96 protein-coding genes, 1 pseudogene and 1 riboswitch are annotated in these 111,946 nt (G+C 72.2%); of the genes and pseudogenes, 70 read left to right on the plus strand and 27 right to left on the minus strand.

What is annotated here, in order from left to right; translation table 11 throughout:
* Window positions 1–113: 113 nt before the first annotated feature.
* On the minus strand, window positions 114–617 hold the full coding sequence (gene bldD / locus ACZ7HQ_RS33100) for a transcriptional regulator BldD (RefSeq protein ID WP_014671524.1): 504 nt from the start codon (window positions 615–617) through the stop codon (window positions 114–116).
* A gap of 253 nt (window positions 618–870) precedes the next feature.
* Here bldD and pyrR point away from each other — a divergent pair, with 253 nt between their 5' ends.
* The 14 genes from pyrR to ACZ7HQ_RS33170 all read left to right on the plus strand — a co-directional run bounded on the left by pyrR (window position 871) and on the right by ACZ7HQ_RS33170 (window position 17,454).
* Window positions 871–1,449, plus strand: coding sequence for a bifunctional pyr operon transcriptional regulator/uracil phosphoribosyltransferase PyrR (gene pyrR / locus ACZ7HQ_RS33105; RefSeq protein ID WP_470998052.1), 579 nt, complete (start codon window positions 871–873; stop codon window positions 1,447–1,449).
* A 90-nt stretch (window positions 1,450–1,539) separates the two neighbouring features.
* Entirely contained in the window at window positions 1,540–2,517 is a 978-nt protein-coding gene (locus ACZ7HQ_RS33110; protein ID WP_470998055.1) for an aspartate carbamoyltransferase catalytic subunit, read from the plus strand.
* Window positions 2,518–2,522: 5 nt separating this feature from the next.
* Window positions 2,523–3,809 (plus strand): dihydroorotase, encoded by a 1,287-nt coding sequence (locus ACZ7HQ_RS33115; protein WP_470998057.1) that lies wholly within the window; start codon window positions 2,523–2,525, stop codon window positions 3,807–3,809.
* The gene (locus ACZ7HQ_RS33120; RefSeq protein WP_470998059.1) at window positions 3,806–4,366 is read left to right on the plus strand and encodes a PH-like domain-containing protein; all 561 of its coding nucleotides are present in this window, start codon (window positions 3,806–3,808) and stop codon (window positions 4,364–4,366) included. The genes ACZ7HQ_RS33115 and ACZ7HQ_RS33120 overlap by 4 nt, the downstream gene beginning before the upstream one ends.
* Window positions 4,363–5,505 carry a glutamine-hydrolyzing carbamoyl-phosphate synthase small subunit gene (carA, locus tag ACZ7HQ_RS33125; RefSeq protein WP_470998061.1) on the plus strand — a complete coding sequence of 381 codons (1,143 nt, stop codon included), beginning with the start codon at window positions 4,363–4,365 and terminating at the stop codon, window positions 5,503–5,505. Before ACZ7HQ_RS33120 ends, carA begins: the two co-directional genes overlap by 4 nt.
* Window positions 5,498–8,806: a carbamoyl-phosphate synthase large subunit gene (carB, locus tag ACZ7HQ_RS33130; protein WP_470998064.1), complete on the plus strand. Its 3,309-nt coding sequence runs from the start codon at window positions 5,498–5,500 to the stop codon at window positions 8,804–8,806. The genes carA and carB overlap by 8 nt, the downstream gene beginning before the upstream one ends.
* Window positions 8,807–8,858: 52 nt before the next feature.
* A complete protein-coding gene (locus ACZ7HQ_RS33135; protein WP_470998066.1) occupies window positions 8,859–9,965 on the plus strand; it encodes a quinone-dependent dihydroorotate dehydrogenase in 1,107 nt (368 codons plus the stop codon).
* On the plus strand, window positions 9,962–10,807 hold the full coding sequence (gene pyrF / locus ACZ7HQ_RS33140) for an orotidine-5'-phosphate decarboxylase (protein WP_470998069.1): 846 nt from the start codon (window positions 9,962–9,964) through the stop codon (window positions 10,805–10,807). Before ACZ7HQ_RS33135 ends, pyrF begins: the two co-directional genes overlap by 4 nt.
* 300 nt (window positions 10,808–11,107) lie before the next feature.
* Window positions 11,108–11,431, plus strand: a complete 324-nt coding sequence (locus ACZ7HQ_RS33145) for an integration host factor (RefSeq protein WP_003977346.1) — start codon at window positions 11,108–11,110, stop codon at window positions 11,429–11,431.
* A 60-nt stretch (window positions 11,432–11,491) separates the two neighbouring features.
* Complete coding sequence (gene gmk / locus ACZ7HQ_RS33150; RefSeq protein WP_470998071.1) at window positions 11,492–12,085, plus strand: guanylate kinase; 594 nt, start codon at window positions 11,492–11,494, stop codon at window positions 12,083–12,085.
* Between the two features lie 52 nt (window positions 12,086–12,137).
* Window positions 12,138–12,410 carry a DNA-directed RNA polymerase subunit omega gene (gene rpoZ / locus ACZ7HQ_RS33155; protein ID WP_005319902.1) on the plus strand — a complete coding sequence of 91 codons (273 nt, stop codon included), beginning with the start codon at window positions 12,138–12,140 and terminating at the stop codon, window positions 12,408–12,410.
* 117 nt (window positions 12,411–12,527) lie between these two features.
* Window positions 12,528–13,733 carry a bifunctional phosphopantothenoylcysteine decarboxylase/phosphopantothenate--cysteine ligase CoaBC gene (gene coaBC / locus ACZ7HQ_RS33160; RefSeq protein WP_470998074.1) on the plus strand — a complete coding sequence of 402 codons (1,206 nt, stop codon included), beginning with the start codon at window positions 12,528–12,530 and terminating at the stop codon, window positions 13,731–13,733.
* Between the two features lie 250 nt (window positions 13,734–13,983).
* Window positions 13,984–15,192, plus strand: a complete 1,209-nt coding sequence (gene metK / locus ACZ7HQ_RS33165; RefSeq protein ID WP_470998077.1) for a methionine adenosyltransferase — start codon at window positions 13,984–13,986, stop codon at window positions 15,190–15,192.
* Between the two features lie 102 nt (window positions 15,193–15,294).
* Window positions 15,295–17,454: a primosomal protein N' gene (locus ACZ7HQ_RS33170; RefSeq protein ID WP_470998080.1), complete on the plus strand. Its 2,160-nt coding sequence runs from the start codon at window positions 15,295–15,297 to the stop codon at window positions 17,452–17,454.
* Between the two features lie 123 nt (window positions 17,455–17,577).
* Here ACZ7HQ_RS33170 and ACZ7HQ_RS33175 read toward each other — a convergent pair whose 3' ends face one another.
* Window positions 17,578–18,111 (minus strand): hypothetical protein, encoded by a 534-nt coding sequence (locus tag ACZ7HQ_RS33175; RefSeq protein WP_470998083.1) that lies wholly within the window; start codon window positions 18,109–18,111, stop codon window positions 17,578–17,580.
* Between the two features lie 296 nt (window positions 18,112–18,407).
* Between ACZ7HQ_RS33175 and fmt the strand changes: the two genes are divergently transcribed.
* From fmt to ACZ7HQ_RS33220, 9 genes are all read left to right on the plus strand, one after another.
* Complete coding sequence (gene fmt, locus ACZ7HQ_RS33180; protein ID WP_470998086.1) at window positions 18,408–19,340, plus strand: methionyl-tRNA formyltransferase; 933 nt, start codon at window positions 18,408–18,410, stop codon at window positions 19,338–19,340.
* Window positions 19,341–19,420: 80 nt separating this feature from the next.
* Complete coding sequence (locus ACZ7HQ_RS33185) at window positions 19,421–20,839, plus strand: RsmB/NOP family class I SAM-dependent RNA methyltransferase (protein ID WP_470998089.1); 1,419 nt, start codon at window positions 19,421–19,423, stop codon at window positions 20,837–20,839.
* A gap of 132 nt (window positions 20,840–20,971) precedes the next feature.
* Entirely contained in the window at window positions 20,972–21,658 is a 687-nt protein-coding gene (gene rpe, locus ACZ7HQ_RS33190; protein ID WP_470998092.1) for a ribulose-phosphate 3-epimerase, read from the plus strand.
* 90 nt (window positions 21,659–21,748) lie between these two features.
* On the plus strand, window positions 21,749–22,792 hold the full coding sequence (locus ACZ7HQ_RS33195; RefSeq protein WP_470998094.1) for a sugar-binding transcriptional regulator: 1,044 nt from the start codon (window positions 21,749–21,751) through the stop codon (window positions 22,790–22,792).
* A gap of 318 nt (window positions 22,793–23,110) precedes the next feature.
* Window positions 23,111–23,503 (plus strand): guanyl-specific ribonuclease, encoded by a 393-nt coding sequence (locus tag ACZ7HQ_RS33200; protein ID WP_470998298.1) that lies wholly within the window; start codon window positions 23,111–23,113, stop codon window positions 23,501–23,503.
* Window positions 23,500–23,814 (plus strand): barstar family protein, encoded by a 315-nt coding sequence (locus tag ACZ7HQ_RS33205; RefSeq protein WP_470998096.1) that lies wholly within the window; start codon window positions 23,500–23,502, stop codon window positions 23,812–23,814. The genes ACZ7HQ_RS33200 and ACZ7HQ_RS33205 overlap by 4 nt, the downstream gene beginning before the upstream one ends.
* A gap of 132 nt (window positions 23,815–23,946) precedes the next feature.
* Window positions 23,947–25,389, plus strand: coding sequence for a GuaB1 family IMP dehydrogenase-related protein (locus tag ACZ7HQ_RS33210; RefSeq protein WP_470998098.1), 1,443 nt, complete (start codon window positions 23,947–23,949; stop codon window positions 25,387–25,389).
* A gap of 360 nt (window positions 25,390–25,749) precedes the next feature.
* Window positions 25,750–27,237, plus strand: a complete 1,488-nt coding sequence (locus tag ACZ7HQ_RS33215) for an amino acid permease (RefSeq protein WP_470998100.1) — start codon at window positions 25,750–25,752, stop codon at window positions 27,235–27,237.
* 27 nt (window positions 27,238–27,264) lie between these two features.
* Window positions 27,265–27,717 carry an Lrp/AsnC family transcriptional regulator gene (locus tag ACZ7HQ_RS33220; protein ID WP_030343799.1) on the plus strand — a complete coding sequence of 151 codons (453 nt, stop codon included), beginning with the start codon at window positions 27,265–27,267 and terminating at the stop codon, window positions 27,715–27,717.
* Window positions 27,718–27,772: 55 nt separating this feature from the next.
* Here ACZ7HQ_RS33220 and ACZ7HQ_RS33225 read toward each other — a convergent pair whose 3' ends face one another.
* Window positions 27,773–28,513 (minus strand): GntR family transcriptional regulator, encoded by a 741-nt coding sequence (locus ACZ7HQ_RS33225; protein ID WP_470998103.1) that lies wholly within the window; start codon window positions 28,511–28,513, stop codon window positions 27,773–27,775.
* Between the two features lie 213 nt (window positions 28,514–28,726).
* Between ACZ7HQ_RS33225 and ACZ7HQ_RS33230 the strand changes: the two genes are divergently transcribed.
* The 8 genes from ACZ7HQ_RS33230 to ACZ7HQ_RS33265 all read left to right on the plus strand — a co-directional run bounded on the left by ACZ7HQ_RS33230 (window position 28,727) and on the right by ACZ7HQ_RS33265 (window position 37,702).
* The gene (locus ACZ7HQ_RS33230) at window positions 28,727–29,887 is read left to right on the plus strand and encodes an ABC transporter substrate-binding protein (RefSeq protein WP_470998105.1); all 1,161 of its coding nucleotides are present in this window, start codon (window positions 28,727–28,729) and stop codon (window positions 29,885–29,887) included.
* Window positions 29,884–30,783 carry an ABC transporter permease gene (locus ACZ7HQ_RS33235; RefSeq protein ID WP_470998108.1) on the plus strand — a complete coding sequence of 300 codons (900 nt, stop codon included), beginning with the start codon at window positions 29,884–29,886 and terminating at the stop codon, window positions 30,781–30,783. The genes ACZ7HQ_RS33230 and ACZ7HQ_RS33235 overlap by 4 nt, the downstream gene beginning before the upstream one ends.
* Window positions 30,768–31,589 carry an ABC transporter permease gene (locus tag ACZ7HQ_RS33240; RefSeq protein WP_470998111.1) on the plus strand — a complete coding sequence of 274 codons (822 nt, stop codon included), beginning with the start codon at window positions 30,768–30,770 and terminating at the stop codon, window positions 31,587–31,589. Before ACZ7HQ_RS33235 ends, ACZ7HQ_RS33240 begins: the two co-directional genes overlap by 16 nt.
* 8 nt (window positions 31,590–31,597) lie before the next feature.
* On the plus strand, window positions 31,598–32,674 hold the full coding sequence (locus ACZ7HQ_RS33245) for an ABC transporter ATP-binding protein (RefSeq protein ID WP_470998114.1): 1,077 nt from the start codon (window positions 31,598–31,600) through the stop codon (window positions 32,672–32,674).
* A gap of 14 nt (window positions 32,675–32,688) precedes the next feature.
* A complete protein-coding gene (locus ACZ7HQ_RS33250) occupies window positions 32,689–34,155 on the plus strand; it encodes an HAD-IA family hydrolase (protein ID WP_470998117.1) in 1,467 nt (488 codons plus the stop codon).
* Between the two features lie 95 nt (window positions 34,156–34,250).
* A complete protein-coding gene (locus ACZ7HQ_RS33255) occupies window positions 34,251–36,893 on the plus strand; it encodes a sensor histidine kinase (protein ID WP_470998119.1) in 2,643 nt (880 codons plus the stop codon).
* The gene (locus ACZ7HQ_RS33260; protein ID WP_470998122.1) at window positions 36,883–37,311 is read left to right on the plus strand and encodes a roadblock/LC7 domain-containing protein; all 429 of its coding nucleotides are present in this window, start codon (window positions 36,883–36,885) and stop codon (window positions 37,309–37,311) included. The genes ACZ7HQ_RS33255 and ACZ7HQ_RS33260 overlap by 11 nt, the downstream gene beginning before the upstream one ends.
* A 7-nt stretch (window positions 37,312–37,318) precedes the next feature.
* A complete protein-coding gene (locus ACZ7HQ_RS33265; RefSeq protein WP_470998125.1) occupies window positions 37,319–37,702 on the plus strand; it encodes a DUF742 domain-containing protein in 384 nt (127 codons plus the stop codon).
* A 77-nt stretch (window positions 37,703–37,779) separates the two neighbouring features.
* Here the strand turns inward: ACZ7HQ_RS33265 and ACZ7HQ_RS33270 are convergent, their stop codons facing one another.
* The gene (locus tag ACZ7HQ_RS33270) at window positions 37,780–38,331 is read right to left on the minus strand and encodes a Repetin (protein ID WP_470998126.1); all 552 of its coding nucleotides are present in this window, start codon (window positions 38,329–38,331) and stop codon (window positions 37,780–37,782) included.
* Between the two features lie 336 nt (window positions 38,332–38,667).
* On the opposite strand from ACZ7HQ_RS33270, the gene ACZ7HQ_RS33275 reads away from it, so the two are divergent.
* Both ACZ7HQ_RS33275 and ACZ7HQ_RS33280 read left to right on the plus strand, forming a co-directional pair.
* A complete protein-coding gene (locus tag ACZ7HQ_RS33275) occupies window positions 38,668–39,456 on the plus strand; it encodes a carbon-nitrogen hydrolase family protein (protein ID WP_470998300.1) in 789 nt (262 codons plus the stop codon).
* 49 nt (window positions 39,457–39,505) lie between these two features.
* A complete protein-coding gene (locus tag ACZ7HQ_RS33280) occupies window positions 39,506–41,203 on the plus strand; it encodes a flavin monoamine oxidase family protein (protein ID WP_470998129.1) in 1,698 nt (565 codons plus the stop codon).
* 40 nt (window positions 41,204–41,243) lie between these two features.
* Here ACZ7HQ_RS33280 and ACZ7HQ_RS33285 read toward each other — a convergent pair whose 3' ends face one another.
* Window positions 41,244–42,173, minus strand: coding sequence for an LLM class F420-dependent oxidoreductase (locus ACZ7HQ_RS33285; protein WP_470998132.1), 930 nt, complete (start codon window positions 42,171–42,173; stop codon window positions 41,244–41,246).
* A gap of 94 nt (window positions 42,174–42,267) precedes the next feature.
* Window positions 42,268–42,954 (minus strand): DUF5995 family protein, encoded by a 687-nt coding sequence (locus ACZ7HQ_RS33290; protein WP_470998135.1) that lies wholly within the window; start codon window positions 42,952–42,954, stop codon window positions 42,268–42,270.
* Window positions 42,955–43,137: 183 nt separating this feature from the next.
* On the opposite strand from ACZ7HQ_RS33290, the gene ACZ7HQ_RS33295 reads away from it, so the two are divergent.
* Window positions 43,138–44,229, plus strand: a complete 1,092-nt coding sequence (locus ACZ7HQ_RS33295; RefSeq protein ID WP_470998303.1) for a glycoside hydrolase family 6 protein — start codon at window positions 43,138–43,140, stop codon at window positions 44,227–44,229.
* Here ACZ7HQ_RS33295 and ACZ7HQ_RS33300 read toward each other — a convergent pair.
* On the minus strand, window positions 44,202–45,596 hold the full coding sequence (locus tag ACZ7HQ_RS33300) for a uracil-xanthine permease family protein (RefSeq protein ID WP_470998138.1): 1,395 nt from the start codon (window positions 45,594–45,596) through the stop codon (window positions 44,202–44,204). The genes ACZ7HQ_RS33295 and ACZ7HQ_RS33300 overlap by 28 nt on opposite strands.
* A 135-nt stretch (window positions 45,597–45,731) precedes the next feature.
* Between ACZ7HQ_RS33300 and ACZ7HQ_RS33305 the strand changes: the two genes are divergently transcribed.
* Window positions 45,732–46,988: an alginate lyase family protein gene (locus tag ACZ7HQ_RS33305; protein ID WP_470998140.1), complete on the plus strand. Its 1,257-nt coding sequence runs from the start codon at window positions 45,732–45,734 to the stop codon at window positions 46,986–46,988.
* A 75-nt stretch (window positions 46,989–47,063) separates the two neighbouring features.
* The gene (locus ACZ7HQ_RS33310) at window positions 47,064–47,522 is read left to right on the plus strand and encodes an acyl-CoA thioesterase (protein ID WP_470998142.1); all 459 of its coding nucleotides are present in this window, start codon (window positions 47,064–47,066) and stop codon (window positions 47,520–47,522) included.
* On the opposite strand, the gene ACZ7HQ_RS33315 is transcribed toward ACZ7HQ_RS33310, so the two are convergent.
* Window positions 47,482–48,696, minus strand: a complete 1,215-nt coding sequence (locus ACZ7HQ_RS33315) for an MFS transporter (protein WP_470998145.1) — start codon at window positions 48,694–48,696, stop codon at window positions 47,482–47,484. The two genes, ACZ7HQ_RS33310 and ACZ7HQ_RS33315, sit on opposite strands and share 41 nt — an antisense overlap.
* 134 nt (window positions 48,697–48,830) lie before the next feature.
* On the opposite strand from ACZ7HQ_RS33315, the gene ACZ7HQ_RS33320 reads away from it, so the two are divergent.
* The 3 genes from ACZ7HQ_RS33320 to ACZ7HQ_RS33330 are packed head-to-tail and all read left to right on the plus strand — an operon-like array spanning window position 48,831 to window position 51,590.
* Window positions 48,831–50,078: an ROK family transcriptional regulator gene (locus ACZ7HQ_RS33320; protein ID WP_470998147.1), complete on the plus strand. Its 1,248-nt coding sequence runs from the start codon at window positions 48,831–48,833 to the stop codon at window positions 50,076–50,078.
* A gap of 56 nt (window positions 50,079–50,134) precedes the next feature.
* On the plus strand, window positions 50,135–50,875 hold the full coding sequence (locus ACZ7HQ_RS33325; RefSeq protein WP_470998150.1) for an HAD family hydrolase: 741 nt from the start codon (window positions 50,135–50,137) through the stop codon (window positions 50,873–50,875).
* 28 nt (window positions 50,876–50,903) lie between these two features.
* Window positions 50,904–51,590, plus strand: a complete 687-nt coding sequence (locus ACZ7HQ_RS33330) for a methyltransferase domain-containing protein (RefSeq protein ID WP_470998153.1) — start codon at window positions 50,904–50,906, stop codon at window positions 51,588–51,590.
* Window positions 51,591–51,634: 44 nt separating this feature from the next.
* Here ACZ7HQ_RS33330 and ACZ7HQ_RS33335 read toward each other — a convergent pair whose 3' ends face one another.
* Window positions 51,635–52,387, minus strand: a complete 753-nt coding sequence (locus tag ACZ7HQ_RS33335; protein ID WP_470998156.1) for an SDR family oxidoreductase — start codon at window positions 52,385–52,387, stop codon at window positions 51,635–51,637.
* Between the two features lie 358 nt (window positions 52,388–52,745).
* Window positions 52,746–52,876: riboswitch (FMN riboswitch) on the plus strand.
* 160 nt (window positions 52,877–53,036) lie between these two features.
* On the opposite strand from ACZ7HQ_RS33335, the gene ACZ7HQ_RS33340 reads away from it, so the two are divergent.
* From ACZ7HQ_RS33340 to ACZ7HQ_RS33380, 9 genes are all read left to right on the plus strand, one after another.
* A complete protein-coding gene (locus ACZ7HQ_RS33340; RefSeq protein WP_470998158.1) occupies window positions 53,037–53,645 on the plus strand; it encodes a riboflavin synthase in 609 nt (202 codons plus the stop codon).
* A complete protein-coding gene (locus tag ACZ7HQ_RS33345) occupies window positions 53,642–54,283 on the plus strand; it encodes a nicotinamide mononucleotide transporter family protein (protein WP_470998161.1) in 642 nt (213 codons plus the stop codon). Before ACZ7HQ_RS33340 ends, ACZ7HQ_RS33345 begins: the two co-directional genes overlap by 4 nt.
* Complete coding sequence (locus ACZ7HQ_RS33350) at window positions 54,280–55,572, plus strand: bifunctional 3,4-dihydroxy-2-butanone-4-phosphate synthase/GTP cyclohydrolase II (RefSeq protein WP_470998164.1); 1,293 nt, start codon at window positions 54,280–54,282, stop codon at window positions 55,570–55,572. Before ACZ7HQ_RS33345 ends, ACZ7HQ_RS33350 begins: the two co-directional genes overlap by 4 nt.
* Before the next feature lie 23 nt (window positions 55,573–55,595).
* The gene (gene ribH / locus ACZ7HQ_RS33355) at window positions 55,596–56,081 is read left to right on the plus strand and encodes a 6,7-dimethyl-8-ribityllumazine synthase (protein ID WP_470998167.1); all 486 of its coding nucleotides are present in this window, start codon (window positions 55,596–55,598) and stop codon (window positions 56,079–56,081) included.
* Window positions 56,082–56,115: 34 nt separating this feature from the next.
* A complete protein-coding gene (locus ACZ7HQ_RS33360) occupies window positions 56,116–56,388 on the plus strand; it encodes a phosphoribosyl-ATP diphosphatase (RefSeq protein ID WP_007491392.1) in 273 nt (90 codons plus the stop codon).
* Between the two features lie 50 nt (window positions 56,389–56,438).
* On the plus strand, window positions 56,439–57,287 hold the full coding sequence (gene hisG, locus ACZ7HQ_RS33365; RefSeq protein WP_470998169.1) for an ATP phosphoribosyltransferase: 849 nt from the start codon (window positions 56,439–56,441) through the stop codon (window positions 57,285–57,287).
* Between the two features lie 15 nt (window positions 57,288–57,302).
* A complete protein-coding gene (locus ACZ7HQ_RS33370; RefSeq protein WP_470998171.1) occupies window positions 57,303–57,758 on the plus strand; it encodes a PH domain-containing protein in 456 nt (151 codons plus the stop codon).
* 203 nt (window positions 57,759–57,961) lie between these two features.
* Entirely contained in the window at window positions 57,962–59,296 is a 1,335-nt protein-coding gene (locus ACZ7HQ_RS33375) for a hemolysin family protein (protein WP_470998173.1), read from the plus strand.
* On the plus strand, window positions 59,293–60,378 hold the full coding sequence (locus tag ACZ7HQ_RS33380) for a hemolysin family protein (RefSeq protein WP_470998176.1): 1,086 nt from the start codon (window positions 59,293–59,295) through the stop codon (window positions 60,376–60,378). Before ACZ7HQ_RS33375 ends, ACZ7HQ_RS33380 begins: the two co-directional genes overlap by 4 nt.
* A gap of 102 nt (window positions 60,379–60,480) precedes the next feature.
* Here ACZ7HQ_RS33380 and ACZ7HQ_RS33385 read toward each other — a convergent pair whose 3' ends face one another.
* Together ACZ7HQ_RS33385 and ACZ7HQ_RS33390 are read right to left on the minus strand one after the other, a co-directional pair.
* On the minus strand, window positions 60,481–62,340 hold the full coding sequence (locus ACZ7HQ_RS33385; protein WP_470998179.1) for an AAA family ATPase: 1,860 nt from the start codon (window positions 62,338–62,340) through the stop codon (window positions 60,481–60,483).
* Window positions 62,341–62,768: 428 nt separating this feature from the next.
* The gene (locus tag ACZ7HQ_RS33390) at window positions 62,769–63,389 is read right to left on the minus strand and encodes a uridine kinase family protein (protein WP_470998304.1); all 621 of its coding nucleotides are present in this window, start codon (window positions 63,387–63,389) and stop codon (window positions 62,769–62,771) included.
* Window positions 63,390–63,650: 261 nt separating this feature from the next.
* On the opposite strand from ACZ7HQ_RS33390, the gene ACZ7HQ_RS33395 reads away from it, so the two are divergent.
* The 5 genes from ACZ7HQ_RS33395 to ACZ7HQ_RS33415 all read left to right on the plus strand — a co-directional run bounded on the left by ACZ7HQ_RS33395 (window position 63,651) and on the right by ACZ7HQ_RS33415 (window position 68,796).
* Window positions 63,651–64,607 carry a hypothetical protein gene (locus ACZ7HQ_RS33395; RefSeq protein WP_470998182.1) on the plus strand — a complete coding sequence of 319 codons (957 nt, stop codon included), beginning with the start codon at window positions 63,651–63,653 and terminating at the stop codon, window positions 64,605–64,607.
* Window positions 64,608–64,682: 75 nt separating this feature from the next.
* Window positions 64,683–66,224 (plus strand): amino acid permease, encoded by a 1,542-nt coding sequence (locus tag ACZ7HQ_RS33400; protein ID WP_470998185.1) that lies wholly within the window; start codon window positions 64,683–64,685, stop codon window positions 66,222–66,224.
* Window positions 66,225–66,458: 234 nt separating this feature from the next.
* Window positions 66,459–67,835 (plus strand): peptidase C39 family protein, encoded by a 1,377-nt coding sequence (locus ACZ7HQ_RS33405; RefSeq protein ID WP_470998188.1) that lies wholly within the window; start codon window positions 66,459–66,461, stop codon window positions 67,833–67,835.
* An 85-nt stretch (window positions 67,836–67,920) separates the two neighbouring features.
* The gene (locus ACZ7HQ_RS33410) at window positions 67,921–68,061 is read left to right on the plus strand and encodes an SCO1431 family membrane protein (RefSeq protein ID WP_470998190.1); all 141 of its coding nucleotides are present in this window, start codon (window positions 67,921–67,923) and stop codon (window positions 68,059–68,061) included.
* Between the two features lie 81 nt (window positions 68,062–68,142).
* On the plus strand, window positions 68,143–68,796 hold the full coding sequence (locus tag ACZ7HQ_RS33415; RefSeq protein ID WP_470998192.1) for a TetR/AcrR family transcriptional regulator: 654 nt from the start codon (window positions 68,143–68,145) through the stop codon (window positions 68,794–68,796).
* Window positions 68,797–68,852: 56 nt separating this feature from the next.
* Here ACZ7HQ_RS33415 and ACZ7HQ_RS33420 read toward each other — a convergent pair whose 3' ends face one another.
* Window positions 68,853–70,085: a glycoside hydrolase family 18 protein gene (locus ACZ7HQ_RS33420; RefSeq protein ID WP_470998195.1), complete on the minus strand. Its 1,233-nt coding sequence runs from the start codon at window positions 70,083–70,085 to the stop codon at window positions 68,853–68,855.
* A gap of 345 nt (window positions 70,086–70,430) precedes the next feature.
* On the opposite strand from ACZ7HQ_RS33420, the gene ACZ7HQ_RS33425 reads away from it, so the two are divergent.
* The 3 genes from ACZ7HQ_RS33425 to ACZ7HQ_RS33435 all read left to right on the plus strand — a co-directional run bounded on the left by ACZ7HQ_RS33425 (window position 70,431) and on the right by ACZ7HQ_RS33435 (window position 74,183).
* Complete coding sequence (locus tag ACZ7HQ_RS33425) at window positions 70,431–71,603, plus strand: acyl-CoA dehydrogenase family protein (protein ID WP_470998197.1); 1,173 nt, start codon at window positions 70,431–70,433, stop codon at window positions 71,601–71,603.
* 342 nt (window positions 71,604–71,945) lie between these two features.
* Window positions 71,946–73,046, plus strand: a complete 1,101-nt coding sequence (locus ACZ7HQ_RS33430; protein ID WP_470998200.1) for an Rv3169 family protein — start codon at window positions 71,946–71,948, stop codon at window positions 73,044–73,046.
* A gap of 39 nt (window positions 73,047–73,085) precedes the next feature.
* Entirely contained in the window at window positions 73,086–74,183 is a 1,098-nt protein-coding gene (locus tag ACZ7HQ_RS33435; RefSeq protein ID WP_470998203.1) for a phosphotransferase family protein, read from the plus strand.
* A gap of 6 nt (window positions 74,184–74,189) precedes the next feature.
* Here the strand turns inward: ACZ7HQ_RS33435 and ACZ7HQ_RS33440 are convergent, their stop codons facing one another.
* Window positions 74,190–74,624: a hypothetical protein gene (locus ACZ7HQ_RS33440; RefSeq protein WP_470998205.1), complete on the minus strand. Its 435-nt coding sequence runs from the start codon at window positions 74,622–74,624 to the stop codon at window positions 74,190–74,192.
* 244 nt (window positions 74,625–74,868) lie between these two features.
* Between ACZ7HQ_RS33440 and ACZ7HQ_RS33445 the strand changes: the two genes are divergently transcribed.
* The 4 genes from ACZ7HQ_RS33445 (at window position 74,869) to fxsA (ending at window position 79,020) form a co-directional block, all read left to right on the plus strand.
* Window positions 74,869–75,309 (plus strand): Lrp/AsnC family transcriptional regulator, encoded by a 441-nt coding sequence (locus ACZ7HQ_RS33445; RefSeq protein ID WP_470998208.1) that lies wholly within the window; start codon window positions 74,869–74,871, stop codon window positions 75,307–75,309.
* Window positions 75,310–75,368: 59 nt separating this feature from the next.
* A complete protein-coding gene (locus ACZ7HQ_RS33450; RefSeq protein ID WP_470998211.1) occupies window positions 75,369–76,976 on the plus strand; it encodes an amidohydrolase in 1,608 nt (535 codons plus the stop codon).
* Window positions 76,977–77,529: 553 nt separating this feature from the next.
* Entirely contained in the window at window positions 77,530–78,327 is a 798-nt protein-coding gene (locus tag ACZ7HQ_RS33455; protein WP_470998214.1) for a polyprenol monophosphomannose synthase, read from the plus strand.
* A gap of 129 nt (window positions 78,328–78,456) precedes the next feature.
* Complete coding sequence (gene fxsA, locus ACZ7HQ_RS33460) at window positions 78,457–79,020, plus strand: FxsA family membrane protein (RefSeq protein WP_470998217.1); 564 nt, start codon at window positions 78,457–78,459, stop codon at window positions 79,018–79,020.
* Between the two features lie 105 nt (window positions 79,021–79,125).
* On the opposite strand, the gene ACZ7HQ_RS33465 is transcribed toward fxsA, so the two are convergent.
* The 4 genes from ACZ7HQ_RS33465 to yczE form a co-directional block, all read right to left on the minus strand.
* Window positions 79,126–79,500 (minus strand): RNA polymerase-binding protein RbpA, encoded by a 375-nt coding sequence (locus ACZ7HQ_RS33465; RefSeq protein WP_003977404.1) that lies wholly within the window; start codon window positions 79,498–79,500, stop codon window positions 79,126–79,128.
* Between the two features lie 278 nt (window positions 79,501–79,778).
* Window positions 79,779–81,125 (minus strand): MFS transporter, encoded by a 1,347-nt coding sequence (locus ACZ7HQ_RS33470; RefSeq protein ID WP_470998220.1) that lies wholly within the window; start codon window positions 81,123–81,125, stop codon window positions 79,779–79,781.
* Window positions 81,126–81,181: 56 nt separating this feature from the next.
* A complete protein-coding gene (locus ACZ7HQ_RS33475) occupies window positions 81,182–81,958 on the minus strand; it encodes a glycerophosphodiester phosphodiesterase (RefSeq protein ID WP_470998223.1) in 777 nt (258 codons plus the stop codon).
* Window positions 81,955–82,608 carry a membrane protein YczE gene (yczE, locus tag ACZ7HQ_RS33480; RefSeq protein ID WP_470998225.1) on the minus strand — a complete coding sequence of 218 codons (654 nt, stop codon included), beginning with the start codon at window positions 82,606–82,608 and terminating at the stop codon, window positions 81,955–81,957. The genes ACZ7HQ_RS33475 and yczE overlap by 4 nt, the downstream gene beginning before the upstream one ends.
* A gap of 102 nt (window positions 82,609–82,710) precedes the next feature.
* Between yczE and ACZ7HQ_RS33485 the strand changes: the two genes are divergently transcribed.
* Entirely contained in the window at window positions 82,711–84,219 is a 1,509-nt protein-coding gene (locus ACZ7HQ_RS33485; protein WP_470998228.1) for an SCO1417 family PLP biosynthesis transcription factor, read from the plus strand.
* Window positions 84,220–84,612: 393 nt separating this feature from the next.
* Here the strand turns inward: ACZ7HQ_RS33485 and ACZ7HQ_RS33490 are convergent, their stop codons facing one another.
* Window positions 84,613–86,217, minus strand: coding sequence for a hypothetical protein (locus tag ACZ7HQ_RS33490; protein WP_470998230.1), 1,605 nt, complete (start codon window positions 86,215–86,217; stop codon window positions 84,613–84,615).
* A gap of 40 nt (window positions 86,218–86,257) precedes the next feature.
* A complete protein-coding gene (locus tag ACZ7HQ_RS33495) occupies window positions 86,258–86,452 on the minus strand; it encodes a hypothetical protein (protein ID WP_031174416.1) in 195 nt (64 codons plus the stop codon).
* A gap of 313 nt (window positions 86,453–86,765) precedes the next feature.
* On the opposite strand from ACZ7HQ_RS33495, the gene ACZ7HQ_RS33500 reads away from it, so the two are divergent.
* The 9 genes and pseudogenes from ACZ7HQ_RS33500 (at window position 86,766) to ACZ7HQ_RS33540 (ending at window position 100,567) form a co-directional block, all read left to right on the plus strand.
* On the plus strand, window positions 86,766–87,158 hold the full coding sequence (locus ACZ7HQ_RS33500) for an ankyrin repeat domain-containing protein (protein WP_470998232.1): 393 nt from the start codon (window positions 86,766–86,768) through the stop codon (window positions 87,156–87,158).
* Window positions 87,159–87,459: 301 nt separating this feature from the next.
* Window positions 87,460–88,878, plus strand: a complete 1,419-nt coding sequence (locus ACZ7HQ_RS33505; RefSeq protein WP_470998235.1) for a HEAT repeat domain-containing protein — start codon at window positions 87,460–87,462, stop codon at window positions 88,876–88,878.
* A 185-nt stretch (window positions 88,879–89,063) separates the two neighbouring features.
* Complete coding sequence (locus ACZ7HQ_RS33510) at window positions 89,064–90,191, plus strand: glycosyltransferase family 4 protein (RefSeq protein WP_470998238.1); 1,128 nt, start codon at window positions 89,064–89,066, stop codon at window positions 90,189–90,191.
* A complete protein-coding gene (locus tag ACZ7HQ_RS33515) occupies window positions 90,188–91,375 on the plus strand; it encodes a glycosyltransferase (protein WP_470998241.1) in 1,188 nt (395 codons plus the stop codon). The genes ACZ7HQ_RS33510 and ACZ7HQ_RS33515 overlap by 4 nt, the downstream gene beginning before the upstream one ends.
* Window positions 91,372–92,200, plus strand: a pseudogene (locus ACZ7HQ_RS33520) (SGNH/GDSL hydrolase family protein); the annotation flags it as partial. The gene ACZ7HQ_RS33515 and the pseudogene ACZ7HQ_RS33520, both read left to right, overlap by 4 nt.
* Before the next feature lie 291 nt (window positions 92,201–92,491).
* Window positions 92,492–93,193: a GntR family transcriptional regulator gene (locus ACZ7HQ_RS33525; protein ID WP_470998243.1), complete on the plus strand. Its 702-nt coding sequence runs from the start codon at window positions 92,492–92,494 to the stop codon at window positions 93,191–93,193.
* A gap of 151 nt (window positions 93,194–93,344) precedes the next feature.
* Window positions 93,345–94,874, plus strand: coding sequence for a hypothetical protein (locus ACZ7HQ_RS33530; RefSeq protein ID WP_470998246.1), 1,530 nt, complete (start codon window positions 93,345–93,347; stop codon window positions 94,872–94,874).
* A 31-nt stretch (window positions 94,875–94,905) separates the two neighbouring features.
* On the plus strand, window positions 94,906–95,784 hold the full coding sequence (locus tag ACZ7HQ_RS33535) for a hypothetical protein (RefSeq protein WP_470998249.1): 879 nt from the start codon (window positions 94,906–94,908) through the stop codon (window positions 95,782–95,784).
* 49 nt (window positions 95,785–95,833) lie between these two features.
* Window positions 95,834–100,567 carry a hypothetical protein gene (locus ACZ7HQ_RS33540; RefSeq protein WP_470998251.1) on the plus strand — a complete coding sequence of 1,578 codons (4,734 nt, stop codon included), beginning with the start codon at window positions 95,834–95,836 and terminating at the stop codon, window positions 100,565–100,567.
* A 3-nt stretch (window positions 100,568–100,570) separates the two neighbouring features.
* Here the strand turns inward: ACZ7HQ_RS33540 and ACZ7HQ_RS33545 are convergent, their stop codons facing one another.
* The 8 genes from ACZ7HQ_RS33545 to ACZ7HQ_RS33580 are packed head-to-tail and all read right to left on the minus strand — an operon-like array spanning window position 100,571 to window position 111,703.
* Window positions 100,571–102,121, minus strand: coding sequence for a GMC family oxidoreductase (locus ACZ7HQ_RS33545; RefSeq protein ID WP_470998252.1), 1,551 nt, complete (start codon window positions 102,119–102,121; stop codon window positions 100,571–100,573).
* Window positions 102,122–102,138: 17 nt separating this feature from the next.
* On the minus strand, window positions 102,139–103,710 hold the full coding sequence (locus ACZ7HQ_RS33550) for an APC family permease (protein WP_470998254.1): 1,572 nt from the start codon (window positions 103,708–103,710) through the stop codon (window positions 102,139–102,141).
* 19 nt (window positions 103,711–103,729) lie between these two features.
* On the minus strand, window positions 103,730–105,196 hold the full coding sequence (locus tag ACZ7HQ_RS33555; protein ID WP_470998255.1) for an aldehyde dehydrogenase family protein: 1,467 nt from the start codon (window positions 105,194–105,196) through the stop codon (window positions 103,730–103,732).
* A complete protein-coding gene (locus tag ACZ7HQ_RS33560; protein WP_470998258.1) occupies window positions 105,189–106,319 on the minus strand; it encodes an aromatic ring-hydroxylating oxygenase subunit alpha in 1,131 nt (376 codons plus the stop codon). Before ACZ7HQ_RS33560 ends, ACZ7HQ_RS33555 begins: the two co-directional genes overlap by 8 nt.
* A gap of 10 nt (window positions 106,320–106,329) precedes the next feature.
* On the minus strand, window positions 106,330–107,484 hold the full coding sequence (gene solA / locus ACZ7HQ_RS33565; protein WP_470998260.1) for an N-methyl-L-tryptophan oxidase: 1,155 nt from the start codon (window positions 107,482–107,484) through the stop codon (window positions 106,330–106,332).
* Between the two features lie 9 nt (window positions 107,485–107,493).
* Window positions 107,494–109,956 (minus strand): GcvT family protein, encoded by a 2,463-nt coding sequence (locus ACZ7HQ_RS33570; RefSeq protein ID WP_470998262.1) that lies wholly within the window; start codon window positions 109,954–109,956, stop codon window positions 107,494–107,496.
* 44 nt (window positions 109,957–110,000) lie between these two features.
* Window positions 110,001–110,621 (minus strand): MBL fold metallo-hydrolase, encoded by a 621-nt coding sequence (locus ACZ7HQ_RS33575; protein ID WP_470998264.1) that lies wholly within the window; start codon window positions 110,619–110,621, stop codon window positions 110,001–110,003.
* Window positions 110,618–111,703 (minus strand): S-(hydroxymethyl)mycothiol dehydrogenase, encoded by a 1,086-nt coding sequence (locus ACZ7HQ_RS33580; RefSeq protein WP_470998266.1) that lies wholly within the window; start codon window positions 111,701–111,703, stop codon window positions 110,618–110,620. The genes ACZ7HQ_RS33575 and ACZ7HQ_RS33580 overlap by 4 nt, the downstream gene beginning before the upstream one ends.
* Window positions 111,704–111,946: the final 243 nt, after the last annotated feature.

Below are 111,946 nucleotides of genomic sequence, written 5' to 3' on the forward strand. Positions count from 1 at the left end.
CGCCTGCGGTCGCTGCTCCGCCCACCCCCCCCCCCCCCCCCCCCCCCCCCCCCCCTCCCCCCCCCCCCCCCCCCCCCCTCCCCCGCCACGTTTCTGCGCTGGTACTGAGCGGCTCAGGCCTCTTCGTGGGTGGCCACGGCGCGGCGCGCGTCGGCGTCCAGGACGCCCCAGCTGATCAGCTGCTCGGTCAGGACCGAGGGGGACTGGTCGTAAATGACGGCGAGTGTGCGCAGGTCGTCCTGGCGGATGGAGAGCACCTTGCCGTTGTAGTCACCGCGCTGGGACTGGATCGTCGCCGCGTAGCGCTGCAGAGGGCCCGCCTTCTCGGCCGGCACGGTGGCCAGCCGCTCCAGGTCGAGGACGAGCTTCGGCGGGGGCTCGGCCGCGCCGCCCGGCGTGGTGCCCGGCAGGAGCTCCTGCACGGGAACGCCATAGAAATCGGCCAGCTCGGCGAGCCGCTGGACGGTCACCGCACGGTCGCCGCGCTCGTAGGACCCGACCACCACGGCCTTCCAGCGACCCTGGGACTTCTCCTCGACACCGTGGAGGGAAAGGCCCTGCTGGGTGCGGATGGCCCGGAGCTTGGCCCCGAGCTGTTTGGCGTATTCGCTGGACATATAGCTCCCCGGACACTGTGTCGACGCGGCCGGAGGGTGTTCCCGCCGCGCGGCTGGTAACTCACTGTGAGGTTACGCAGCGTGACTCTCGCGCGTCAAGCCGAATGGTCCACACCGACTCTTCCGTGGTAGTGACGGCCGATTGGGCCGAGGGGGTGATCGAGGTCCTCGCCGGGACCTGCTACGGTGGATGGCGCAAATCCGACGTCCTTTAAGGTCCGTCCCGTGAGGCGGAGAAGGAGGTCCGTTTCGTATGGACAAGCACGACTCGTCTGCTCACCCGCAGGCATCCGATGCGCGGCCCGTTCTCGAGGGCCCCGACATCGCGCGGGTGCTGACCCGTATCGCCCACGAGATCGTCGAGCGCGCCAAGGGCGCCGACGACGTGGTGCTCCTCGGCATTCCCACCCGGGGTGTCTTCCTCGCCCAGCGGCTCGCCGTGAAGCTGGAGCAGATCACCGACCGGAAGGTCCCGGTCGGCTCGCTCGACATCACCATGTACCGCGACGACCTGCGCATGCACCCGCCGCGTGCGCTGGCCCGCACCGAGATCCCCGGTGACGGCATCGACGGCAAGCTGGTCGTCCTCGTCGACGACGTGCTCTTCTCCGGCCGCACCATCCGCGCCGCCCTCGACGCCCTGAACGACATCGGGCGCCCGCGTGCCGTGCAGCTCGCCGTGCTGGTCGACCGCGGCCACCGGGAACTGCCGATCCGCGCCGACTACGTCGGCAAGAACCTCCCCACGTCGTTGCGGGAGACGGTCAAGGTCCAGCTCGCCGAGGAGGACGGTCGCGACACCGTGCTGCTCGGTGTGAAGACCGGCCAGTAGCAACTCGGGCGCCGGGCTGCTTCAGCATGCCCTCACACGCGCCGTTTTGCCCCGAATCTCCTGAATGAACTGCCTTACGGAGCCTGACAGATGCAGCGTCATCTCATCTCGGCCGCCGACCTCACCCGCGACGACGCCGTCCTGATCCTCGACACCGCCGAGGAGATGTCCCGGGTCGCGGACCGGCCGATCAAGAAGCTGCCGACCCTGCGCGGCCGCACGATCGTCAACCTCTTCTTCGAGGACTCCACCCGCACGCGGATCTCCTTCGAGGCCGCCGAGAAACGCCTGTCCGCCGACGTCATCAACTTCTCCGCCAAGGGCTCCAGCGTCTCCAAGGGCGAGTCCCTGAAGGACACCGCCCAGACCCTGGAGGCCATGGGAGTCGACGCCGTCGTCATCCGGCACGGCGCCTCCGGAGCCCCCTACCGCCTCGCCAACTCCGGCTGGATCGACGCGGCCGTCATCAACGCCGGCGACGGCACCCACCAGCACCCCACCCAGGCCCTGCTGGACGCGTTCACCATGCGCCGCCGGCTGATCGGCCGGGACGCCGGCCTCGGCCAGGACCTGTCCGGCAAGCGGATCACCATCGTCGGCGACGTCCTGCACAGCCGGGTCGCCCGCTCCAACGTGGACCTGCTGCACACCCTGGGCGCCGAGGTCACCCTCGTCGCCCCGCCCACCCTGGTGCCGGTCGGCGTCGGGACATGGCCGTGCGAGGTGTCCTACGACCTCGACAGCACGCTGCCCAAGAGCGACGCGGTGATGATGCTCCGCGTCCAGCGCGAGCGGATGAACGCCGCCTTCTTCCCGACCGAGCGCGAGTACTCCCGCCGCTACGGCCTCGACGGCGACCGCATGGCCCGGCTGCCCGAGCACGCCATCGTGATGCACCCCGGCCCGATGGTCCGCGGCATGGAGATCACCGCCGAGGTCGCCGACTCCGGCCGCTGCACCGTCGTCGAGCAGGTCGCCAACGGCGTCTCCATCCGGATGGCCGTCCTGTACCTGCTGCTCGGTGGCAACGAGCCCGCCGTCACCCACTCTCGTACCGAGGAGAAGTAAGACCCATGAGCAAGATCCTGATCCGTGGTGCGAAGGTGCTCGGCGGCGAGCCGCAGGACGTGCTGATCGACGGCGAGGTGATCGAGGCGGTCGGCACGGGTCTGTCCGCCGAGGGCGCCGAGGTCGTCGAGGCCGCCGGCAAGGTGCTGCTGCCGGGCCTGGTCGACCTGCACACCCATCTGCGCGAGCCGGGCCGCGAGGACTCCGAGACCGTGCTCACCGGCACCCGGGCGGCCGCGTCCGGCGGCTACACGGCCGTCTTCGCCATGGCCAACACCTTCCCGGTCGCCGACACCGCCGGCGTCGTCGAGCAGGTCTACCGGCTCGGCCAGGAGCACGGCTACTGCGACGTGCAGCCCATCGGTGCCGTCACCGTCGGGCTGGAGGGCAAGAAGCTCGCCGAGCTGGGCGCCATGCACGAGTCGGCCGCCGGGGTCACCGTCTTCTCCGACGACGGCAAGTGCGTGGACGACGCGGTGATCATGCGCCGCGCGCTGGAGTACGTGAAGGCCTTCGGCGGCGTCGTCGCCCAGCACGCGCAGGAGCCGCGGCTGACCGAGGGCGCCCAGATGAACGAGGGCGTCGTCTCCGCGGAGCTGGGCCTCGGCGGCTGGCCGGCCGTCGCCGAGGAGTCGATCATCGCCCGGGACGTGCTGCTCGCCGAGCACGTCGGCTCCCGCGTCCACATCTGCCACCTGTCGACCGCCGGATCCGTGGAGATCGTCCGCTGGGCCAAGTCGCGCGGCATCGACGTCACCGCCGAGGTCACCCCGCACCACCTGCTCCTCACCGACGAGCTGGTGCGCACGTACAACCCGGTCTACAAGGTCAACCCGCCGCTGCGCACCGAGCGGGACGTGCACGCCCTGCGCGAGGCCCTGGCCGACGGCACGATCGACATCGTCGCCACCGACCACGCCCCGCACCCGCACGAGGACAAGGACTGCGAGTGGGCCGCGGCCGCGATGGGGATGGTGGGCCTGGAGACCGCGTTGTCAGTGGTCCAGGAGACCATGGTCGACACGGGCCTGCTGGACTGGGCCGGCGTCGCCGACCGGATGTCCGTCAAGCCCGCGCAGATCGGACAGGCCACCGGGCACGGCCGTCCCGTCTCGGCTGGTGAGCCCGCCAACCTCACCCTCGTCGACACGGAATACCGTGGCCAGGTGGACCCCGCGGGCTTCGCCTCGCGCAGCCGCAACACCCCTTACCAGGGGCGGGAGCTGCCCGGCCGTGTGACGCACACGTGGCTGCGGGGCAAGGCCACGCTCGTCGACGGGAAGCTCACGTGACACCTGTAATCCTGCTGGCCGAGGCGAAGAAGTCGGCCGAGGTCACCGACTGGCCGGCGCGCATCGGCTGGCTCGTCGGACTCGCCCTCTTCATCGCGCTCGTCTACTGGCTGATGCGCGAGGGCTGGAAGTGGCGCGGCACCCTCCAGGGCGACCTGCCCGCGCCGCCCAGCGCGCCGGAGGAGACCGGCCCGGCGAAACTGAGCATGAGCGGCCGCTACCACGGCTCCACCACCGCCGGCCAGTGGCTGGACCGCATCGTGGCCCACGGCCTGGGCACCCGCAGCCGGGCCGAGCTGACCCTGACGGAGCAAGGGCTGGAGGTCGAGCGTCCCGGAGCGAGCGACTTCTTCGTCCCCACCGCCGCACTGCGCGGTGCCCGGCTGGACAAGGGCATCGCCGGCAAGGTCCTCACCGAGGGCGGGCTGCTGGTGGTGACCTGGGCGCTCGGCGACAAGCTGATCGACTCCGGCTTCCGCTCCGACCACGCGGCCGAGCACACCGAATGGGTCGACACCCTGAACCAGATGACCAACGACACGGAAGGCGCACGATGACGACCTCCACCAGGGGAGCCGCCAGGGTTCCCGCCGTACTCGTCCTGGAGGACGGCCGCACCTTCCGCGGCCGCGCCTACGGGGCCGTGGGGGAGACCTTCGGCGAGGCCGTGTTCTCCACCGGCATGACCGGCTACCAGGAGACCCTGACCGACCCGTCATACGACCGCCAGATCGTGGTCGCGACCGCGCCCCAGATCGGCAACACGGGCTGGAACGACGAGGACGACGAGTCGAGCCGCATCTGGGTCTCCGGCTACGTCGTGCGCGACCCCGCGCGCGTGCCGTCCAACTGGCGCGCCAAGCGCTCCCTGGACGACGAGCTGGAGCGCCAGGGCGTGGTCGGCATCTCCGGCATCGACACCCGGGCGCTCACCCGCCACCTGCGCGAGAGCGGCTCGATGCGCGCCGGCATCTTCTCCGGCGAGGCGATCGCCGCCGAGTCCGAGCTCCTCACGCGCGTGCAGGCCCAGCCGCACATGAAGGGCGCGAGCCTCTACGAGGAGGTCGCGACCAAGGAGGCGTACGTCGTCCCCGCGGTCGGCGAGAAGAAGTTCACCGTCGCCGCGATCGACCTCGGCATCAAGGGCATGACCCCGCACCGCATGGCCGAGCGCGGCATCGAGGTCCACGTCCTGCCCGCCACCGCCACCGCCGACGAGGTCTACGCCGTGGCCCCGGACGGTGTGTTCTTCTCCAACGGCCCCGGCGACCCGGCGACCGCCGACGGCCCGGTGGCCCTCATGACCGCCGTCCTGGAGCGCAGGACCCCGCTGTTCGGCATCTGCTTCGGCAACCAGATCCTCGGCCGCGCCCTCGGCTTCGGCACCTACAAGCTGAAGTACGGCCACCGGGGCATCAACCAGCCGGTCCAGGACCGTACGACCGGCAAGGTCGAGGTCACCGCGCACAACCACGGGTTCGCCGTCGACGCGCCGCTCGACAAGGTCAGCGACACGAAGTTCGGCCGCGCCGAGGTCTCGCACGTCTGCCTGAACGACGACGTCGTGGAGGGGCTGCAGCTGCTCGACCAGCCGGCCTTCTCCGTCCAGTACCACCCCGAAGCGGCAGCGGGCCCGCACGACGCCGCCTACCTGTTCGACCGCTTCGTTTCCCTGATGGAGGGCCAGCGTGCCTAAGCGCACCGATATCCAGTCCGTCCTGGTCATCGGCTCCGGCCCGATCGTCATCGGCCAGGCCGCCGAGTTCGACTACTCCGGCACCCAGGCGTGCCGCATCCTGCGCGCCGAGGGCCTGCGCGTGATCCTCGTCAACTCCAACCCGGCGACGATCATGACCGACCCGGAGATCGCCGACGCCACCTACGTCGAGCCGATCACCCCGGAGTTCGTCGAGAAGATCATCGCCAAGGAGCGCCCCGACGCCCTGCTGCCCACCCTGGGCGGCCAGACGGCCCTGAACACCGCCATCTCGCTGCACGAGAACGGTGTCCTGGAGAAGTACGGCGTCGAGCTGATCGGCGCCAAGCCCGAGGCGATCCACAAGGGCGAGGACCGCGACCTGTTCAAGGACGTCGTGGAGGAGGTCCGGCGCAAGACCGGGCACGGCGAGTCCGCGCGTTCGGTCATCTGCCACTCCATGGACGACGTCCTCAAGGGCGTCGAGACCCTGGGCGGCTACCCGGTCGTCGTCCGCCCGTCCTTCACCATGGGCGGCGCCGGCTCCGGCTTCGCCCACGACGAGGAGGAGCTGCGCCGCATCGCCGGCCAGGGCCTCACCCTCTCGCCGACCACCGAGGTGCTCCTGGAGGAGTCCATCCTCGGCTGGAAGGAGTACGAGCTGGAGCTGATGCGCGACAAGCACGACAACGTCGTGGTCGTCTGCTCCATCGAGAACTTCGACCCGATGGGCGTGCACACCGGTGACTCCATCACCGTCGCCCCGGCGATGACCCTCACCGACCGCGAGTACCAGATCCTGCGCGACATCGGCATCGCCGTCATCCGTGAGGTCGGGGTCGACACCGGCGGCTGCAACATCCAGTTCGCGGTGAACCCCGAGGACGGTCGTGTGATCGTCATCGAGATGAACCCGCGCGTGTCCCGCTCCTCGGCGCTCGCCTCCAAGGCCACCGGCTTCCCGATCGCCAAGATCGCCGCCAAGCTGGCCGTCGGCTACACCCTGGACGAGATCCCGAACGACATCACGCAGGAGACCCCGGCCTCCTTCGAGCCCACGCTCGACTACGTGGTCGTCAAGGCCCCGCGGTTCGCCTTCGAGAAGTTCCCGCAGGCCGACTCCACGCTGACCACCACCATGAAGTCGGTCGGCGAGGCCATGGCCATCGGCCGCAACTTCCCCGAGGCTTTCCAGAAGGCGCTGCGCTCGCTGGAGAAGAAGGGCAGCCAGTTCACCTTCACCGGCGTCCCCGGTGACAAGTCGCTGCTCCTGGAGGAGTCCCGCCGGCCCACCGACGGCCGGATCAACACCGTTATGCAGGCGATCCGTGCGGGCGCCACCCCGGACGAGATCTTCCAGTACACGAAGATCGACCCGTGGTTCGTGGACCAGCTGTTCCTGATCAAGGAGATCGCGGACGAGCTGGCCGAGGCGCCCGAGCTGACCCGTGAGCTGCTCGCCGAGGCCAAGCGGCACGGCTTCTCCGACCAGCAGATCGCCGAGATCCGCGGCCTGCGCGAGGACGTCGTCCGCGAGGTCCGGCACGCGCTCGGCATCCGCCCGGTCTACAAGACGGTCGACACCTGCGCCGCCGAATTCGCCGCGAAGACGCCGTACTTCTACTCGGCCTACGACGAGGAGTCCGAGGTCGCGACCCGCGAGAAGCCGGCCGTCATCATCCTCGGCTCCGGCCCGAACCGCATCGGCCAGGGCATCGAGTTCGACTACTCCTGCGTCCACGCCTCCTTCGCGCTGTCCGACGCCGGGTACGAGACCGTGATGGTCAACTGCAACCCGGAGACCGTCTCCACGGACTACGACACCTCCGACCGGCTGTACTTCGAGCCGCTGACGCTGGAGGACGTGCTGGAGATCGTCCACGCCGAGCAGCAGGCCGGCCCGGTCGCGGGCGTCATCGTGCAGCTGGGCGGCCAGACCCCGCTCGGTCTGTCGCAGGCCCTGAAGGACAACGGCGTGCCGATCGTGGGCACCTCGCCGGAGGCCATCCACGCCGCCGAGGACCGCGGCGCCTTCGGCCGCGTGCTGGCGGAGGCGGGCCTGCCGGCGCCGAAGCACGGCACCGCCACCACGTTCGCCGAGGCCAAGGCCATCGCCGACGAGATCGGCTACCCGGTCCTGGTACGCCCGTCGTACGTGCTGGGCGGGCGCGGCATGGAGATCGTCTACGACGAGACCCGCCTCGCCGCCTACATCGCCGAGTCCACCGAGATCAGCCCCTCCCGCCCGGTCCTCGTGGACCGGTTCCTGGACGACGCCATCGAGATCGACGTCGACGCCCTCTACGACGGCACCGAGCTGTACCTCGGCGGCGTGATGGAGCACATCGAGGAGGCCGGTATCCACTCCGGCGACTCGGCGTGCGCCCTGCCCCCGATCACCCTCGGCGGCTTCGACATCAAGCGCCTGCGCGCCTCCACCGAGGCCATCGCCCGCGGGGTCGGCGTGCGCGGCCTGATCAACATCCAGTTCGCGATGGCCGGCGACATCCTCTACGTCCTGGAGGCCAACCCGCGCGCCTCCCGTACGGTCCCCTTCACCTCGAAGGCGACCGCGGTGCCGCTCGCCAAGGCCGCCGCCCGTATCTCGCTGGGCGCGACCATCGCCGAACTGCGCGCCGAGGGCCTGCTCCCGAAGCAGGGCGACGGCGGCGAGCTGCCGCTGGACGCGCCGATCTCCGTCAAGGAGGCCGTCATGCCGTGGTCGCGCTTCCGCGACATCCAGGGCCGCGGCGTCGACACGGTCCTCGGCCCGGAGATGCGCTCCACCGGCGAGGTCATGGGCATCGACTCCGTCTTCGGCACGGCGTACGCCAAGTCGCAGGCGGGCGCCTACGGCCCGCTGCCCACCAAGGGCCGCGCGTTCATCTCGGTCGCCAACCGCGACAAGCGCTCGATGATCTTCCCGGCGCGGGAGCTGGTCGCCCACGGCTTCGAGCTGCTGGCCACCTCCGGCACCGCCGAGGTCCTCAAGCGCAACGGCATCCACGCCACCGTGGTGCGCAAGCAGTCCGAGGGCACCGGCCCGAACGGCGAGAAGACCATCGTGCAGCTCATCCACGACGGCGAGGTCGACCTCATCGTCAACACCCCGTACGGCACCGGCGGCCGCCTCGACGGCTACGACATCCGTACGGCCGCCGTGGCGCGCTCGGTGCCGTGCCTGACCACCGTCCAGGCACTCGCGGCGGCGGTCCAGGGCATCGACGCCCTCAACCACGGCGACGTGGGCGTCCGATCGCTCCAGGAACACGCGGAACACCTGACCGCGGCACGCGACTAGCAGCCCTGCAGGGGGACACCGGAAACGGTGTCCCCCTCTTCATGAGGACACCATGTACAAGATCTTTTTCAACCTGGTCTTCCGGCGCATGGACCCCGAGCAGGCCCACCACCTGGCCTTCCGCTGGATCCGCCGCGCCGTTCGCATCCCCGTGCTGCGCACCTTCGTCGCGGCCGCCCTCGCGCCCCGCTACAAGGAGCTGCGCACGGAGGCCCTCGGCCTGCGCATGCACGGCCCCTTCGGGCTCGCCGCCGGCTTCGACAAGAACGCCGTCGCGATCGACGGCATGACGATGCTGGGCTTCGACCACGTCGAGATCGGCACGGTCACCGGCGAGCCGCAGCCCGGCAACCCGAAGAAGCGGCTGTTCCGGCTCGTCGCCGACCGCGCGCTGATCAACCGCATGGGCTTCAACAACGACGGCTCGCTGACCGTCGCCGCCCGCCTCGCCTCGCGCCGGCCGGTCTTCAGGACCACCGTCGGCGTCAACATCGGCAAGACCAAGGCCGTCCCGGAGGCGGAGGCCGTCGGCGACTACGTGAAGTCGGCCGAGCGCCTGGCGCCGTACGCGGACTACCTGGTCGTCAACGTCTCCTCGCCGAACACCCCCGGCCTGCGCGATCTGCAGGCGGTGGACCACCTGCGTCCGCTCCTGTCGGCCGTCCGTGAGGCCGCCGACCGCACCGTGGCCAACCGGCGCGTCCCCCTCCTGGTGAAGATCGCCCCCGACCTCGCCGACGAGGACGTCGACGCCGTCGCCGACCTGGCCGTCGAGCTGGGCCTGGACGGCATCATCGCGACCAACACGACCATCGCGCGCGAGGGCCTCGGTCTGACGTCCTCGCCCTCGCTGGTGAAGGAGACCGGCGGCCTGTCCGGCGCCCCGCTCAAGGCCCGCTCCCTTGAGGTGCTGCGCCGCCTCTACGCGCGCGTGGGCGACCGCATCACGCTCGTGGGCGTCGGCGGCATCGAGACCGCCGAGGACGCCTGGCAGCGCATCCTCGCCGGTGCCACGCTGGTCCAGGGGTACAGCGCCTTCATCTACGAGGGCCCCTTCTGGTGCCGCGCGATCCACAAGGGCCTCGCCGCGCGCCTGCGCACCAGCCCGTACGCCACCCTCGCCGACGCGGTCGGCGCCGACGTGAGGAAGTCCGCATGACCTCGTACGAGCCCTTCGGTGCCCGACTGCGCCGCGCCATGGACGAGCGCGGCCCGCTGTGCGTCGGCATCGACCCGCACGCCTCCCTGCTCGCCGAGTGGGGGCTGAACGACGACGTGGCCGGTCTGGAGCGGTTCAGCCGCACGGTCGTCGAGGCGGTCGCCGACCGGGTCGCCGTGATGAAGCCGCAGAGCGCCTTCTTCGAGCGGTTCGGTTCCCGTGGCGTCGCCGTCCTGGAGAAGGTCGTCCAGGAGGCGCGCGCGGCCGGCACCCTCGTCGTGATGGACGCCAAGCGCGGCGACATCGGCTCGACCATGGCCGGATACGCGGAGGCCTACCTGCACAAGGACGCCCCGTTGTTCTCCGACGCCCTGACCGTCTCGCCGTACCTCGGCTACGGCTCGCTCAGCCCGGCCGTCGCGCTGGCCCGGGAGAGCGGCGCCGGCCTGTTCGTGCTGGCGCTGACCTCGAACCCGGAGGGCCCGGAGGTCCAGCACGCCGTCCGCACCGACGGCCGTACCGTGGGCGCGACCATGCTGGCCCACCTGGCCGCCGAGAACGCGGGCGAGGAGCCGCTGGGCTCCTTCGGTGCCGTCGTCGGCGCCACGGTCGGGGACCTGTCGTCGTACGACCTCGCCATCAACGGCCCGCTCCTCGCGCCCGGCGTCGGTGCCCAGGGCGCGACGCCGGCCGACCTTCCGAAGGTGTTCGGGTCGGCGCTGCGCAACGTCGTGCCGAACGTCAGCCGGGGTGTGCTGCGGCACGGTCCCGACGCCGGGGTGCTGCGCGCGGCCGCCGAGCGGTTCGCGGAGGAGATCCAGGCCGCCGTGGCGGGCGCCTGAGACCTCCGATGTGCGCCCCGGCGAGCGGCGGCCCGGCGACTTGAGTGTGAATACATCCTCAAATCGCGGGCATTATGTCTGAAATGTCCGGCCTGGCGGAGGCTGACCAGGACTTTTCCGCTGTTCTCGCTGACTCTGGCGGACTTGACCGCTAGTCTCCGAGCTGTGGGGACACCCCCACACCCCTTAGGTAGTGGGGGAGAACGGGCGACGCGTGTTGCTCGTGGCTCCCCAGGTGTGGGGCGACTAGGTTCCTCACCGGTCCGTATCCGACAGTTCGACATCCGAGGTGACGTAGGCGTGGCTCTTCCGCCCCTTACCCCCGAACAGCGCGCAGCCGCGCTCGAAAAGGCCGCCGCGGCTCGCCGGGAGCGGGCCGAGGTCAAGAATCGACTCAAGCACTCCGGCGCCTCCCTGCACGAGGTCATCAAGCAGGGCCAGGAGAACGACGTCATCGGCAAGATGAAGGTCTCCGCACTGCTCGAGTCCCTGCCGGGCGTGGGCAAGGTCCGCGCCAAGCAGATCATGGAGCGTCTGGGCATCTCCGAGAGCCGCCGCGTGCGCGGTCTCGGTTCCAACCAGATCGCTTCCCTGGAGCGTGAGTTCGGCAGCACCGGCTCCTGAGTCCGGGCCTTTCCGGACCGGGAGTCCCGGGCACTCCGGGATTGCTGGAATAATCGCTGCATGGCTGCAACATTCCGGGGGACGACCCCCGAGCCCCCGGACGTACGTCCGCGGCTGACCGTGCTCTCCGGCCCCTCGGGGGTCGGCAAGAGCACGGTCGTCGCCCATATGCGCAAGGAACACCCCGAGGTCTGGCTCTCGGTGTCGGCGACGACCCGCAAGCCCCGCCCCGGCGAGCGGCACGGAGTCCACTACTTCTTCGTCACCGACGAGGAGATGGACAAGCTGATCGCCAACGGCGAGCTGCTGGAGTGGGCCGAGTTCGCCGGCAACCGCTACGGCACGCCCCGCGCGGCCGTGCTGGAGCGGCTGGAGAACGGCGAGCCGGTCCTGCTGGAGATCGACCTGCAGGGCGCCCGGCAGGTGCGGGAGTCCCTCTCCGACGCCCAGCTGGTGTTCCTGGCTCCGCCCTCCTGGGAGGAGCTGGTGCGCAGGCTGACCGGCCGGGGCACCGAACAGCCCGAGGTCATCGAGCGCCGCCTGGAGGCGGCCAGGACCGAGCTGGCGGCCGAACCGGAGTTCGACACGACCTTGGTCAACACCTCCGTCGAGGACGTGGCGCGCGAGCTGCTAGCCTTGATGGATGTTGTGTGATCACGAGTGTGTGATCACGAATGATCTTTTCCCACCCATCGGAAGGTAGAGCGTGTCCTCTTCCATCACCGCGCCCGAGGGCATCATCAACCCGCCGATCGACGAGCTTCTCGAGGCCACCGACTCGAAGTACAGCCTCGTGATCTACGCGGCCAAGCGTGCCCGCCAGATCAACGCGTACTACTCGCAGCTCGGCGAGGGTCTCCTCGAGTACGTCGGTCCGCTCGTCGACACCCACGTCCACGAGAAGCCGCTCTCGATCGCCCTGCGTGAGATCAACGCGGGTCTGCTGACGTCCGAGGCCATTGAGGGCCCGGCGCAGTAGTACTTTCAGACTGCGATTGACTTGTCCACAGGCCCGGCAGCACATTGCCGGGCCTGTGGTGTGTGATGGACTCGTACGTTGCCTCGTACGTTGGCGAGCCGGGAGAGATGGCGAGAGATGGCGGACAAGCCGAGGGTGGTCCTGGGGGTCAGCGGTGGCATCGCCGCCTACAAGGCCTGCGAGCTGCTGAGAAGGTTCACGGAGTCGGGCCACGACGTCCGCGTGGTACCCACCGCCTCCGCGCTGCACTTCGTCGGCGCCCCCACCTGGTCCGCGCTGTCCGGCAACCCGGTCTCCACCGAGGTCTGGGACGACGTCCACGAGGTCCCGCACGTCCGCATCGGCCAGCACGCCGACCTGGTGGTCGTCGCGCCCGCCACGGCCGACATGCTCGCCAAGGCCGCCCACGGCCTCGCCGACGACCTGCTCACCAACACGCTCCTGACCGCCCGCTGCCCGGTCGTCTTCGCCCCCGCCATGCACACCGAGATGTGGGAGCACGCGGCCACCCAGGAGAACGTGGCCACGCTCCGCCGCCGCGGCGCCGTCGTCGTCGAGCCCGCCGTCGGCCGGCTCACCGGCGTCGACACCGGCAAGGGCCGGCTGCCCGACCCGGGGGAGATCTTCGAGGTGTGCCGCCGGGTGCTGGCCCGGGGCGTCACCGGGCCCGACCTCGAGGGGCGGCACGTCGTCGTCTCCGCCGGCGGCACCCGCGAGCCCCTCGACCCGGTCCGCTTCCTCGGCAACCGCTCCTCCGGCAAGCAGGGCTACGCCCTCGCCCGCACCGCCGCCGCCCGCGGCGCCCGGGTCACCCTGATCGCGGCCAACACGGGTCTGCCCGACCCGGCGGGCGTGGACGTCGTGCCGGTCGGCACGGCGGTCCAGTTGCGTGAGGCCGTCCTGAAGGCGGCGGCGGACGCCGACGCGGTCGTCATGGCCGCCGCGGTGGCCGACTTCCGCCCGGCGGCCTACGCCACCGGCAAGATCAAGAAGAGGGACGGCCAGGAACCCGACCCGATCGTCCTGGTACGGAATCCGGACATTCTCGCGGAGGTTTCGGCCGACCGGGCGCGGCCCGGACAGGTGATCGTGGGCTTCGCCGCCGAGACCGACGACGTCCTCGCCAACGGCCGGGCGAAGCTCGCCCGCAAGGGCTGTGACCTGCTCGTGGTCAACGAGGTGGGGGAGCGCAAGACCTTCGGTTCCGAGGAGAACGAGGCCGTGGTACTGGGTGCCGACGGCGGCGAGACACCGGTGCCGCACGGCCCCAAGGAAGCCCTGGCCGAGATCGTCTGGGATCTTGTCGTGCGGCGGCTGGGCTGACGCACACGGGCCCCGGGCGCCCGGTTGACGGCGCGCCCGGAGAACGATCAAATCGGGGGCGGCGGCACCTGGCCACGCCGCCCGGCATTGTGCAGAATGCCCGTGCCGCAGGTCACAGCGCTCCCGAGAGGCGAGACGGTGGCCCATTGGCCGAGTGCGACCGATAAACTGTTCACGGTCGACGCCGGGCGCAGCCCTGCGCGTCGCCGCAAATGATCAGCCAGCAGCCGCTGCAACCACAGGGAGCGTTGTGTCCCGTCGCCTGTTCACCTCGGAGTCCGTGACCGAGGGTCACCCCGACAAGATCGCTGACCAGATCAGCGACACCGTTCTCGATGCGCTTCTGCGCGAGGACCCGTCCTCCCGTGTCGCCGTCGAGACGCTGATCACCACCGGCCTGGTGCACGTGGCCGGCGAGGTGACGACCAAGGCCTACGCGGACATCGCGACCCTGGTCCGCAACAAGATCCTCGAGATCGGCTACGACTCCTCCAAGAAGGGCTTCGACGGCGCCTCCTGCGGTGTCTCGGTGTCGATCGGCGCGCAGTCCCCGGACATCGCGCAGGGTGTCGACACGGCCTACGAGTCCCGGGTCGAGGGCGACGACGACGAGCTGGACAAGCAGGGCGCCGGCGACCAGGGCCTGATGTTCGGCTACGCCTCCGACGAGACGCCGACCCTGATGCCGCTGCCGATCTTCCTGGCTCACCGCCTGTCCAAGCGGCTGTCCGAGGTCCGCAAGAACGGCACCATCCCCTACCTGCGCCCGGACGGCAAGACGCAGGTCACCATCGAGTACGACGGCGACAAGGCCGTCCGCCTCGACACGGTCGTCGTCTCCTCGCAGCACGCGAGCGACATCGACCTGGAGTCGCTGCTCGCCCCCGACATCCGCGAGTTCGTCGTGGAGCCGGAGCTGAAGGCGCTCCTGGACGACGGCATCAAGCTGGACACCGAGGGCTACCGCCTGCTGGTCAACCCGACCGGCCGCTTCGAGATCGGCGGCCCGATGGGTGACGCCGGCCTGACCGGCCGCAAGATCATCATCGACACCTACGGCGGCATGGCCCGGCACGGCGGCGGCGCCTTCTCCGGCAAGGACCCGTCCAAGGTGGACCGCTCGGCCGCCTACGCGATGCGCTGGGTCGCCAAGAACGTGGTGGCGGCGGGCCTGGCCTCCCGCTGCGAGGTGCAGGTGGCGTACGCGATCGGCAAGGCCGAGCCCGTCGGCCTCTTCGTCGAGACCTTCGGCACCCACAAGGTCGACACGGAAAAGATCGAGAAGGCGATCGACGAGGTCTTCGACCTGCGTCCGGCCGCGATCATCCGCGACCTCGACCTGCTCCGCCCGATCTACGCCCAGACCGCCGCGTACGGCCACTTCGGCCGTGAGCTGCCCGACTTCACCTGGGAGCGCACCGACCGCGTGGACGCCCTGCGCAAGGCCGTGGGCCTGTAGAACCGCCCGCTCCTGCCGCGGAGGCCCGGCTCCCCAGGGGAGCCGGGCCTCTGTTTTCGCAAGCAGGCGGCGTTGTCGGTGGGGTTTGGTAAGAATGCAGGCGTGAGCAGCGAGAACGGGGCACCCCGAGCAGAAGGGGACGGCGGGGCCGCAGGGGCGCCGCCGGAGCAGCTCGCGCTCATCCGGGAGAGCGTGCGCAAGGCGAAGACGCCCCGCGCCAGGCCGCGGACCTGGCGGGGTGCCGCGCTCGCCGGGGAACTGCCCGTGGCGCGGGTCCTGGTCGACAAGGGCGTCCTCCATCTCGACCGGTACTTCGACTACGCGGTGCCCGAGGAACTGGACGAACAGGCACAGCCCGGCGTGCGGGTACGGGTGCGGTTCGGGGCCGGGCGCGGCCGGGTGCGCGAGGGACGCCGCGAGGGCGGCGGGCTCATCGACGGCTTCCTCGTCGAGCGACGGGCCGAGTCCGACTACGCGGGACCGCTGGCCGCCCTGGCCCAGGTCGTCTCCCCGGAGCCGGTGCTGAGCGAGGAACTGCTCGGGCTCGCGCGGGCCGTCGCCGACCGGTACGCCGGGAGCCTCGCCGATGTGCTCCAGCTGGCCGTGCCGCCGCGCAGCGCGCGAGCCGAACAGCGGCCGTCCCCCGCGCCGCTGCCCCCGCCGAAGCCGCCCGAGGCGGCCTCCTGGGGGCGGTACGAGCGCGGGGGAGCGTTCATCGAGGCACTGGCCTCGGGCGGGTCGCCCAGGGCTGTCTGGAACGCGCTGCCGGGTCCGCTGTGGAGCGAGGAAGTGGCCCGTGCCGTCGCCGCCACGCTCGCCTCCGGACGCGGCGCGCTCGTCGTCGTTCCGGACGGGCGGGCCGCCGCACGGGTCGACGCCGCGCTCACCGCGCTGCTCGGCACGGGCCGGCACGCGCTGCTCACCGCCGACGCCGGGCCCGAGAAGCGGTACGCGCAGTGGCTCGCGGTGCGACGGGGGGCCGTACGGGCCGTGGTCGGGACCCGGGCCGCCATGTTCGCGCCGGTGCGGGACCTGGGGCTCGTGGCGATCTGGGACGACGGCGACGACAGCCACAGCGAGCAGCACGCCCCGCAGCCGCACGCCCGCGACGTGCTGCTGCTGCGCGCGGCGCTGGACAGGTGCGCCTTCCTGCTGGGCGGGTTCGGCTGCACCGTGGAGGCCGCGCAGCTCGTCGAGAGCGGCTGGGCCCGGCCACTGGTCGCCGGGCGGGAGCAGGTGCGCCGGGCCGCGCCCCTGGTCCGCACGGTCGGGGACACCGACCTCGCGCGTGACGAGGCCGCCCGGGCCGCCCGGTTGCCCACCCTCGCCTGGCAGACGGCCCGCGAAGGGCTGCGGCACGGACCGGTGCTGGTGCAGGTGCCCCGGCGCGGTTACGCACCCCGCATGGCCTGCGACCGGTGCCGGGCGCCCGCCCGGTGCAGGCACTGCGCGGGACCGCTCCAGGGGCAGGACGCGGGGATTCTGCGGTGCGGCTGGTGCGGACGCGAGGAGAGCGCGTGGCACTGCCCGGAGTGCGGCGGATTCCGGCTGCGGGCGCAGGTCGTGGGGGCGCGGCGGACGGCCGAGGAGCTGGGGCGCGCCTTCCCCGCCGTCCCGGTGCGCACCTCGGGACGGGAGCACGTGCTGGACACGGTGCCGGACACGCCCGCGCTGGTCGTCAGCACACCGGGCGCCGAACCGGTCGCCGAGGGCGGCTACGCGGCGGCCCTCCTGCTCGACGGCTGGGCCATGCTCGTGCGGCCCGATCTGCGGGCCGGTGAGGACGCGCTGCGCCGGTGGATCGCGGCGGGAGCGCTGGTGCGGCCGCAGAGCGAGGGGGGCACGGTCGTCGTGGTCGCCGAGCCGACCCTGCGGCCGGTGCAGGCCCTGGTGCGCTGGGACCCCGTCGGACACGCGGTGCGGGAGCTGGCCGAGCGGGCCGAGCTGGGCTTCCCGCCGGTGTCGCGGATGGCGGCGGTGTCCGGATCACCCGCGGCCGTCGCCGAGTTCCTGGCCTCGGTCGAACTGCCGTCGGACGCCGAGGTGTTGGGGCCGGTGCCGATGCCGTCGACACCGCCCGGCCGGCCCCGCAGACCCGGAGCACCGCCCCCGGGTGAGCAATGGGACCGGGCACTGGTCCGTGTGCCGCCGGGCAGCGGGGCGGCGCTGGCGTCCGCGCTGAAGACCGCCCAGGCCGCTCGTATGGCACGGGGGAGCGGGGAGGCGGTGCGGGTGCGTATCGACCCGGCGGACATCGGGTGAGGCCGTCGTCCCGCCGGGCCCTCGGCCGGGCTTCCCGTGCGGCTCCGCGTCGGCACTCCCGCTGGATCGGACCGCCCTCCCGGAGGGCTCGCCGAGTCTCCCGGCAGGGCGGGGGCGGGGTCGTCAGCCGTTGCGCGGGCCGGGGAAGGCCGTCGGGCGGGCGTCGTCACGCAGGCCCGGGCTGCCCGCGGTCGGCTGGGTGGGCATCGAGCGGGCGGCGGGGACCGTGGGCAGGCCGGTGTTCACGTTGAGCGTGCGGGTGCCGGACGGCTCCGAGGTCCGCTCGGCCTCGGCGGCCGCCTGGGCCGCGGCGCGGCGGGCGCCGTAGCGGCGGTGGACCGCCTGCTTGGTGACGCCGAGCGCGGAGCCCACCGCGTCCCACGAGAAGCCGAGTGAGCGGTCGAAGTCCACGGCGGCCGTTACCAGGGTTTCGACACTGTCCCGGAGTTCCTGGGCGAGGCGCACCGTCGGGGCGGGAGCGCGTCCGTAGACGACGAAGCCCGTGGACGGGCCGGAACGGCGCGGACGGTAGACGTTGCCCAGCTGGGCGGTCAGCGTGCGCAGCGCGTCCACCTGGCGGCGGACCCGCTCGATGTCCCGCACCAGCAAGTGCAGGCTGGCCCGGGCCTGGGCGTCGTGGGTGGCGTGGTCGGCCATGAACAAGCCTCTCGAACCGGCGTTGAAAGGAATCGGGCCGTGAAAAGGCCCTGTGTGGTCAACTCTCTCTTGACCAACGCGTGTGCGCTCCGCTGGTCACGGGGTGGGGGCGTGCGGGCATATGCGTACGCCGGGCCGTCGGGCGCGCGCCCGTCTGTGCTGCGGGTCTGGCACCCGATGGGGGTCGCTCGCCGCCGGCTGGTCGTGCGTCCGTGGTCACGACCCGTCCTTCCGTCCGTGGTCATAGACTGGTGCGCTGCCCGTCCAACACCCGCCCGAGAGGCCCGATCCCGCCCATGAAGCTTGTCTTCGCCGGTACCCCCGAGGTCGCCGTTCCCGCTCTGGACGCCCTGATCGCCTCCGGGCGGCACGAGGTGGCCGCCGTCGTCACGCGGCCCGACGCGCCGGCCGGACGCGGGCGCAGGCTGGTCGCGTCGCCCGTGGCCGAGCGCGCGGAGGAGGCGGGGATCGAGGTGCTCAAGCCGCTCAAGCCCCGGGACCCGGAGTTCCTGGAGCGGCTGAAGGAGATCGCCCCTGACTGCTGCCCGGTCGTCGCCTACGGCGCGCTGCTGCCCAGGCCCGCCCTCGACATCCCGGTCCACGGCTGGGTCAACCTGCACTTCTCGCTGCTGCCCGCCTGGCGCGGGGCGGCACCGGTGCAGCACGCCATCATGGCGGGCGACGAGATCACCGGCGCCTCCACCTTCCTGATCGAGGAGGGGCTCGACTCGGGGCCCGTCTACGGCACCGTCACCGAGGAGGTCCGGCCCACCGACACCAGCGGCGACCTGCTGACCCGGCTTGCCTTCGCCGGTGCCGGGCTGCTCGCCGCGACCATGGACGGCATCGCGGACGGCACCCTGAAGGCCGTACCGCAGCCGGCCGAGGGCATCACCCTCGCGCCGAAGATCACCGTCGAGGACGCCCAGGTCGACTGGACCGCCCCCGCGCTGCGCGTCGACCGGGTCGTGCGCGGCTGCACCCCGGCGCCCGGCGCCTGGACCACCTTCCGCGCCGAGCGGCTCAAGCTCATCCAGGTCACGCCGGTGCCCGAGCGCACGGACCTCGCCCCGGGGCGGCTGGCGGTCGGCAAGAACAGCGTGCACGTGGGCACCGGTTCGTACGCCGTCGAACTGCTCTGGGTGCAGGCCCAGGGCAAGAAGCCGATGCGTGCCGCCGACTGGGCCCGCGGTGTGCGCATCGCCGAGAGCGAGACGCTCGGCGGCTGAGCCCCGGGCGGCGGGGGCGGCGGTGTGCCGACGTACGCTGGACACCGCACCCTCTTCTTCACATCCGGAGCACCTTTTTCGTGAGCGAGCAGTCCCGGCGGCCGCGCAAGCCCGCCAAGCCCTACCGCCGTCCCCAGAAGGACCCCGTCCGCATCCTGGCCTTCGAGGCGCTGCGCGCGGTCGACGAGCGGGACGCGTACGCCAACCTCGTGCTGCCCCCGCTGCTGCGCAAGGCGCGCGAAGGGGGCGACTTCGACGCACGGGACGCCGCCCTCGCCACCGAGCTGGTCTACGGCACGCTGCGCCGGCAGGGGGCGTACGACGCCGTGATCGCCGCCTGTGTCGACCGGCCCCTGCGCGAGGTGGACCCGCCGGTGCTCGACGTGCTCAGCCTGGGTGTGCACCAGCTGCTCGGGACGCGGATTCCCACGCACGCCGCCGTGTCCGCCTCCGTCGAACTGGCGCGGGTCGTGCTCGGCGACGGGCGGGCCAAGTTCGTCAACGCGGTGCTGAGGAAGGTGGCCCAGGACGACCTCGACGGGTGGCTGGAGAAGGTCGCGCCGCCCTACGACGAGGACCCCGAGGATCACCTCGCCGTCGTCCACTCGCATCCCCGCTGGGTCGTCTCCGCGCTCTGGGACTCGCTCGGCGGTGGCCGCGCCGGTATCGAGGACCTGCTGGAGGCCGACAACGAGCGGCCCGAGGTGACTCTCGTCGCCAGGCCGGGGCGGGCCACCACCGAGGAACTGCTGCGCGAGGAGGCGGCCGTACCGGGACGCTGGTCGCCGTACGCCGTGCGGCTCGCCGAGGGCGGGGAGCCGGGCGCGGTGGAGGCCGTGCGCGAGGGACGGGCCGGGGTGCAGGACGAGGGCAGCCAGCTGGTCGCCCTCGCGCTCGCCAACGCGCCGCTCGAGGGCTCCGACAGCAGGTGGCTGGACGGGTGCGCCGGGCCCGGCGGCAAGGCCGCGCTGCTGGCCGCCCTCGCCGCCGAGCGGGGCGCCACGCTGCTCGCCTCCGAGAAGCAGCCGCACCGGGCGGGCCTGGTCGCCAAGGCGCTGGCCGGCAACCCGGGGCCGTACCAGGTCATCGCCGCCGACGGCACCCGGCCGCCGTGGCGGGCCGGCACCTTCGACCGGGTGCTGATGGACGTGCCGTGCACCGGTCTCGGCGCCCTCCGCCGGCGCCCCGAGGCCCGCTGGCGCCGCCGCCCCGAGGACCTGGACAACTTCGCCCCCCTCCAGCGCGCCCTGCTGCGCACCGCCCTCGACTCGGTGCGCGTCGGCGGGATCGTCGGCTACGCCACCTGCTCGCCGCACCTCGCCGAGACCCGCGCGGTCGTCGCCGACGTCCTCAAGCAGCGCCCGGAGGCGGAACTGCTCGACGCCCGTCCCCTGCTGCCGGGCGTGCCCGCGCTGGGCGACGGCCCGGACGTACAGCTCTGGCCCCACCTCCACGGCACGGACGCGATGTACCTGGCCCTGATCCGCAGAACAAGCTGAACGCCGCGGGGGCCGGCGCCCCTGAAAGGGGTGCGGGGAACTGCGCGAGCAACCCCCACCGGCCCGCAGACAGACCACAACCGCGACGGACCGCCGTTACAGCCCAGCGCAGCGGCATGGCAGGCTTGGGGCATGGCCGCACAGATCAACCCCAGCATCCTGTCCGCCGACTTCGCACGCCTCGCGGAGGAGGCCAAGGCGGTCCAGGGCGCCGACTGGCTCCATGTCGACGTCATGGACAACCACTTCGTCCCGAACCTCACGCTCGGCGTGCCGGTCGTGGAGTCCCTGGCGCGTGCGACGGACACCCCGCTGGACTGCCACCTCATGATCGAGGACCCCGACCGCTGGGCGCCCCAGTACGTCGAGGCGGGTGCCTCCTCCGTCACGTTCCACGTGGAGGCGGCCGCCGCGCCCGTGCGGCTCGCCCGGGAGATCCGCGCCAAGGGCGCCCGCGCCTCCATGGCGCTCAAGCCCGCGACGCCGATCGAGCCGTTCGAGGACCTGCTCCCTGAACTCGACATGCTGCTGATCATGACGGTCGAGCCCGGCTTCGGCGGTCAGGCGTTCCTCGACATCATGCTGCCGAAGATCCGCCGCTCGCGTGAGCTGATCAGCAAGCACGGTCTGCAGCTGTGGCTGCAGGTGGACGGCGGTGTCTCGGCCTCGACGATCGAGCAGTGCGCGGACGCGGGAGCGGACGTGTTCGTGGCAGGCTCGGCCGTGTACGGGGCGAAGGACCCCGCGGAAGCGGTCCGTGCACTGCGCACGCAGGCGGAGGCGGCCACCGCCAAGGCGTCCTGGGCATGCGACCACTGAGCCACAGGTACGTGAACGGTTAAGTGAACGCCGCCCTTCAGGGCGGATCAGCCGCGCCGAATCTGCAAGGATGAACGGCGAATCCAGAGTGTGAACAGCAGTGAGGAGATCGCCGTGTCGGGTATGTCGGCGGGCCGGTCAGCCATGCGGATGGGACCCGCTGAGCTGGTGCAGGCGGCGGCCATGGCCCGCCGCTTCTACCTCGAGGGCAAGTCCAAGATCCAGATCGCGGAGGAGTTCGGCGTCAGCCGCTTCAAGGTGGCCCGGGTCCTGGAGACGGCCCTCGAACGGGATCTCGTGCGCATCGAGATCCGTGTCCCGGCCGAGCTGGACGCCGAGCGCTCCGACGCGCTGCGCGCCCGCTACGGCCTGAGGCACGCCGTCGTGGTCGAGTCCCCGGCCGAGGCCGAGGAGACCCCCGACCCCGAGAACCTCGGTGAGGTCGCCGCCGACCTGCTCGGCGAGCTCGTCAACGAGGGGGACGTGCTCGGGCTGGCCTGGGGCCGGTCCACCATCCACATGGCGGCGGCGCTCGACCGGCTGCCGCCGTGCACGGTCGTGCAGCTGACGGGTGTGTACGACGCCGGGACCTCGGAGCGTGGCTCGGTCGAGGCCGTGCGCCGCGCCGCCCAGGTGTCGGGCGGCGACGCCCACCCCATCTACGCGCCGATGCTGCTGCCGGACGCGGCCACCGCGGCCGCGCTGCGCAACCAGACCGGGATCGCCCGGGCCTACGAGTACTTCGACAAGGTCACGGTCGCCTGTGTCTCCATCGGTTCGTGGGAGCCGGGCATCTCGACGGTGCACGACATGCTCAGCGACCAGGAGCGGGCGCACTACGCCTCGCTCGGTGTCGCCGCCGAGATGGCGGCGCACCTCTTCGACGCCGAGGGGCGCCGGATCGGGCGGGACCTGGGGGAGCGGTGCATCACCGTCAAGGCCGACCAGCTGCGCCGTATCCCGGAGGTCGTGGCGATCGCCGGCGGACAGCGCAAGGCGTCCGCGATCGACGCGGTGCTGCGGTCCGGGCTGGTCACCAGCCTGGTCACGGACACCTCCGCCGCGGACTACCTGATGACGGCCGGGCCGGCCCCGAAGCCCGCGCTCAGCCGGGCGGACCCCGACGGACACTGACGGGCGCCACGGGGTGGCACGCGGCGGCTCTCACGGCGGGGGTGGTGGCCGCCGCGCGTCCCGACGGCCGTAGCGGGGGCGTGGCGGCCCGTGGCCGCCGTCCCGGGGCCGACGGTCCGCGAGGGCGGGCTGCGGCGGTGGGGCGGCGATGTCGTGGCGGTGGCGCCGGACCCGGACGGCCGTGGCAGCATCGTCGGCATGCTGCCACGGTTCGTCCTCCACAGGCCCGGACGCTCCCCGACGCCGCCGCCCGCGTCCCCGTGGCTCCTGTCGCCGCCCCGTGCGCTCGTGGGTCTGCTGGCGGTCGTGCTCGCCGTCCTGCTCGCCGGATGTTCGTCCGGCGGCCACCAGGGGCCGGGCGCCGGCGACGGCTCGGGTACGGGGCCGCGTTCCTCCGGCGCCGGCGTGTCCGCGCCGGCCTGGGTGCCGCACGGCATGGGCACGGTCAGGGAGTCCCAGCTGCCGACCGAGGCCCGCGGGACGCTTGCCCTCATCGACAAGGGCGGTCCTTTCCCGTACGCCAAGGACGGCGTGGTCTTCGGGAACTTCGAGGGGCGGCTGCCCGGGCACCAGCGGGGCTACTACCACGAGTACACCGTCAGGACGCCCGGCTCGCGCGACCGCGGGGCCCGGCGCATCGTGACCGGGCAGAGCGGGGAGACCTACTACACCGATGATCACTACAACTCGTTCCGGGCGGTGCTGAGATGACGGAAGTCGTGGTCACGCTGGACCTCGATCGTGTCGCGGACAAGGCCGGCCTGATGGACCGCGCCGCACGGGCCCTCGCGCTGCCCGACTGGTTCGGCCGCAACTGGGACGCGCTGGCCGACTCCCTCACCGACCACACCGTGTGGCCCGAGGACGCGGTCGAGCGGGGTCTGCTGATCGTCGTACGGAACTGGCGGCCGTACGCCGAGGCCCGGCCGGACGAGTGGCGGATCGCGCAGGAGGTTTTCGCCGAGGCCGCGGACCACACGCCCGCCCTGTCCGTCGCCCTCGCCCTTGGAGGATCCTCCTAGGTGATCGGCGCTCACCCTGGATGTTCCGTGGGGGCGTCACAGCGGCCCCGACATGGGAGAATGAAGTACGTGCTCTTTCCCCCTGGCGCACCCGTCCGGGGGTCACCTCTGATCGACTGGGATGTGCAGCACGTGCGTTTCCTCAATGACATCCAGCCCGCGTACGACCTGACGTACGACGACGTGTTCATGGTGCCGAGCCGCTCCGCGGTGGGCTCGCGTCAGGGCGTGGACCTCAGCTCGCCGGACGGCACGGGCACCACCATCCCGCTCGTCGTCGCCAACATGACCGCCATCGCCGGCCGCCGCATGGCCGAGACGATGGCCCGCCGCGGCGGCCTGGTGGTCATCCCGCAGGACATCCCGATCGACGTCGTCACCGACGTCGTCTCCTGGGTGAAGAGCCGCCACCTGGTGCTCGACACGCCGATCGTGCTGGCCCCGCACCAGACCGTCGCCGACGCCCTCGCGCTGCTGCCCAAGCGGGCCCACAACGCGGGCGTGGTCGTGGACGAGAACCAGCGGCCGGTCGGTGTCGTCACCGACCAGGACCTGACCGGCGTCGACCGCTTCACCCAGCTCGAAGTGGTCATGTCCAAGGACCTGCTGCTGCTCGACGCGGACATCGACCCGCGCGAGGCCTTCAACACCCTCGACCACCACAACCGCCGCTACGCCCCGGCCGTCGACAAGGACGGCAAGCTGGCCGGCATCCTCACCCGCAAGGGCGCCCTGCGCGCCACGCTGTACACCCCGGCCGTCGACAGGAACGGCAAGCTGCGCATCGCCGCCGCCGTCGGCATCAACGGCGATGTGGCGGGCAAGGCCAAGCAGCTGCTCGACGCGGGCGTGGACACGCTCGTCATCGACACCGCGCACGGCCACCAGGAGTCGATGATCAGCGCCATCAAGGTGGTGCGCGCCCTCGACCCGCAGGTCCCGATCGTCGCGGGCAACATCGTCTCCGCCGAGGGCGTGAAGGACCTGATCGACGCCGGCGCGGACATCATCAAGGTCGGTGTGGGCCCCGGCGCCATGTGCACCACCCGCATGATGACCGGCGTGGGCCGGCCGCAGTTCTCCGCGGTGCTGGAGTGCGCCGCCGAGGCGAAGAAGTACGGCAAGCACGTGTGGGCCGACGGCGGTGTCCGCCACCCCCGCGACGTGGCCATGGCGCTCGCGGCCGGCGCGTCCAACGTGATGGTCGGTTCGTGGTTCGCGGGCACCTACGAGTCCCCGGGCGACCTCCAGCACGACGCCAACGGCCGCGCGTACAAGGAGTCGTTCGGCATGGCCTCCGCGCGCGCCGTGGCCAACCGCACGTCCGAGGAGTCCGGCTACGACCGCGCCCGCAAGGCGCTGTTCGAGGAGGGCATCTCCACCTCCCGCATGTTCCTCGACCCGGCCCGGCCGGGCGTCGAGGACCTGATCGACTCGATCATCGCGGGCGTCCGCTCCTCCTGCACCTACGCCGGGGCGGGCTCCCTGGAGGAGTTCGCGGAGAAGGCCATCGTCGGCATCCAGAGCGCGGCCGGCTACGCCGAGGGCAAGCCGCTGCACGCCAGCTGGAGCTGACCGGCGAGCCTCGCCCCTGCACGGCCCCTGTTCTTCCCACCGGGAAGGGCGGGGGCCGTCCGCGTTTCCGGGCCGCCCGCGCTTCCGGAGGGCTCCTCATCACTTATGTGGGCAAAGGTGACTGTGAGGTTGCTGTGCAACGGTCGACAGCCCGCACGCAACGATTTGGCGTTCCGGGCACAGGAACGCAATGATCATCCGGGGACGCGCAAGGTTGCTGCATTACGCCCGTGAAGGCCCGCCTCATAGGGTGCTCGTCTGTACGTGGCGTGGCGGGGATCCCGCTCGGTGGGTTCCTGCCCTCGCAGGTCCGCCATCGGTCCCCGTCCGCAATGACCGGCAGGATGAAGGAGCCAGCGCGTGCTCGACCAAGGCGCACCCCCGCACGACCGCACAGCGACCGCCGCCGCCCCCTGGGGCGTCGCCGCGCGCCTCATGCGGCGCAAGCCCGTGGAACGCCTGGTCGCGGAGGGCGGCCACGGTGAGGGAGGATCGCTGCGGCGCTCCCTCGGCCTGTGGCAGCTGACCATGATCAGCATCGGTGCCACGCTCGGCACCGGCATCTTCGTCGTCCTTGGCAACGCCGTGCCCAAGGCGGGCCCGGCCGTCACCCTCTCCTTCGTGATCGCCGGTCTCACCGCGCTGTTCTCGGCCCTGTCCTACGCCGAGCTGGCCGGCACCATCCCGGTCTCGGGCTCCTCGTACTCGTACGCATACGCAACCCTGGGCGAACTGATCGCCTGGGTCTGCGGCTGGTGCCTGCTGCTGGAGTACGGCGTCTCGGTCGCCGCGGTGGCCGTCGGCTGGGGCGAGTACCTCAACGAGCTGCTCGACGGCACCATAGGCGTGACCATCCCGACGGCCCTGTCGGCGCCGCCCGGCGACGGCGGCATCTTCAACCTGCCGGCCCTGATCGTCGTGCTCCTCGCGATGGTTTTCCTGCTCGGCGGTGCCAAGGAGTCCGCGCGGGCCAACACGATCATGGTGTGCGTGAAGATCGCCGCGCTGGTCCTGTTCTGCGCGATCGGCTTCATGGGCTTCAAGTCCGGCAACTACTCCCACTTCATGCCGCTCGGCATGGCGGGCGTCAGCGGCGCCGCCGGCACGCTGTTCTTCTCGTACATCGGCTTCGACGCCGCTTCCACCGCCGGTGAGGAGGCGAAGGACGCCCAGCGCGACCTGCCCCGCGCGATCATGCTCTCGCTGGTCATCGTGACCGCCCTGTACGTGCTGGTCGCGGCCGTCGCCGTCGGCGCCAAGCCGTGGCGGCAGTTCAACGACTCCGAGGCCGCGCTCGCCCAGATCATGAAGGACGTCACCGGCCAGAGCTTCTGGGCCACCCTGCTGGCCTTCTGCGCCGTCATCGCCATCGCGAGCGTCGTCCTGACCGTGCTCTACGGCCAGACCCGCATCCTGTTCGCCATGTCCCGCGACGGCCTGGTGCCCAAGATCTTCGCCAGGGTGCACCCGAAGACCGGTGCCCCGCGCGCCAACACCGTCATCGTGTCGGTGTTCTGCGGTGTCCTCGCCGCCGCGATCCCGCTGGGCCAGCTGGCGGACGCCACCAGCATCGGCACGCTGTTCGCCTTCGGCCTCGTCAACGTGGCCGTCGTCGTGCTGCGCCGGACCCGGCCGGCCATGCACCGCACCTTCCGGGTGCCGCTGTCGCCGCTGCTGCCCGCGCTGGGCTTCGCCTTCTGCGTCTGGATGATGGGCAGCCTGTCGGCCGTCACGTGGATCGTGTTCGGTGTCTGGATGGCTGTCGGGCTCGTGTTCTACTTCGTGTACGGCTACCGCCGTTCCCGTCTCGCGACCGGTGAGGACCTCGCGGTGACGGCAGAGAAGTGACCGAACCGGAGAAGTGAACCACCCCCTGTGCTGAACGATCTCGACGAACGCATCGTGCACGCCCTCGCCGAGGACGCCCGCCGCTCCTACGCGGACATCGGGCAGATGGTCGGCCTGTCCGCGCCCGCCGTGAAGCGGCGCGTGGACCGGCTGCGTGCCACCGGAGCGATCACCGGGTTCACCGTCCGGGTGGATCCGGCGGCGCTCGGCTGGGAGACCGAGGGGTACATCGAGATCTACTGCCGGCGCAACACCTCGCCGGAGACCATCCAGCGGGGTCTGGAGCGCTATCAGGAGGTCGTGGCCGCGTCGACCGTCACCGGTGACGCGGACGCGATCGCCCAGGTCTTCGCGTCCGACATGCGTCACTTCGAGCGGGTGCTGGAGCGGATCGCCGGGGAGCCGTTCGTGGAGCGGACCAAATCGGTGCTCGTGCTGTCACCGTTGCTGCGGCGCTTTTCCTCCGGGGCGCCGGGGTAGGGGGCGGAATCCGGCTCGGGGCGCGCCGTCGGCACTCGACGACGCGCCCCGAGTCCTATTCCGTGGCCTTGCGCGCCAGCGCGTTGCTGTCGATCGAGTTGTGCACGCTGAAGCTCACCGCGTCCGGGCGGTACCGGTCGTCCGACCACTCCACCGGGCGCCCTTCGCGTGTCGTCGTCACCCGCCTCACCCGCAGCAGCGGACTCGTACGGCGAACGCCCAGCAACTCGGCGTCCTGCGCACCGGCGGCGACCGCGTCGATCACATGCTCCCCGTAGGCGAAGACCAGCCCCGTGTCGTCGTACAGCCGCTGTGTGACCGAGGCGCAGTCCGGCTCGATGGACTCGACCGCCGGGGAGATCCAGTCGGCGTACACGGTCCGCTCGAGCAGCACCGGCTCGCCGTCCAGACCGCGCACCCGCAGGACGTGCAACACCTGGGTGGCGACGGGGAGTTGGAGGCGTACGGCGTCCTCGTGGGTGGCCGGGCGGTACTCCTGCGTCACCACGTGGCCCGTGGCCTCGCGGCCCATCGCGCGGGCCCACTGGGCGAAGCTGCGCAGTTCCTCGAAGGTCTGGCTGCGGCGGCTGGCGAGCACGACGCGCCTGGCGCCCTGACGGGAGCCGATCAGGCCCTCGGCGGTCAGGGTGGCGACGGCCTGGCGGACCGTGCCGCGGGAGACGCCGTAGTGCGCGGCCAGCTCCGACTCCGAGGGCAGGCGGCTGCCGACCGTGTACTCCTCGCGGTCGATCGCCCGCCGCAGCTCATCGGCGATCTCCTCGTGTCGCGCCGTCATGCTTCCCCTCTGCTCAGGTCGCTGTGCACAGCGTGACCAGCCTAATCGAGACCTGAGTGTGATCCGCAACGGTCTGGATTGTGCAGCCAACAAGGGCCCAGAGTTTCGCTCACGTTTACAGACAGGACACCGTGAGCGGGCGTACTGTGACGCAACTTGTTCAGACAAGTTCTCCGCACTGCCTCAACCCTCGTGTGCACCCCTGGAGAGACCGTGACCGTGTCCCTGCCGAGAAACGCCGTCCTCGGCGGCTCCCTCGCCGTCGTCGCCGCGCTCGCACTCAGCGCCTGCGGCGCCGCCCCCGACAAGGCGTCGACCACCACCAAGGACGGCAAGAACGCCGCCACCGCCACCGCCGCGGCCGACTTCGGCGGCATGGACGCCCTGGTCAAGGCGGCCAGGCAGGAGGGCACGCTGCACATCATCGCGGTGCCCCGCGACTGGGCCAACTACGGCGCCGTCATCGACGGATTCCAGAAGAAGTACGGCATCAAGATCCAGGACGAGAGCCCCGACGGCACCAGCGAGGAGGAGATCAGCGCCGTCACCACCCGCAAGGGCCAGGACCGCGCCCCCGACGTCCTCGACCTCGGCTCCTCGTTCGCGCTGAGCGCCGCCCAGCAGGGCCTGCTCGCGCCCTACAAGGTGGCCTCCTACGGTGACATCCCCGAGGCTCAGAAGGACCCGCAGGCCCGCTGGTACAACGACTACGGCGGCTACATCTCCATCGGCTGCGACGCCAAGCGCGTCAAGCAGTGCCCGACCACCTTCAAGGACCTGCTCAAGCCCCGGTACAAGGGCCAGGTCGCGCTCAACGGCAACCCCACCAAGTCCGGCTCGGCCTTCGGCGGCGTCTACGCGGCGGCCCTCGCGAACGGCGGCTCCTTCGACGACATCCAGCCCGGCCTGGACTTCTTCGCCAAGCTGAAGAAGAGCGGCAACTACACGCCCGTCGAGTCCACCCCGGCCACCGTCGAGAAGGGCGAGACGCCCATCTCCATCGACTGGGACTACCTGAACGCCGGCTACGCCAAGGAGTTCAGGTCCAAGGGTCTCGACTGGAAGGTCGCCGTCCCGAGCGACGGCCAGTACGCCCAGTACTACTGCCAGGGCATCAACAAGGACGCCCCGCACCCGGCGGCCGCCCGCCTGTGGCAGGAGTACCTGTACAGCGCCGAGGGCCAGAACCTGTGGCTCAAGGGCTACGCCCGTCCGGCCCTGATGGCCGCCATGGAGAAGGCCGGCACCCTCGACAAGACGGCCGCCGCCCAGCTGCCGAAGGTCACCGGCACGCCGTCCTTCCCGACCGAGACCCAGCAGAGCAAGGCCAAGACGGTCATCGCCCAGGGCTGGGGTAAGGCCGTCTCCGGATGACCGCCGCTCTCCCGCGCGCGGACGTGGCGCCCGTCGCTTCGGCGAAGCGGCGGCGCCGCGCCCCCGGCTGGCTGGCGGTCGTACCGCTGCTGGTCTTCGTCGCCATCGCCTTCGGCCTGCCCGCCGTCGCCATCGTGAACGGCGCCTTCTCGGCCGACGACGCCACCACGGGCGCCACCACCTACACCGGCGCCAACATGACGGCCTCGCTGCAGGGCCCGTACCTCACCGCCCTGCTCGGCAGTGTCAAGCTGTCCGCGATCTCCGCCGCGCTCGGCGCCCTGTTCGGGCTGCCGCTCGCCCAGGCCGTGGTCTCCTCCCGCTCCCGCTGGCTGCGCGAGGCCGTGCTGACCGCCTCCGGTGTGCTCGCCAACTTCGGCGGCGTCCCGCTGGCCTTCGCCTTCGTCGCCACCCTCGGCAACGCGGGCGTGCTGACCGTGCACCTGGGCCTGAAGGACGGCGGCTGGGACCTGTACAGCTTCTGGGGCCTGGTCCTCGTCTACCTGTACTTCCTCATCCCGCTCATGGTCCTCACCATCACCCCCGCGCTGGACGGCCTGCGCGCGCAGTGGCGGGAGGCCGCGCTGAACAACGGCGCCAGCGGTGTGCAGTACTGGCGGCACGTGGCCCTGCCCGTGCTCGCGCCCTCGCTGCTCGGTGGCCTGGTCCTGCTGTTCGGCAGCGCCTTCGCCGCCTACGCCACCGCCGCCGCCATGGTCGGCAGCGCGGTCCCGCTGGTCACCCTGCAGATCGCCGACGCCCTGTCCGGCAACGTCCTGGTCGGCCAGGAGAACGTCGCCCTCGCCCTCAGCCTCGACATGGTCCTGGTGGCGGGCCTGGTGATGGCCGTGTACCTGCCCCTTCAGCGACGGAGTGCCCGATGGCTCGACGCCTGACCCTGTGGCGGTGGGTCGTCCTCGGCCTCGCCGCCCTGTACTTCCTGGTGCCGCTCGCCGCCTCCGCGGTCTTCACGGTGGACGTGCCCGGACAGGGCGTCACCCTCGACGCCTACACCAAGATCCTCTCCGCCGACGGCTTCCTGCCCAGCCTGCTGCTCTCGCTGGAACTGGCCCTCGCCACCATCGCGGTCGTGCTGCTGCTGATGGTGCCCGCCGTGGTCGCGCTCCGGCTCGGCTCGCCCCGGCTGCGGCCGGTGGTGGAGGTGGTGTGCTCACTGCCGCTGGTGGTGCCGCCCATCGCGTTCGTCGCCGGCATCGCCACCGTCCTCAAGTGGGGCCCGGAGCGGTTGTCCCGCACCCCGCTGTTCGAGACGTTCGTGGTGATCCAGAACGACCGGTTCCCCGTCGTGCTGGTCCTCGCCTACGTCGTGATGGCCCTGCCGTTCGTCTACCGGGCCCTGGACGCCGGCCTGCGCGCCATGGACGTACGGACCCTCGTCGAGGCGGCCCGCAGCTGCGGCGCCTCCTGGCCCAAGGCCCTGGTCCGGGCCGTCCTGCCCAACCTGCGCGGGGCCCTGCTGAACGCCTCCTTCCTCACCCTGGCCCTGGTCCTCGGCGAGTTCACGGTCTCCCATCTGCTCGGCTACACCCCCTTCGCCGTGTGGATCTACAACGTCGGCGGCGAGCAGGCCCAGATGTCCGTCGCCGTGTCCGTGCTCAGCCTGCTCGTCACCTGGGCCCTGCTCCTCGCGCTCGCCGGTGCCGGCGGCGGACGCAACCGAACCGCCAACTCCCGGGGATGACACACACCATGACCGCCACCACGCTCGAGAAGGCCGTCGCAGAAAAGGCCGCCACCGTCGAGTTCCGTTCGCTGCGACGGGAGTTCGGGGCCACCGTCGCCCTCGACGGGCTCGACCTGACCGTCCGCCCGGGGGAGTTCCTGGCCCTGCTCGGCCCCTCCGGCTGCGGCAAGACCACCGCGCTGCGCATGCTCGCCGGCTTCGAACACCCCGACTCCGGCGCCGTACTGGTGGACGGCGAGGACGTCACGCACGTCCCGGCCCACCGCCGCGACGCCGGCATGGTCTTCCAGTCGTACAGCCTCTTCCCGCACCTGAACGCCGTCGACAACGTCGCCTTCGGGCTGCGCATGCGCGGCATCCGTACGGCCGAACGGCGCGCCCGGGCCGCCGAGTTGCTCGAACTGGTCGGCCTCGCGGACAAGGGCGAACGCTATCCGCACCAGCTCTCCGGCGGCCAGCAGCAGCGCATCGCGCTGGCCCGCGCCCTGGCCCTGCGCCCGCGCGTGCTGCTGCTCGACGAGCCGCTGTCCGCGCTGGACGCCAAGGTGCGGCTCACCCTGCGCGAGGAGATCCGCCGGCTCCAGCAGGAGCTGGGCATCACGACGCTGTTCGTCACCCACGACCAGGAGGAGGCCCTCTCGGTCGCCGACCGGGTCGCCGTCATGCGCGCCGGCCGCCTCGAACAGTGCGCCGGGCCCGCCGAGTTGTACGGCCGCCCCGCCACCGCCTTCGTCGCCGAGTTCGTCGGCACCATGAGCCGGATCCCGGGCGGGCTGAAGGACGGCACGGCCGAGGTGCTCGGGCAGCGGCTGCCCGCCGACGGCGAGGTGCCCGACGGCGAGGTGGACGTGCTGGTGCGGCCCGAGGCCGTACAGGTGCGCCCGGACGAGCAGGGCACCGCCCGGATCGTCACCACCGCGTTCCTCGGTGCGGTCGTCCGGGTCACCGTACGGCTCGCCGACGGCACCGAGGTCAAGGCCGACCTGCCCGCCCACGAGGCCACCGGGCTCGGTGCGGGAGCCGCCGTCGGCGTGTCGCTGCCCGAGCGGCCGGTGCTCGTGGCCGAACGTATCCAGAAGTGAGGAATTTCCCGAACGTGACCCCCCACACCCATCAAGCCCCCCTGCAGGCAGTCCTGTTCGACATGGACGGCACGCTCGTCGACACCGAGCGGCTGTGGTGGGAGGCGGTCGAGCAGGTCGCCGGGCGCCCGCTGACCGAGGCCGACCAGCCCGACGTGCTCGGCCGCCCGGTCGAGTACACCGCCGCCTGGCTCGGTACGGCGACGGGCCGGCCGGAGGCGGACCTCGCGGCGGAGCTGCACCGCGAGTTCGCCGACCGCGTCCGCACCGGGATCGTGCCCCGGCCCGGCGCGCTGGACCTGCTGGACGCGCTGGCCGCCGCCGGCGTCCCCGCCGCTCTGGTCACCGCGTCCCCGCGGGCGGTCGCCGACGTCGTCCTCGACGCCCTCGGCACCGACCGGTTCGCGGCCTCCGTCACCGCCGACGACACCGCCCGCACCAAGCCCGCTCCCGACCCCTACCGGGCCGCCTGCCGGGCCCTCGGCGTCGACCCGGCCGCCTGCGTGGCCGTCGAGGACACCGAGACCGGTGTGGCGTCGGCGGAGGCCGCCGGGTGCGCCGTGCTCGCCGTGCCGTCCCTCGCGCCGATCGCCGCCGCTCCCGGCCGGACCGTGCGGGAGAGCCTCGCCGGGGTCACGCTGGAGGAGCTGCGCGGGATGGTCGCGACCGACCTGCGGGTCATGAGCTGGAACCTGTGGCTGGGCGGCAGTCCGGTCGACGACCACCGCGCCAAGCAGCTCAAGGCCATCCTGGAGAGCGGTGCCGACGTCGTCGGACTCCAGGAGACGGGCGGCACCGCCGCCCAGGAGCTGGCCGAGGCGCTCGGCTGGCACCACCACCGGGCCGGCGAGAACCTCGGCGTCGTCAGCCGCCATCCGATCACCGCCCGCTTCGGCGACCCGGACGTCGGCTTCTACGGCGCCGCGGGCGTCCGGATCGCCGTCGCCCCCGGCCACGAGGTCGACGTGTGGACCGCGCACCTGCACTACACGCCGTACGGCCCCTACGAGTCCGCCTTCGACGGGTTGCCGGCCGAGGAGCTGATCGCCCACGAGGAACTGAGGCTGGGTCAGATGCGGGACGCCCTGGAGCACATCGCGGAGTCGTCCGATGACGGCGTCCCGGTCGTCCTCGTCGGCGACTTCAACTGCCCCTCCCACCTGGACTGGCCGGACGTGGCCTGGCCGGTGACGAAGGCCGCCGAGGACGCGGGCTTCGCCGACTCCTACCGCGAGGCCCACCCCGACCCCGTCGCCGAGCCCGGCCACACCTGGTCGCCGGTCCACCCGGTGCACGAGGACGGCAGCGGACGGCCCGAGCCGCAGGACCGGATCGACTACGTGCTGCACCGGGGCCTGACCGTGCGGGACGCGCGGACCCTGGTCACCGGCAGCCCGCGGCCCTGGCCCGACGTCGCGGACAACGACTGGCCCTCCGACCACGCGGCGGTCGTCACCAGCTTTGCCTTGACCAGGACGTGACCCCGGGTTACCGCAGGTCACCATTGCGGTACGGGTGGCCATCCCGTAGGTTGTGCCGCGCTCTCTACTGACTGGTAACACCGGCAGGTACTCCCATGCGCTGGCCCCTCGGCCGTCCCACCACCGTCCGCACGCGGATCGTGGCGCTCGCGCTCGCCCCGGTCGTCGCGCTGATGACGCTGTGGAGCTTCGCGATGGTGTCCGTCACCGCCGAACTGCGCGCGCTCATCCGGCTCCAGGGGGTGTACGAGGACTTCGGCACCCCCGTGGACACGGCGATCGGGCAGATCCAGATCGAGCGCCGGCTGTCCGCCGCCTACCTGGGCACCCGCCTCGACACGGCCACGGCCGGCCGGCTGCTCGAACAGCAACGCCGCACCGACCGGGCCGTGGACACCATGCGGCAGGCGATCCGGGGCGGCGACCGAGGCCGGCTCACGGCCCGGCAACGGCAGGCGCTGGACGCCATGGTCACGGCGACCGGGAAGCTGGACGACCTGCGCTCGCAGGTGTTGTCCCGGCACATCACCTGGGACCGGGCGGTGGACGCGTACAGCGCGCTCGTGGAGCCCGGTTTCGACGTCGAGTCCACGCTGACCGCCCTGCAGGCCGGACAGCTCGCCCGGGAGGCACAGGTCGTCGTCGAGCTGGTGCGGGTGCGGGAGTTCGTCTCGCGGGAGGACGCGCTGGTCGCCGGGGCACGGGCGGCCGGCACCCTGACCGACCGGCAGTACGACGGCCTGACCGCGACCATCGAGGACCGGCGCGTCTTCCAGCGGACGTACGTGCCGGACCTGCCCCCCGACTCGCGTGCGCTGTTCGAGGACTTCCAGAGCGGACGGCTGTACGGCTCGCTGGTGAGCGGCGAGGACGCGCTGCTGCGGGCCGGGGCCGCCGGCGCCGGCAAGGCCGTCGCGGCGGACACCTGGCGGTCCACCACCGACCGGGCCGTGCGGCGGTACATGCAGCTGTGCACGCACTCCGCCGAGAACTCCGCCGCGCGCGGCCGGGCCTTCGCCTACCGGGAGCTGGCCAAGGCGGCCGTCGTCGGCGTGGTCGGGCTCGTCGCCGTCGGGCTGTCGCTGTGGTTCGCGGTGCGCGGGGCGCGGCGCATCTCCCGGCGTCTGGAGACCCTGCGGGACGCTGCCGACGTGCTGACGAGGGAACAGCTGCCCGACGTCATGCGCAGGCTGAGTGCCGGCGACGAGGTGGACGCGCTCGCCGAGGCGCCGCCGCTGGCCGCCGACGAGGTGCGCGACGACGAGATCGGGCAGGTCGGCCGGTCCTTCAACACCGCGCGGCTCGCCGCCGTCGAGGCCGCTGTCAGGCAGGCGACCCTGCGCCGGGGCCTGTTCGCGGTGCTGCTCAACATCGCGCGCCGCAACCAGGCCCTCGTGCACCGGCAGTTGAAGCTCGTCGACACCCTGGAACGGCGCACGGACGACCCCGACGTGCTGCGCGAACTGTTCCGCATCGACCACCTGACCACGCGCATGCGCCGGCATGCGGAGAGCCTGATCATCCTCTCCGGCTCCGCGCCCGGCCGGCGCTGGCGCCGACCGGTGCCGGTCGCGGACGTCGTCGCCTCGGCCGTCGGCGAGATCGAGGACTACGCGCGCGTGGTGGTTCCGCCGATGGCGGAGGTCGGCGTGGCGGCGGACGCGGTCGCCGACGTGGTGCATCTGATCGCCGAACTGCTGGAGAACGCCACCGTGTTCTCGCCGCCGCACACCCAGGTCACCCTCCGCACGGGCCGGGTCGGCAGCGGGTTCGTGCTGGAGATCGACGACCGGGGGCTCGGCCTCGACGCGGACGCCGCCGCCCAGGCCCACGCCACCCTCACCGACCCCGATGCCTTCGATCCCACCCGCCATGACCGCCTCGGCCTCTACGTCGTCGGCCGCCTCGCCGCGCGGCACGGCATCGAGGTCGCCCTCCGAGATTCGCCGTACGGCGGGGCGACGGCGGTGGTCCTGCTGCCGGAGGGGGTGCTGGCCCCGGTGGACTCCGGGGCCGATGGGGCCGGAGCGGGCGTACGGGCGGCGCGGGGCGCTGTACGGCAGACCGCAGGGGACACGCGCCGGGCCGACGCCGAGGAGTCCGAGGGGAGCGTCCTCCCCGAGCACCGGGCGCTGCCCGAACACGCGCACGCCGACGCGCTCGCCCCTGTACGGACGCTGCCGACGAGGGGGCGGTCCGGTGTGTCCGCGGACGGGGCCGAGCCACCGACCGGGGGACGGTCCGGTGTGTCCGCCGATGTGCCCGGGTTGTCCCCGACGGGACGGTCCGGGGCCGGCGCCGACGTGGCCGGGGTGCCCGTGAAGCCGGCCCGAGACCCCCAGGATGCGGGTCCCTTGCCCACGCGGCGGCGGCCTGTGGGCCGGCCTGCCGACGAGTCGGGGGCCGCCCGCGGACCGGAGCTGCCCGCAGGGCGGGAAACGGCCCCCGCCTCGGCGCCCGGCCCGGAAGCCGCCCCCTCCCTGCCCACCCGGGTTCGGCAGGCCTCCCTCGCTCCGGAGCTGCGCGACGACCCCGTCCAGCGGGACACCGCCCCCGAGCGCGAGATCGACGCGGACGAGATGCGGGCGATCTTCGGCGCCTTCCAGCGCGGCCTCGACCGTGGCCGCAAGGGCCTGCCGCCCGCCCCCGGCCACCCGCACGGCGCGATCCCCGAAGCCGATGCCGAAACCGTGACCAACTACGCCGACGAAGGGAGCGACACCGATCATGAACGGTGACGATCAGAACCCCGCACAGCCCGCGGGAGCGCCCGGCACGGATCTCGGCTGGCTGCTCGACGACCTCGTGGCCCGTACCGACCACGTCCGCCAGGCCGTGCTGCTCACTGCCGACGGCCTCCCGCTGAGCTGTTCGGAGGGCATGCGCCGGCGCGACATCGAACACCTGGCCGCCGTCTGCTCCGGCTTCCACGGCCTGGCCCGCTCGGCGGGGGAGCGGTTCGCGGCGGGCGGGGTGCGGCAGACCATGGTCATGCTGGAGGACGCCTACCTCTTCATCACCCCGGCCGGGCACGGCAGCCGGCTCGCCGTGCTCAGCGAGGCCCGCACCGACGTCGGCCAGCTCGCCCACGAGATGGCCCTGCTCGTCCGCCGCCTCGGCCGCCACCTGGACGCGGCCGCCCGCACCTCCAGCTGATCCCGCGGTGAGCGACGAGCACTGGTACGAGGACGAGACCGGGTCGATGGTGCGCCCCTACACCGTCACCCGGGGCCGCACCCGGCCCTCGGACCGGCACGACCTCGATCTGATGTCCCGGGTGACCGCGCTGGAGCCGGACGGCGGGGCTCAGCCGGAGCTCGACCATGCCCGGGCGTCCCTGCTGGATCTGATCCGCCGGGGCCCGCGGCCCGTCGCCGAGCTGGCCGCGGACGCCGACCTGCCCCTGACCGTCGTCCGGGTGCTGCTCGGCGACCTGGCCGAGGCCGGCCTGGTCCGCGTCGACCGGCCCCGCCGCCTCTCTCTCGCCGGTCCGGCCGCCGACCCGGAGCTGCTGCGGGAGATCATGCAGCGGTTGAAGGAGCTGTAGGCGAGGGCGTGCCGCTGTCAGATGGGAGCCCGGAGCCGAGCCGGTCCGGAAAGGCGGTCATCAGGGTCGGGTGACCCTCACAGCGCCGGCTTCCACGGCACGACCGTGAAGTCACCCGTACCCTGCTTCACCTTCTCGAAGGGGGCCGACGACACGCACGGCGGCAGGTCCCTGGTGTCCGTGGGGCTGCCGACCCCCGCCCAGCTGTAGCCCAGCCGGTCGTGCCGGCCGAGGTCGTGGACCGAGACGCCGACCCGCCTGCCCTTCGCCCCGGGCAGGTCCGACGCCGTGATCACCCCGGAGACGACGGCGACCTCCCCGCCGGTGACCAGGCAGTCCACCTTCGCCCTGGCCCACGCCCCCTCGCCGTGCAGGTAGTGGCTCCACTCGAACGTGCCGGTGGCCCTGCGGGGGTTCCTGGTGTCCTTCGCCGCCAGGTGCGCGTCGAAGGAGAACGTGATGTCGTCGCCGGCCGACCGGTACAGCTTGGCCGTGCCGGTCAGGGCGGCGGCCTCGCGTTGCGGGTGGTGCACCCCGCCGCCCGCTGCCAGCGCCGCCCCGGCCGTTCCGGCGGTGATCAGGAGGGCGGCGGTGAGGGAGACGGCGACGATCTTCGTACGACGCTGCATGACGGTCCTTTCCGCAGGTCAAACGGGTGAACTGAACGATCACCACTCTCCCGGCAACGGATCGCCCGCACATCGCTCCACGGACGGGACCCGAGCTCCCCCGTCCGGCGGGGAAGCCGCCTGTGACCTGCGCCTCAGGGAGGACGAGGGCCGGTCCCGGGGCTGCGCAACGAATCGCCGCCCGCCCCGCTCTCCACGCAACGAACCGCGCACAGGCGCGCAACGGCTCCTTCTTGTCCGGCCGAGCGCGCCGACCGTACCTTCTTCATGGCCCGGAAAAACCTTCCCGGCCCGGCCGTCCCGGCCCCCAGAACCCTCTTCCCGGTGAGGATCCGCATGCGCACCGCCCTGCTTCAGAGCTCCGGCCGCCCCGGCTCGACCGCCGAGAACCTCAAGGTCCTCGACGCCGCCGCGGGCCGTGCCGCCGCCGGGGGCGCCGCGCTGCTCACCGCACCGGAGATGTTCCTGACCGGGTACGCCATCGGTGACGACATCGCCCGCCTCGCCGAGCCCGCCGACGGCGACTCCGCCGACGCGATCGCCGAGATCGCCGCCCGGCACGGCCTGGCGATCGTCTACGGCTACCCGGAGCGCGACGGCGAGACCGTCTACAACTCCGCCCAGCTGATCTCCGCCGACGGCAGCCGCCTCGCGAACTACCGCAAGACCCACCTCTTCGGCTGCGCCGAGCGCGACCACTTCACGCCGGGCGAGCAGTCGCTCGTCCAGGCCCGGCTGGGCGGTCTGACCGTCGGCATCATGATCTGCTACGACGTCGAGTTCCCGGAGAACGCCCGCGCCCACGCCCTGGCCGGCACCGACCTGCTCGTCGTGCCGACGGCGAACATGCACCCGTTCCAGTTCGTCGCCGAGGCCATGGTGCCGGTGCGTGCCTGGGAGAACCAGATGTACGTCGCGTACGTCAACCGGGTCGGCCCCGAGGGCGAGTTCGAGTTCTTCGGACTCTCCGCCCTCGCCGGGCCCGACGGCATCGCCCGTACCCGCGCCGGCCGGGGCGAGGAACTGGTCCTCGCCGATGTCGACCCCGCCTTCCTGGCCGCCTCCCGAGAGGCGAACCCGTACCTGAAGGACCGCCGCCCCGGTCTGTACGGGTCCCTCGTCTGAACCCCCCGAGCCTCCCCCGAGTCACCCCCGCGCAAGGAGTCCGTACCCCATGACGTCCACGGTGCCCAACGCCGTCGAGCACACCGACGAGCAGCAGCCGCCGATCACCATGTTCGGCCCGGACTTCCCCTACGCCTACGACGACTTCCTCGCCCACCCGGCGGGCCTCGGCCAGATACCCGCGACCGAGCACGGCACCGAGATCGCGGTCATCGGCGGCGGCCTGTCCGGCATCGTGGCCGCGTACGAGCTGATGAAGATGGGCCTCAAGCCCGTCGTCTACGAGGCCGACCAGCTCGGCGGCCGGCTGCGCACCGTCGGCTTCGAGGGCTGCGACGACGAGCTCAACTGCGAGCTGGGCGCGATGCGCTTCCCGCCGTCCTCCACCGCCCTGCAGCACTACATCGACATGGTGGGCCTGGAGACCAGGCCCTTCCCGAACCCGCTGGCCGAGGCCACGCCCTCGACCGTCGTCGACCTCAAGGGCGAGTCGCACTACGCCGAGACCGTCGACGACCTGCCCCAGGTCTACCGGGACGTCGCCGAGGCCTGGAACAAGTGCCTCGAAGACGGCGCCGACTTCTCCGACATGAACCGCGCCATGCGCGAGCGGGACGTCCCGCGCATCCGCGAGATCTGGGCGCAGCTGGTCGAGAAGCTCGACAACCAGACCTTCTACGGCTTCCTCTGCGACTCCGAGGCCTTCAAGTCCTTCCGGCACCGCGAGATCTTCGGCCAGGTCGGCTTCGGCACCGGCGGCTGGGACACCGACTTCCCGAACTCCATCCTGGAGATCCTGCGGGTCGTCTACACCGAGGCCGACGACCACCACCGCGGCATCGTCGGCGGCTCCCAGCAGCTGCCGCTGCGCCTGTGGGAGCGCGAGCCGGAGAAGATCGTCCACTGGCCCTACGGCACCTCGCTGAAGTCCCTGCACGTGGACGGCGAGCCGCGCCCGGCCGTGACCCGGCTGCACCGCACCGCGGGCAACCAGATCACCGTGACGGACGCGAACGGCGACATCCGCACCTACAAGGCGGCGATCTTCACCGCCCAGTCCTGGATGCTGCTGTCCAAGATCGCCTGCGACGACTCGCTGTTCCCGATCGACCACTGGACGGCGATCGAGCGCACCCACTACATGGAGTCCAGCAAGCTGTTCGTGCCCGTGGACAGGCCGTTCTGGCTGGACAAGGACGAGGAGACCGGCCGGGACGTCATGTCGATGACGCTCACCGACCGCATGACCCGCGGCACCTACCTGCTGGACGACGGCCCGGACAAGCCGGCCGTGATCTGCCTCTCCTACACCTGGTGCGACGACAGCCTGAAGTGGCTGCCGCTGTCCGCGAACGAGCGGATGGAGGTCATGCTGAAGTCGCTCGGCGAGATCTACCCGAAGGTCGACATCCGGAAGCACATCATCGGCAACCCGGTGACCGTCTCCTGGGAGAACGAGCCCTACTTCATGGGCGCGTTCAAGGCCAACCTGCCCGGCCACTACCGCTACCAGCGCCGCCTGTTCACGCACTTCATGCAGGACCGGCTGCCCGAGGACAAGCGGGGCATCTTCCTCGCCGGCGACGACATCTCCTGGACGGCCGGCTGGGCCGAGGGCGCGATCCAGACCGCGCTGAACGCGGTCTGGGGTGTCATGCACCACTTCGGCGGCGAGACCGACCCGGCCAACCCCGGCCCGGGTGACGTGTACGACGAGATCGCACCGGTGGAGCTGCCCGAGGACTGACCAGAAGAGCGAGCAAGGACCAAGGCGTGGGCGGCCGGCCTCAGACTCCGGCCGCCCGCGCCTTTTCAAACACCTCCGCGGCGACGTCCTTGAGCTCCTGCGCGTCCCGTGCGCTGCCCTGGAGGTCGATGAGGATCTCGTCCAGGCCGATGGCGGCGTACTCCACGAGGTCCGCCACGATCTGGTCGACATCCCCCTGGAAGGGCCGGCGGTCCGCCCCGTCGTACGGCTTCGCCTGGCGGCTGGTGTTCACCCGCAGCACGGTCCGGATCGGCCTCGTCCGGCCCCGCTCCTCGGCCAGCTCCCGCAACCGCCGCCACTGTGCGCTGACTCCCTCGGCGCTGAAACCCGCGGGCAGCCAGCCGTCGGCACGGTCGACGAGTCTGCGGAAGGCCCGCTCGTTGCTCGCCGCCAGCATCACCGGGATCGGCCGGGCGGGCTTGGGCCCGACCACCGCCGAGGCGATCTGGGTCACCGCGCCCTCGTAGACGACCGGATCCGGACCCCACACCGCCCGGCACACCTCGATGATCTCGTCCAGCATCGCGCCCCGCTCCTTGTACGGCCGGACGCCCGAGGCCGCGTACTCGTCCAGGGACCAGCCGGTGCCGAAGCCCGCGATCACCCGGCCCCCGCTCGCCGCGTCGAGCGAGGCCAGGGCCTTGGCGAGCTGGAACGGCACGTGCAGCGGGGCCACCAGGACGCTGGAGCCCAGCTCCGCCCGCTCCGTGGCCGCCGCGGCCAGGGTGAGGGTGACCAGCGGGTCCGCCACGTTCCGGTACTGGTCGGGCCAGGGCATGCCCTCGATGCCGTACAGGCCCTGCGTGGCCGGTTCGGGGAACAGGGCGCGCTCGAAGACCCACAGGCTGTCGTAGCCGAGTGCCTCGGCGGCGCGCGCCACGTCGGGCACGTCCCTTCCGATGGTGTACTGGCGCATCTGGGGGAGACTGAGGCCGAGCCTGGCCGCCATACCGCTGCTCCTCTGCGATCGGGTACGCACCGGTCAACGTACGGTCACGACGAGGGAGTTCCCCGGGCGGCACGCGGCGCCGGTTTCAGGCCACTCAGTCGGCGAGGGGAGTGAGCAGCATCCGCCCCGCGAACCCCACCGCCGCGTCCAGCCGTCCGGTGAACTCCTCGGCCACGTCCCCGCAGTGGCGCAGCGCCCACAGGGCCCGTGCCGCCACCCAGGTCGCCTCGCGGGCCCGCTCCAGGCTCCAGGAGCCCAGCAGATGGGTGAGCGGGTCGGCGATCTGGAGCAGATCGGGACCCGGCATCAGATCCTCGCGGACGCGCTCCTCCAGCGAGACGAGGAGTTCGCCCACGCGGTCGAACTCGTCCTCCAGGTCGGGCGGTTCGCAGTCGAGCGTACGACAGGCGTCCACCACGGCGAGCGCCAGGTCGTGTCCGATGTGCGCGTTGATGCCCGCCAACGCGAACTGCAGCGGGCGTACCCCGGGATGGCGGCGGAGCTGGAACAGCGGGCGCCAGCAGGCGGGTGGCCGGCCGTCCCCGGCCGACGCGTCGACGGCCGCCAGATACCGCTCGGCGAACCGCACGTCCAGCGCGATCGCCGCCCGTGGATCAGGGAACTCCCCGGCGCCCAGGCGCCGGTCGATCTCCTCGGTGACGGTGAGGTAGACGCGGTTGAACACGGCGACACCGTCCCGCTCGGGCAGGGCCGCGCCGAGGGCGCGCATCCGGGAGACGACCGCGTCGACAGGGGTGGTGAAGTGTTCCAACTGCGTCATGGGGGAAGGGTCCCAGCCCTGGGCCGACGGGCGTGCCGACCGGCCCGGTGCTTCGCCGGAACGGGGGAACGGACCGCCGGCGGCGCGGAACACGAGGGGGGGACCGGCACCGTGTCAGGCTTACGCGTCCGGCGCCTTGCCGAGCGCCGGGCCGCGCGCAGGCGCGCCGTGCGGCGCGGCCTGATGGTCACGGCGGCCTCGGTGGTGGTCCTGGCCGGCTCTGTCACCGGGACCCTCGCCGCGCTCGGCTCCGGCCGGGCCCGTGCGCCGGCTCTGACGTCCGCGCCGTCGACGTCGTCCGCGCCTTCCCCGAGCAGGCGCCCCCGCAGGAAGCCGGCACCGCCCCCGCTGAGCCCGACCCCCGCCCCCGACCCCGGGCCGCCCAGGCGAGAGCGGCGGACCGCCCCCGCGCCACCGCTCCTGTACCGCCACCCCGGTTCCCAGGTGCTCGACTGGGTCCGCGCCCACCCCGGCGATCCCCGCACCGCCGTCATCGCCTCCCGGATCGCCGACCGGCCGGCCGCGGTGTGGTTCACCGACCCGGACCCGGCCGGCATCGCCGGCCGGGTGCGCGCCGTCACCGCGGACGCGGCGGCGCGTGGCCGGGTCCCGGTGCTCGTGCCGTATGCGATCCCGGACCGGGACTGCGGCGGCGCCTCCCGGGGCGGCGCGCCGGATCTCGCCGCCTACGACGACTGGATCGACGCCTTCGCCGAGGGGCTGGGCCCGGGCGAGGTGATCGTCGTCCTGGAGCCGGACTCGATCGCCCAGTCCGACTGCCTGACGGAGGCAGGCCGTGCGGCCCGGTTCGCCTCGCTGGCCCGTGCGGGCCGGGTACTGAAGGCGGCCGATCCGAGGGCCCGCGTCTACTACGACGCCGGCCACTCCGGCTGGAGGCCGCCGGACCGGCAGGCCGACCTGCTGCGACAGGTGGGAGCGGCCGACGCGGACGGCGTCTTCAGCAACGTCTCCAACTTCCGCACCACGGCCGACGAGATCGCCTACGACCGCCGGGTGCTCGACGCGCTCGGCGGCCCGGCGAGCCTCGGTGCCGTGATCGACACCAGCCGCAACGGCAACGGCGCGCCGCCCGGCGGCCAGTGGTGCGACCCGGCCGGCCGCAAGCTCGGCCGGGCCCCGACCCTGGACACCGGCGAGGCACGGATCGACGCCTACCTGTGGGTCAAGCTGCCGGGGGAGTCCGACGGCTGCCGGGGCGCGGCCGGCGCGTTCACGCCGTCGTACGCCTACGAATTGGCGCGCGGCGCCTCCTGAGCGTCGTAGCTGGACGTGCCCTCGTCCAGCAGCGGTTCCTGCCGCTTCAGATGGGCCGGCGCGAAGGCGCGCAGGGCGTGGTAGCCGGTGATGACGACCAGGGTGCCGAGTGCGATGCCGCTGAGCGAGAAGGTGCTGGTGAACTTCATGCTGACGTTGCCGACGCCGATGATGATGCCCGCGGCGGCCGGCACCAGGTTCAGCGGGTTGCGCAGGTCCACCCTGCCGTGCAGCCAGATCTGGGCGCCGAGCCGGCCGATCATGCCGTAGAGGATCACGGTGATGCCGCCGAGGACACCGCCCGGGATCGCGGCCACGACCGCGCCGAACTTCGGGCAGACGCCGAAGAGCAGCGCGAATCCGGCGGCGGCCCAGTAGGCGGCGGTGGAGTAGACACGGGTGGCGGCCATGACGCCGATGTTCTCGGAGTAGGTGGTGTTCGGCGGGCCGCCCACCGCGGTGGACAGTACGGAGGCGACGCCGTCCGCCGAGATCGCCGTACCGAGCTTGTCGTCCAGCGGGTCGCCGGTCATCTCGCCGACCGCCTTGACGTGGCCCGCGTTCTCCGCGACCAGGGCGATGACGACCGGCAGTGCGACCAGGACCGCCGACCACTGGAAGGACGGTCCGTGGAAGTGCGGCAGGCCGATCCAGTCGGCCTTGGAGACGCCGGAGAGGTCGAGCCGCCAGTGGTCGGTGACCTTGCCGCTCGGGCCCATGGAGTGGATCTTGCCGAAGATCCGGTCGAAGGCCCAGGAGATGCCGTACCCGAAGACCAGACCGAGGAAGATCGCGATACGGGACCAGAACCCGCGCAGGCAGACCAGGGCCAGCCCCGTGAACAGCATGACCAGCAGGGCCGTCCACTGGTCCTGCGGCCAGTAGGTGGAGGCGGTCACCGGGGCGAGGTTGAAGCCGATGAGCATGACGACCGCGCCGGTGACGATCGGCGGCATGGCCGCGTGGATGATCCGCGCCCCGAAGCGCTGCACCGCGAGCCCCACCAGGAACAGCGCCACACCGACGACGAACACCGCGCCGGTCACCGTGGCGCTCGTCCCGCCCTGGGCGCGGATGACGGCGGCCACACCCACGAACGACAGGGAGCAGCCCAGGTAGCTCGGCACCCGGCCGCGGGTGGCGAGCAGGAAGATCACGGTCGCCACGCCCGACATCATGATGGCCAGATTCGGGTCCAGGCCCATCAGGACGGGCGCCACGAACGACGCGCCGAACATCGCGACCACGTGCTGGGCGCCCAGACCCACCGTGCGGGGCCACGAGAGCCGTTCATCGGGGCGTACCACCGCTCCGGGTGCGGGCGTGCGCCCGTCACCGTGCAGTTTCCAGCGCACGCCGAGGTCCATGGTGGGGTTTCGCTTTCTTACGTACGTGAAGACGGTCCGAACCATTGTCACGGGTAACGAGCGGTTCTACGCTCACACGGTCCTACTCATGAACTGCGTTCACATATCTGATCAATGACGAGATCGGAGTGCTGGATGAGGGGAAGATCCCGTGCGGCCGTGCTGCTCGCCGCGGTGGCCACGTTCGGGGCCACGCTCGTCCCGTCCGCGCACGCCGCACCCAAGGTGCCGAGGACCGTCGTCCTGGACGGCACCCGCCTCCAGCAGACCCGCGCCCGTCTGGGCCACGACCCGCGGCTGCGGCGTGCGCTCCAGGAGCTGACCGCCCGCGCCGGCACCTGGCTGGACCAGGGCCCCTGGACGGTCGTCGACAAGCCGAGGCCCGCCCCCGGCGGCGACGTCCACGAGTACCTGAGCCAGGCCCCCTACTGGTGGCCCACGACCACCCCGACCGCCGACAACCTCTGGGGCTGCCCGTACGTCCAGCGGGACGGGCAGCGCAACCCCGAGGTCGACAGCGGAACGGACCGGCAGGACGTCGAGAAGGTCTTCGACTCGACGTACGACCTCTCGCTCGCCTGGTACTACACCGGCAACCGTGCCTACGCCGTCAAGGCCGGGCAGATCCTGCGCACCTGGTTCCTCGACCCCGCCACCCGGATGAACCCGGACCTGGACCACGCCCAGTTCATCCCGTGCAAGTTCGACGGCCGGGCCATCGGCATCATCGACTTCTCGCAGTCGTACACCAGCGTCCTCGACGCCCTGGCGCTCCTGGCCACCGGGGCGCCCGGCTGGAGTGCCGAGGACCGCACCGCGATGGGCAGGTGGAACACGGACTTCCTGAACTGGCTGAGGAACAGCGCCTTCGGCAAGGAGGAGGGCGCGGCCGCCAACAACCACGGCACCTTCTACGACATGCAGCTCGCCGCCCTCGCCTACGCCACCGGCGACACCGCCCTGGCCCGGCGGACCGTGCTGGACGCGCGCGGCAAGCGGATCGACCCGCAGATCGCGGGCGACGGCAGCCAGCCGCAGGAACTCGCCCGGACCAGGAGCTGGCACTACTCCACCTTCGACCTGGTCGCCTACACCCGGCTCGCGGCCATCGGCCGGCACATGGGCGTGAACCTGTGGTCCTACCGGGGGCCGGGCGGGCAGAGCCTGTTCAAGGCGGTCGACTATCTGCTGCCGGCCGCGACCGGGGCCGCCACGTGGTCGCATCCGGAGCTGGAGTTCCACCGGTACGCCGCCGGCGACGTCGTGCACGCGGCGGCCGACGCCGGTGACGCGGCTGCCGCGGCGGCCGTGCCGAAGCTCCAGGAGCCGCCCGGGGGAGACCTGTGGGCGCTGCGGCCCGCGGCCGAGCAGCTGGACTCCATCGCCGGCTGACGGGCCCCCGCAGGGGATTCTGAGCGGTCGCTTAGTATGGATCGTCGACCACAGCGATGTACAGGAGCCCCACCCGTGACCGCCGAAGCCCCGATCGCGCCCGCCGTCTCCCACGGCCGGCTGATCCCCGTCACCGTGCACTTCGACGACCTCGACGCACTGGGCCTCCTGCACAACGCGCGCTACCCGCTGATGGTCGAGCGTGCCTGGACCGAGCTGTGGAACGAGCACGGCGTCCGCTTCGACGGCGACTGGCTGGCGGCCGGCGACGCCTGCAACGCGGTCCGCGAGCTGCGCATCAGCTACGAGGCGCCGGTGACCCGCCCCGGCACCTACGCCGTGCACCTCTGGCTGGAACGGCTCGGCACCACCGGCCTGACCTACGGCTTCCGGTTCTGCTCGGCGGACGGCGCCGAGACGTACGCCCAGGGCACCCGGGTGCTGGTCCGGCTGGACGCCACGACCCTGCGGCCCACGCCGTGGACCGACGCGTTCAGGGCCGTGGGCCGGGAACTGCTGCGCTCCGCGGACTGATCTCCTCCCGGCCGCCGCGCTCGGCCGTGCGCAGCACGCCCGCGAACACCGCGAGCCCGCACGCCAGCGCCGTCACCACGCAGAACGACACCGCCAGGCTGGTCGCCTGCGCCACCCCGCCGATCAGGCTGGGGGCGATCAGCCCCGAGGTGTAGGTGATCGTCGCCACGCCCGCTATGGCCTGGCTCGGGTGGGGCCCGGCGTGCCCGGCCGCCGCGAAGCACAGCGGGACGACCACCGCGATACCGAGCCCCATCAGCCCGAACCCGCCCATCGCCACCGCCGGGTGCCCGGCAACGACGATCAGCAGACCGCCCAGCACGGCCAGGACGCCGCCGGCGCGAACGGTGCGGACCGCGCCGAACCGGTTCACCACCGCGTCCCCGGCGATCCGGGCCACCGCCATGGTCAGCATGAATCCGGTGGTGCAGGCCGCCGCCACACCGGCCGAGCCGTCCAGCCGGTCCCGCAGGAACACCGCCGACCAGTCCAGGCTCGCGCCCTCCGCGAACACCGCGCAGAAGCCGACCGTGCCGATCAGCAGCGCGGAGCGCGGCGGCAGCGCGAACCGCGGCGGCGGCTCCTCGTCCTCGGCGGGCTTCAGATCGAGCACCCAGGCGCAGGCCACCAGTCCGAGCACGGTCAGCACGGCAGCGGCGAGCGAGAAGTGCAGCCGCGCGTCCGAGCCGAGGTGCGCGGCGAGGGTGCCGGCCGCCGAGCCGGTCAGGGCACCCGCGCTCCACATGCCGTGCAGCCCCGACATGATCGACCTGCCGAGCAGCCGCTCGATCTCGACGCCGAGCGCGTTCATCGCCACGTCGGCCATGCCCGCGCTGGCGCCGTAGGTGAACATCGCCAGGCACAGGGTGTACAGGTTCGGCGCGAGCGACGGCAGGACCAGCGAGAGCGTCCACAGCGCGAGCAGCCCGCGCAGGGCCGTACGACTGCCGAAGCGATGGCTGATCCGGCCCGCCAGCGGCATCGAGCAGGAGGCACCGAACGCCGTGAAGGCCAGCGCGAACCCCAACTGGCCCGCGCTCAGCGAGGCGTGGTCCTGAATCCACGGCACCCGGGTGGCGAAGGTACCGGTCACGGCGCCGTGCACGGCGAACACGGCCGCCACGGCGTACCGGGCGCGCCTCACCTCGCCACGTGCGCGGACCACGTCACTCATGTTCCAGCCCCTCCCCGAGAGTTCCCCTGCACGCCCCGACGGCACGCGCCCGTAAACTATCAGGGACCCTGCCTGATAGATAGGCGGTTTTACGGCCGCCGTCCCGAGCGCGTCGATCTGGGAGGATTCCCGCCATGCCCGCATCACCCAGCACCGCCCGGGCCATCAACGACCGCCTGGCCCTGCACCTGCTGCAGCAGGAAGGCCCGCTCACGGCAGGGCAGTTGAAGCAGCTGACCGGACTGTCCCGGCCGACGGTCGCCGACCTCGTGGAACGGCTCACCGCCGCAGGCCTGATCACGGTCGTCGGTGAGTCCGGCGAACAGCGCCGCGGCCCCAACGCCCGGCTGTACGGCATCGTCGCCGACCAGGCGCACCTGGCCGCGCTCGACGTCCGCACCGCAGGTGTCTTCGTCCTGGTCTCCGACCTGGTCGGGCGGGTGCTCGCCGAGGCGGCCGTGCCGATCGGCGGGGACACCGGCACCGGTCCGGCCGTGGAACGGGCGGTGGCCGCGGTGGAGCGGACCGCGAAGGAGGCCGGGGCGGACCGGCTGCACACGGTCGGCATCGGCGCGCCCGGCCTCATCGACCCTGCGACCGGCGATCTCCGCGACTCCGGCGGCCTGCCCGCCTGGCACCGCAGCCTGGCCGCCGCCCTGCAGGAACGGCTGCCCGGGGCCCGCGTCACCGTGGAGAACGAGACCAACCTCGCCGCCCTGGCCGAACAGCGCGAGGGCGCCGCACGGGACCGGGACACCTTCGTCCTGCTGTGGCTGGGCCACGGCGTCGGCGCCGCGGTCGTCCTCGACGGCACACTCCGCCGCGGCGCCTCGGGCGGCACGGGCGAGATCGGGTTCCTGCCGGTCCCGGGTACCGGCTCACTGCCCTCGGCGAGCGACTGCGACGGGGGCTTCCACTCGCTGGCGGGCGCGGCGGCGCTCGGCGCCCTGGCGGCGCAGTGCGGCCTGACGGTACCGGCCACGGCGGACGGACCGGGGATCGCGGAGCTGGTGCGGGACGCGGCGGGGGAGATGACGGCCGGCCCGCGGACCGGCGCGGCGCCCGACGCCCCCACCCGGTTCCTGCACGCCCTCGCCGACCGGGTCGCCATCGGGGCCGCGTCCGTCTCCGCCATCCTCGACCCGGGGTGCGTGGTCCTCGGCGGGGAGGTCGGGCAGGCCGGGGGAGTGGCGCTCGCCGGTCTGGTGGCGGAGCGGCTGCGGCGGATCTCACCGCTGGCCACCGAGGTACGGCCGAGCAGCCTCGGCGGGTCCGCCGTGCTGCGCGGGGCGCTGCTGACCGCACGGGAGCGGGCCCAGGAGGAACTCTTCGCCCCGCCGGAGCGCCGAGAGCGCCGCGGCATGAGTGCACCCAGCCGGTGAACCCGCTTCCAGAACCGTCCCGTAACCGGTTGCCCGGCGCCTGGCATGATCAACATGTGACCACGGAATCCGCGCGGCCCGGCCGCACCAGGTACGTCCTGTTCGATGTCGACGGCACGTTGATCGACGCGCTGGAAAACCAGCGCCGGGTGTGGCGGGCGTGGGCGGAGCGCTACGGACTGGACCCGGACGAGGTCTACGGGGTGGCCCTGCGGACCAGACCCACCGAAACCTTCGCGCAGGTCGCCCCGCGCCACGATCCGCACGAGTGCCTGGCCGCGCTGCACGACCTGGAGGACGACGACGTCCGGTCCGGCCTCTACACGGCCTTCGACGGTGCCGCAGAGGTACTGCACGGCCTGCCGCCCGGCTCCTGGGCGCTGGTCACCTCGAACTACGAGCACCGGGTGCGCGGCCGTTTCCGGCGGACGGGTCTGCCGGCGCCGGGCCTGATCGTGGACGCGGCCGCGGTCGAGGAGGGCAAGCCCTCCCCCGTCCCGTATCTGCGGGCAGCCGCGCGACTGGGTGCCGAGCCCGGAGACTGCCTGGTCGTCGAGGACGCCCCGTCCGGAGTGCAGTCCGGGCTGCGCGCCGGTATGACGGTGTGGGGCGTGAACGGCGCTGGGGCGGTGGAGGGCGTGCACCGCCACTTCGCGAGCCTGCGTGACGCGGTGCCGCACATCCTGGCCTTCGCGGCAGGCGATCAGCCCGCGCCGGCAGGTCATGCCCGAGCCGAAGCCCGGTCCCCGAGCTCTTCCGGCACGATCCACGGCGACGCGGCGCGTTGTTCTCCGTAGGCCCGGGCTCCCTTGTTATGGTCCGCCGGTGCGCGAAATTTCATACGAAGAGCAGACAGTCAAATCTGGTAATCCGCTGGCACGTTTCGCCCACCGCACTCGCATGAAGATGGGAATCGATCTCGTCGCCGGGCTGTGTGCGAAGCACGGAACCGTGGTCGATTTCGGCGCGGGGCCGGGCCTTTTTCTGCACATGCTGGGCGAGGTGCGCCCCGACGTCACGCTCGTCGGACACGACCCGTACATGGCGCCCACCTTTCCCGAGCTGCAGTACGCGGAGTCGCTGGACAGCGTCGCGTCGCACAGTGTGAACGTCCTGACGGCGTTCGAGGTCTGCGAGCACCTTTACGCCGACGAAGTCGAGACGCTGCTGAAAGACACGGCGCGCATTCTCGACCGGAATGGCGCACTCGTGATTTCCGTACCGATCATGTACGGCCTGGCGATCGTACCGAAGGTGTCGAACTGGATGATTCGCAGCCGCTCGCTCAGATCGGAATACACGCCGGCGGAAGTAGTGAAAGCCATGGTCGGAATGCGGGTGAGCCGGCCGCGCAATCCGCGTACGACGCACAAGGGATTCGACTTTCGCGAACTGCGAGAAGTGGTGAGCGAGCGGTTCTGCATCGAGGCCGTGCAGCTGAGTCCGGTGCGGCAGGCCCCCTGGTGGCTGAGCTCGCAGTGCTTCATGGTCTGCCGGCCGAAGGCAGGGTGAGGCGGCCGGAGCCGTAGCGCGACCGAGGGGGCCGCCGGGGCGGCTCAGCCCCGCACGTCCCCGAACCGCCGGGCCAGGTACTCCTCGAAGCTGCCCTTGCCCACTGCCTGTTCCGGTGCCAGATGGCCGCCCGCGCGGAGGGCGCGGTAGGTCCTGCCGAGGAGGGGTGTGTTCAGCACGGCGCGGCGCCGTCCGGTCGCCCGGAGATAGGCGCGGGCCAGCGAGTCGAACGACCGCACCTGAGGGCCGCCCATGTCCGCCACCCGCCCGGCCGGAGCGGCGAGCGCCAACCGGGCCAGACGGTCCGCGACTTCACCGACCTCCACCGGCTGGTCGGGCACCCCGGCCGGCACCAGCAGGACGGGCGCCTTGGCCAGTCGGCCCAGGACCGAGACCACCAGGTCGTGGAACTGGGTCGTGCGCAGGACGGTCCAGCCGAGACCGGACGCCTCCACCTGCCGCTCCACGGCCAGCTTGGTCCGGTAGTAGCCGAGCGGCACGCGGTCGACACCCACGATGGAGATGTAGACCAGGTGGCCCACCCCGGCCCGCCGTGCCGCCGCGATCAGATGGCCGGCCGCCTCCTCGTCCCCGCCCCGTGGGCTGCTCGCGCAGTGCACCACGGTCTCCACCCCGGCGAGCGCCTCGTCGAGGCCGCTGCCGCCCACGCGCAGATCGACGGCGTACGGCCGCGTGTGCCGGCTGAGCACCCGCACCTCGTGCCCCTCCGCCCGCAGCCGCTCCGTCACGCACCGGCCGAGCGTGCCGGTCCCGCCGGTCACCAGGATCTTGGTCATGCCGCTCCGTCCCTCCGGACTCCGGGCGCCCCCGGCCGGGGCGCCCTTTCCCGGATGAGACCGTGCGGACCCCGGAAAACGTGACATGGCCCGGCCGCCCCCGCCCGGCTGACGGCAGTGGGAGGCGGTCCGGCGGCGGGCAAGGGCCGTCGTCACCGCCGCCGGACCCGTCCGCACCCTAAAAGGACTAGACCAGTACGGTCAATGGGTCCGGACCAGGTCAATCCGCCTGGCCGGCCCGGCAGTTGTCGACCGTGACCGCGCCGCGAAAGGCTGGTGACACGCACTGTGAGGGAGCCCACACCCCACCCCTGTCTGGACGGCCACCCGGCGTGGCACACTGGCCGTGTACCAGAAGCAGCGCACTCCGGGGTCGGTGAAAGTCCGAACCGGCGGTTACAGTCCGCGACCCGGTCGCTTCCAGCGGCCGGTTGACCAGGTGAAATTCCTGGACCGACGGTTAAAGTCCGGATGGGAGGCAGTGCGCGGCGGGCGGGCATGCGTTTTGTGTGCGCGCCGCCGTATCGGGACTCGTCCGTCTGCGGACGCGTCCTCGTCGGCGACGCCCCCGGTGTGTGCTCATCCGTAGATTCTGTCGTCATCGACAGGCCCCGGAGTCCGTGCCCCAAGAGGCAGGAGGACCCGGGAAGTGTTCACCGGAATCGTCGAAGAGCTGGGTGAGGTCACCGCCGTCGAGAACCTCGGCGACGCCTCCCGATTCCGGCTCCGCGGCCCCGTCGTGACCGAGGGCGCGCAGCACGGCGACTCCATCGCCGTGAACGGCGTCTGTCTCACCGTCGTGGAGCACGAGGGTGACGAGTTCACCGCCGACGTCATGGCGGAGACCCTGAAGCGTTCCAGCCTGGGCGCCCTCACCGTCGGCTCCCGCGTCAACCTCGAGCGCCCCACCGCCGTGGGCGCGCGCCTCGGCGGGCACATCGTGCAGGGCCATGTCGACGGCACCGGCGAGGTGCTGGAGCGCAGGCCCTCCGAGAACTGGGAGATCGTCAAGATCTCGCTCCCCGCGGACCTCTCCCGCTACGTCGTCGAGAAGGGCTCCGTCACCGTCGACGGCATCAGCCTCACTGTCGTCGAGGCCGGCCCCGACCACTTCACCGTCAGCCTCATCCCGACCACCCTCGACCTGACCACGCTCGGCCACAAGCAGCCCGGCGACCCGGTCAACCTCGAGGTCGACGTCATCGCGAAGTACGTCGAGCGGCTCCTCGGCGACCGTGCCCAGGGAGCCACCAGGTGAGCGGGATGAACTCCGAGGCCTTCACCCTCTTCGGCCAGCACATCATCTGGTCGGACATGGTCGGCAACATCCTCGGCCTGATCACCCTCGCCCTCGGCTGGCGCCGCTCCCTGTGGACCTGGCCCGTGCAGTTCCTCTCCGGCCTCGTCCTCTTCGCCGCCTTCTACGGCCATCTGACCGGCAGCGCCGGCAAGCAGGCCGTCGTCATGGCCGTCGCGCTGTACGGCTGGTGGCAGTGGCAGCGGAACAAGGACCAGTCCGAGGACGGTCACATCGCCCCCCGGTTCGCCACCTGGCGCGAGCGCGCGGCGATGCTCGGCGCGGCCGCCGCCGGGACGGTCGCCGTCGCCCTGCTGTTCACGGCCTACCCGTCGCTGTCCTGGGACCCCTGGCCCGACGCCTACATATTCGTCGGCACCATCGTCGCCATGTACGCCCAGGCCAAGGGCATGGTCGAGTTCTGGATCGCCTGGCTGCTCGTCGACCTCGTCGGCGTGCCCCTCAACTTCGCCAACGGCTACGCCTTCTCCGGCTTCGTCTACGTCATCTACGGCGCACTCGTCCTGTGGGGCATGCGCGACTGGTGGCTGCGCTCCCGCAGGAGCCCGCAGCCCGTCCTGGAAGGAGCGCCGGCATGACCTCGGCACCGCTGCTGTACGACACCGCCGACCTCGAGGAGTTCACCCTCGACCCGGTCGAGCGGGCCATCGCCGACATCGCGGCCGGCCGCCCGGTGGTCGTCGTCGACGACGAGGACCGGGAGAACGAGGGCGACCTCGTCATCGCGGCCGAACACGCGACCCCCGAGATCGTCGCGTTCATGATGAGCGAGTGCCGTGGTCTGATCTGCGCCCCCATGGAGCCCGAGGAGCTGGACCGGCTCCAGCTCCCGCAGATGGTCCAGGACAACACCGAGTCGATGAAAACCGCGTTCACCATCTCCGTGGACGCCTCCGCCGCCCACGGCGTGAGCACCGGCATCTCGGCCGCCGACCGCGCGACCACGCTCCAGCTGCTCGCGAGCGGCACGGCCGAGCCGGCGGACTTCGTTCGCCCCGGCCACATCTTCCCGCTGCGCGCCAGGTCCGGCGGTGTCCTCGTCCGCAACGGCCACACCGAGGCCGCCGTCGACCTCGCCCGGCTCGCGGGCCTGCGCCCGGCCGGCGCCATCGTGGAGATCGCCGGCGAGGACGGCCGTATGCTCCGGCTGCCCGAACTGATCCCGTTCGCCCGCAAGCACGGGCTGACGATCATCTCCATCGAGGACCTGATCGCCTACCGCCGCGGCAGCGAGCCCACCGTCCGCCGCGAGGCCGAGACCCGCCTGCCCACCAGGCACGGCACCTTCCGGGCGTACGGCTACCGCTCCACCGTCGACGGTGTCGAGCACGTCGCCCTCGTCCACGGCGAGATCGGCGCCGGCGAGGACGTCCTGGTCCGCGTCCACTCCGAATGCCTCACCGGCGACGTCTTCGCCTCCCTGCGCTGCGACTGCGGCCCCCAGCTGGACACCGCCCTCGAGCGCATCCAGGAGGAGGGCCGGGGCGTGGTGGTCTACCTGCGCGGCCACGAGGGACGTGGCATCGGCCTGCTGTCCAAGCTCCGGGCGTACGAACTCCAGGAGCAGGGCCACGACACCCTCGACGCCAACCTGGAACTCGGCCTGCCCGCCGACGCCCGCGACTACGGCGCCGGCGCGCAGATCCTCGCCGACCTCGGCGTGCACAGCGTCCGGCTGATGACCAACAACCCCGACAAGACCGACGCGCTGCTGCGCCACGGCCTGAAGGTCACCGGCCGTGAGCCGATGCCCGTCCAGGCGGGCGAGCACAACCTGCGCTACCTGCGCACCAAGCGGGACCGGATGGGACACGACCTGCCCTGGCTGGACACGCCTGCCGTGCCGGCCACCTGCGGCAACCAGTAAGCAAGAAAGCACTGAGGAGACACGTGAGCGGCAAGGGTGCACCGGAACTGTCCGTACGCAACGTGAGCGACCTGCGGGTCGCCGTCGTCGCGGCGCAGTGGCACGAGAAGGTGATGGACGGTCTGGTGAACGGCGCCCTGCGCGCCCTGCACGAACTGGGGATCGACGAGCCGACCCTGATCCGGGTCCCCGGCAGCTTCGAACTGCCGGTCGCGGCCAAGGTCCTCGCCGGCCGCGGCTACGACGCGGTGGTCGCCCTGGGTGTCGTCATCCGCGGCGGCACCCCCCACTTCGACTACGTGTGCCAGGGCGTCACCCAGGGCCTCACCCAGGTCAGCATCGAGACCGGCGTACCCGTCGGCTTCGGCGTGCTCACCTGCGACACCGAGGAGCAGGCCCTGGACCGGGCCGGTATCGAGGGCTCGAACGAGGACAAGGGCCACGAGGCGGTGACCGCCGCGGTCGCGACCGCGGCCACCCTCCGCTCAGTATCTGAACCCTGGCACTGAGGTACGGCCCGAACCGCGTAGGGTGGGGCGCACCATGTCCAAGAAGACGTTCGAGGAGCTCTTCACCGAGCTCCAGCACAAGGCCGCCCACGGCGATCCCGCCACCTCCCGCACCGCAGAGCTGGTCGGCAAGGGCGTCCATGCCATCGGCAAGAAGGTCGTCGAAGAGGCCGCCGAGGTCTGGATGGCCGCCGAGTACGAGGGCAAGGAGGCGGCCGCGGAGGAGATCTCCCAGCTGCTGTACCACGTCCAGGTGATGATGGTCGCCCGCGGGATCTCCCTGGACGACGTCTACGCCCACCTCTGAGCCGTACCCGCACACAGTCCCGTAGACAACGAGCAAAGGAAGCCGACCTCATGCTGCGCATCGCCGTCCCCAACAAGGGTTCACTGTCCGGCCCTGCGGCGGAGATGCTGCATGAGGCCGGCTACCAGCAGCGACGCGAGTCCAAGGAGCTGCGGATCGTCGACCCGGAGAACGAGGTCGAGTTCTTCTACCTCCGCCCCCGCGACATCGCGATCTACGTCGCCTCCGGCCGCCTCGACGTGGGCATCACCGGCCGCGACCTCCTCATCGACTCCGGTGCCGACGCCGAGGAGATCCTGCCGCTGGGCTTCGCCCGCTCGACCTTCCGGTTCGCCGCCAAGCCGGGCACCGCGAACGGCATCGAGGACCTCAAGGGCAGGACCGTCGCCACCTCCTACGAGGGCATCGTCGCGGGGCACCTCGCGGACAGCGGTGTCGACGCCTCCGTCGTCCACCTGGACGGCGCCGTGGAGACCGCCATCGAACTGGGCGTCGCCGAGGTCATCGCCGACGTCGTGGAGACGGGCACCAGCCTGCGCAACGCGGGTCTGGAGGTCTTCGGCGAGCCGATCATGAAGTCCGAGGCGATCGTCATCCGCCGCACCGGCGCCAACGGCGAGGAACCGAAGGTCCAGCAGTTCCTGCGCCGCCTCCAGGGCGTCCTGGTCGCCCGGACGTACGTGATGATGGACTACGACTGCCGCGTCGAGCAGCTGGAGAAGGCCGTCGCGCTCACTCCCGGGCTGGAGTCCCCGACCGTCTCCCCGCTGCACAACGAGGGCTGGGTCGCGGTCCGCGCCATGGTTCCCGCCAAGGAGGCGCAGCGGATCATGGACGACCTCTACGCCATCGGCGCCCGCGCCATCCTCACCACGGCCATCCACGCCTGCCGCCTGTAAGGGGTGCGCGCCGCGATGTCCGATCTTCCCTCCCTTCCCGTCACCTTCCGGCCGGGGCACACCCGGGCCATCCTGCTCACCGCCGGTGCCGCGATCTTCCTGACCATCTCCGGGGTCGCCCTGCTGCTGGAGCAGCTGGGCCCGGGGGAGCAGGCGAGCTTCGTCATCACCGGGGCGCTGATCTTCTGGGTGCTGGCCCAGCTCGCCCGGGTGAAGGTCGTCGCCGACGAGTCCGGCGTCACCGTGGTGAACATCGCCAGCAAGCGGCGCCTGGACTGGGCTGAGATCCTTCAGGTGAACCTCCGTCCGGGCGATCCCTGGGTGTTCCTCAACCTCAGCGACGGCACCAGCCTGCCCGCGCTCGGCATCCAGCCGGGCCTCGCCAAGCAGCGCGCCATCGCCGACGCACAGGCCCTGCGGGCCCTCGCCGAAGCCCGTTCCCCCGCCCACCCGGTGGAAGATCAGGGCTGACTCGGGGGCGCCCACCCTGCCCGAGCGGCCCCTGTCTTGATTAATCTGGTGACGGAGGCCCTTTCGCTGCGCCTCCACCCCTGCGCGCCACCCGGGGCACAGGGGTTCCTGCTACCCGAGGAGTGACTCCCTCCAGCGATGGACGGATCGTCCTGTAGTACCTGCGCCGCCCCGACCCGACATACCGGGAAGGCGGTGGCAGCGTGACCACCCCCCTGCTGCTCCTCGGAGCGGCTTTCCTGCTGATCCTCGCCAACGGCTTCTTCGTGGCCGCCGAGTTCGGTCTGGTGACCGTCGAGTCGACGGACGCCGAGAAGGCCGCCGCCGACGGCGACAAACGTGCCCGCAGGGTCGCCGAGTCGCTCAAGGAGCTGTCCTTCCAGCTCTCCGGCACCCAGCTCGGCATCACCATCACCTCCCTCGTCGTCGGCATGCTCGCCGAACCGGCCCTGGCCCGGCTGCTGCACGGCCCGTTCGCCGCGCTCGGCATCCCGGGCGGCGCCGTCTCCGGTGTCGCCGTGGTCGTCGGCATGCTGCTGGCCTCCGCGCTCCAGATGGTGATCGGCGAACTCGTGCCGAAGAACTGGGCGGTGTCCAAGCCGCTGCAGGTCGCGCGGTTCGTGGCCGGCCCGCAGCACCACTTCGCCCGGCTGTTCCGCCCGGTGATCGCCGCGCTCAACACGGTCGCCAACCGACTGGTGCGCGCGCTCGGTGTCGAGCCCGCCGACGAACTGGCCTCCGCCCGCACCCCGGGCGAACTGGTCTCCCTGGCCCGGCACTCCGCCCAGGCCGGCGCCCTGGAACAGGACACGGCGGACCTGTTCGTGCGCACCCTGTCCCTGGGCGAGCTGACCGCGCAGCACGTCATGACCCCCCGCGTGAAGGTCAGTGCCCTGCAGGACACGGCCACCGCCGAGGACGTCGTCAACCTCACCCGGGCCACCGGCCTGTCCCGCTTCCCCGTCTACCGGGAGAAGATCGACGAGATCGTCGGCATGGCCCATCTGAAGGACGCCCTCGCGGTCCCCGTCCACGACCGCCTGCGCACCCCGGTGAGCCGTATCGCCCGCAAGGCACTGCTGGTCCCGGAGACCCTGCCGGTCCAGCCGCTGCTCGCAAGGCTCCGCTCCGAGCAGCCCATCGCGGTCGTCGTCGACGAGTACGGCGGCACGGCGGGAGTCGTCACCCTGGAGGACATCGTCGAGGAGCTCGTCGGCGAGGTCCGCGACGAGCACGACGCCAAGGACGTGCCCGAGCTGGCGCCCGCCCCGCCCGAGGACGGCCGGCCCGCCTGGGACGCCGACGGCAGCTGCCGCGTCGACATCCTCCAGCGCATAGGCCTCGATGTGCCCGAGGGGCCCTACGAGACCGTCGCCGGGCTGGTCGCCGACCTGCTCGGCCGGATCCCGGCCCCCGGCGACCGGGCCGAACTGCCCGGCTGGCGGCTCTCCGTCCGCCAGGTCGGCCACTACCGTGCCGAACGGGTCCGCCTGGTCAGGACGGTCCCCGCGGTCAACGTCATGGAGGCCGCCCGATGAGCGCCCTCCAACTGCTCTTCGCCGCGCTGCTCGTGCTCGCCAACGGCTTCTTCGTCGGCGCCGAGTTCGCGCTGGTCTCCGTCCGCCGCAGCCAGATCGAACCGCTCGGCACCGCCCGGGCCCGCCAGGTGCTCCACGGCCTGGAGCGCCTGCCGCAGATGATGGCCGCGGCCCAGTTCGGCATCACCGTCTGCTCGCTGACGCTGGGTGCGGTGGCCGAGCCGACGGTGGCACACCTGCTGGAACCGCTGTTCGAGGCGGTGCACCTGCCCGACGGTGTGATCCATCCCCTGGGCTATGTCATCGCCCTCGCCGCGGTGGTCTTCTTCCACCTGGTCATCGGTGAGATGGTGCCGAAGAACCTGGCGATGGCGGCCCCCGAGAAGGCGGCGCTCTGGCTGAGCCCGGGCCTCGTCTACTTCGCCCGCCTGTGCAGGCCGATCACGGTGTCCCTCGGCGCCTGCGCCCAGGCCGTCCTGCGGCTCTTCCGGGTCGAGCCGAAGGACGAGGTGGAGGCGGTGGTCACCAGCGAGCAGCTCAACCGCCTGCTGGAGGACTCCGGCCAGGCCGGCCTGCTCGACCCCGAGGAGCGGGAACGCCTGGAGGACGCCCTGGAACTGGGCTCCCGCCCGGTGACGGACGTCCTGCTGCGCCGCGAGTCACTGGTCACGGTGGCCCCGTCGGTCACCCCGGGAGAGATCGTCGAGCTGACGGCCCGCACGGGATACTCCCGCTTCCCGGTCGCCGCCTCCGACAAGGGCCCCTTCATGGGGTACGTCCACGTCAAGGACGTCCTGGACCTGGAGGACTCCGACCGTGCGGTGCCGCAACACGTGTGGCGGCCGATGACGACCCTGCGGGCCGAGCTGCCGCTCGACGACGCGCTGACCGTCATGCGCCGGGCCGCAACCCATCTGGCCCAGGTGGCGGATGCGTCCGGCAAGGTGCTGGGCCTGGTGGCCCTGGAGGACGTCCTGGAGCTGCTGGTCGGTGAGGTCCGCGATCCGGCCCACCGGCACCTGCCGGAGGTGAGACTGACGGAGCCGAGGGTGAGCGGGGAACCGGAGGGAGCGCTCGCCTGAGAGCCCGGGTGGGGGCGGGGCCGTGGGGCCGGCCGGTGGTGACGGTTCGCGCCCGCGCGGCGGAGCCGCAGGTCACACAGCCCCGCCCCCACCCGGCGTGCTCTACACACCCGGCGGATCCTGGGGCCCCCGTCCCGACAGCACCTCCCCGTAGGCCTGCATGAGGTCCGGCAACCGCAGCGTGGCCAGGTCCTCCCTGGACAGCGACCCCGCATACGTCGACAGCCGGAGGTCCCGGTACGCGCAGCTCTTCTCGTACAGCGTCCGCAGGAACCGCCCGTTGCCCAACTCGTCGATCCACCCCTGCTCGACCACGTGCCCGGCGATGGACCGCAGCTCCTCCAGGGCCTCCGCGTCCCACACGTCCCCGTTCTCCGCGGCGAGCACCTTGCCGATCTCGGTGAGTTCCGTGGGCCGGTAGGAGGGAAAGTCGACACGGCTGGTGAAGCGGGACGACAGGCCCGGGTTCGCCGCCAGCAGCCGGTCCATGCCCTCCGGGTAGCCGGCGAGGATGACCACCAGATGGTCCCGGTTGTCCTCCGCCCGCTTCAGCAGCACCTGCAGGGCCTCGTCGCCGTAGGCGTCGCCCTTTCCGTAACCCGAGTTGGACAGCGAGTACGCCTCGTCGACGAACAGCACCCCGCCGATCGCGGAGTCGATCAGCTCGTTGGCCTTCACGGCCGTCTGCCCGAGGTACTCGCCGACCAGATCGGCCCGCTGGGCCTCCACGAGGTGATCCCCGCCGAGCAGCCCCAGCGCGTAGAACACCCGGCCGAGGATCCGGGCCACCGTGGTCTTCCCGGTGCCCGACGGCCCGGAGAAGACGAAGTGCCGTTTCGGCGGCTGTACCGGCAGCCCCTGCCCGGCCCGCAGCCGAGCCATGTTCAACTGGGCGGACAACGCCTTGACCTGGCGTTTCACCGGCTCCAGGCCCACCATGCGCTCCAGCTCGGCGAGCGCCTCCTCGAGCAGGGCGGGATCGGTCGGGCCGGCCGGGATCGGCGACGAGGAGACCCCGGTCTTCACCCGGACCGCCGGATCCGTCACCGACGGCAGGGGGCCCGTCGGCAGATCCGGCTCCGGCAGCCGCAGATCACGCCCCTCGCTGCCGAAGACGGTGTCGTAGACGTCCGAGCCGTCCACGCTGTCCTGGCCGGCACCCGCCAGGGTGATCGCGGCGAGGTCGGTGTCGTCGTACCCGTCGCCCTCGGCGATCGCCGCGAGCCGCGCCGAGGTGTCCATGAACGCCGGGTCGACACGGTGCACCGCCCGGTACAGGGGAAGCGCCGCGGCGCTGCGGCCCGTGCCCTCGTGCGCGCGGGCCAGCCAGTAGCGCAGCTCCTTGCGCTGCGGCTGCTCGCTGCGGCACCGCATCAGCGCCGCCGACAGGAGCGGTTCCGCCTGGCCGTACATCTCCAGACGGACCCGGGCCATGCCGCCGAACAGGCCGGCCTCGATGCCGAGCATCGGATCGTCCAGCAGCGGATCGGTGTGCCGTACCAGCTGCTCCCAGTCCTTCACCAGATAGGCGCGGCAGGCGTGCAGGAAGCGGACCTGTGGGTCGGCGTCGACCGGGGGCAGCCCGGCGAGGGCCCGGTCCAGCTCGGGGACGTGCCGGCCGTCCAGCCAGTGCGAGGCGTGCGCCAGCAGCAGATCACGCGGGCTCTCCAGCACCGGCTGCACCCACCAGCCCAGCCAGTACCAGGAGTTGAGGGTCCGGCGGTGCCGGGCGCGCTGTTCGCCGAAGCGGTCGCGGTGCCGGAACATCCTGAGCAGCGAGGTCGTCGTGTCGACCCGGAGGGCGTGCAGCCCGAGCCAGCCGTCCGCCATACCCGGGTCGGTCCGCACCGCGGTGCGGAACTCCTCCTCGGCCTGCGGATAGGCGCCCATCGTGTAGGCGTCCACCCCCCGCAGCCAGGCCAGGTCGGCCGGGGCCTCGGGGCCCTGCGTGCCGAAGTCCATCCCGTCCCCCCACAGACCGTGCCCCCGTGGTTCACCACCGGGCAGTCGCCCGACGGCCGCCGCGGTCGAACCGCCGTGCCGCGGACCGGAGTTACAGGTGCGCGAGGCAGCCTCGAAGGTCGCACCGAGGGCATCGTACCCGCGGGAAGACCGCCTGCCGAAGGGTGCCGCGCAGGCCGTTTGACGAGGTGGGAGCAGACGGGGCGCACGGGATCTCGTGACCCAGGGTGAGCGGATCGGTGCGCGGGGCGCCCGGAAAAGTGTCCGCGGGCAGAACGAAGCCCCCGATCACGGGGGAACAACCGGGGGCTTCGCGTGTGTGGGCGGCTCCGATTGCCGCACATTGAGAACGTAAGTCCTGTACGGCCCCCGGGTCAAGCCGAGTTGAGGCCTTCGGGGAAGTTCCTCCGGACGGGGTCTTCACGGCTTCACCACAACGCGGACGGTCCATCACTCTGGGTCACGCTTTGGTCCGGTCCACGGGTTGACCCAGGTCCCGGCAGCACCTCGTACCCCTGCGGTGTCTGCCGCACCAGGAGGTCGGCATGGGGGCGCGAGGGGTCCTCGGCGAAATGCGCGCGCTCCGCCGCCACCCAGCCGTCCCAGAACTCCCACTGCTCCGGCCCGTCCCGCAACCGGCCACGGGTCCAGGACTCCTCCCTGGGCAGCTCCATCCACAGCAGCAGGGCCAGATGCGGCCGCAGCGCCCGGCGCCCCGCGCCGACACCCTCGAGAAGGATCACCGGCGCCGCCGGCAGCGGTCGCGGCGCGGCGAACGTACGGGCCCGCCAGTCGTACGGCGTGTAGTGCGCGTTCTCGCCATGGGCGAGCGGCTGGATCACCTGGGTCATGAGCCGGTCGGTCCACTCGAAGAGCTGCTCGTGACTGGCGATGTCGTCGAGGTGCAGCACCGGAGCGCCGCCGAGCGCGGCGGCCACGTGCCCGGCGAAGGTGGACTTCCCCGAACCGGCGTGCCCGTCGACGCCCACCAGCCGGACCGGGCCCAGGGAGGGGGTGAGCCCGCGCAGTCGGGCGGCGAGGTCGAGAATGGCGGTTCCCCGGTGTGGGTCGGTGTGGGCGGTTTTCCGGAAACAGTCTAGTAGTGGCCCATGGCGGCCGGGCCGCGGAGGCCCCCGGCCCGGAAATGTTCGCGGTTTGAACCACCGGCTGGCGGCCAGTCAATGGCCCCGGATAAACATTCGCGAATCCCCTGACCGATATGTCGAATTAGGCGTTCCGGGTGTGCCCGTAGCTGAGTAAGGTGCCTCCAGCGCAACCGGTGTGCGTCGTACGGGGACTGGCAGGGGGACATGGCCGCGGAGTTATTCGAAGGGCACTATGTGTGGCATCCGGCGGCCGACGACCGTGTCCTGGCGAGCGTATGCGTCGATGTGCGCGCCGGACGTTATCGATACGCGTCCGAGGCCCTCGCCGAGACGCGTTCCGACTTCGCCCTGCGCGCCCACCGTTCGCTGGTCCTCGCCTCCGAGGCGGCCGGCACCGACCTGGTCGAGCGCTGGCTGGCCGAGGAGCCGACGCCCGAGGCGGCGCTGATGTGGGCCAGGGTCGCGGTGCAGCGCGCGCTGCGGGCCGCCGACGCGCGCGACGAGCGCGCCGAGGCGCTGGAGCGGATCGCGCTCACCGCCTGCGACCGGGCTGCCGCCCTGGCCCCCGACGACCCCACCCCCTGGGTGGCCAAGCTCGCCATGGCCCGGCTGCACCTGCTGCGTGACCCCGCCCCGCACGGCCTGCTCACCGCCCCGCCGGGTCCCTGGCGGCTGTTCGCCCACATCCTGTCCCTGGATCCCTGGCACCGCGAGGGCCACCACCGCTTCCTGTCGTTCTTCTTCACACGGCACGGCGGTTCGGTCAACGCGGCCTGGGACGTGGCCGCCTTCCTCAGTCAGCGGGCGCCCGCCGACTCCGCCCTGCGGCTGCTGCCGCTGGTGGCCCTGGTCGAGAGCTACAACCCCACCCAACTGCTCGCCGACCGGGTCTGGGAACAGCCGCAGTGGCGCTCCACCGCGCTGGCGATCTACCACAACTGGCTGCCGGCGGCGGCCGGTTACCGCTTCACCCCGGTGCTCGACCTGGCCTACCTCGCGCACGCGCTGGTCATGGCCCAGCGCGAGTTCGAGGCGCGGGCGGTGTTCGCGGCGATGGGCCCGTACGCCTCGCGCATGCCCTGGAGCGCCTTCGGCGACCCCGTCGAGCAGCTCACCCGGGCCCGGCGCGCCTGCGGCCTGCCCGTCCCGCGCCCCGACTGACCTCGGTCGTTCGTCCCTGCTCAGTCCAGTTCGTACCTGCTCGTCCCCGCTCCCCATCGAGAGAAAGGCCGATCTGTGTCGGAACGGATGTCGACTCCACGGGCGAAGGCCCGCGCGGAAGAGGACCCGGTCGTGCTCGACGACGACGCGACCCTGCACGCGATGGGTTATCCGCGGAAACTCACCCGGCGCTTCCAGGCGTTCGACAATTTCGCGATCTCCTTCACCATCATCAATATTCTCTCGGGAATTTTCTCCTCCTTCGGATTCGGTATGAACGCGGGCGGTCCCCGCATTCTCGTATTCGGCTGGATCGGTGTCTGCGTGATGGTGCTGCTCATCGGCGCGGCCATGGCGGAAGTCGCCTCTGCCTTTCCGACGAGCGGTGCCCTGTATTTCTCTGCCGGTAAACTTGCAAAGCGGCACAAGGGTGCCTGGTCCTGGTTCACGGGCTGGCTGAACTTCGTCGGCCAGATCGGTGGCACCGCGGCCACCGGCTATGCGGCCGCCACCTTCATTCAGGCCTTCGTGCACCTGCAGTGGCCCTCCTACCAGCCGACCGCGCACCAGACGGTGCTGATCACGGCCCTGGTCATCGTCGTGCAGGGCCTCGCCAACACCTACACCGTCCAGCTCGTCGCCCTGCTGAACCGCGTTTCCGTGTGGTGGCTGCTGGTCGGACTGGTGGTGATCGTGGGCGCACTCATAGTGATGCCGGATCACCATCAGCCGGCGTCGTTCGTGACGCATTTCGAGAACAACACCGGCTTCACGAGCGGACTTTACGGAGGCATGCTCGGTCTGCTGGTCACCAGCTGGACGTTCACCGGGTTCGACGGCAGCTTCCACATGTCCGAGGAAACGGTCCGCGCGACGGTCAACGCGCCCAAGGGCATCACCCGCGCCATCGGCTATTCGGCGATCACCGGACTGATCCTGATGCTGGCACTGGTCTACAGCATTGGCGACTACGCCAAGGTGGCCGGTTCCGATGCGCCGCCGGTCCAGATTCTCATCGACGGCCTCGGACTGGGCGCCGCCAAGGTCATGCTCCTCATTGTCATCGGCGCGATGCTGTTCTGCGGTCTCGCCAACCTCACCAGCAACACCCGGCAGATCTTCGCCTTCTCCCGCGACGGAGCCATGCCCGGCTCCCGCTGGTGGCACTCGGTCTCGCCGCGTACCCGTACGCCCGTGAAGGCGGTGTGGCTCGCGGTGGCCTGCTCACTGGCCCTGGTCGTGCCCGGCTGGTGGTCCCACACCGCCTTCACCGCCATCGTCAGCGTCAACGTGGTGGGTCTCTTCCTCGCCTACGCCGTGCCGATCTTCCTGCGGCTGCGGCTCGGCGACGCGTTCCAGCCGGGGCCCTGGCACCTGGGCCGCTGGGGCCGGCCGATCGGCTGGCTCGCGGTGATCTGGATCGTGCTCAGCAGCGTGCTGTTCATGCTGCCGCAGGCCTCGCCCATCACCGCCGACTCCTTCAACTACGCGCCGATCGCGCTCGCGGCCGTGCTGGTCGTGGCGACCGTGTGGTGGTTCGCCACCGCCCGCCGCCGCTTCCAGGGGCCGATCAGCTACGGCCGCCCCGACGAGGTCGCCGCGATGGATCTCGTCTGATCCCGTCCGGCCGGCGAGCACCGCGTGGTTCCGGCACGGTGGGCGGCCCGGGTGGGTCGCGCACCGTGCCCGGTGCGGGGGTGCTCGGGCGCCGAGAACGCCTTCCAGTGGACAAGACCAATATTCATGGCGCGGCATGCGCTGAAGTGCTGGCAGGGGCATGCCCGCTGCTCCATAGTTGGCGCAACGTGCAGCAGATCAGCCCCGACCGCACACCTGGGGGTAATCGCGCCCATGAGCAGAGCCCGACAGCCGTCCCGCAGAACCGTCCTGACCGCCGCCGCGGCCGTCGCCGTCGCGGCCGGTGCCGGCACGGCCCCTGACGCCGCCGCCGCGGGGCGACCCGCCACCGACACCGACGACCCCGGCCAGGTGCCGGACCGCCCGGTCGACTACCACGCCTGGACCACGTACCGCGACTGGCGCCTCGGCACCGCCCAGGGCGTCCGGGCCGTCTCCGGCACCCGGCCCGGTGCCGTGATCGGCGCCCCCGCTGGCCGCACCGACTACACCGACCCGCACACCGGTACGACCGCCACCTGGGAGTACGCCACCTGGACCGCCCCGGTCCACCGGCTCACCGTCCCCGCCACCGAGCTCGTCGCCTCCTGGAACGCCCACACACCCGACGGCACCTGGCTCCAGGTCGAACTGCAGGGCACGTACTCCGACGGCACCGGGACGCCCTGGTACGTGATGGGCCGCTGGGCGGCAGGGGACCAGGACATCAAGCGGACCTCGGTGGACGGCCAGAGCGACGGCAAGAGCACGATCTGGACCGACACCTTCGCCATCGACGACGCGAGCACCGGCCTGCGGCTGTCGTCGTACCGGCTGCGGCTCACCCTCTACCGCAGGCCGGGGACGCGGCTGACGCCCACCGTGTGGCGGCTCGGCGCCATGGGCTCGGACGTCCCCGACCGCTTCACCGTCCCCGCCTCCGCCCCCGGCCTCGTCCGGGAACTGGCCGTCCCGCGCTACTCCCAGGAGATCCACAAGGGCCAGTACCCGCAGTACGACAACGGTGGCGAGGCCTGGTGCAGCCCGACCTCCTCGGAGATGATCGTCGAGTACTGGGGCGGCCGGCTCACCCCCGAGCAGCTGTCCTGGGTCGACCCCTCCTACGCCGATCCACAGGTCGACCACGCCGCCCGTTTCACCTACGACTACCAGTACGAGGGCTGCGGCAACTGGCCGTTCAACGCCGCCTACGCGGCGACCTTCGAGGGCCTGCAGGGCGTGGTCACCCGGCTCGCCTCGCTCACCGACCTGGAGACGCTGATCGCGGCAGGCATCCCGGCCATAACGTCCCAGTCGTTCCTGAAGACGGAGCTGACCGGCGCCGGCTACGGGACCTCCGGCCACCTGATGACCGTGATCGGCTTCACCGCGGACGGCGACGTGATCGCCAACGACCCGGCCTCGCCGACCGACGACGCGGTACGACGGGTCTATCTGCGCCGGGAGTTCGAGAACATCTGGCTCAGGACCAAGCGGTACAACGCCTCCGGCAAGGTCGTCTCCGGCAGCGGGGGAGTCTGCTACCTCTACTTCCCGGCCCACCCGAGTCCGCGCCAGCGGAGGGCGCTGGAGGCGGTGGGGGTGCGCTGACCGGGTGAGCGCGCCGAGTGTGCGCACGTGTGAGCAAGCTCATCGCCGCAAACGCCGTCGCGGGTGGCAAGGTGGACAAATGGATATGACCGCACCCCCGGCCACCGTCACCCGCGTCCGCACCGGCGGCCCTCAGGAAGACGGCCCCGAGATCCTCGAACACATCATGGGCTGGGTCCTCGTCGCGGTCGTCGCGATGTTCGTGACCCAGCTCGGCCTGCTCTGACTCGACCCGCTCACGCGTGCGGCATGTTCTGACATACTGCGGAGGTCCCGCCGATCGCCTGGAACAGGGCCGAAATTGAATATGCCGCAGGAGCGTGCCGCTGTCCGTCCCCGGACGCGCGGTACCGAGCGCTCGGTGGCGCGTCGCGCCGAACTCATCGCCATCGGGCGGAAGTTGTTCGCCGACACGTCCTACGACGCGCTGTCCATGGACGACATCGCCCGCCAGGCGCATGTCGCCAAGGGGCTGATCTACTACTACTTCCAGTCCAAGCGCGGCTATTACCTGGCGATCATCCAGGACTCCGTCGCCGACCTGGTCACCTCCGCCGCGAGCGGCCTCGAGATGCCCGCCGTGGACCGCGTCCACCGCACCATCGACGGCTATCTCCGCTATGCCGAGCAGCACCAGGCGGCCTACCGCACGATCGTCAGCGGTGGCGTCGGCTTCGACGCCGAGGTGCACGCGATCCGGGACGGCGTGCGCGAGGCGATCATCGCCACCATCGCCGAAGGCGCTTACGGCCGCAGGGACATCGCCCCGCTCGCGCGGATGAGCCTGCTCTCCTGGGTGTGCAGCGTCGAGGGCGCGACCCTGGGCTGGATCGACCGGCCCGAGCTGTCCCGCGACACCCTGTGCGAGCTGCTGGTGAAGACGCTCGGCGGAGCCCTGCGCGCCGTCGAGGAGCTGGACCCCGCCTACCCCGCGCCCGCGCCGGCCCGGCGCGAGGGCTGACGCACCGGGGAGCGGAGGCTCGTGGTCCCCCGCTCCCGAGTCCCCCGTGCCGGGGGCTAGTTGATGGCCCTGATCAGCTCACCGTTCGCGGTGTCGCCGCTCAGCTCCCAGAAGAAGGTGCCGCCGAGGCCCTGCTGGTTCTTGTAGGCCATCTTCGTGGCGATGGTCGCCGGGGTGTCGTAACTCCACCAGTCACTGCCGCACTTGGCGTAGGTCGTGCCGCCCACGGTGCCGGTCGCCGGGCACTTGGTCCTGAGCACCTTGTAGTCGTCGATGCCCTGCTCGTACGTGCCCGCCGCCGGGCCGGTGGCCGTGCCGCCGGGCGCCGCCTGGGTGACCCCGGTCCAGCCGCGGCCGTAGAAGCCGATGCCGAGCAGCAGCTTGGACGCCGGGATGCCGAGGCCCTTCAGCCTGGCGATGGTGGCCGAGGTGTTGAAGCCCGCCTTCGGGATGCCTGAGTAGGAGGTCAGCGGGGAGTGCGGGGCGGTCGGGCCGCTGGCGTCCCACGCGCCGAAGTAGTCGTACGTCATCGGGTTGTACCAGTCGACGTACTGGGCGGCGCCCGCGTAGTCCGCCGCCTCGATCTTGCCGCCGCTGGAGGCGTCGGCCGTGATCGCGGCCGTCACCAGGCTGCCGGAGCCGAACCTGGACCGCAGCGCCGCCATGACGTTCCTGAACGCCTCCCGGCCGCTGGTGTCGCAGGTGTTGCCGCAGGCGTTCGGGTACTCCCAGTCGACGTCGATGCCGTCGAACAGGCCCGCCCACTTGGAGTTCTTCACCAGGTCGTAGCAGGACTGGGCGAAGGCGGAGGGGTTCTTGGCGGCCTCGCCGAAGCCGCTGGACCAGGTCCAGCCGCCGAAGGACCACAGGATCTTCAGGCCCGGGTGCTTCTTCTTGAGCTTCAGCAGCTGGTTGAAGTTGCCCCGCAATGGCTGGTCCCAGGTGTCGGCGACCCCGTCCACCGACTCGGCCGCGGTGTAGGCGCGGTCGGTCGCGGCGTAGGAGTCGCCCATGGCGCACTTGCCGCCGGTGACGTTGCCGAAGGCGTAGTTGATGTGGGTGAGCCGGGCCGCAGAGCCCGAGGTCTCGACGTTCCTGACGTAGTACTTGCGGTCGTAGGTGCCCCATTCGGTGAAGTAGCCGACGACCTTGGAGCCGGCCTTGACCTGGGGTGCGGCCGGGGCCGCCGCGGTCGCGGTGCCCGCGCCGGCCAGCAGCCCGGCACCGAGGACGGCGGTACAGGCGGCGGCCATGAGGGCCCGGAGGCGGGAGCGGTGGGGAGTGTGCATCGGGTGTCTCCTCGTGGGGGGAGGGGAACGCGCGCCGATTGGCATGAACGCGGTAAAGCGTTGGTCATGCACAGTAGGAGGACTAGACCACTGCGTCAATGGTTCGGACCAATTTCGGGGGCGCTTCCGGAGCCGGGGCACATTCCGGCTGGATTCTTGAAGTAAGCGGTCGTTAACTGGTGACGGGAGGTCGCTGATCGGGCATACTCACAGCGCACAGCCGCTGGTCAGCCGCTTCCCGAGACCCGGGAGCGGGCGCCTCGGCCATCACGGAACGACCAGGCGGAGCCGCCCCCACCCAACGGGCCAGACCGCCGGTGCCCGACCAGGGAGGAGACCGACGCCATGTCCGACCGCGACCCGCAGCCGGTGGAGCGTCAGCTGCCGACGGAGGAGGCGCGGGATCTGCTCGCCCTCGTCCGGGACATCGCCCAGCGCGAGATCGCGCCGAAGGCGGCCGAGGAGGAGGACGCGGGACGCTTCCCGCGCGAGGTCTTCACCCTGCTGTCCGAATCGGGCCTGCTGGGCCTGCCCTACGACGCCGAGTACGGCGGCGGCGACCAGCCCTACGAGGTCTACCTCCAGGTCCTGGAGGAGCTTGCCGCGGCCCGGCTCACCGTCGGCCTCGGCGTCAGCGTCCACACGCTCGCCTGCTACGGGCTCGCCGCCTACGGCACCAAGCAGCAGCAGGTCGAGCACCTGCCCGCCATGCTCGGCGGTGGCCTGCTCGGCGCGTACTGCCTCTCCGAGCCGTCCGCCGGCTCCGACGCGGCCTCGCTGCGCACGAAGGCCCTCCCGGAGGGCGACGACTGGGTGATCAACGGCACCAAGGCCTGGATCACGCACGGCGGCATCGCCGACTTCTACACCGTGATGGCCCGCACCGGCGAGGAGGGCCCGCGCGGCATCACCGCCTTCCTGGTCCCCGGTGACGCACCCGGTCTGAGCGGGGCGGTGCCCGAGAAGAAGATGGGCATGAAGGGCTCGCCCACCGCCCAGGTCCACTTCGACGGCGTCCGGGTCGGCGACGAGCGCCGGCTCGGTGAGCTGGGCCAGGGCTTCTCCATCGCCCTGTCCGCCCTCGACTCCGGGCGGCTCGGCATCGCCGCCTGCGCGATCGGCCTCGCCCAGGCCGCACTGTACGAGGCGGTCGCCTACGCCACCCGGCGCCGGCAGTTCGGCCGTCCCATCGCCGACTTCCAGGGCCTGCGCTTCATGCTCGCCGACATGGCCACCCAGATCGAGGCGGGCCGCGCGCTCTACCTCGCGGCGGCCCGGCTGCGCGACGCGGGCAGGCCGTTCGCCAAGCAGGCCGCCATGGCCAAGCTGCACTGCACCGACACGGCCATGAAGGTCACCACGGACGCCGTGCAGATACTCGGCGGGTACGGCTACACCGCCGACTTCCCGGCCGAGCGCTATATGCGCGAGGCCAAGGTCCTGCAGATCGTCGAGGGCACCAACCAGATCCAGCGCATGGTCATCGCCCGTCACGTGGCGGGACCCGAAGGTCGCTGAACTGGCCCGTGCGGACCGTCGGGGCCGCCAGCCTGATCCACTCCGGGTCGTGGCGGCCCGGCAGGGTCCGGCCCCGGTCGGCCCAGGTCCGCATGAGATCGCGGTAGATGGGCGGATCCTGCGGCACGGGTGGCGGAACCGATTCTGCGGGGCGCGGCACGAAGATACGGCGCTGACGCCCGGGGGCCGTGTACGTGGGGGTCATGCCTGGGCAACGCGGCAGCGGCCGGACAGGTCACCATCCGGCGGTATCGAGCGTCAGTTCAGCCGCGTCCGGTTCCCTCTCTGGCCACCTCCGGTCAACTGACGTACCGTCAGCTGACCATCGTTCAGGGGGTGTCCGTGGCCGACGACCGTCCCGTACCGCTCGACGAGTACCCGGTGCACCAGGTGCCGCTGTCCATGAAGCACGTGGCGACCGGCGACCGCAACGCCTACGACCGTTGCATCTTCCACGTCTTCGACCACGCCGGCCGCGCCCTGCTCATCCTCGGCCTCGGCGTCTACCCCAACCTGGGCGTGATCGACGCCTACGCCACCCTGCGCACGGGGGACACCCTGCACGCGGTCCGCGCCTCCGACGCCCTGGGAGAGGACCGGATGCGGCTCGCGGTCGGCCCGCTGCGCATCGAGGTCCCCCGGCCGCTGACACAACTGCGACTGATCTGCGAGGACGAGCAGCTGTCGTACGACCTCACCTGGACGGCCGCCTTCCCCGCCCTCTGGGAGCCGCACCACCTCCAGCGCCGGGGCGGCCAGCTCACCCTGGAGGGCCGCCGCTTCGTCCAGGCGGGCACCGCGCAGGGCGTGATCCGGGCCGGGGGAGAGGCGTTCCGGGTCACCGCCGGCGACTGGACCGGCACCCGGGACCGCAGCTGGGGAGTGCGGCCGGTACCCGGCGAGGACGGCGGGCGGATCGCCGCGGACCACCCCACCGAGGGCTTCCACTGGATCTGGTGCCCCGTCCGCTTCGAGGACCGCTTCCTGATGGTCATCATCCAGGAGGACGCCGACGGCTACCGTTCGCTGAACGACGCCACCCTCGTCCGGCCCGGCCACCGGGACCGCCAACTGGGCTGGCCACGGGCCGAGATCGGCTACCGTCCGGGTACCCGCCACCCGGAACGGGCGGTCATCCGTCTGGGAGATGCGCGGGAGCCGCACGACCTGGACGTCGAGATCCTGGCCTCCTCGCCGCTCGCGCTCGGCGCGGGCTATCCGCCGGCGGACGACTGGCAGCACGGCACGTGGCGGGGTCCCGGCTGGACCGACCGCCGCACCTACGACATGACCCTGCCGCATCCCCTGGCCGGTTACGGCGTCACCGACCACTCCGCCAGGTTCCGGCTCGACGGACGGACCGGGCACGGCATCTTCGAGCACGGCTCGTTCGGCCGGCACGACCCGAGCGGCTTCACCGGCTTCGACTCGGTCGCACCCTGAGGAACCGGTCGCCCCCTGACGAACAGGAAGGACTCCGGTATGGCCACGGCACCGCGTCCCCGCACCACCACCCGCGATCCCGAGGACCTCGCCCGGCGCCTCACGGCCTGGCTCGGCACCCGGCTGCCCGGCGCCAAGGCCACCGGTGTCACCGTTCCGGCCTCCAACGGCATGTCCAGCGAGACCCTGCTCTTCGACATCGAACACCCCGAAGCGCCGCACCGCGCCTGCGCGTTGAGACTCGCCGCGGACCCGGCGGCGTACACCGTCTTCCCCGAGTACGACATGGCCCGCCAGTACCGCACCCTGCGCCTGATCACCGAGCACACGGACGTGCCCGTACCCCGGGTGCTGTGGCTGGAGGAGGATCCGGGTCCCCTCGGAGCGCCCTTCTTCGTCATGGAGCGGGTCGCCGGGCGCGTGCCCCCGGACGTCATGCCCTACACCTACGAGGGCAGTTGGCTGCACGGGGCCCGCGACGCCGACCGCGAGCACCTGGAGGCTGCGACCATCGGCCTGCTGGCCCGCCTGCACGACCAAGTGCCGGTCGTCGGCGCCCAGTTCCTCGCCCTGCCCGGTCCGGGAGACGCGCTGCGCCGGCACGTGACGGCCCAACGCGCCTACTACGCCTGGGTGGTCGACGGCCTGCCCCGCTCACCGCTCATCGAGGCCGCCTTCGACCGGCTGGAGCAGCTGTGGCCGCGCGAGCCCGGCGAACCCGTCCTGACCTGGGGCGACGCGCGCATCGGCAACGTCGTCTACGACGGTTTCGACCCCGTGGCCGTGCTGGACTGGGAGATGGCCGCGCTCGCCCCGCGGGAGGTCGACCTCGGCTGGACCATCTATCTGCACCGCTTCTTCCACGACCTCGCGGTCGCCTCCGGACAGCGCGGGCTGCCGGACTTCCTGCGCCGCGACCGGGTGGAGGCCCGCTATGCGCGACTGACCGGCCACACTCCACGGGACATGGACTTCCACACCCTCCACGCCGCCCTGCGGCACGCGATCGTCATGCTGCGCATCGCCTACCGCCAGGCGTACTTCGGGGAGGTCGCCGTACCGGCGGACCCGGACACACTGATCCTGCACCACGACAGCCTGCGCGCCATGGTGCAGGGCACCTACTGGATGCGGTGAGGGGGCTCAGGCGGCCTGGCGGCGCATCGCCGGCACGCGCAACGGGCGCGAGCCCGGGCCACCGACGTGCGAGAAGGGCTGCGTCCGCCAGTTCAGGCCCTGGGGGAGCGTCAGCAGCAGGGCGGTGTCCTGCTCCTGCGGCTCGGTGGACTCGTCCGCGGGGCGCGCCTCGGCGGCCGAACGGCCCGTACCCGCACAGACCGTGAGACCGAACGGGTTCCACGGCGAGGCGCACAGCGCGTGCTCCGGCAGGACCTGCTCGTCCGCGAGCAACGCGATCGGCTGGGCGCAGTCCGGGCAGATCACCCGGTACATCTCGAAGGTGTCGTAGGCGTCCGGCTCGTCGTCGAAGACGTCGGGTTCGACGCCCTCCGGCTGGGGCTCGACGACCTGCTGCTGCCGCTTGGACGCGGATCGACCAGGGCGATGGGCACTCTGCATGGGTTTCTCCCCCTAAGGCTGGGCCGTGAAGGCGCTGCGGCCTCGACCACACCAAGCACTTCCCGTCCTCCCTCGGCGGTAATCACGAGACCATCACGGAGCCTGTTCGAGGCGTGTGTCGTTCGTCACATGCCGTGTGCAGGTGCCCGCTGCGGGCCTTGTGCGCCGCTTTTTGTATCGAACCGGCTATGACCTGCGCTCTCGGCTATCCCAGGAGATCAAGCGCACTGTAGGTTTTGGCGCCATGGAGGAGCTGGACCGACAGATCGTGCAGCTGCTCGTCAAGGACGGGCGGATGAGCTACACAGACCTGGGCAAGGCCACGGGCCTGTCCACGTCGGCCGTGCACCAGCGGGTGCGCCGGCTGGAACAGCGTGGCGTCATCCGCGGCTATGCCGCGGTGGTCGACCCCGAGGCCGTCGGGCTGCCGCTCACCGCGTTCATCTCGGTGAAACCGTTCGACCCCAGCGCCCCCGACGACATCGCCGACCGCCTCGGCGGCGTCCCCGAGATCGAGGCCTGCCACAGCGTGGCCGGCGACGAGAACTACATCCTCAAGGTGCGCGTGGCGACTCCGCACGAACTGGAGGAGCTGCTGGCGCGGCTGAGGAGCCTGGCCGGTGTGTCGACGAGGACGACGGTGGTGCTCTCGACGCCGTACGAGGCGCGGCCGCCCCGGATCTGACCGCCACGCGGAGTGCCCCGAGTGCAGCCGGCGCCGGCCGAGGCGGGAAACTGTCCGCTATGAGTGAGCGCACCGCCGAGCCCCCGAAGACCGTCCTCCTGCGCCGAGGAGAGGTGCACAGCCCCGCCGACCCCTTCGCCACGGCGATGGTGGTGGAACGCGGCCACGTCGCCTGGGTCGGCTCCGAGGGCGCCGCCGACGCCTTCGCCGACGGCGTGGACGAGGTGGTCGACCTCGACGGCGCCCTGGTCACCCCCGCCTTCACCGACGCCCATGTGCACACCACCGCCACCGGTCTCGCCCTGACCGGCCTGGACCTGTCCGGCGCCGCGTCGCTGGACGCGGCCCTCGCCCTGGTGCGCGACTTCGCCGCCGCCCGCCCGGACGACCGCGTCCTGCTGGGCCACGGCTGGGACGCCGCCCGCTGGCCCGGCGGCCGCCCGCCCACGCGCGCCGAACTCGACGGGGCCACCGGCGGCCGCCCGCTGTACCTCTCCCGCATCGACGCGCACTCGGCGGTCGTCACCACCGCCCTGCTGGACCTGATCCCCGCCGACCTGCCGCGCGAGGACGCCCCGCTCACCCGGGACGCCCACCACACCGTGCGGGAGGCCGCGTTCGCCGCCGTCACCCCCGCCCAGCGCGCGGAGGCCCAGCGCACCGCCCTCGCCCACGCGGCCTCCCTCGGCATCGGCTCGGTGCACGAGTGCGGCGGCCCGCAGATCTCCTCCGAGGACGACTTCACCGGCCTGCTGCAGGTGGCCGCCGAGGTCTCCGGCCCCCGGGTCGTCGGCTACTGGGCGGAGCAGAACGTCGACAGGGCGCGGGAGCTGGGCGCCGTCGGCGCCGCGGGCGACCTCTTCGCCGACGGCGCCCTCGGATCGCACACCGCCTGCCTGCACGAGCCGTACGCCGACGCCGGCCACGCCGGCACCGCCTACCTGGACGCCGAGGCCGTCGCGGCCCATGTCGTCGCCTGTACCGAGGCAGGCCTGCAGGCCGGCTTCCACGCCATCGGCGACGCCGCCGTGAGCGCCGTCGTGCAGGGCGTGCGCGCCGCCGCCGAGAAGCTCGGCCTCGCCCGGATCCGCGCCGCCCGCCATCGCGTCGAGCACGCCGAGATGCTCACCCCGGAGACCGTCGCCGGCTTCGCCGAGCTCGGCCTCATCGCCTCCGTCCAGCCCGCCTTCGACGCGCTGTGGGGCGGTGAGGACGGCATGTACGCCCGTCGGCTGGGCGCCGAACGGGCCCGTACGCTCAACCCCTTCGCGGCGCTGCTGCGTGCCGGTGTGCCCCTCGCCTTCGGCTCCGACAGCCCGGTCACCCCGCTCGACCCGTGGGGCACCGTCCGCGCCGCCGCGTTCCACCACACGCCCGGGCACCGGGTCTCCGTCCGGGCCGCGTTCACGGCGCACACGCGTGGCGGCTGGCGGGCCGTGGGCCGGGACGACGCGGGCGTCCTGGTGCCCGGCGCGCCCGCCGACTACGCGGTCTGGCGCACCGACGAGCTGGTCGTCCAGGCCCCCGACGACCGGGTGGCCCGCTGGTCGACCGACCCGCGCTCCGGCACGCCCGGTCTGCCCGACCTCACCCCGGGCCGCGACCTGCCGGTCTGCCTGCGCACCGTGGTGGGCGGACGGACGGTGTTCGTACGGCCGGGCGAGTGATCTACGGGGGTGGCGCCGCGCACCAGGGGCGCCGCCGCCCCGCCGCCCGACCTGGGCATCCTCTGCGGCGGTTGGCCCGTCCGGACCGTCGTAGCAGGTCAGACGGCTGTTGACAGTCGACGGCCGGGGGCCGGTAGGTTCGTCCGAGTCCACCACCGGACGCCCGACCGGGGGCGTTCACGCAACTCGTCGCAGCGCCGCTGGGTCAGGACGGTGTGCCGTAACCGGGCACCGTCGCTGGGAGCCAGGCTCAGCGCCCGCGCCGCCGAGGGAACGTTCCGGCCCGGCAAGGTGTGACCCGGGTGGGGCCCGTGCGCTCAGTAGACAACGGCTTTCGGTCGATCCGCAGCCAGCGGGTCCCAGGTCGGCCCGAAGGGCGCCGGGCCCCCATCCGCCGTGGCGGGAGGCCGGCGACGGCGCGCCTCGAAGGTGCCGAAACACGCATTCTTACCCCACTCTTGTGGAATCGACACCGCCCTACGTACAAGTCGGCACGTCAACCAAGGCCGTGGCCACTATGGTGGGTTCCTGCGTACAACCAGAAGGGGCAGTAGTGAACGACGGCGACGGGACCCTGGCGGCCACGGCTCAGGGGAGGCAGTTCGGTCCGCTCGGCACGGCCTTGGTGATCATTCCGACCTACAACGAGGCGGAGAACATCAAGACCATCGTCGGCCGGGTGCGCAAGGCCGTCCCCGAGGCGCACGTGCTGATCGCGGACGACAACAGCCCCGACGGCACCGGCAAGCTCGCCGACGAACTGGCCGCCGAGGACGACCACGTCCAGGTGCTGCACCGCAAGGGCAAGGAAGGCCTCGGCGCCGCCTACCTCGCGGGCTTCCGCTGGGGCATGGAGCACGACTACGGCGTCCTGATCGAGATGGACGCCGACGGCTCCCACCAGCCCGAGGAACTGCCCCGGCTGCTCACCGCGCTCAAGACCGCCGACCTGGTGCTCGGCTCCCGCTGGGTGCCCGGCGGCCGGACCGTGAACTGGCCCAGGTCCCGCCGGTTCATCTCCCGGGGCGGCAGCCTCTACTCCCGCCTCGCCCTGGGCCTGCCGCTGCGTGACATCACCGGCGGCTACCGCGCCTTCCGCCGCGAGACGCTGGAGGGCCTGGGCCTCGACGAGGTGGCCTCGCAGGGCTACTGCTTCCAGGTCGACCTGGCCCGCCGCGCGGTCAAGACCGGCTTCCACGTGGTCGAGGTGCCCATCACCTTCGTCGAGCGCGAACTCGGCGACTCCAAGATGAGCAAGGACATCGTGGTCGAGGCGCTGTGGCGGGTCACCGCCTGGGGCGCATCGGACCGGATCGCCAAGCTCACCGGCAGGAACAAGCGGACGTCGTAGTCCCTGCGTCCCCCTCCCTGTAGTCCCTGCCCCCTCCCCGCGTCCCAGTCCTGGCGTGGTGGTACCTGCCCGGCTCCGCTCGATCATCCCCTTATCCCGCGCTGAGCCGCCGCCAGGCACACTGGGACCATGACGACTGGCGCTCCGACCTCTCCGTACACCACCACCCCCCGGCCCCGGCGCTCCCGGCTGCGCAGGTATCTGCCGCTCGGGGTCGCCGCCTGGCTGGTGCTGGAGATCTGGCTGCTGACCGTGGTCGCGGGCGCGGCCGGCGGGCTCGCCGTGTTCCTGCTGCTCGTCGCGGGCGTCGTGGCCGGCTCCGTGGTCATCAAGCGGGCGGGCCGCCGCGCCTTCCAGAGTCTCAACGAAGCCCTGCAGCGCGGTGGTTCGCCGGAGCGCGGCGGTGGCAACGGCCTGATGATGCTCGGCGGCCTGCTGCTGATCGTCCCCGGACTGGTCTCCGACGTGGCCGGCCTGCTCCTGCTGGTCCCGCCGGTGCAGAAGGCCGTGAGCCGGTACGCCGAGAACGCCCTGGACAAGCGGCTGCGCACGGCGGCTCCGGGCAGCCTGGGCGACGCCTTCCAGCAGGTCCGCATCCACCGGCCCGACGGCAAGGTGGTGCCGGGCGAGGTCATCAGGGAGGACCGGTCCGAGCCGGGCGAGCGGCAGCAGTGGCCGCCGCTCGCCCGCTGAGGCCACCCCCGCACACACCACAACCGGCCCCGCCGCCGGACACACCAAAACCGCGGGCGCCGTACGTCGGGTAGACGTACGGCGCCCGCGGTCTTTGTATGCGCGTTATGCGGACTTGCGGCTGTCCCGAGGATGAACCGCGATGTTCATCGCCCCCGAGCGCAGAACCGCCAGGCGCTCCTCGAGGACCTCTTCGAGTTCCTCACGGGTGCGCCGCTCCATCAGCATGTCCCAGTGGGTACGCGCGGGCTTGGCCTTCTTCTCCTCAGGGCCGTCACCGTCGACGAGGAGTGCCTGGGCCCCGCAGACCTTGCACTCCCACTCCGGCGGAATCTCCGCCTCGACCGAGAAGGGCATCTCGAAGCGGTGCCCCTTCTCACATGCGTACTCCACGGCCTGGCGCGGGGCCAGGTCGATACCGCGGTCCGTCTCGTAGCTGGTCACCACGAGGCGCGTACCGCGAAGAGCTCGCTCACTCATGAATCGTGCCTCCCGGGCTTGTCGCCCACAGGACAGGTGTCGCTGTCGTCGTCATCCGGTCAACGTCCGGTCGGCGGTAAAGATTCCCGTTCCGAGTCCCGTTCCGGGTCATGCGTCGCCGTCGTAGCCGCCCCTTGTTGTACCCACCAGCGCCCGGTTTGTCACATCTGCTAGCAGATGTCACCCAGCGTTTCGGCATCTTTGACGCGCAGTAACGGTACGCCTGGCAGGCCAAAGGCGTACACTACCGCCCTTTTGTGTTGAGCGCTAAATCGATGCTAAATCCTTTCCGGAACCGGGTTGCCCGCCTCGCCGATCGCCCGGCGCACCGGCACCCGCGCCAGCAGGGCGAACCCGATGACGAAGAAGGCCACCAGCGAGACGATCGCCGACCGGTAGCTGCCGGTCAGCTGGTAGGTCACGCCGAACAGCAGCGGTCCGAGCCAGCTCATCCCGCGGTCGCTCATCTCGTACGCCGAGAAGTACTCGGCCTCCTTGCCGGGCGGCACGAGATGCGAGAACAGCGACCGGGACAGCGCCTGGCTGCCACCGAGCACCAGACCGATCCCGGAAGCCAGCACGAAGAAGAACACCGGTGCCTTCGCGGGCAGGAAGTAACCGGCCGCCAGCGTGACCGTCCACGCCACCAGCGAGCCCAGGATCGTCCGCTGGGCGCCGTACGTCCGTGCCAGCCGCCCCATCCCCAGCGCCCCGGCCACCGCCAGCACCTGGACCAGCAGCACGGCCACGATCAGCGTCGACTGGCTGAGCTGCAGTTCCTGCGAGCCGTAGACGGAGGCCTGGGAGATCACCGTCTGGATGCCGTCGTTGTAGATCAGGTACGCCAGCAGGAAGGCGAGCGTCAGCGGGTGCCGGCGCATGTCCCGGGCCGTCGCCGCGAGCTGCCGCAGGCCGGGTGCCGTGCTGCGCTCCACGCGCGCGTGCCGGTCGCGCAGCCGGCTCAGCGGTATGAGCGTGAAGGCGCCCCACCACAGGCCCGCCGAGGCCAGGCAGACACGTACCGCGGCCGTCTCGGTCAGGCCGAAGGAGTCGTGCCCCGAGTACAGGACCAGGTTGGCGACGAGGACGGTGGAGCCCGCCCCGTAACCGAAGGCCCAGCCCCGCGAGGAGACCGCGTCGCGCTCCTCGGGCGGGGCGATCTGCGGCAGATAGGAGTTGTAGAGCATCATCCCGACGGACTGCGCCGCGTTGGCCACCACCAGCAGCGCCCCGCCGAGCAGATACCGGTCGCCGTCGAGGAGGAACATGCCGGTGGTCGCGGCGGCCCCGGTGTACGCCGCGGCCGCGAGCAGCGGCTTCTTGCGGCCCGTACGGTCGGCCAGGCTGCCCACGAGGGGCATCACCACGACCGCCAGGATCACCGACAGGGACACCGAGTAGGCGAAGAAGGAGCCCGCACGGACCGGGACGCCCAGCGGGTGCACATAGCCGTCGGCGTCCGCGGCCCGCTCGGCGACCGCGGTGAGGTAGGGCCCGAGGAAGACCGTCACCACGCTCGTCGAGTAGACCGAGCAGGCCCAGTCGTAGAAGTACCAGCCGCGCTGCTCGCGCCGCAGACCGGCGGTGTCGTCCGCCGCCGGTGTCCGCACGGTGTCGGTTCCCACCCGTGCCCTCGCTTCCCCGCTTGAACTGCGAAGGCTCAGGTCCGGCGGCCGGGTGGTCAGACCCAGACGCCCCGGTCCTCCATGACCTTGCGCAACGTGTCGATGTGATCGGTCATGATGCCATCGACACCCAGGTCCAGAAGCCGGTGCATCCGCTCCGGTTCGTTGATCGTCCACACGTGCACCTGCAGCCCGCGCGCGTGGGCGGCGCGGACGAAGCGGTGGTCGACCACCGGGACGCCCGACTGGGCCTCGGGCACCTGGGCGGCGACGGCCGAACGGCGCACGGCGGCCGGCAGGCCCCACGAGCGCAGCCGCAGGTTCAGCACTCCACGGGTGCCGAACGAGGTGGCCAGCTTCGGCCCGGCCAGCCGCTGGGCGCGCAGCACACGGGCCTCGGAGAACGAGCCCACACAGACCCGGTCCCAGGCATGGGTGCGCTCGACCAGTTCCAGGAAGGGGCGCAGGGCCGGCTCGGCCTTGACGTCGACGTTCCAGCGGACCTCGGGGAAGGTCTCCAGCAACTCCTCGAACAGCGGCACCGGTTCCCGGCCGCCCACGCGCGCGTGCCGTACGTCCGCCCAGGGCAGGTCGGCGATGCGGCCCGCGCCGTCGGTCACCCGGTCGAGCGTCGAGTCGTGGAAGGCGACGAGCACTCCGTCGGCCGTGGCGTGCACGTCGGTCTCGATGTAGCGGTAGCCCGTCTCGACCGCGCGCCGGAACTGCGCCACGGTGTTCTCCAGCCCGTCGGCGGCCCCGCCCCGGTGGGCGAAGGCGATCGGACCGGGATGGTCGAGGTACGGGTGGCGTATGGGCGGCGTCGTGAGGGTCACGGTCGCAGTATGACCCGCTCCGGTGTCGCGGTGGCAACGACCGTGCTGCCGCCCGATGCCGCCGGGACGGCGAACACCCGCAGGAACAGCTGCGCCAGGGGTCCGATGGACACGGCGTACAGCACGGTGCCGACCCCGATGGTGCCGCCCAGCAGGAACCCCGTGGCCACCACCGCCACCTCGATCCCCGTCCGCATCAGCCGGATCGAGTGGCCGGTGCGCCGGTGCAGGCCCGTCATCAGCCCGTCGCGCGGACCGGGTCCGAACCGCGCCGAGATGTACAGGCCGGTCGCCACGCCGTTCAGCGCGATGCCCGCGAGCAGGAGCGGGACACGCACGGCGAGGGAGTGCGCGTCCGGGACGAGCGCCAGCGTGCCGTCCATGGCGAGTCCGACGGCGAAGACGTTGGAGACCGTCCCGAGTCCGGGGCGCTGCCGCAGCGGGATCCAGAGCAGCAGCACCGCCGCGCCGACGATGATCGACACCACCCCGATGGTCAGCCCGGTGAGTTTCGCGAGCCCCTGGTGGAGCACGCCCCAGGGCTCCATGCCCAGGCCCGCCCGGAGGAGCAGCGCGGCACTCGCCCCGTAGAGCGCGAGGCCGGCGTACAGCTGGATCAGTCGTCGTCCGAGACGGTCCGCAGCGGACATGAGGTACCCCCCTGGGTGGTGGCGGTGGCCTGACGCATGTCACTCTGTGGCTTGGGATGTATCGTCATCCATGGCCAATTCGGGGAAGGTGGACTGATCGTCATGGCGCAGTGGACCTCTGCGATGGGGGCCGCGCAGCTCGCCCGGCTCCTCCAGTCCCAGCAGGACCGCCCGGCCGGTCCCGGCACCCGCCGCCCGCCCGCCTACCGTGCCCTCGCCGACGGCATCCGGCTGCTGGTGCTCGAAGGGCGAGTGCCGGTGGCTGCCCGCCTCCCCGCGGAACGCGAACTGGCCCTCGCCCTGTCCGTGAGCCGTACGACGGTCGCCGCCGCCTACGAGGCGCTGCGCACGGAGGGCTTCCTGGAGTCCCGGCGCGGAGCCGGCAGCTGGACCGCCGTACCCGCGGGCAACCCGCTGCCCGCCCGTGGCCTGGAACCCCTGCCGCCCGAGGCCCTGGGCTCGGTGATCGACCTGGGCTGCGCCTCGCTCCCGGCACCGGAGCCGTGGCTCACCCGTGCCGTGCGGGGCGCCCTGGAGGAACTGCCGCCGTACGCCCACACGCACGGCGACTACCCGGCCGGCCTGCCCGCCCTGCGCTCGATGATCGCCGAGCGGTACACCGCGTGCGGGATCCCCACCATGCCCGAGCAGATCATGGTGACGACCGGCGCGATGGGTGCCATCGACGCGATCTGCCATCTCTTCGCGGGCCGCGGCGAGCGGATCGCCGTGGAGTCCCCGTCCTACGCCAACATCCTGCAGCTGATGCGGGAGGCCGGTGCCCGGCTGGTCCCCGTCGCGATGGCCGAGGGGCTGTCCGGCTGGGACATGGACCGCTGGCGCCAGGTCCTGCGCGAGGCCGCGCCCCGGCTCGCCTACGTCGTCGCCGACTTCCACAACCCCACGGGTGCGCTCGCCGACGAGGACCAGCGGCGGCGGCTGGTGGACGCGGCGCGTTCGGCCGGCACGGTGCTCGTCGCCGACGAGACGATGACCGAGCTGTGGCTGGACGAGGAGTTCGCGGGCGGCGGGATGCCGCGCCGGATCTGCGCCTTCGATCCGGCCGGCTCGACCGTCATCACGGTCGGTTCCGCCAGCAAGGCCTTCTGGGCGGGCATGCGCATCGGCTGGGTGCGGGCGGCGCCGGACGTCATCCGCAGCCTGGTCGCTGCGCGGGCCTACGCCGATCTCGGCACGCCGGTGCTGGAGCAGCTCGCGGTCAACTGGCTGTTCAGCACGGGAGGTTGGGAGCAGGCGGTCGAGCTGCGGCGGGCCCAGGCCCGGGAGAACCGGGACGCGCTCGTGGCGGCGCTGCGCCGGGAGGTGCCGACGTGGGAGTTCGACATCCCGAAGGGCGGCCTGACCCTGTGGGTCCGCGCCGGCGGCCTGTCCGGCTCGCGGCTCGCCGAAGCGGGCGAGCGGGCCGGCGTCCGTGTCCCCTCCGGTCCTCGCTTCGGCGTGGACGGTGCCTTCGAGGGCTATGTCCGGCTGCCGTTCACCGTGGGGGGAGCGGTGGCCGAGGAGGCGGCGGTCCGGCTGGCCGCGGCGGCTCGGCTGGTGGAGAACGGGGGCGCGGGAGGTACGGAGGCGCCGCGCACGTTCGTGGCTTAGGGCCCGTCCGGCGGATCAGCCCGGCTCCGGGCAACGGCGTCGTGCCGGCGATCACGCCGCGGATGGGCGTGCCGTGCCCCGCGACTCCGGCCTGATCCGCCGGACAGGCCGTGGGCCGGGTGCAGCGCGGGGCGCGTCGTGCGTCGGCGGCCGCCGTCCGTCGTGGGTCCTCGCGCGCGAACGGCCGCGACGGATCCGCACCCGGCAGCCGGCCCGAACCCGGACGCCGGCCGCTATCCGGCCGCCTCCGCGGCCACCGCCGGCTCGGCCGCGACGGACTCGCACCCGGCAGCCGGCCTGAACCGGGACGCCGCTATCCGGCCGCCTCCGCGGCCACCGCCGGCTTGGTCGCGACGGATCCGCACCCGGCAGCCGGCCCGAACCGGGACGCCGCTATCCGGCCGCCTCCGCGGCCACCGCCGGCTTGGTGAGATCAGCCCGCTCCGGAGGCTGCGCCGGCTCGGCCCCCACGGCAGTGGCCCGCGGCGGCAGCAACTCCAGCACAGCCTTCCGGTCGGCGTCGCTGGTCGCGTCGTCGTACGGATCCGGCGTGCGCGGCACCTGAAGCCGGTGCACCGGCCCCACCCCCAGCCGGGCGTACCCCCGCCCCGGCGGCACGTGCCCCAGGGGCGTGGTGTGCGGCGGAGCTCCCAGCACCGCCTCCGCCTGCCGAGGAGTCACGGGCCCGAGCACGACACGCGCGCGTGTGTGCTGTCGTACCGCCTCGCTCAATGTCTCCGCGCTGTCGAACTGCTCGGCCACGACAACCGTCACGTTCGCCGCCCGGCCGTGCCGCAGCGGCACCTGGAGCAGGGCCTGCGGGTCCTTGCGGCCGTCCGCACCGGCGAGGTGGGTGAAGACGGTCGGGCGGTCCACCACGATCCACAGCGGGCGCCGCGCGTCGGCCGGCGGCGGGTCGCCCGCCTGCCGGGCCAGGTTGATCGCGATCAGCCGCCGCTCGGTCTCCTGCGCGGCCCACTCCAGGCTCGCCAGCGCCCCGGGCAGCGCGCACTCCACGGCCAGCACCCCGTCCCGGCCGGTCAGGCACGCGTACTCACCGGTGCCGCCGCCGTCGACGATCAGGACGTCCCCGTACTGGAGGGCCTGCAGGGCGATCGAACGCAGCAGGGTGGAGGTGCCGCTGCCCGGGTGGCCCATGGCCAGCAGGTGCGGCTCGGTGGAGCGTACGCCGGTCCGCCAGACGACCGGCGGGACGTCGATCTGTTCCTCGCCGTAGGAGAGGGGGAGCGTGCGCTGCACCTCGCTCGGGTCGGTGAAGCCGAGGACGGTCTCGCCCGGCGCGGTGACGAAGTGCTGGGCCGGGATGTCGGCGGGCAGCGGGGGAAGGACGGTGACGGTGAGCTGGTTGCCCACCTCGTCCCACGTGAAGTGGTACTCGCGGCCCCGCCCGGACTTCGCGGTGAGCAGCTGCTCGATCCGCGCGCGGGCGTCGGGCTCGCCGTCCGGGAAGTAGGCGGGGTAGCGGATGACGAGCTCGCCGAGGCGTCCGGCGTCGTCGAACTCGTGGGCGGGAAACGCCTTCTCCCACTCCCCGCCGTGCGCGTACAGCGGGGCCGGGTCCTCGGGGCTGGAGAAGTACGGCACCAGGGCCTCGTAGAGGGACCGGAGCCGGTCGGTCTGGGACTCGTCGGGCCCTTCGGGGGCCGGCGGGGTGCGGTCGCGGCCCTGCCAGGCCGCCGCGGACATCAGGGTGATGACGGCGAGCAGCGGCCCGTACGGTGCCAGCACCACGCCCAGGATCACGGAGGCCACCAGGAACAGCAGCGGCCCGCGTTTGTCCTTCGGGGTGTCCGCCCATCTGCGCCGCCCGGCCGAGGCCAGCCGGCGCAGCCCGCGTGTCACGGTGATCAGCGGGTGGAGTACGTCGGTGGCGCTGTCGGCCGCCGTCCGGGCCAGCTCCCGGCTCCGGGCGAGCTGCATCCGGGCGATCTGGGTGCTGTCCTTGCTCAGGATGCGGGGGAGAGGGCGCCGGGCCACTGCTGACTCCTGGTCGTGCGTGCGGGTGGGGCGTGCGGGATCAGAACTTGAGGCCGCCCAGGAGGCTGGCCAGGCTCTCGCCGCCGGCCTTGATGCTCGGGGCGATGGCCGTGCTCGACAGGTAGAAGCCGAACAGGGCTGAGACCGTGGCGTGCGAGCCCTTCAGTCCGTCCTTGCGGAAGAAGAGGAACACGACAACGCCGAGCAGGAACACGCCTGACAGGGAGAGGATCATTTCGGGCCTCCTGGTGTCGAAGGTGGGGGACAGTCACCATGAGTTCTTCCAGGATCACAGGATGTATCCATACGATTAAAGGTGCAACTGGGTGAAATATGGTTGATTTCGCCCACGCGGCGGAGCTCTCCCGACCCGGTTGACCAGGTCTGCCGCTTCCGGCGGCGTCTGTTGCTGATCTTTACCTCGGGCACATCGGGTCATGTGCCGCGCGAGCCAGTACGCTGACGATTCACTCGTACGGCCGTGTTCCGCTCGCTGCCGTACGCTCCCTGCAGTCCCCCAAGCGTTTTGAGGAGAGGCGGTCCCGCCGATGAGTGAAGCCCCGGACCCGGAGGTCGTGGAGCTGGCGACCAAGATCTTCGACCTGGCCCGGAAGGGACAGACCGAGGCGCTCGTGGCGTACGTCGACGCCGGCGTTCCGGCCAACCTCACCAACGACCGCGGCGACTCCCTGGTGATGCTCGCCGCCTACCACGGCCACGCCGGCACGCTGCGTGCCCTGCTCGCCCGGGGTGCCGCGGCGGACCAGGTCAACGACCGGGGCCAGACCCCGCTCGCGGGTGCCGTCTTCAAGGGCGAGACCGAAGTGATCAAGGCTCTTCTGGAGGGCGGAGCCGATCCCGCGGCGGGGACGCCGTCGGCCGTCGACACCGCCCGGATGTTCGGCAAGACGGAACTGCTGGAGCTGTTCGGCGCGCACTGACGCGCATGTCCTGAGCAGGTACGACACGGAAAACGGGGGAGGCGGTACAGGGCCGCCGGAAATACGGTCGCGGCAGCACAAACCGCCGGGTCATCATGACGACGTGATTCACGGACGCGATGGCTGGGCAGGTGTTGCCGCACCGCGCGGGCCGTGATGCGGTCCGCATGGGCCACCGACGAGAGGCAGAGAGAGATGGTCTACAGCAAGCAAGAGACGGCGGGCGCTCCGACGTTGTGTCACGCGGCCAGGTAGTGCGTGTTCCCCGGTTGCGTCGACGCTTGATGTGAGGCTGTTTCCCATGTTCGATCCGGTCATAGCGCCCAGCGGTACGCTGCTCGGCCTGCTCCAGCGGGGCCGCGGCGACGGCACACTGCACGCGCTCACCGCTCCGCGCGCCGAGGCGCTCGCGGCCCTCAACCACTGTGTGCTGCGCGATCCCCGCCACGACTGGCAGGTGGAGAACCGCTCCCTCTACTACGCCCGGCTCTACCTCGACCTGAACGGCGAGCTGGACGCCATCGAGGCGCACCTCTTCGACCCCGAGGACGTCCTCGACACGGACGAGTCCCGTACGGGCCTCGCCCTGGCCGTCCTCGGGCACCTCGCCTCCTACGGCAGGCGCGACGCGCTCGCGCTGTTGCGCAGGTACGCCGCCCACGGCTCGAACTGGGCCTGGGCCCTGGACGAGCTGGCCCTCAGGGACGACGACGCCGGCCTGCGTGCTCTGGCCGCGCCCGTCCTGGCCCGTTTCTCCGCCGACCCGGAGGGCGAGGCCGAGCTGGCCGCGGCCGTACGGGACGCCTTCGAGCCCAGGCCCTGGCGACTGTGGGCCGAGGATCCCCGCGAACCGATCGCCGCACGCGTGCGTGCCGCCCAGGAAACCGGCTGTTTCGACCGCTGGCAGCGGCAGATGCGGCCCACCGGCCCGCGCCCCGACTGGAGCGTGCGCGCCGTGTTCGAGTGGGCCCAGCAGGGCATCGAGCGCGGTGCCGCCCTCCACGTCCCCGCCGCCCGCTGCCTGGTCGCCGTGGCCGGCCCCGAGGACCGGCCGGAGATCGTCCAGGCCGCACGGAACGGCATCGACGGCGCCCGCTGCACCGCCCTGCGCTACCTCGCCGACAGCAACGACCCCGGCGCCCTCGACCTGATCGAGGCCGCGGTCGCCGACGGTACGACCGTCGTGGTGGAGGCGGCCGTCGACGCCTTCGAACGGATGCGCAGTGTCGCCGCGGTCGACCGCGCGCGCCGCTGGGCCCAGCGCCCCGACGCGCTCGGGGCCGCCGCCGGACGCATGCTCGCCTGCCGCGGCGGAGTCCGGGACCGCGACCTCGTCCTCGGCGCCCTGCGTGAGGCCGTGCGGGGCGAGGGCCCCGACGCGCCGACTCTGTGGACGCTCGTCGACGGCACCGGACGCCTCGGCATCGCCTGCGCGGCGCCGGTACTGCGCCATATCTACCGGGAGACGGCTTCTTCCCACCTCCGTGGCCGCGCCGCTCGCGCCCTGGCCGCCACGGATCCCTCCTTCGCCACCGGCTTCGCCGTCGAATGCCTGTGGGACTGCGAGGAGACCACCCGCGAAGTCGCCGCCCGGCACGCCGAGACCGGCGACGCCCGCGTCGTGGAGCGCCTGCGCCGCCTGGCCGCCGATCCGGCCGAGGAGGCGGAAGTACAGACGGCGGTCCGAAGCCGCTTCGGACCCGACGCCGCCCTCGGCTGACCCCGCGCACGCACCCGGCCCGGGCGGAGGAGCGCCCACCGTGTGAACACCCGGTGTCCCGCAGGTCAGGCGGTCATGACGGCCGTCTGACCTGCTCGGGTGTGCAGCCCAACGCTCATGGGACGTTCCCCGGACGGAAAGATCGAAGTTGACGCGGCCACGTCCTGCGCGGCGACAACACCCGTATGCGTGTCGTCATCGTGACCGAATCCTTTCCCCCCGATGTGAACGGCGTGGCCCACTGCGCGCTCCAGACCGCCCGGCACCTCGTAGATCGCGGTCACCATCCGCTCGTCGTCGCCCCCGCCCCCGCTCCGGGCAGCGGACCGGACACGGACGCCCCGTGCCCGGTCGTCCGGATCCCCTCCCTCCCGCTCCCCGGCTACCCCCAGGTCCGCGTCGCCCTGCCCAGCCGGCGGCTCGCCGCCGCGCTCGTCGAGCACCGCGCCGACGTGGTCCACCTCGCCAGCCCCTTCGTCCTCGGCGTCCGCGGCATGGCCGCCGCCGCCCGGCTCGGCGTCCCGGCCGTCGCCGTCTACCAGACCGACCTGGCGGGTTACGCCCGCACCTACATGGGCGCCGGAGAGGCGGCCGCGTGGCGGCGGATCCGCTCCGTGCACGCCGCCGCCGACCGCACCCTCGCCCCCTCCAGCGCAGCACTCGGCGACCTGGAGGCGCACGGCGTGCCCCGGGTCCGGCTCTGGCCGCGCGGCGTGGACACCGTACGTTTCCGGCCAGAGCTGCGGGACGAGGCGCTGCGCCGCGAACTCGCCCCCGACGGCGAGCTGATCATCGGCTACGTCGGCAGGCTCGCCCCCGAGAAGCACGTCGAACTCCTCGCCGGCGCCTGCGCACTGGAGGGCGTCAAAGTCGTGATCGTCGGTGACGGACCCAGCCACCCGCACCTCACCGAGGCACTGCCCGGCGCCGTCTTCCTCGGCCGCCGCACCGGCGGCGAACTCGCCCGGATCTTCGCCTCCCTGGACGTGTTCGCGCACACCGGCCCCTTCGAGACGTTCTGCCAGACCGTCCAGGAGGCCATGGCCAGCGGGGTGCCGGTCGTCGCACCCGCCGCCGGGGGCCCGCTCGACCTGGTCGCGCACGGGCGCACCGGATACCTGGTCCCGCCGCGTGACGCCGACGCCCTACGGGAGGCGGTCCGCGAACTGGCCGCCAACCCGGTGCGGCGGACCGCGTTCGGCGCCGCCGCGCGCACGATGGTCGAGGGCCGCACCTGGACCGCCGTCGGCGACCAGTTGCTCGCCCACTACGACGACGTCCTCGCGGCACGCCGGACGGCGGTGGCGGCATGAACGGCCAGTCCCTGCGCATCGTCCGGCTCGCCAACTTCGTCGCCCCGGCCTCCGGCGGCCTGCGCACCGCCCTGCGTGAACTGGGCAAGGGCTTCCGGGCGGCGGGCCACGAGCCGGTGCTGATCGTCCCCGGCGAACGGCACACCGACCGTGACACCGAGCAGGGCCGGGTCATCACCCTGCCCGGCCCGCTCCTGCCCGGCACCGGCGGCTACCGCGTCCTCACCGACAAGCGCCGCGTGGCCGCCCTGCTGGAGGAGCTGGCCCCGGACCGTCTTGAGGTCTCCGACCGTACGACACTGCGCTGGACCGGCCGCTGGGCCCGCCGCGCGCGCGTGCCCGCCGTGATGGTCTCCCACGAGACCGCCGACGGCGTGCTGCGCACCTGGGGCCTGTCCGAGAACCTCTCCCGCCGGGCCGCCGACGCCCTCAACACCCGGACCGCGCACGTCTACTCCCGGGTGGTGTGCACGACCGAGTTCGCCGAGCGCGAGTTCGTACGCATCGGCGCGCGCAACGTCGTACGCGCCCCCCTGGGTGTCGACCTGACGGAACGGCACCCCGCGCTGCGCGACCCGGGCCTGCGCACCCTGCACGCGCGCGGGGGCGAGGCGCTGCTCGTCATGTGCTCCCGGCTGTCGGTCGAGAAGCGCCCCGGCACCGCCCTGGACGCCCTGGACGCGCTGATACGGCGCGGGCGCCGGGCCGTCCTCGTGGTGGCGGGGGACGGTCCGCTCAGGGCCCGGCTGGAGCAGCGCGCGCGGGAGAGCGGCCTGCCGGTGACGTTCCTCGGACACGTCTCCGACCGGGCCGCGCTCGGCGCCCTCCAGGCGACCGCGGACGTCGCCCTCGCGCCCGGGCCTGCCGAGACCTTCGGGCTCGCCGCCCTGGAGGCCATGGCGTGCGGCACGCCCGTCGTGGCCAGCGCGTCCTCCGCGCTGCCCGAGGTCATCGGCTCCGCCGGGGCGACCGCGGCCGACCGCGGCGAGGCGTTCGCGGACGCCGTGGAGCTGCTCCTTGACCGCGGCGAGCGCGCACGGCGGGAAGCGGCACGCGCGCGTGCGGAGTGCTTCGGCTGGGGAGCGGCCGTGGAGGCGTTCCTGGCCGCGCACGACGCGGAGGTGCTGTCTCCCCACGGCGTCCGCCCCGTCGCCCGTCGCACGCTGCCGGAGGGCGTGGCATGAGACCCGTCCGCTTCGTCGCCCTCGGGGACTCGCTGACCGAGGGCGTGGGCGACCCCGCCGGGGACGGCTGGCGGGGCTGGGCGGCCCTGCTGGCACCCGCCCTCGCCGAGACCCCCGCCGCCGTGGAGTTCACCAACCTCGCGGTCAGCGGCGCGCAGACCCGTGACGTGCTGGAACGGCAGACCCCGGCCGCCCGGGAACTCTGCCCCGACCTGGTGTCGGTGGTGATCGGCGTCAACGACACGCTGCGCCGCACCTTCGACATCCAGGCGGTGGCCGCCCACCTCGACGAGGTCTACGCGACCCTCACCCGCGAGGGCGCCACCGTGCTCACCGCCTGCCTGCCCGACCCCGGCGCGATGCTGGGACTGCCGAGCGCCCTGGCCCGCCCGCTGGCGCGCCGGCAACGGGCGGTCAACACGGTCGTCCACGCGCTGTCCGACCGCTACGGCGCCGTCCACCTGCATGCCGCGGGGGGCGCCTGGATCACCGACCGTGCCCTGTGGAGCGCGGACCGGCTGCACCCGGGCGAGCGTGGGCACCGGCAGCTCGCCGTGCGCTTCCACGCGCTGCTCACCGAGGCGGGCCGAGCGACGGGACAGCCTCCGTCGCTCGAACCGGAGTTCCCCGCGCCGACCCGGACGGCGAGCCTGCTGTGGCTGGCCACGGCCGGCACCGCCTGGGTGGCCCGGCGCTGCAAGGACCTGCTGCCCCAGTTGCTGCGCCTGGCCGCCGACGAACTGCACCACCGGGCTCGCGGCACCAGCGCCCGCCTCGACCTGCACGCCTCGGCAGCGGTGTCCGCGGCCCTGGCCGCCCTGGCGGCCGACACCGGCCAGGACGCCGAGGGTCGGCGGCGCCCGGCGGACACACAGCCGGCGGGGACACGTGCCGGTGCCTCCCGCGCCTGTGCAGTGGCGGATCCGGCCGGCGAAGGGTCGACGGCGGGGAGCCCGCTCGGCCAGGCCGCGGCGTCGGGCTCGACCGGTGCGGGCACGGGAGCACAGGCGGTGCGGACCACCGTCGTCACCGGGTAGTGTTGACAGGGCAGAATCGTTGAACGATCCTCCCATACCCATGTTGTCTGGTTCCGGTGTGTGCGATTGAATTCCGGGCATGGCAGAGCAGCTGACGGCACTGGCGGACGACCGGGCGCTCCTGGGGCGCACGAGCACGGCGGAACGGGTCTCGGACATCCTCCGCAGCCGTATCGCCGACGGGTACTTCCCGCCCGGCACCCGGCTGTCGGAGGACGGCATCGGCGGGGCGCTCGGTGTCTCCCGCAACACCCTGCGCGAGGCGTTCCGGCTGCTCACGCACGAACGGTTGCTGGTCCACGAACTCAACCGCGGAGTGTTCGTCCGGGTCCTGACCGTCGAGGACGTCGAGGACATCTACCGCACGCGCTCCCTGGTCGAGTGCGCCGTCGTCCGCGGGCTCGGCGAGCCGCCCTACCGCCTGGACGGCGTGGCCGAGGCGGTCGCCGAGGGAGAGGCGGCGTCCGCCGGGAACGACTGGAAAGCGCTGGGTACCGCCAACATCCACTTCCACCGGGAACTCGTCGCCCTCGCCGGCAGCGAACGCACCGACGAGCTGATGCGCAGCGTCTTCGCCGAGCTGCGGCTCGCCTTCCACGTCGTCGACGACCCGCGCCGCCTCCACGAGCCCTACCTCGCCCGCAACCGCCAGATCCTCAAGGCGCTCCAGGCCGGTGCGAAGGGCGAGGCCGAGCGCCTGCTGGAGACGTATCTCGCGGATTCGCTGGAGCGGGTGGTCGAGGTCTACCGGCGACGGGTGGGTGCTGACAGCCCCCAGTAGGGGACGGGGCCGTATCGACGGGGGGTCCGCCGCGTGGGCGCGACCAGCCGCATCCGCCCCACGTGCGGACGGCGCACCACAGCTCTGTGGTCAAACCGGCGGAGCCGCGCCGTTTGGGTCGATGTCAGACCAAGGACCTAGTCTGTGCACCGTGACTTCGCCTGCATCGACGGACCGTGTTCCGCCCCAGCTCAGCGCGGGGCCGCGCCCGGCACCGGGCCCGGCCGCCGACGAGGGGCTGGCGCGGCGGCTGCGCGCGCTCGCCTGCACCGCGCCGCTGCACGACCTCGACGCACGCAAGGCCAACCTGGCCGGCGAGTACTCGGTGTACGGCATGGCCGAGGTGGCCCTCGCTGCCATCGACCTCGTCACGCTCAACATGGACTTCGACACGGGCGCCGACCACGAGCAGATCGTGGCCCGGCTCGTCCCGCGCATCGCCGCCCAGGCCCCCCGCCGGCCGACCGCCGAACACGAGCGCGTGGCCCGCTGGGTCCTGGAGAACCTGATCAACGTCGGCAGCGTCGACCGCGGATTCCGCGCCGTCTACGGCACCTTCGCACCGGACGGCACCTACGTCCGCAGGGACTACGACTTCAAGCTGATCGAAGAGGTCCCCGGCCCCGGCGGCACGGTCTACCTGCGCACCACGGACGAGGCGGTCAACGTCCTGGTCGGCGCCCTCGACACGGACGTCACCAGCGCCCAGATCGCCGCCGAGGTCAAGCTCGAGGTGCTGATCAGCCGCGGCCGGCTCGCCGACGCCCAGCTCGCCGCCGAACAGGCCCGCTACCGCACGGTGCAGTACTCGGAGACCCTGCGCCGCGCCCTGGAGGCCACCCGGCGCAACGTCCGCGCGGTCGACTGGCTCAGCGCCGTGCCCGACATGATCGCCGAGGCACTGGACCACGTGGCCGACCGCTACCGCCACGAGAACGCGATCCTGACCAACATCCGCAAGGCCCGCGACGAGACCGAGGAGCCCGAGCACAAGCGCCGCGCCGCCGAGCTGGTCGACATCGTCAAGGACTGCATCCGGCGGCACACCCAGCTGCAGTCCCGGCTGCTGGAGGCGGGCCCCCTGTTCCGCGCGGAGCAGGACCGGCAGGCCTTCGCCACCCCGGCGACGACGTCCGGGACAGACCTGTACGGCCATCTCGTCGCCCCCGTCCTGCCGTTGCCCCTGGAGCAGGCGATCCGGGTCACCGACGCGTTCTTCGCGAACGGCACGGGCTCGCGCACACCGGTGTCCGTACGGGTCGCCGATCTCGTCGACATACTGCTGACCCCACCCGTCGAGCGGGAGCACCTCGGCGCGGAGATGCCCGAGCCCGACCTGATCGCCACGCCGGACGACAGCCGGTTCAGCGAGGAACAGCTGGCCGCGGCGATGGAGCTGCTGGACCTGCCGGCCGACGCACCGAGGAGGCTGTCGGGCCTGCTCGCCGAGGCCCGGCGGACCGGCGACCCCGATCTGGCCTATCTGGTCGCCCTGTTGGCGGTCCACGCGGCCAGCCCCGCCGTCGGCACCGCCTATCGGCAGGGCGAGGAGAAGCTGCTGTTCGCCGTGGACGACGGGACGGAGCTGGACGATCCCGAGTTCGGCGGGGCGGACCTGATCGTGGGGACCGCGCTGCTGGACGCCGCCGGGATGGCGGCGGACCGGACGGAAGCAGCATGAGTGAGCAACGACGCGACAAGGAGTCCAAGCCGTGACCGAGCACGTCGACTGGAGTGAGCCCGAGCCTGCCGCCGCGCCGGCGGGCTCCGCCGTCACCCCCGCCGACGCCGCCGACGCGGCGCGGCTCGTCGCCTTCGGGCTGCAGCCCAAGCTGCAGCCGGCCCGGGACCAGGAGTACACGGAGCTGCTGCGGCGCTACCGCGAGGACCCCGCGTTCGCGCGGCTCGCCGACGCCGTCGCCGCCGGTCTGGGCCTCGTCGTGCTGGAGGTGTCCCCGCGGGCGGGAATGGCCGTGACGGCCGCCGAGGACTCGGTGTTCGCCGTCCGCATGGGTGACTACGCGCGTCGCACCACCGCCGACTCCTCGGACCGCTTCCTGCACGGTCTCGCCCATCTCGCCGCGGCCGCACTGGCGTTCCCGCGCCCGGAGGACCTGGCCGACGACTCCTACATCGGCCGCGTCACCGTCAACGGCGTCGACGCCTTCGTACGGCAGGCCTGCCGGCGCCTGGAGGAAGGGGCCGAGGAACGGGGCGAGAACACCGACCCGGCGACCGACGCGCCCGGACTGGAGGCCGCCTGGCGGATCTGGGCCAGACGCAGCGCCACCGGCGCCACCAAGGACGCCCGGCGGCCCGCCGCCTCCACCACCGGCATCGTGGCCAAGGCCCTCGCGTTCCTCACCGACTCGGGCTTCCTGCAGCGCACCGGCGACGACAACGGCGGCACGTACCGCACCACGGCCCGCTACCAACTCCAGGTCCGCGACCTGGCCGCCAGCGCCGCCATGGCCGAACTGCTCGAACTGGGCGTCGTCCCGGTGACCGACGGCACGGCCACCCTGCTGCCCGCCGAGGACATCGAGGACCTGGAGCTGGTGGCCGACGCCGGGCTGCCGTTCCACTCCTGACCATCAGAACCACCGCACGTTTTCCTAAGACTTACGACGAGAGTCCGCCATGTACGAGCTGTCCCGGGTCCGCCTCTACTCCATCGGCCCCGCCGGTGCGCGCTACGCAGACACCGTGCTTGACCTGCGGGGCGTCGGCGAGGCCGTGCCCGACCCGGCACCCACGCAGGCGGAGTTCTTCGAGGAGGAGCCGTCCGGCCCGCCGCGCCGGCCCGCGCCCGCGGGCGTGCTCTTCCTGGAGAACGGCGGCGGCAAGTCCGTGCTGCTCAAGCTGATCTTCTCGGTGATGCTGCCGGGCCACCGCAACACCCTCGGCGGCGCCAGCTCCGGTGTGCTGCGCAAGTTCCTGCTCGCGGACGACTGCGGGCACGTGGCGCTGGAGTGGCAGCACGTGCAGACCGGCGAGTGCGTCGTCGTCGGCAAGGTCAGCGAGTGGCGTGGACGGCAGGTGTCCAACGACCCGCGCAAGTTCGCCGAGGCCTGGTACTCGTTCCGGCCGGGCCCGGGCCTGAGCCTGGACAATCTGCCGGTCGCCGAGACCACCGCTGTGCGGCCGCCCGTCGAGGGCACCTCGGGCGCCCAGGGCCGCCGCCGGACCATGAAGGGCTTCCGTGACGCCCTCACGGAGGCCGGCAAGGCCTATCCGCATCTGGAGGTGCACTGGGAGGAGATCCACGACCGCTGGATCGAGCACCTCGGCGACCTCGGCCTCGACCCCGAACTTTTCCGCTACCAGCGGGAGATGAACGCCGACGAGGGCGAGGCGGCCGGTCTCTTCGCGGTCAAGAAGGACTCCGACTTCACCGACCTGCTGCTGCGCGCGGTCACCGACACCCGGGACACCGACGGTCTCGCCGACCTCGTCAGCGGGTTCGGCAACAAGCTGGGCCGGCGCGCCGAACTGATCGCCGAACGGGACTTCACCGCCGGGTCGGCCGACCTGCTCGGGCGGATCGTCGAGGCCGCCGACGCCCGCTCACGCGCGCGTGACATCCACGCGGGCGCCGAGCGCCGCACCCGCACGCTCGCCCGGCGGCTGTCCGGCCGGGCCGTGCAGGAGCGGGTCCGGGCCGCCGACCTCGCCCAGCGGGTCACGGCCGCCGCGTACGCCGTCACCCACTCCGAGGGCGCCCGCGAGCGCAGCGCCCTGATCGCCGCCGAACTCGCCTACCGCCACGCCTCCCTGGCCCTCGCCGCCGCCGAGAAGTCAGCCGCCGCGCAGAAGCGTGAACTGGCCGACGCCCGCACCCTGCACGCCGCCTGGCAGGCCGCCGAGGCCGTGCTGCGCCACCGGGCCGCCGCCGACCGGGTCGCGCGCGTGTCCGCGGCCATCCGGGAGGCCGAGCGGGACGCCGCGCCCGCGCTCGCCGCGCGTGCCAAGGCCGCCGTGGACCTCGTACGGGCCCTGCACGCGGCCGCCGAGAACGCCGAGGCCCTCGCCAACGAGGAGGAGGAGCGCTCCGCCGCCCTCCAGGAGGCCGGCGACCGCGCCTACCGCGACTCGACCACCGCCGCGACCGAGGCACAGCGCGCGCGCAGCGAGTCCGGGCATCTGCGCCAGCGTCTCGCCGAGGTCGAGCAGGAGACCGCCGAGGCCGTCCGCGCCGGCTGGCTCGACGACAGCGCCCCGGACGCCGACCCGGCCCGTGCCGCGCTCGCCGCCAGCGACGCCGAGAAGACCGCCGTCGCCGCCTGGGACGCTGCCCGCGAGGCCGCCCGCAAGGTCACCGAGCACGCGCGCGAGGCGGCCTCGGCCGAGTCCCGCGCGGAACTGACCGCGGCCCGCGCCGCGGACGCCGCGACAGCGGCCGAGCGCGCCCACGAGGCCGAGCGGCGCCTCGCCGAGTCCCTGGCCGCCGAGGAGCGGCTCGCGGAACTGCTGAGCCTTCCGGCCGCGCCCGCCGCCGGGTACGCCGCAGTGCCCGGACCCCGGTCCGGCGCCGACGACGCGATGGCCGAACCGGGTGGGGCGCGCGACGGCGCGACCGACGCCGGCGAGGGCCACGCGGGCGCGGGCCACGGCACCACGGAGCCGACGGGACCGGGCGCGCACGGCACCCCTCGCCCGGGCGCCGAAGGGCCCCTCACGCCCGAGGAACTCGACCGCTTCGCCGATGAGTTGCGCGAGCTTCTCGACGACGCGGTGTCGACCGCCGAACGGCACCTCTTCGACCTGCGCACCGCCGCCGCCGACGACTCCCGCATCCTCGGCGCGCTCGGAGACGGCGGGCTGCTGCCGCCCGGCCCGGACGTCCTGGCCACCGTGGAGTTCCTCGGCGAGCACGGCATCCCGGCGCTGCCCGGCTGGCGCTATCTCGCCCAGGCCGTCGACCCCGCCGACCACGCGCGCGTGCTCGCCGCCCGTCCGGAACTGGTCGACGGTGTGATCATCACCGACCCGGACACGCACGCGCGTGCCCGCGAGGCGCTCGCCGACGCCGCCCTGCTGCCACGCTCCGCCGTCGCCGTCGGGACGGCCGCCGCCCTGCTCGCCCCGACCCCCGCCGACGGCGCCGCCCCCGGCGACGTCTTCCTCGTCCCGCCGAACCCGGCCATGCACGACGAGCACGCCGCGGACGAGGAACGGCAGGCGCTGCGCGCGCGGGCCACCGAGCGCGACGAGGAGATCCGCACCCTCGCCGCCCGCCTCGGCAAGGACCGGGAACTGGCCGCCCGGCTCGCCTCCTGGCGCACCGGCTGCCCCGCCGGACGCCTCACCGAACTCGGCCGGACCGCCCAGGAGACCCGCGCGTTCGCCGCGGAGTCCGAGGCCGAGCTGGCCGAGGCGCGCACCCTGCGCGCGGAGGCCGACGAGGCGGCCGCCGAGGCCGTACAGGTCCGCGACGAGCGGCAGGAGGCCGCGCAGAAGGCCCGCCGCGCCGCCGACGCCCTCGCCGGACTCGCCCACCGGCTCCGCGAGCGCGCCGGATGGCAGGTGAAACTCCGCGAACTCGCCGACGAGGCCACCGAGTCCGAGGCCCGCGCCCAGACCTTTCTGGAGCGCGCCCGCGCCGCCGACGAGGACCGCCGTGCCGCCCAGCGCGCCGCCGACGACGCCCGCCGTACCGCACGCGCCCTGCGTGCCGAGCGCGCCGAGATCGCCGGCGCACCCGACGACGTACCGGTCGAGGACGCGGACGCCCCCAAGGCGTCCCTGCCCGCCCTCCGCGAGGCCTACCGGGCCGCCTCGCAGGTGTACGAGAAGGTCGGCGTCGGCGCCGACCTGCGCGCCGAGCAGGCCCGCGCGGAGAGCGACGAGAGTGCCGCCCGTGCCGAACTCGACCGGCTCAGCAACAAGGTCCGCACCCGCGCCGAGCAGCTGCTGCAGTCGCCGGACGGCTCCGACGGGCCCTCCCGGCAGGCCGCCGCCGCGCGCGCCGAGGAGCTGGTGCAGCTCCTGGAGACCCGTATGTCGAGCGCCAGCGAGCAGCTCGGGCGGCTGCGCGGCGAGGCCGAGCGGCACGCCCCCGCGGAGGGTGAGGCGCACACCGGGCTGCCCGAGGAACTCGTCCCGCGCGACGCCGAGCACGCCCAGGCGCTGCTGCGCACCGCGACCGGCGAGCTCGCCGCCCGTACCGAGGCGCTGGCCGAGGCCCGCGAGGCACACGCCGGGCTGCTGGAGGCCCACCGGTCCGCCGAGGACGCGGCCGGCGGCTTCGACGAGATCGCCGCCATGCTCCGCGATCTGCTGCGCGAACACGCCGCCGAGGAGGAGCAGGAGGAGCCGGAGCCCTACCCCGGCAGCCTGGAGGAGGCCCGGCACTCCGCCGCCGAGGCCCGCCGCTCACTGCGGGGCTGCGCCGCCGACCTGTCCGCCGCCGAGGCGGCCGTGCGCGAGGCGAGTGACGTGCTCGTCCGGCACGCCAACTCCACGCGCTACGAGCAGGTCCGCACCCCCGCCCGGCAGCAGATCCGCGAGCTGCCCGCGTCCGCGCTGCCCGAGCACGCGCAGAAGTGGGCCGACGCCTTCGCGCCCCGACTGCGCGTGCTGACCGACGAACTGGCGCAGCTCGAGCGCAACCGCGACTCGATCGTGGACCGCCTGCGGGGCCTGGTGGAGTCCGCCCTCGCGACCCTGCGCGCCGCGCAGCGGCTCTCCCGCCTCCCGGAAGGCCTCGGCGAGTGGTCGGGGCAGGAGTTCCTGCGCATCCGCTTCGAGGAGCCCGACCAGGCGACGCTCACCGAGCGGCTCGGCGAGGTGATCGACCAGGCCACACGCGCGGCCGTGAAGAAGAACGCCGACCTCCGCCGCGACGGCATGTCCCTGCTGCTGCGCGGCGTCGCGGCGGCGCTGCAGCCGAAGGGCGTGGCCGTCGAGATCCTCAAGCCCGACGCCGTACTGCGCGCCGAGCGGGTGCCCGTCGGACAGATGGGCGACGTGTTCTCGGGCGGCCAGCTGCTCACGGCGGCCATCGCGCTGTACTGCACGATGGCGGCGCTGCGCTCGAACGACCGGGGGAGGGACAAGCACCGGCACGCCGGCACGCTGTTCCTCGACAATCCCATCGGCCGCGCCAACGCCACCTACCTGCTCGAGCTGCAGCGGGCCGTGTCGGACGCGCTCGGTGTGCAGCTGCTGTACACCACCGGCCTGTTCGACACGACCGCCCTGGCCGAGTTCCCGCTGGTCATCCGCCTGCGCAACGACGCCGACCTCAGAGCGGGCCTGAAGTACATCAGTGTGGAGGAGCACCTCCGGCCCGGGTTGCCCCAGCAGCCCCGGGCCGGAGAAGCGGTGCACAGCGAGATCACGGCGACACGGATGTTCAAGAAGCCGGCGTAGCCGTCAGCGGTCCTCCTTGACCAGGTCCGCGCACCTCTCGCCGATCATCATCGTCGTGATGCACGGGTTGACCGCGATCAGGTCGGGCATCACCGACCCGTCGGCGACCCGCAGCCCCTCGACCCCCTTGACCCGCAGCCGCGCGTCGAGCGGGGCCGAGGGATCACCGTCGGCGCCCATCTTCACCGTGCAGGACGGGTGGTAGACGGTGTTGTGCGTCTTGTGGATGTAGTCAAGGAGCTCGTCGTCGGTACGGACGTCCGGGCCGGGCGCCAGCTCGGCCCCCGTCCAGCCGCTCAGGGCCGGCTGCGCGGCGATCCTCCGCGCCAGCCTCAACCCGTACGTCATCACCCGCACATCGTGCTCGTGCGTGAAGTACCGGGGGTCCACCTTCGGCTTGTCCCGGTAGTCCCGGGTCCGCAGCCGTACCGTGCCGCGCGACTTCGCCCTGGTCACGTTGGGCGTCAGGCAGAACGCGTTCTCCGAGGTGGGGTAGCCCCAGCGTGCGGTGTTCATGTCGAAGGGCACCGAGCCGTAGTGGAACATCAGGTCGGGCCGGTCCAGGCCGGGCTCGGTGTCGTAGAAGACGCCCGCCTCCCACCACTGGCTCGACGCGGTGGTCATGGGCTGCTTCGCCTCCCACATGATCACCCCCTCGGGGTGGTCCTGGAGGTTCTCGCCGACGCCGGGGGAGTCGACGACGACGTCCACGCCGACCTCGCGCAGATGCCCGGCCGGGCCGATGCCGGACAGCATCAGCAGCTTCGGGGAGTCGATCGAGCCGCACGAGACGATCACCTCGCGCCGGGCCCGTACCGTGCGGGTGTGCACCAGGTCAGGGTCCAGGTACTCGGCGCCCACACACCGCCGGCCCTCCAGCACCAGCTTCTTGGCGCGCACTCCGGTACGGATCTCCAGATTCGGACGCTTGCCCATGACCGGGTGCAGATAGGCCACCGAGGACGACTGGCGGATGTTGTTCTCGTCCGAGTTGATCTGGAACCAGTTGGCCCCGCGCACCACCGTCTTCCCGGTGTTGAACGGGACCGTGGGTATCCCGGCCTGCGCGCACGCCTCCAGCAGGGCCGCGCCGCACGGGTCGCCGCCCTTCAGGGTGCGCAGCCTCACCGGGCCGGTGCGGCCGTGGTGGTCGCCGGGCGCGTCGTTGTTCTCCAGCCGACGGTACAGCGGGAACAGGTCGGCCGCGCTCCAGCCCGTACAGCCCTGGGCCGCCCAGCCGTCCAGGTCCTCCGCCGGCGCCCAGAAGGCGATGCAGGAGTTGTGCGACGAACAGCCGCCCAGCACCTTCGCACGGGCGTGCCGCATGAAGCTGTTGCCCGTGGCCTGCGGTTCGACCGGGTAGTCCCAGTCGTAGCCGGACTCCAGCAGGCCCATCCAGCGCTCCAGTTTGAGGACGTCGTCGTCGCCGACGTCGCTCGGCCCCGCCTCCAGCACGCACACCGTCACGGACGGGTCCTCGGAGAGCCGTGCCGCCACCACGTTGCCCGCCGTGCCGCCGCCGACCACCACATAGTCGAACTCATCGGTGCTCATGTGACCTCCTCGCGGAATCAGTCGGCCGCCGGAGCGGCGAGGGGAGCCGAGGACGCGGCGGACGCCGCCTCCAGGCGGTGCTCGGCGAGTACGCCGGTGCGATGGCGCTGGACGAACCAGTAGTAGGCGAAGCCGCCTCCCGCGATGACCGCGACGAACAGCACCGCACCCCAGCGCAGGTACCAGTGGTACGGCGCGCTCGCGTTGTAGACGGCGGCGCGCGGCCAGATCAGGTTGACCGTCATGACCGCGCCCCACACGACCGCGACGATGTTGACGAGCAGCCCCCAGCGGCCCAGCGAGAACCGGCCCCCGCCCGCCGGCTGCCAGGTGCCGCGCAGCCGGGCCACCAGCATCGGCGCGGTGACGCCCAGGTAGGCGAGGTAGATCATGATGATGCCGATGCTGGTGACGACCGTGAAGATCTGTGGCTGGCGGATGTTGACCACGAGGATCGCCAGCGCCAGCACACCGATGATCACGGCCGGCAGGACCGGGGTCTGGAAGCGGGGGCTGACCCGGGCCAGCAGCGAGGACGCGGGCAGGTTGTTGTCCCGGGCCATGGCGAACGCCAGCCGGATCGCCGCCGTGTGCACGGCCAGCGCACAGACGGTGACCGCGATCAGCACGCACCACAGCATCGCCTTGCCGGCCGTCGGACCGAGTACGTCGAGCACGACGTACTGCAGGCCGTCCGTGGACAGTTTGTCGCCCTTGAGGCTGGAGACGCTCATCAGCGCCAGCAGCAGGACCAGACCTCCCAGTACGAAGGAGGCGACGATTGCGCGGATGATGGCACGGGGGGCGTTGCGGGACGGGTCCAGGGACTCCTCGCCGAGCGAGGCGGCGGTGTCGAAGCCGTACATGACGTACGCCGAGGCCAGCGAGGCCACCAGGAAGGCGCCGAGGTAGCCCGTGGAGTAGCCCGATCCCGTGTGGTTCGTCTGCATGACGACCTGGGGGCCGCGCGTGATGTGGACCGCGAACAGGATGATCAGTACAACGGTGGCGATCAACTCGATGAAGACGCCCGCCGTGTTGATGGTGGCCATCAACTTGACGCCGAACGCATTGATCAACGTGGTGAAGAGGATCAACACGCCTGCCAGGACGACCGCGTTCGTCGCCACGTCGTACTTCCCGGTGCCGTCCCCGACGAACTGGAACGTGGACGAGATCTGCGGCAGCGTCAGCTGGTAGGCCAGCGCGACCGCCGCGATGGACACGATGGACGCGATCAGCATCATCCACCCGGCCAGCCAGCCGAGATGCGGATTGCCGATCTTCTTCGACCAGTTGTAGACCGAGCCGGCCACCGGGTAGCGGGCCGCGAGTTCGGCGAAACACAGGGCGACCATGAACTGGCCGACGAACACCATCGGCCACGACCACCAGTAGGCGGGACCGCCGCTGCCGTAGCCGAAGTAGAACAGCTGGAAGGTGCCCGTCAGGATCGAGATGTAGCTGATCCCGGCGGCGAAGGTGTGGAAGTTGCCGAGCGTGCGTTTGAGTTCGGGCTTGTATCCGAACTCGGCGAGTTCGGCGTCGTCGTGGTGGTGGGGGCCTGGCGATTGCTCGGTGGTCGTCATGAGCGGACTCCTCTGGCTTTCAGTCGAACCAGCCCTGCGGTGCCGGCGCCGTGGTGCGCCAGATGTGTTTCGTCTCGCGGTACTCGGCGAGCCCCGCCGGCCCGAGTTCGCGCCCGAAACCGGACTGCTTGTAACCACCCCACTCGGCCTGCGGCACGTACGGGTGGTAGTCGTTGATCCAGACCGTGCCGAGCCGCAGCCCCGCCGCGACCCGGGCGGCCCTGGCCTCGTCGCCGGTCCAGACGGCGCCCGCGAGGCCATAGATCGTGTCGTTGGCGAGGCGAACGGCCTCTTCCTCCGTGGTGAACCGCTCGACCGTCAGCACCGGTCCGAAGGACTCCTCGCGGACCACCGACATGCCGCTGGTGCAGGCGTCCAGCACCGTCGGCAGGTAGTAGAAGCCCTCGTCGTAGCCGGGGCCGGAGGGCCGGGCGCCGCCGCAGCGCAGCACCGCGCCCTCCTCGACGCCCTTGGCCACATAGGCCTCGACCTTCGCCCGGTGGGCCGCCGAGATCAGCGGCCCGGTCTGCGCACGCTCGTCGAACGGGCCGCCCAGCCGGATCAGCCGGGCCCGGCGTACGACCTCGTCCACGAGGCGGTCGTGCAGCGCGTCCTCGACCAGCAGCCGGGCCCCGGCCGAGCACACCTGCCCCGAGTGCAGGAACACGGCGGTCAGCGCCATGTCGGCCGCCGCGTCGAAGTCGGCGTCCGCGAAGACGATGTTGGGGTTCTTCCCGCCGAGTTCGAGCGCGACCTTCTTCACCGTGCCCGCGGCGGCCGCCATCAGCCCGCGGCCGGTCCGCAGACCGCCGGTGAAGGAGACCAGGTCGACGTCCGGATGGTCGCCCAGCGGGGCGCCCGCCTCCGGACCGGCGCCCAGCACCAGGTTCGCCACGCCCGCCGGCAGCCCCGCCTCCACCAGCAGCCTCACCAGGTGGATCGCGGTGTGCGGGGTCAGCTCGCTCGGTTTCAGCACGAAGGTGTTGCCCGCCGCGAGGGCGGGGGCGACCTTCCACGCGGTCTGCAGCAGCGGATAGTTCCAGGGCGTGATCAACGCGCAGACGCCGACCGGTTCGTACACCACCCGGCTGTCGACCCCCTCCCGCCCGGTGTCGACCACCCGCCCCGTCTCGCTCGCGACGAGCTGCCCGAAGTAGCGGAAACAGTTGACGACATCGTCGATGTCGTACGCGCTCTCCACCAGCCGCTTGCCCGTGTCCAGGGACTCGCTGCGGGCGAGGGCGTCCCTGTCGCGGACGAGGAGGTCCGCGACCCGCAGCAGCAGGTCACCGCGCTCCCGCGCGGGCGTTCGCGGCCAGGGTCCGGTGTCGAAGGCGCGCCGGGCCGCCGCGATCGCCTCCACGGTGTCCTTGCCGCTGGCCTCGTCCACGACCCCGACCGGAGAGCCGTCGGCGGGACAGCGGATCTCCCGGGTGCGCTCGTCCAGGGCGCTGCGCCACTCGCCGTCGATGAAGAGGTCAGGCACGGTCGTCCCCCAGCCGGGTCAGCAGCCACTCGTGGAAGATCCCGATGTGGTGCTCGTTCGGGACCAGCACCCCGCCTCGGCGGTACGCGCGTGAGGACATGGCCGGCTGGGTGCGCTCGCACGCCTCGAAGTCCTGCGCGTTGACCCGGTGGAACAGCTCCACGGACTTCGACACGTCCGCGCCGGACGCCACCACCTCCGGCGCGTACAGCCAGTCGCACTCCACGACCGTGCGGTCCTCGGCCAGCGGGAACATGCGGTGCAGGATGACGTGGTCCGGGACGAGGTTGACGAACACGGTCGGCTTGACCGTGATGGCGTAGTAGCGGCGGTCCTGGTCGGCGCTGACCTCGGGAAGCCTGTCGAAGCCCGCGCTGCCGTCGACGGTGAACCCCTTGATGTGCTCGCCGAACTCCGCGCCGTGTCCGACGTAGTACTGGGCGGCGAACCCGTCGGCGAACTCCGGCAGAACCTCGGTGAGTTCGGGGTGGATCGTGGCGCAGTGGTAGCACTCCATGAAGTTCTCGACGATCAGCTTCCAGTTGGCCTTCACGTCGTAGGTGATCCGCTTGCCGAGGGCCAGCCTCTCGGTGCCGTAGTGCGCGATGGCGGCGGCGTCGCCGAGCCGCTCCACGGCCGCGTACATCACGGTCTCCTCGAAGGACGGCGGTTCGTCGGCGAGGCACACCCAGGCGTAGCCGAGCCATTCGCGCAGGGCCACCTTGATCAATCCGTACTCGACTCGATCGATGTCCGGCATCTTGATCAAGTTGGGTGCGGCGATCAACCTGCCGTCGAGGTCGTACGTCCACGCGTGGTAGGGGCACTGCAGAGTGCGGCGCACCTCGCCGGACTCCTCGGTGCACAGCCGGGCGCCCCGGTGCCGGCACACGTTCAGGAAGGCGCGCAGCTCACCCGTACGCGTGCGGGTGACGATGACGTTCTCGCGGCCCACCTGGACCGTGCGGAAGGCACCCGGCTTGTCCAGGTCGGCGCTGCGGACCGCGCAGAACCACAGGGACTCGAAGAGCTTCTCCTGCTCCTGCCGGAAGACGTCCGGGTCGGTGTAGTAGTGGCCCGGAAGCGTCGCGATGAGGCTCGGGGAGGTCGGGGTCGTCGTCACGGGAGGCTCCTCAGGCGGGCGCGGCGGCGAGACGGGCGGGGTCGAACAGGCCGATCGGGTGCGCGGTCGAGCCGGTCAGCGCCAGGTCGGCCAGGATCTCGCCGACGACCGGCACGAACTTGAAGCCGTGCCCCGAGAACCCGCAGGCCACGGTGACCGACTCCGGGTGGTGGGGGTGCCGGGCGATCACGAAGTGCTCGTCCGGGGTGTTGGAGTACATACAGGTGGCGGCCTTCAGGAAGGTGCCCGGCAGGTCCGGGATACAGCGGGACATGTGGTCGGCCATGGCCCGGACCTCGTCCTCGTGCACGGTCCGGTCGATCGTCTCGGGGGTCGTGACCTGACCCTTGCGGAAGAAGGCGACCTTCGCGCCCAGTTCGGGGCCGTCGATGGCCGGGAAGCCGTACACCTGGACCCCGGCCGCGTCCTCCCAGATGTAGATCGGGTGGTTCTCCGGGCGGAACGGCCCGGTGCCGCCGCTCGGCTGGAACCAGTACATGACCTGCCGTTCGATGGTGAACGGCACCCCGAGGTCGGTGAGCAGCTGCGGTGCCCACGCGCCCGGGCAGATGACCAACTGGCCGGCCGTGTACGTGTTCTCGGCCGTGTGCACGCGCACCCCGTCCCGGTACGGCTCCCAGCGCAGCATCGGTTCCTCGAAGTGCAGCTCTGCGCCCTGCCGCGTGGCCCGCTGGAGGTGGGCGGCGACGGTGTTCTCGGGGCGGAGCAGTCCGGCCCTCCGCTCGTACAGCGCCACCTCGTCGTCGCACGGCGTGAGCGTCGGGAAGCGGCGGCGGATCTCCTTGGCGTCGAGCATCTCGTGCGGCAGGTCCCACTGCTCGGCCGAGCGCAGCGAGCCGGCGACGGTCCGCGACTCCGGCCGGCCCACCATCACCCCGCCGCTGAGGATCGCGATCTCCCGGCCGGTGGCCCGCGCCAGGTCCTCGTACAGCTCGTAGGCGCGCAGCAGCAGCGGCACGTAGGCGGGGTCCTCGAAGTACGACTGCCGGGTGATCCGCGAACCGCCGTGGCTGGAGCCGCGGTTGTGCACCGGACCGAACTTCTCCAGCCCGAGGACACGGGCGCCGCGCGCGGACAGATGGTGCGCGGCGGCGCTGCCCATGCCGCCGAGACCGATGACGATGACGTCGTAAGACGGTGACACGGGAGTCTCCTAGCGACGGATGCGGGTCATCTTCGGGTCGAACAGCGGCTCGTCGGCGACGGTGGCCGGCACCTTCTCGCCGAAGTACTCGATGTGCACGCCCGTGCCGGTGGCAAGGCCCGCGGGAAGCCAGGCGTAGGCGACACAGCGGCCGAGCGTGTAGCCGTACGACGCGCTGGTCACGTAGCCGGCAGGGGCGCCGTCGACCAGCACCGGCTCCTTGCCGAGCACCACGGCCGCGGGGTCGTCGAGCAGGAGCGGGGTGAGCCGGCGCGAGGGCTCCCCGGCCCGCTCCAGTGCCGCCCTGCCGACGAAGTCCTCCTTGTCCATACGGACCGCGAAGCCGACGCCGGCCTCGAACGGGTTGTGCTCGTCGGTAATGTCGGTGCCCCAGGCGCGGTAGCCCTTCTCCAGCCGCAGCGAGTTGAAGGCGGACCGCCCGGCCGCGATCACGCCGTGCTCCTGGCCGGCCGCCCACAGGGTGTCCCAGAGCCGGAGACCGAGGTCCGCGGTGGTGTACAGCTCCCAGCCCAGCTCGCCGACGTAGCTCAGGCGCATCGCCGTCACCGGCACCTGTCCGAGGAAGGTCTGCTTGGCCCGGAAGTAGCCGAAGCCCTCGTGGGAGAAGTCGTCGCCGGTCAGCGGCTGGACCAGGGCACGGGCGAGCGGTCCCCAGACGCCGATGCAGCAGGTGCCGGAGGTGATGTCCCTGATCTGCACGCCGGCGGGCGCGTGCCGCAGCAGCCGGTCGAGGTCGGCGGGGGAGTTGGCGCCGACCTGGAAGAGGTCGGGAGCCAGGCGGGCGACGGTGAGGTCGGAGCGGATGCCTCCGGTCTCGTCCAGGAGCAGGGTGTAGGTGACCGCGCCGGGCTTCTTGCGGAGGTTGTTGCTGGTCATGCGGTCCAGGTAGGCGAGCGCACCGGGGCCGGTCACCTCCAGGCGGCGCAGCGGGGTCATGTCGTACAGGGCGACCTTCTCGCGGGTCGCCCGGGCCTCGGCGGCGGCGATCGGGGACCAGTAGCGGGCGGACCAGGCGTCGCGCTCGGGGAGGTCGCCGAGGGCGTCCACGAGCGGGGCGTTCGCCTCGTACCAGTGCGGACGCTCCCAGCCGTTGCCTTCCAGGAAGAACGCGCCGAGTTGCTGCTGACGGGCGTAGAAGGGGCTGACGCGCAGCGGCCTCGGCTGCTCCATCGGCTGGAGGGGATGCAGGACGTCGTACACCTCGACGAACTGCTGTGAGCCGCGTTCACGGACGTACGCCGGTGAACGCTGCGCTTCCTCGAATCGCGTGAGGTCGCACTCGTGCACGTCGACGGAGGGGCGCCCGTCGACCATCCACTCGGCCACCGCCTTCGCCACCCCGGCGGAGTGCGTCACCCACACCGCCTCGGCCAGCCAGAAGCCGCGCAGCTGCCGGGCTTCTCCCAGGACCGGCATACCGTCCGGGGTGAAGGAGAAGACGCCGTTGAACCCGGTCTCGATCTCCGTCTCCCGCAGCGCGGGCAGCAGCCGCCGGCAGTCCTCCCAGCTGGGCGCCCAGTCCTCCTCGGTGAACGGGTACGAGGACGGCATCTCCATGTCCTGTGCGCGCGCCTCGTCGTACGCGAGCACGGCGAACGGGTCCACCGGCAGCGGCCGGTGCGCGTACGAGCCGATGCCGATGCGGTCCGTGTGCTCACGGAAGTACAGATCGCGGTCCTGGAAGCGGAGGATCGGCTTCGAGGCCTCGGCCGTGGCGCCGCTCAGCCCGGGGAGCGGCTTCGTCCTCGCGTACTGGTGCGCGAGCGGCTGCAGCGGTACGTCGACGCCGGCCAGGCGGCCGATGACCGGCCCCCAGAATCCGGCCGCGGAGACCACGTGGTCGGCGGGGAAGGTGCCCCGGTCGGTGACCACGCCGGTGACCCGGCCGTCCGCCCGCTCGATACCGGTGACCGTGTGGCGGTCCAGGAAGCGGGCGCCACGCGCGGTGGCCCGGTCCATCTGGGCGCGGGCCGCGAGCAGGGCCCGGGCCAGGCCGTCGTCGGGCGTGTGGAATCCGCCGAGGACGACCGACTCGTCCAGCAGCGGCCACAGTTCCCTGCAGCGGGCGGTGCTCACGACCTCGCCGCGGATGCCCCAGGAGGCGGCGTAGCCGGCCCTGCGGTGCAGTTCGGCCAGGCGCTCGGGGGTCGTCGCGAGTTCCAGGCCGCCGACCTGGTCGAAGCAGGGGACGCCGTCGACCTGGAGGGAACAGAACTTCTCGACGGTGTACCTGGCGAACTCCGCGAGGGTCTTGGACGGGCTGGTCTGGAAGACGAGCCCGGGCGCGTGCGAGGTGGAGCCGCCCGGGGCGGGCAGGGGGCCCTGTTCGAGGACGGTGACGTCGGTCCAGCCGCGGGCGGTCAGCTCGTCGGCGAGGGAGCAGCCGACGATGCCGGCGCCGATGACGACGACGCGGGGGCCCTGGGACCGGTTTTCGGGGGTGCTGGACATGCCCCTCCTTGTGGTGGCGGGGATGGCAGGTGCGGGGGAGTCGCTCAGACGGCGGGGACGTTCGCCCGTTCGGCGGCGATCGTCGTCTCCTGGCCGTGCCCGGAGTGGACGACGGTGTCGCCCGGCAGGGTGAGCAGCCGGGCACGGATGGACGCCTCGATGGCCGGGCGGTCCGAGTAGGAGCGGCCGGTGGCGCCGGGACCGCCGTGGAAGAGGGTGTCGCCGGTGAAGACGGCGTCCAGGAACGGGGCGTACAGGCAGCAGCTGCCCCAGGTGTGGCCAGGGGTGTGGACGACCTGGATCTCGATCCCGGCGACCGTGAGGAGGCGGCCGTCGGTCAGTTCGCCGTCCGGTTCGCGGCCGGGATGGGTGTGGGACCACAGCTCGTGGTCGTCCGGGTGGAGCAGGACGGGGGCGCCGGTACGGGTGGAGAGCGCGGCCGCGGCGCCGATGTGGTCGTCGTGGGCGTGGGTGCAGACCACGGCGGTGACCCGGCGGCCCGCCGTGGCGCGGTGGATCGCCCCGGCGTCGTGCGCGGCGTCCACGATCAGCACCTCCTCGTCGTCACCGATCAGCCAGACGTTGTTGTCGACGTCGAAGGTGTCCCCGTCGAGACTGAACGTGCCGTGTGTGACGACGCGTTCGATGCGTACGGCGCCCTTCACAGCACCACCACCGAGCGCAGCACCTCGCCCCGGTGCATCTTGCCGAACGCCTCCTCCACCTGGCCCAGGGAGATGGTCTCGGACACGAACGCGTTCAGGTCCAGCAGGCCGTACAGGTACTGGTCGATCAGGAACGGGAAGTCCCGGCTCGGCAGACAGTCCCCGTACCAGGACGACTTGATAGCGCCGCCGCGCGAGAAGACGTCGATCAGCGGGAGTTCGACCTTCATCTCGGGGGAGGGGACCCCGACCTGGACGAGCAGACCGGCGTGGTCGCGCATGTAGAAGGCCTGCTCGAAGGTGTCGGGCCGGCCGACGGCGTCGATGGCGATGTCCACGCCGTGGCCGTCGGTGAGCGCGCGGACCGCCTCGATCGGGTCGGTGCCCCGGGAGTTGACGGTGTGGGTGGCGCCGAACCTCTCCGCCTGGTCGAGCTTCTTGTCGTCGATGTCCACGGCGATGACCTTCATGGCGCCGTTCAGGCAGGCACCCGCGATGGCCGCGTTGCCGACGCCGCCGCAGCCGATGACGGCGACCGAGTCACCGCGGCCCACGTTGCCGGTGTTGACCGCGGCCCCGTAACCGGCCATCACGCCGCAGCCGATGAGTCCGGCGGCCTCGGGACGCGCAGCCGGGTCGATCTTCACCGCCTGACCCGCCGCGACCAGCGTCTTCTCGGCGAAGGCACCGATGCCGAGGGCGTTGCTGAGCGGGGTCCCGTCCAGCAGGGTCATCGGCTGGGCCGCGTTGCGGGAGTCGAAGCAGTACCAGGGCCGGCCGCGGCGACAGGAACGGCAGCTGCCGCAGGGCGCCCGCCAGGCCAGCACCACGTAGTCACCGGGCTTCAGGTCGGTGACACCCGCGCCGACCGACTCGATCGTGCCGGCCGCCTCATGGCCGAGCAGGAACGGGAAGTCGTCGTTGATCGCACCCTCCCGGTAGTGGAGATCCGTGTGGCACACCCCGCAGGCCTGCACCCTCACCAGGACCTCACCGGGCCCCGGATCGGGAACCACGATCGTCTGCACCTCCACGGGTGCGCCCTTCTTCACAGCGACTGCGGCACGGACCTCGTGTGGCACGACAAGCTCCTCTGCTGTTGCGCATTGCACGATGGGTTGCGTGATGGGGAACATATTGAGAACGGCGTCACACGGCCGTCAAGGGGTGCGCGTTAACCCTTGGCAAAAGGAACCTGTGGGGCGAAACCTGTCGGACACACGGCGGGGGGGGGGGGGGGGGGGGGGGGGGGGGGGGGGGGGGGGGGGTGGGGGGGGGGGGGGTGGGTGGTTGGTTTTGTTGTTGCCTTCCGCGCTCCCCCCCCG

This window comes from Streptomyces sp. NPDC037290 (assembly GCF_055603245.1).

Coding starts and splice junctions, on each gene's coding strand:
- bldD (WP_014671524.1), bottom strand. CDS start 617: ATGTCCAGCGAATACGCCAAACAGCTCGGGGCCAAGCTCCGGGCCATC.
- pyrR (WP_470998052.1), top strand. CDS start 871: ATGGACAAGCACGACTCGTCTGCTCACCCGCAGGCATCCGATGCGCGG.
- ACZ7HQ_RS33110 (WP_470998055.1), top strand. CDS start 1,540: ATGCAGCGTCATCTCATCTCGGCCGCCGACCTCACCCGCGACGACGCC.
- ACZ7HQ_RS33115 (WP_470998057.1), top strand. CDS start 2,523: ATGAGCAAGATCCTGATCCGTGGTGCGAAGGTGCTCGGCGGCGAGCCG.
- carA (WP_470998061.1), top strand. CDS start 4,363: ATGACGACCTCCACCAGGGGAGCCGCCAGGGTTCCCGCCGTACTCGTC.
- ACZ7HQ_RS33135 (WP_470998066.1), top strand. CDS start 8,859: ATGTACAAGATCTTTTTCAACCTGGTCTTCCGGCGCATGGACCCCGAG.
- pyrF (WP_470998069.1), top strand. CDS start 9,962: ATGACCTCGTACGAGCCCTTCGGTGCCCGACTGCGCCGCGCCATGGAC.
- gmk (WP_470998071.1), top strand. CDS start 11,492: ATGGCTGCAACATTCCGGGGGACGACCCCCGAGCCCCCGGACGTACGT.
- coaBC (WP_470998074.1), top strand. CDS start 12,528: ATGGCGGACAAGCCGAGGGTGGTCCTGGGGGTCAGCGGTGGCATCGCC.
- ACZ7HQ_RS33175 (WP_470998083.1), bottom strand. CDS start 18,111: ATGGCCGACCACGCCACCCACGACGCCCAGGCCCGGGCCAGCCTGCAC.
- fmt (WP_470998086.1), top strand. CDS start 18,408: ATGAAGCTTGTCTTCGCCGGTACCCCCGAGGTCGCCGTTCCCGCTCTG.
- rpe (WP_470998092.1), top strand. CDS start 20,972: ATGGCCGCACAGATCAACCCCAGCATCCTGTCCGCCGACTTCGCACGC.
- ACZ7HQ_RS33205 (WP_470998096.1), top strand. CDS start 23,500: ATGACGGAAGTCGTGGTCACGCTGGACCTCGATCGTGTCGCGGACAAG.
- ACZ7HQ_RS33225 (WP_470998103.1), bottom strand. CDS start 28,513: ATGACGGCGCGACACGAGGAGATCGCCGATGAGCTGCGGCGGGCGATC.
- ACZ7HQ_RS33235 (WP_470998108.1), top strand. CDS start 29,884: ATGACCGCCGCTCTCCCGCGCGCGGACGTGGCGCCCGTCGCTTCGGCG.
- ACZ7HQ_RS33240 (WP_470998111.1), top strand. CDS start 30,768: ATGGCTCGACGCCTGACCCTGTGGCGGTGGGTCGTCCTCGGCCTCGCC.
- ACZ7HQ_RS33245 (WP_470998114.1), top strand. CDS start 31,598: ATGACCGCCACCACGCTCGAGAAGGCCGTCGCAGAAAAGGCCGCCACC.
- ACZ7HQ_RS33255 (WP_470998119.1), top strand. CDS start 34,251: ATGCGCTGGCCCCTCGGCCGTCCCACCACCGTCCGCACGCGGATCGTG.
- ACZ7HQ_RS33260 (WP_470998122.1), top strand. CDS start 36,883: ATGAACGGTGACGATCAGAACCCCGCACAGCCCGCGGGAGCGCCCGGC.
- ACZ7HQ_RS33270 (WP_470998126.1), bottom strand. CDS start 38,331: ATGCAGCGTCGTACGAAGATCGTCGCCGTCTCCCTCACCGCCGCCCTC.
- ACZ7HQ_RS33275 (WP_470998300.1), top strand. CDS start 38,668: ATGCGCACCGCCCTGCTTCAGAGCTCCGGCCGCCCCGGCTCGACCGCC.
- ACZ7HQ_RS33280 (WP_470998129.1), top strand. CDS start 39,506: ATGACGTCCACGGTGCCCAACGCCGTCGAGCACACCGACGAGCAGCAG.
- ACZ7HQ_RS33285 (WP_470998132.1), bottom strand. CDS start 42,173: ATGGCGGCCAGGCTCGGCCTCAGTCTCCCCCAGATGCGCCAGTACACC.
- ACZ7HQ_RS33290 (WP_470998135.1), bottom strand. CDS start 42,954: ATGACGCAGTTGGAACACTTCACCACCCCTGTCGACGCGGTCGTCTCC.
- ACZ7HQ_RS33295 (WP_470998303.1), top strand. CDS start 43,138: ATGGTCACGGCGGCCTCGGTGGTGGTCCTGGCCGGCTCTGTCACCGGG.
- ACZ7HQ_RS33300 (WP_470998138.1), bottom strand. CDS start 45,596: ATGGACCTCGGCGTGCGCTGGAAACTGCACGGTGACGGGCGCACGCCC.
- ACZ7HQ_RS33305 (WP_470998140.1), top strand. CDS start 45,732: ATGAGGGGAAGATCCCGTGCGGCCGTGCTGCTCGCCGCGGTGGCCACG.
- ACZ7HQ_RS33315 (WP_470998145.1), bottom strand. CDS start 48,696: ATGAGTGACGTGGTCCGCGCACGTGGCGAGGTGAGGCGCGCCCGGTAC.
- ACZ7HQ_RS33320 (WP_470998147.1), top strand. CDS start 48,831: ATGCCCGCATCACCCAGCACCGCCCGGGCCATCAACGACCGCCTGGCC.
- ACZ7HQ_RS33335 (WP_470998156.1), bottom strand. CDS start 52,387: ATGACCAAGATCCTGGTGACCGGCGGGACCGGCACGCTCGGCCGGTGC.
- ACZ7HQ_RS33350 (WP_470998164.1), top strand. CDS start 54,280: ATGACCTCGGCACCGCTGCTGTACGACACCGCCGACCTCGAGGAGTTC.
- ACZ7HQ_RS33360 (WP_007491392.1), top strand. CDS start 56,116: ATGTCCAAGAAGACGTTCGAGGAGCTCTTCACCGAGCTCCAGCACAAG.
- hisG (WP_470998169.1), top strand. CDS start 56,439: ATGCTGCGCATCGCCGTCCCCAACAAGGGTTCACTGTCCGGCCCTGCG.
- ACZ7HQ_RS33370 (WP_470998171.1), top strand. CDS start 57,303: ATGTCCGATCTTCCCTCCCTTCCCGTCACCTTCCGGCCGGGGCACACC.
- ACZ7HQ_RS33380 (WP_470998176.1), top strand. CDS start 59,293: ATGAGCGCCCTCCAACTGCTCTTCGCCGCGCTGCTCGTGCTCGCCAAC.
- ACZ7HQ_RS33385 (WP_470998179.1), bottom strand. CDS start 62,340: ATGGACTTCGGCACGCAGGGCCCCGAGGCCCCGGCCGACCTGGCCTGG.
- ACZ7HQ_RS33395 (WP_470998182.1), top strand. CDS start 63,651: ATGGCCGCGGAGTTATTCGAAGGGCACTATGTGTGGCATCCGGCGGCC.
- ACZ7HQ_RS33405 (WP_470998188.1), top strand. CDS start 66,459: ATGAGCAGAGCCCGACAGCCGTCCCGCAGAACCGTCCTGACCGCCGCC.
- ACZ7HQ_RS33410 (WP_470998190.1), top strand. CDS start 67,921: ATGACCGCACCCCCGGCCACCGTCACCCGCGTCCGCACCGGCGGCCCT.
- ACZ7HQ_RS33415 (WP_470998192.1), top strand. CDS start 68,143: ATGCCGCAGGAGCGTGCCGCTGTCCGTCCCCGGACGCGCGGTACCGAG.
- ACZ7HQ_RS33420 (WP_470998195.1), bottom strand. CDS start 70,085: ATGCACACTCCCCACCGCTCCCGCCTCCGGGCCCTCATGGCCGCCGCC.
- ACZ7HQ_RS33425 (WP_470998197.1), top strand. CDS start 70,431: ATGTCCGACCGCGACCCGCAGCCGGTGGAGCGTCAGCTGCCGACGGAG.
- ACZ7HQ_RS33435 (WP_470998203.1), top strand. CDS start 73,086: ATGGCCACGGCACCGCGTCCCCGCACCACCACCCGCGATCCCGAGGAC.
- ACZ7HQ_RS33440 (WP_470998205.1), bottom strand. CDS start 74,624: ATGCAGAGTGCCCATCGCCCTGGTCGATCCGCGTCCAAGCGGCAGCAG.
- ACZ7HQ_RS33445 (WP_470998208.1), top strand. CDS start 74,869: ATGGAGGAGCTGGACCGACAGATCGTGCAGCTGCTCGTCAAGGACGGG.
- ACZ7HQ_RS33450 (WP_470998211.1), top strand. CDS start 75,369: ATGAGTGAGCGCACCGCCGAGCCCCCGAAGACCGTCCTCCTGCGCCGA.
- fxsA (WP_470998217.1), top strand. CDS start 78,457: ATGACGACTGGCGCTCCGACCTCTCCGTACACCACCACCCCCCGGCCC.
- ACZ7HQ_RS33465 (WP_003977404.1), bottom strand. CDS start 79,500: ATGAGTGAGCGAGCTCTTCGCGGTACGCGCCTCGTGGTGACCAGCTAC.
- yczE (WP_470998225.1), bottom strand. CDS start 82,608: ATGTCCGCTGCGGACCGTCTCGGACGACGACTGATCCAGCTGTACGCC.
- ACZ7HQ_RS33485 (WP_470998228.1), top strand. CDS start 82,711: ATGGCGCAGTGGACCTCTGCGATGGGGGCCGCGCAGCTCGCCCGGCTC.
- ACZ7HQ_RS33495 (WP_031174416.1), bottom strand. CDS start 86,452: ATGATCCTCTCCCTGTCAGGCGTGTTCCTGCTCGGCGTTGTCGTGTTC.
- ACZ7HQ_RS33500 (WP_470998232.1), top strand. CDS start 86,766: ATGAGTGAAGCCCCGGACCCGGAGGTCGTGGAGCTGGCGACCAAGATC.
- ACZ7HQ_RS33505 (WP_470998235.1), top strand. CDS start 87,460: ATGTTCGATCCGGTCATAGCGCCCAGCGGTACGCTGCTCGGCCTGCTC.
- ACZ7HQ_RS33510 (WP_470998238.1), top strand. CDS start 89,064: ATGCGTGTCGTCATCGTGACCGAATCCTTTCCCCCCGATGTGAACGGC.
- ACZ7HQ_RS33515 (WP_470998241.1), top strand. CDS start 90,188: ATGAACGGCCAGTCCCTGCGCATCGTCCGGCTCGCCAACTTCGTCGCC.
- ACZ7HQ_RS33525 (WP_470998243.1), top strand. CDS start 92,492: ATGGCAGAGCAGCTGACGGCACTGGCGGACGACCGGGCGCTCCTGGGG.
- ACZ7HQ_RS33540 (WP_470998251.1), top strand. CDS start 95,834: ATGTACGAGCTGTCCCGGGTCCGCCTCTACTCCATCGGCCCCGCCGGT.
- ACZ7HQ_RS33545 (WP_470998252.1), bottom strand. CDS start 102,121: ATGAGCACCGATGAGTTCGACTATGTGGTGGTCGGCGGCGGCACGGCG.
- ACZ7HQ_RS33550 (WP_470998254.1), bottom strand. CDS start 103,710: ATGACGACCACCGAGCAATCGCCAGGCCCCCACCACCACGACGACGCC.
- ACZ7HQ_RS33570 (WP_470998262.1), bottom strand. CDS start 109,956: ATGTCCAGCACCCCCGAAAACCGGTCCCAGGGCCCCCGCGTCGTCGTC.